The 84,824-nt window shown below is 70.8% G+C and carries 83 protein-coding genes and 3 tRNA genes; 34 read left to right on the forward strand and 52 right to left on the reverse strand.

Going from position 1 to position 84,824, the window contains the following annotated elements:
• Positions 1-209 (reverse strand): leucine zipper domain-containing protein (locus NK718_RS17480; protein WP_254744911.1); only part of this gene is annotated, 209 nt, incomplete at its 3' end.
• Between the two features lie 201 nt (positions 210-410).
• On the opposite strand from NK718_RS17480, the gene NK718_RS17485 reads away from it, so the two are divergent.
• From NK718_RS17485 to htpX, 10 genes are all read left to right on the forward strand, one after another.
• A complete protein-coding gene (locus tag NK718_RS17485) occupies positions 411-557 on the forward strand; it encodes a hypothetical protein (protein ID WP_254744913.1) in 147 nt (48 codons plus the stop codon).
• Positions 558-815: 258 nt separating this feature from the next.
• Positions 816-1,583 (forward strand): SDR family NAD(P)-dependent oxidoreductase, encoded by a 768-nt coding sequence (locus NK718_RS17490; protein WP_254744915.1) that lies wholly within the window; start codon positions 816-818, stop codon positions 1,581-1,583.
• 23 nt (positions 1,584-1,606) lie between these two features.
• Positions 1,607-2,434, forward strand: a complete 828-nt coding sequence (locus NK718_RS17495) for an inositol monophosphatase family protein (RefSeq protein ID WP_254744917.1) — start codon at positions 1,607-1,609, stop codon at positions 2,432-2,434.
• Between the two features lie 184 nt (positions 2,435-2,618).
• Positions 2,619-3,635, forward strand: coding sequence for an ABC transporter ATP-binding protein (locus NK718_RS17500; protein ID WP_254744919.1), 1,017 nt, complete (start codon positions 2,619-2,621; stop codon positions 3,633-3,635).
• Between the two features lie 35 nt (positions 3,636-3,670).
• On the forward strand, positions 3,671-4,960 hold the full coding sequence (locus NK718_RS17505) for an ABC transporter substrate-binding protein (RefSeq protein WP_254744921.1): 1,290 nt from the start codon (positions 3,671-3,673) through the stop codon (positions 4,958-4,960).
• A gap of 58 nt (positions 4,961-5,018) precedes the next feature.
• Positions 5,019-5,894: a carbohydrate ABC transporter permease gene (locus NK718_RS17510; protein WP_254744923.1), complete on the forward strand. Its 876-nt coding sequence runs from the start codon at positions 5,019-5,021 to the stop codon at positions 5,892-5,894.
• Complete coding sequence (locus NK718_RS17515; protein ID WP_254744925.1) at positions 5,891-6,727, forward strand: carbohydrate ABC transporter permease; 837 nt, start codon at positions 5,891-5,893, stop codon at positions 6,725-6,727. Before NK718_RS17510 ends, NK718_RS17515 begins: the two co-directional genes overlap by 4 nt.
• 10 nt (positions 6,728-6,737) lie before the next feature.
• A complete protein-coding gene (locus tag NK718_RS17520) occupies positions 6,738-7,580 on the forward strand; it encodes an endonuclease/exonuclease/phosphatase family protein (protein ID WP_254744927.1) in 843 nt (280 codons plus the stop codon).
• The gene (locus tag NK718_RS17525) at positions 7,577-8,422 is read left to right on the forward strand and encodes a metallophosphoesterase family protein (protein ID WP_254744929.1); all 846 of its coding nucleotides are present in this window, start codon (positions 7,577-7,579) and stop codon (positions 8,420-8,422) included. The genes NK718_RS17520 and NK718_RS17525 overlap by 4 nt, the downstream gene beginning before the upstream one ends.
• 84 nt (positions 8,423-8,506) lie before the next feature.
• The gene (gene htpX, locus NK718_RS17530) at positions 8,507-9,550 is read left to right on the forward strand and encodes a zinc metalloprotease HtpX (protein WP_254744931.1); all 1,044 of its coding nucleotides are present in this window, start codon (positions 8,507-8,509) and stop codon (positions 9,548-9,550) included.
• 4 nt (positions 9,551-9,554) lie between these two features.
• Here htpX and NK718_RS17535 read toward each other — a convergent pair whose 3' ends face one another.
• Positions 9,555-10,469, reverse strand: a complete 915-nt coding sequence (locus tag NK718_RS17535) for an NAD-dependent epimerase/dehydratase family protein (RefSeq protein ID WP_254744933.1) — start codon at positions 10,467-10,469, stop codon at positions 9,555-9,557.
• 197 nt (positions 10,470-10,666) lie between these two features.
• Here NK718_RS17535 and NK718_RS17540 point away from each other — a divergent pair, with 197 nt between their 5' ends.
• Complete coding sequence (locus NK718_RS17540; protein ID WP_254744935.1) at positions 10,667-11,059, forward strand: response regulator; 393 nt, start codon at positions 10,667-10,669, stop codon at positions 11,057-11,059.
• Here the strand turns inward: NK718_RS17540 and NK718_RS17545 are convergent.
• Both NK718_RS17545 and NK718_RS17550 read right to left on the reverse strand, forming a co-directional pair.
• Positions 11,056-12,276, reverse strand: a complete 1,221-nt coding sequence (locus NK718_RS17545) for an FAD-dependent monooxygenase (protein WP_254744937.1) — start codon at positions 12,274-12,276, stop codon at positions 11,056-11,058. The genes NK718_RS17540 and NK718_RS17545 overlap by 4 nt on opposite strands.
• Before the next feature lie 65 nt (positions 12,277-12,341).
• Positions 12,342-12,590 (reverse strand): zinc-finger domain-containing protein, encoded by a 249-nt coding sequence (locus NK718_RS17550; protein WP_254744939.1) that lies wholly within the window; start codon positions 12,588-12,590, stop codon positions 12,342-12,344.
• Positions 12,591-12,754: 164 nt separating this feature from the next.
• On the opposite strand from NK718_RS17550, the gene NK718_RS17555 reads away from it, so the two are divergent.
• Positions 12,755-13,522, forward strand: coding sequence for an alpha/beta fold hydrolase (locus NK718_RS17555; RefSeq protein WP_254744941.1), 768 nt, complete (start codon positions 12,755-12,757; stop codon positions 13,520-13,522).
• Complete coding sequence (locus NK718_RS17560; RefSeq protein WP_254744943.1) at positions 13,519-14,394, forward strand: alpha/beta fold hydrolase; 876 nt, start codon at positions 13,519-13,521, stop codon at positions 14,392-14,394. Before NK718_RS17555 ends, NK718_RS17560 begins: the two co-directional genes overlap by 4 nt.
• 66 nt (positions 14,395-14,460) lie before the next feature.
• On the opposite strand, the gene NK718_RS17565 is transcribed toward NK718_RS17560, so the two are convergent.
• A complete protein-coding gene (locus NK718_RS17565) occupies positions 14,461-15,264 on the reverse strand; it encodes an enoyl-CoA hydratase (RefSeq protein WP_254744945.1) in 804 nt (267 codons plus the stop codon).
• A 116-nt stretch (positions 15,265-15,380) separates the two neighbouring features.
• On the opposite strand from NK718_RS17565, the gene cysE reads away from it, so the two are divergent.
• From cysE to NK718_RS17585, 4 genes are all read left to right on the forward strand, one after another.
• Positions 15,381-16,247, forward strand: coding sequence for a serine O-acetyltransferase (gene cysE / locus NK718_RS17570; protein ID WP_254744947.1), 867 nt, complete (start codon positions 15,381-15,383; stop codon positions 16,245-16,247).
• A gap of 380 nt (positions 16,248-16,627) precedes the next feature.
• The gene (locus NK718_RS17575) at positions 16,628-16,846 is read left to right on the forward strand and encodes a DUF3126 family protein (protein WP_254744949.1); all 219 of its coding nucleotides are present in this window, start codon (positions 16,628-16,630) and stop codon (positions 16,844-16,846) included.
• A gap of 185 nt (positions 16,847-17,031) precedes the next feature.
• Entirely contained in the window at positions 17,032-17,358 is a 327-nt protein-coding gene (locus NK718_RS17580) for a DUF6949 family protein (protein WP_254744951.1), read from the forward strand.
• 87 nt (positions 17,359-17,445) lie between these two features.
• The gene (locus NK718_RS17585) at positions 17,446-17,976 is read left to right on the forward strand and encodes a gamma carbonic anhydrase family protein (RefSeq protein WP_254744953.1); all 531 of its coding nucleotides are present in this window, start codon (positions 17,446-17,448) and stop codon (positions 17,974-17,976) included.
• Between the two features lie 293 nt (positions 17,977-18,269).
• Here NK718_RS17585 and NK718_RS17590 read toward each other — a convergent pair whose 3' ends face one another.
• Positions 18,270-18,977 (reverse strand): transglutaminase-like cysteine peptidase, encoded by a 708-nt coding sequence (locus tag NK718_RS17590; protein WP_254744955.1) that lies wholly within the window; start codon positions 18,975-18,977, stop codon positions 18,270-18,272.
• 189 nt (positions 18,978-19,166) lie between these two features.
• Positions 19,167-19,817: a PAS domain-containing protein gene (locus NK718_RS17595; RefSeq protein WP_254744957.1), complete on the reverse strand. Its 651-nt coding sequence runs from the start codon at positions 19,815-19,817 to the stop codon at positions 19,167-19,169.
• Positions 19,818-20,219: 402 nt separating this feature from the next.
• Between NK718_RS17595 and NK718_RS17600 the strand changes: the two genes are divergently transcribed.
• Positions 20,220-21,017, forward strand: coding sequence for a rhomboid family intramembrane serine protease (locus NK718_RS17600; RefSeq protein ID WP_254744959.1), 798 nt, complete (start codon positions 20,220-20,222; stop codon positions 21,015-21,017).
• Positions 21,018-21,176: 159 nt separating this feature from the next.
• Positions 21,177-21,605 (forward strand): CBS domain-containing protein, encoded by a 429-nt coding sequence (locus tag NK718_RS17605; protein WP_254744962.1) that lies wholly within the window; start codon positions 21,177-21,179, stop codon positions 21,603-21,605.
• Between the two features lie 25 nt (positions 21,606-21,630).
• Here the strand turns inward: NK718_RS17605 and NK718_RS17610 are convergent, their stop codons facing one another.
• The 3 genes from NK718_RS17610 to folE all read right to left on the reverse strand — a co-directional run bounded on the left by NK718_RS17610 (position 21,631) and on the right by folE (position 23,956).
• The gene (locus NK718_RS17610) at positions 21,631-22,677 is read right to left on the reverse strand and encodes a patatin-like phospholipase family protein (RefSeq protein ID WP_254744964.1); all 1,047 of its coding nucleotides are present in this window, start codon (positions 22,675-22,677) and stop codon (positions 21,631-21,633) included.
• A 151-nt stretch (positions 22,678-22,828) separates the two neighbouring features.
• Positions 22,829-23,248, reverse strand: a complete 420-nt coding sequence (gene hisI, locus NK718_RS17615; RefSeq protein ID WP_254744966.1) for a phosphoribosyl-AMP cyclohydrolase — start codon at positions 23,246-23,248, stop codon at positions 22,829-22,831.
• Between the two features lie 75 nt (positions 23,249-23,323).
• On the reverse strand, positions 23,324-23,956 hold the full coding sequence (gene folE, locus NK718_RS17620; RefSeq protein WP_254744968.1) for a GTP cyclohydrolase I FolE: 633 nt from the start codon (positions 23,954-23,956) through the stop codon (positions 23,324-23,326).
• A 169-nt stretch (positions 23,957-24,125) separates the two neighbouring features.
• Here folE and NK718_RS17625 point away from each other — a divergent pair, with 169 nt between their 5' ends.
• Positions 24,126-24,581 carry an iron-sulfur cluster assembly scaffold protein gene (locus tag NK718_RS17625; protein WP_254744970.1) on the forward strand — a complete coding sequence of 152 codons (456 nt, stop codon included), beginning with the start codon at positions 24,126-24,128 and terminating at the stop codon, positions 24,579-24,581.
• 7 nt (positions 24,582-24,588) lie between these two features.
• Here the strand turns inward: NK718_RS17625 and NK718_RS17630 are convergent, their stop codons facing one another.
• From NK718_RS17630 to NK718_RS17640, 3 genes are all read right to left on the reverse strand, one after another.
• Positions 24,589-24,972 (reverse strand): c-type cytochrome, encoded by a 384-nt coding sequence (locus NK718_RS17630; protein WP_254744972.1) that lies wholly within the window; start codon positions 24,970-24,972, stop codon positions 24,589-24,591.
• A gap of 77 nt (positions 24,973-25,049) precedes the next feature.
• Positions 25,050-25,988 (reverse strand): RgsD C-terminal domain-containing protein, encoded by a 939-nt coding sequence (locus NK718_RS17635; protein WP_254745078.1) that lies wholly within the window; start codon positions 25,986-25,988, stop codon positions 25,050-25,052.
• Between the two features lie 89 nt (positions 25,989-26,077).
• Positions 26,078-28,528, reverse strand: a complete 2,451-nt coding sequence (locus NK718_RS17640) for a YfhO family protein (RefSeq protein WP_254744974.1) — start codon at positions 28,526-28,528, stop codon at positions 26,078-26,080.
• Between the two features lie 207 nt (positions 28,529-28,735).
• Between NK718_RS17640 and NK718_RS17645 the strand changes: the two genes are divergently transcribed.
• Positions 28,736-29,302, forward strand: a complete 567-nt coding sequence (locus NK718_RS17645) for a nitroreductase family protein (RefSeq protein WP_254744976.1) — start codon at positions 28,736-28,738, stop codon at positions 29,300-29,302.
• Positions 29,302-29,904 (forward strand): flavin reductase family protein, encoded by a 603-nt coding sequence (locus NK718_RS17650; protein WP_254744988.1) that lies wholly within the window; start codon positions 29,302-29,304, stop codon positions 29,902-29,904. The genes NK718_RS17645 and NK718_RS17650 overlap by 1 nt, the downstream gene beginning before the upstream one ends.
• Before the next feature lie 34 nt (positions 29,905-29,938).
• Here the strand turns inward: NK718_RS17650 and thrS are convergent, their stop codons facing one another.
• Both thrS and yidD read right to left on the reverse strand, forming a co-directional pair.
• A complete protein-coding gene (gene thrS / locus NK718_RS17655; protein ID WP_254744990.1) occupies positions 29,939-31,942 on the reverse strand; it encodes a threonine--tRNA ligase in 2,004 nt (667 codons plus the stop codon).
• Positions 31,943-32,008: 66 nt separating this feature from the next.
• Positions 32,009-32,344 carry a membrane protein insertion efficiency factor YidD gene (yidD, locus tag NK718_RS17660; protein ID WP_254745080.1) on the reverse strand — a complete coding sequence of 112 codons (336 nt, stop codon included), beginning with the start codon at positions 32,342-32,344 and terminating at the stop codon, positions 32,009-32,011.
• A gap of 324 nt (positions 32,345-32,668) precedes the next feature.
• Between yidD and NK718_RS17665 the strand changes: the two genes are divergently transcribed.
• Entirely contained in the window at positions 32,669-33,433 is a 765-nt protein-coding gene (locus tag NK718_RS17665) for a MipA/OmpV family protein (protein ID WP_254744992.1), read from the forward strand.
• Positions 33,434-33,544: 111 nt separating this feature from the next.
• Here the strand turns inward: NK718_RS17665 and NK718_RS17670 are convergent, their stop codons facing one another.
• Positions 33,545-34,411 (reverse strand): HpcH/HpaI aldolase/citrate lyase family protein, encoded by an 867-nt coding sequence (locus NK718_RS17670; RefSeq protein ID WP_254744994.1) that lies wholly within the window; start codon positions 34,409-34,411, stop codon positions 33,545-33,547.
• 1 nt (position 34,412) lies between these two features.
• Positions 34,413-34,922: a MaoC family dehydratase gene (locus NK718_RS17675; RefSeq protein WP_254744995.1), complete on the reverse strand. Its 510-nt coding sequence runs from the start codon at positions 34,920-34,922 to the stop codon at positions 34,413-34,415.
• A gap of 282 nt (positions 34,923-35,204) precedes the next feature.
• Between NK718_RS17675 and NK718_RS17680 the strand changes: the two genes are divergently transcribed.
• Both NK718_RS17680 and NK718_RS17685 read left to right on the forward strand, forming a co-directional pair.
• A complete protein-coding gene (locus NK718_RS17680) occupies positions 35,205-36,233 on the forward strand; it encodes a lysozyme family protein (RefSeq protein ID WP_254744996.1) in 1,029 nt (342 codons plus the stop codon).
• 2 nt (positions 36,234-36,235) lie between these two features.
• Complete coding sequence (locus NK718_RS17685; protein ID WP_254744997.1) at positions 36,236-37,693, forward strand: DUF2336 domain-containing protein; 1,458 nt, start codon at positions 36,236-36,238, stop codon at positions 37,691-37,693.
• Between the two features lie 4 nt (positions 37,694-37,697).
• Here the strand turns inward: NK718_RS17685 and NK718_RS17690 are convergent, their stop codons facing one another.
• The 10 genes from NK718_RS17690 to NK718_RS17735 all read right to left on the reverse strand — a co-directional run bounded on the left by NK718_RS17690 (position 37,698) and on the right by NK718_RS17735 (position 49,587).
• Complete coding sequence (locus NK718_RS17690; RefSeq protein WP_254744999.1) at positions 37,698-38,468, reverse strand: NAD kinase; 771 nt, start codon at positions 38,466-38,468, stop codon at positions 37,698-37,700.
• 95 nt (positions 38,469-38,563) lie between these two features.
• Positions 38,564-39,133: an NUDIX domain-containing protein gene (locus NK718_RS17695; RefSeq protein ID WP_371877319.1), complete on the reverse strand. Its 570-nt coding sequence runs from the start codon at positions 39,131-39,133 to the stop codon at positions 38,564-38,566.
• 167 nt (positions 39,134-39,300) lie between these two features.
• Entirely contained in the window at positions 39,301-40,536 is a 1,236-nt protein-coding gene (locus NK718_RS17700) for a Gfo/Idh/MocA family protein (RefSeq protein ID WP_254745004.1), read from the reverse strand.
• 130 nt (positions 40,537-40,666) lie between these two features.
• Entirely contained in the window at positions 40,667-41,317 is a 651-nt protein-coding gene (locus NK718_RS17705) for a LysE family translocator (RefSeq protein WP_254745006.1), read from the reverse strand.
• A gap of 64 nt (positions 41,318-41,381) precedes the next feature.
• A complete protein-coding gene (locus tag NK718_RS17710; protein WP_254745008.1) occupies positions 41,382-41,531 on the reverse strand; it encodes a hypothetical protein in 150 nt (49 codons plus the stop codon).
• A 104-nt stretch (positions 41,532-41,635) separates the two neighbouring features.
• Positions 41,636-43,033, reverse strand: a complete 1,398-nt coding sequence (locus NK718_RS17715) for a M20/M25/M40 family metallo-hydrolase (protein WP_254745010.1) — start codon at positions 43,031-43,033, stop codon at positions 41,636-41,638.
• A gap of 14 nt (positions 43,034-43,047) precedes the next feature.
• On the reverse strand, positions 43,048-45,081 hold the full coding sequence (locus NK718_RS17720) for a hydantoinase/oxoprolinase family protein (protein WP_254745012.1): 2,034 nt from the start codon (positions 45,079-45,081) through the stop codon (positions 43,048-43,050).
• Positions 45,068-46,903, reverse strand: a complete 1,836-nt coding sequence (locus NK718_RS17725; protein WP_254745014.1) for a hydantoinase B/oxoprolinase family protein — start codon at positions 46,901-46,903, stop codon at positions 45,068-45,070. Before NK718_RS17725 ends, NK718_RS17720 begins: the two co-directional genes overlap by 14 nt.
• Before the next feature lie 60 nt (positions 46,904-46,963).
• Positions 46,964-48,682, reverse strand: a complete 1,719-nt coding sequence (locus tag NK718_RS17730) for a M28 family metallopeptidase (RefSeq protein ID WP_254745016.1) — start codon at positions 48,680-48,682, stop codon at positions 46,964-46,966.
• A 128-nt stretch (positions 48,683-48,810) separates the two neighbouring features.
• Complete coding sequence (locus NK718_RS17735; RefSeq protein WP_254745018.1) at positions 48,811-49,587, reverse strand: IclR family transcriptional regulator; 777 nt, start codon at positions 49,585-49,587, stop codon at positions 48,811-48,813.
• Positions 49,588-49,712: 125 nt separating this feature from the next.
• Between NK718_RS17735 and NK718_RS17740 the strand changes: the two genes are divergently transcribed.
• Positions 49,713-50,717 carry an NADPH:quinone reductase gene (locus NK718_RS17740; protein WP_254745020.1) on the forward strand — a complete coding sequence of 335 codons (1,005 nt, stop codon included), beginning with the start codon at positions 49,713-49,715 and terminating at the stop codon, positions 50,715-50,717.
• Positions 50,718-50,772: 55 nt separating this feature from the next.
• Here the strand turns inward: NK718_RS17740 and NK718_RS17745 are convergent, their stop codons facing one another.
• The 17 genes from NK718_RS17745 to NK718_RS17825 all read right to left on the reverse strand — a co-directional run bounded on the left by NK718_RS17745 (position 50,773) and on the right by NK718_RS17825 (position 67,119).
• The gene (locus NK718_RS17745) at positions 50,773-52,563 is read right to left on the reverse strand and encodes a M28 family peptidase (protein WP_254745022.1); all 1,791 of its coding nucleotides are present in this window, start codon (positions 52,561-52,563) and stop codon (positions 50,773-50,775) included.
• 23 nt (positions 52,564-52,586) lie between these two features.
• Positions 52,587-53,606, reverse strand: coding sequence for an oligopeptide/dipeptide ABC transporter ATP-binding protein (locus NK718_RS17750; RefSeq protein WP_254745024.1), 1,020 nt, complete (start codon positions 53,604-53,606; stop codon positions 52,587-52,589).
• Positions 53,576-54,598 carry an ABC transporter ATP-binding protein gene (locus tag NK718_RS17755; protein ID WP_254745026.1) on the reverse strand — a complete coding sequence of 341 codons (1,023 nt, stop codon included), beginning with the start codon at positions 54,596-54,598 and terminating at the stop codon, positions 53,576-53,578. Before NK718_RS17755 ends, NK718_RS17750 begins: the two co-directional genes overlap by 31 nt.
• A 3-nt stretch (positions 54,599-54,601) precedes the next feature.
• The gene (locus NK718_RS17760) at positions 54,602-55,510 is read right to left on the reverse strand and encodes an ABC transporter permease (protein WP_254745028.1); all 909 of its coding nucleotides are present in this window, start codon (positions 55,508-55,510) and stop codon (positions 54,602-54,604) included.
• Positions 55,503-56,471: an ABC transporter permease gene (locus NK718_RS17765; protein ID WP_254745030.1), complete on the reverse strand. Its 969-nt coding sequence runs from the start codon at positions 56,469-56,471 to the stop codon at positions 55,503-55,505. The genes NK718_RS17760 and NK718_RS17765 overlap by 8 nt, the downstream gene beginning before the upstream one ends.
• Positions 56,472-56,569: 98 nt before the next feature.
• Positions 56,570-58,231 (reverse strand): ABC transporter substrate-binding protein, encoded by a 1,662-nt coding sequence (locus NK718_RS17770; protein WP_254745032.1) that lies wholly within the window; start codon positions 58,229-58,231, stop codon positions 56,570-56,572.
• A gap of 272 nt (positions 58,232-58,503) precedes the next feature.
• Positions 58,504-58,794: a copper-binding protein gene (locus NK718_RS17775; protein WP_254745034.1), complete on the reverse strand. Its 291-nt coding sequence runs from the start codon at positions 58,792-58,794 to the stop codon at positions 58,504-58,506.
• Positions 58,795-58,822: 28 nt separating this feature from the next.
• Positions 58,823-59,299: a cupredoxin domain-containing protein gene (locus NK718_RS17780; protein WP_254745036.1), complete on the reverse strand. Its 477-nt coding sequence runs from the start codon at positions 59,297-59,299 to the stop codon at positions 58,823-58,825.
• A 23-nt stretch (positions 59,300-59,322) separates the two neighbouring features.
• Positions 59,323-60,738: a multicopper oxidase family protein gene (locus NK718_RS17785; RefSeq protein WP_254745082.1), complete on the reverse strand. Its 1,416-nt coding sequence runs from the start codon at positions 60,736-60,738 to the stop codon at positions 59,323-59,325.
• 17 nt (positions 60,739-60,755) lie between these two features.
• Positions 60,756-62,186: a TolC family protein gene (locus NK718_RS17790; protein WP_254745038.1), complete on the reverse strand. Its 1,431-nt coding sequence runs from the start codon at positions 62,184-62,186 to the stop codon at positions 60,756-60,758.
• Positions 62,183-62,401 (reverse strand): hypothetical protein, encoded by a 219-nt coding sequence (locus NK718_RS17795; RefSeq protein WP_254745040.1) that lies wholly within the window; start codon positions 62,399-62,401, stop codon positions 62,183-62,185. The genes NK718_RS17790 and NK718_RS17795 overlap by 4 nt, the downstream gene beginning before the upstream one ends.
• A 117-nt stretch (positions 62,402-62,518) precedes the next feature.
• Entirely contained in the window at positions 62,519-62,944 is a 426-nt protein-coding gene (locus NK718_RS17800; RefSeq protein WP_254745042.1) for a hypothetical protein, read from the reverse strand.
• 113 nt (positions 62,945-63,057) lie between these two features.
• A complete protein-coding gene (locus NK718_RS17805; protein ID WP_254745044.1) occupies positions 63,058-64,011 on the reverse strand; it encodes a D-2-hydroxyacid dehydrogenase in 954 nt (317 codons plus the stop codon).
• A 56-nt stretch (positions 64,012-64,067) separates the two neighbouring features.
• Positions 64,068-64,862 carry an amino acid ABC transporter ATP-binding protein gene (locus NK718_RS17810; protein ID WP_254745046.1) on the reverse strand — a complete coding sequence of 265 codons (795 nt, stop codon included), beginning with the start codon at positions 64,860-64,862 and terminating at the stop codon, positions 64,068-64,070.
• Positions 64,863-64,866: 4 nt separating this feature from the next.
• The gene (locus NK718_RS17815) at positions 64,867-65,517 is read right to left on the reverse strand and encodes an amino acid ABC transporter permease (RefSeq protein WP_254745048.1); all 651 of its coding nucleotides are present in this window, start codon (positions 65,515-65,517) and stop codon (positions 64,867-64,869) included.
• Positions 65,518-66,183 (reverse strand): amino acid ABC transporter permease, encoded by a 666-nt coding sequence (locus NK718_RS17820; protein WP_254745050.1) that lies wholly within the window; start codon positions 66,181-66,183, stop codon positions 65,518-65,520.
• A 51-nt stretch (positions 66,184-66,234) separates the two neighbouring features.
• The gene (locus tag NK718_RS17825) at positions 66,235-67,119 is read right to left on the reverse strand and encodes a transporter substrate-binding domain-containing protein (RefSeq protein WP_254745052.1); all 885 of its coding nucleotides are present in this window, start codon (positions 67,117-67,119) and stop codon (positions 66,235-66,237) included.
• Between the two features lie 191 nt (positions 67,120-67,310).
• On the opposite strand from NK718_RS17825, the gene NK718_RS17830 reads away from it, so the two are divergent.
• From NK718_RS17830 to NK718_RS17840, 3 genes are all read left to right on the forward strand, one after another.
• Positions 67,311-68,156 carry an IclR family transcriptional regulator gene (locus NK718_RS17830; RefSeq protein WP_254745054.1) on the forward strand — a complete coding sequence of 282 codons (846 nt, stop codon included), beginning with the start codon at positions 67,311-67,313 and terminating at the stop codon, positions 68,154-68,156.
• Complete coding sequence (locus NK718_RS17835) at positions 68,134-69,216, forward strand: alanine racemase (RefSeq protein WP_254745056.1); 1,083 nt, start codon at positions 68,134-68,136, stop codon at positions 69,214-69,216. The genes NK718_RS17830 and NK718_RS17835 overlap by 23 nt, the downstream gene beginning before the upstream one ends.
• Before the next feature lie 170 nt (positions 69,217-69,386).
• Complete coding sequence (locus NK718_RS17840; protein ID WP_254745058.1) at positions 69,387-71,375, forward strand: DEAD/DEAH box helicase; 1,989 nt, start codon at positions 69,387-69,389, stop codon at positions 71,373-71,375.
• Between the two features lie 30 nt (positions 71,376-71,405).
• Here the strand turns inward: NK718_RS17840 and NK718_RS17845 are convergent, their stop codons facing one another.
• Positions 71,406-71,834, reverse strand: a complete 429-nt coding sequence (locus tag NK718_RS17845; RefSeq protein WP_254745060.1) for a MerR family transcriptional regulator — start codon at positions 71,832-71,834, stop codon at positions 71,406-71,408.
• 65 nt (positions 71,835-71,899) lie between these two features.
• Here NK718_RS17845 and NK718_RS17850 point away from each other — a divergent pair, with 65 nt between their 5' ends.
• Positions 71,900-74,155, forward strand: coding sequence for a heavy metal translocating P-type ATPase (locus NK718_RS17850; RefSeq protein ID WP_254745062.1), 2,256 nt, complete (start codon positions 71,900-71,902; stop codon positions 74,153-74,155).
• 15 nt (positions 74,156-74,170) lie between these two features.
• Here the strand turns inward: NK718_RS17850 and NK718_RS17855 are convergent.
• From NK718_RS17855 to NK718_RS17880, 6 genes are all read right to left on the reverse strand, one after another.
• Positions 74,171-74,245 (reverse strand) — tRNA-Thr (locus NK718_RS17855).
• 180 nt (positions 74,246-74,425) lie between these two features.
• A complete protein-coding gene (locus NK718_RS17860) occupies positions 74,426-76,093 on the reverse strand; it encodes an MFS transporter (protein WP_371877320.1) in 1,668 nt (555 codons plus the stop codon).
• Positions 76,094-76,356: 263 nt separating this feature from the next.
• Positions 76,357-77,025 carry a 3'-5' exonuclease gene (locus NK718_RS17865; RefSeq protein WP_254745066.1) on the reverse strand — a complete coding sequence of 223 codons (669 nt, stop codon included), beginning with the start codon at positions 77,023-77,025 and terminating at the stop codon, positions 76,357-76,359.
• Between the two features lie 9 nt (positions 77,026-77,034).
• Complete coding sequence (locus NK718_RS17870; protein ID WP_254745068.1) at positions 77,035-78,837, reverse strand: putative nucleotidyltransferase substrate binding domain-containing protein; 1,803 nt, start codon at positions 78,835-78,837, stop codon at positions 77,035-77,037.
• A gap of 92 nt (positions 78,838-78,929) precedes the next feature.
• Complete coding sequence (locus NK718_RS17875; protein ID WP_254745084.1) at positions 78,930-80,585, reverse strand: cation acetate symporter; 1,656 nt, start codon at positions 80,583-80,585, stop codon at positions 78,930-78,932.
• 65 nt (positions 80,586-80,650) lie between these two features.
• Entirely contained in the window at positions 80,651-80,953 is a 303-nt protein-coding gene (locus NK718_RS17880; protein ID WP_254745070.1) for a DUF485 domain-containing protein, read from the reverse strand.
• A 326-nt stretch (positions 80,954-81,279) separates the two neighbouring features.
• Here NK718_RS17880 and NK718_RS17885 point away from each other — a divergent pair, with 326 nt between their 5' ends.
• On the forward strand, positions 81,280-81,759 hold the full coding sequence (locus NK718_RS17885; protein WP_254745072.1) for a hypothetical protein: 480 nt from the start codon (positions 81,280-81,282) through the stop codon (positions 81,757-81,759).
• 6 nt (positions 81,760-81,765) lie between these two features.
• Here NK718_RS17885 and rlmB read toward each other — a convergent pair whose 3' ends face one another.
• Positions 81,766-82,743, reverse strand: a complete 978-nt coding sequence (rlmB, locus tag NK718_RS17890; protein WP_254745074.1) for a 23S rRNA (guanosine(2251)-2'-O)-methyltransferase RlmB — start codon at positions 82,741-82,743, stop codon at positions 81,766-81,768.
• Between the two features lie 196 nt (positions 82,744-82,939).
• Here rlmB and NK718_RS17895 point away from each other — a divergent pair.
• From NK718_RS17895 to NK718_RS17905, 3 genes are all read left to right on the forward strand, one after another.
• Positions 82,940-83,024, forward strand: a tRNA-Tyr gene (locus NK718_RS17895).
• A 1,243-nt stretch (positions 83,025-84,267) separates the two neighbouring features.
• Positions 84,268-84,341 (forward strand) — tRNA-Gly (locus NK718_RS17900).
• Between the two features lie 232 nt (positions 84,342-84,573).
• A partial coding sequence (locus tag NK718_RS17905) for a GTP-binding protein (RefSeq protein WP_254745076.1) occupies positions 84,574-84,824 on the forward strand: 251 nt, incomplete at its 3' end.

An 84,824-nucleotide genomic window follows, 5' to 3' on the forward strand; every position in this document is an offset into this window, starting at 1 on the left:
CTTCGGGGCCGCCTCGCGGGCGCCGAGCTCCTGTCGCGCAGCATCCGCTCGCCGCCCGCCCGGAACCGCGACAGCCACTTCCAGGCCGTGCGCGCCGAAACACCGGCAGCGGCCGCCGCATCTTTCACCCGCCAACTCTCATCTTCGATCCGGGCGATCATCAGGGCTCGACCTCGCGGCGTCAGGCGAGCATTCTTGTGCACGTTCATCCGGGATCCTGCTGGCGTGAAGTTGGTGCTTCGCAACCCCAGCCTCTCAGCCCAGTCCCGGATGAACAACCTCTATAGCTTCGACACCTAGGCAACTTCAAGGCGGGAGTTCGCACCGGCTTCTACGTCGTCTTCGATTGCGTCCACAAGACGATCCCGAGCGGGTCGGGCACGGCGACGCACGGCAAGGTGGAGACGGAGATGCGCAACCTGCCGCGTTGCGGCCAGGAGAATGTTCCGCACCTCACCTACTGGTACACGCCGGACAAGGACTATGTCGGGCCAGACGAAATATTCCTGTATTCGGAAGGGATCAAAGACCGCTACCGCGTCACTGTCGTGAAGTAGCTTGGTCGTGAAGTAGCTTGGTCGTGAAGTAGCGCGGTCGTCCGGACACAGGCGCGACGCGCCGCGTCCCCCGTTAACCCTCCGCGCTCCGGCGTCGCGCCGGGGCGCGCGCCGCGCCGCCTTCACCACCGCACCGCCTTCGCCCTGGCGTTTCCACTCCCCCGCGCGATGCTTTAAGAGCTTGGCGGCCGCCCGACGCGCGGGCGGCGCCACTTGCCGGCTCTCTTGCCGGTCCTCTTGCCCGCGGGAATCGCCATCGTGTCGCTTCAACTCTTCGATCTCACCGGCCGCGTCGCGCTCGTCACCGGCTCCAGCCAGGGCATCGGGCTCGCCATCGCGGCGGGGCTGGCGCGCGCCGGCGCGACCGTGGTGCTCAATGGCCGCGACGCCGGCAAGCTCGCCAAGGCGGAGGCCGCACTGCGGGCGGAGGGCCTGAAGACGTCCAGCGCCGCCTTCGACGTCACCGATCCCGCCGCCTGCGAGCAGGCCGTGGCGGACATCGAGGCCTCGGTCGGCCCCATCGACATCCTCGTCAACAACGCCGGCAAGCAGCACCGCGCGCCGGCGACGGAATTCCCGGACGAGGCCTGGCACGACCTGTTCCGCACCAATGTCGACAGCGCCTTCTTCATGGCGCGCAGCGTCGGGCGGCGCATGATCCCGCGCGGCCGGGGCAAGATCGTCAACATCGGCTCGGTGCAGAGCGAGCTCGGCCGCGCCACCATCGTGCCCTACACGGCCACCAAGGGCGCGGTGAAGATGATGACGCGCGGCCTCGCGACCGAGTGGGCGAAGCACGGCCTGCAGGTGAACGGCATCGGCCCGGGCTATTTCGACACGCCGCTCAACAAGGCGCTCGTCGACAACCCGGAGTTCAGCGCCTGGCTGTGCGCCCGCACGCCGGCCGGCCGCTGGGGCCGGCTCGACGAGCTGGTGGGTGCGGCGATCTTCCTGTCGTCCTCGGCGTCGGATTACGTCAACGGTCACATGCTGATGGTCGACGGCGGCATGACGGCCGCCGTCTGAGCCCCCCGGAAGGAGCCCGCCCGATGACGTTCACCGAACGCGACCACGCCACGCTGGCGGAAATTCTCGTCGCCGCCGCGCGACGCGAGGTCATGCCGCGCTTCCGCAACCTCGCGGCCGGCGATATCCGCGAGAAGCAATCGGCGACCGACCTCGTGACCGAGGCGGACGAAGCCGCCGAGCGCGCCATCTGCGCCGATCTCGCCAAGGCGTTTCCCGCCGCCGCGCTGATCGGGGAGGAGGGCGTCGCCGCCGACCCACGCCTCGTCGAGGCGCTGGCCGAGGCCGACCTCGCCTTCGTCATCGACCCCGTCGACGGCACGCTGAACTACGCCTCGGGCCTGCCGGTGTTCGCCACCATGGCCGCGGCCATCGTGAAGGGCGAGGTCGTCGCCTGCGTCATCCACGACCCGGTGCTCGACGACAGCGCCATGGCGCGGCGCGGCGAGGGGGCGTGGATGCAGCACGCCGACGGCCGCCGCGATGCGCTGCGCGCCGCCGCGCCCGCGCCGCTGCCGGCCATGACCGGCATGGTGAGCTGGCGCTATTTCCCGGAGCCGATGCGCAGCCGCCTGCCGTCGCGCTTTCCGCAAGTCACCGACGTGTCGGGCCTGCGCTGCTGCGGGCAGGAATACCGCCTGGCGGCGGCCGGCAAGTGCCACTTCCTCGCCTATGGCCGGCTGATGCCGTGGGACCACGCGCCCGGCTCGCTGCTGATGCGCGAGGCCGGCGCGCACGTCGCCACCATCGACGGCGAGGCCTACCGGCCCTGGCCGATCGGCACGGGACTGCTGTGCGCACCCGACCGCGAGAGCTGGGACACGCTGCGCGAGGCCCTTTTCGCGGAGTGAACGGACCCGCCGCGCGTTGACGGGTGCAATTGCCGGTCGTAGCTTCGAAAAAACGCTGGCCGCCAGTCCCAAGGAGCGGCCGTCCGGAGGGAATCATCTCGTGAGTGGGTTCGACGGCCGGTCGGCCGGTTTGCTCGTGCGTCCCGTCGGCGCAAGCCGCGCGCCCGGCGCGGGCGCCTGATCCATGGCGCAGGTCGCCCTCGACGCCGTGACGAAGAGCTGGACGGAGGTTCCGGCCGTCAAGAGCGTCAGCTTCGTCGTCCCCGAAGGACAGCTCGTCGCCATCCTCGGCCCGTCCGGCTGCGGAAAGTCCACGCTGCTGCGGCTGATCGCGGGGCTGGAGGAGCCGACGTCCGGCCGAATCGAGATCGCCGGCCGCGACGTCACCGGGCTGCCGCCCTCGGAGCGGCGGATCGCCATGGTGTTCCAGTCCTACGCGCTGTTTCCGCACCTCTCGGTGGCCGAGAACATCGTCTTCGGCCTCAAGGTGCGCCGCGTGGGGCGCGCCGAGCGCGAGCAGCGCCTGGCCAAGGTCGCCGACATCGTCGAGCTGGCGCCCTATCTCGACCGCAAGCCGGCCCAGCTCTCCGGCGGCCAGCGCCAGCGCGTGGCGCTGGCGCGCGCCATCATCGCCGAGCAGCCCGTGTGCCTGATGGACGAGCCGCTCTCCAACCTCGACGCGCAGCTGCGCCACGAGATGCGGGTGGAGATCCGCGCGCTGCAGCAGCGGCTGGGCATGACCATGGTCTACGTCACCCACGACCAGACCGAGGCCATGACCATGGCCGACACCGTGATCCTGATGAAGGGCGGGTCCATCGAGCAGCTGGGGCCGCCGGCCGCGCTGTACGAGCGGCCCGAGACGACCTTCGTGGCGAGCTTCGTCGGCGCGCCGCCGATGAACCTTGTGCCGGACGGCGACGTGACGCGCGGCATCCGGCCCGAGCACGTGCGGCTGGGGCCGGGCGGGGCGGGCGACGTCGCCCGTCGCGGAACCGTCGCGTCGGTGGAGTATCTGGGCGCCGACACCATCGTGTCCGTCTCGCAAGGGGAGCATGGGCGCATCGCCGCGCGGCTCGCCGGCGCGACGACTTTGAAGACCGGCGACATGCTCGACCTGCACTGGTCGCCGGCGCAGGAAAGTCTGTTCGACCGGGCCGGCCGCCGCATCGCGCGGCGGACGCCGGAACTCGCGGTATGACAGGGCCGAACGGCCCGCAAGGAGGGAGAAAGACGATGGCGAAATTGACGCGCAGGAGCTTCGCGGCGCTGGCGCTGGCGGCCGGCATGGCCGGCGGGGCGGCGAACGCGGCCGACGTCGAAGTCCGCATGTACTTCCCCGTCGCGGTCGGCGGGCCGGTGACCAAGATCATCGACGACTACGCCGCCGCGTTCGAGAAGGAGAACCCCGGCATCAAGATCAAGCCGATCTACGCCGGCGACTACCAGCAGACCGTCGCCAAGGTGCTGACGGCGGTGAAGGGCGGTGACACGCCGGAAACCGCGATCCTGCTCGCGGCCGACCTCTTCCTGCTGACGGACGAGGACGTGGTGACGCCGATCGAGGACTTCGTGAAGACGCCCGAGGACAAGGCGTGGCTGGCGACGTTCTACCCGGCCTTCCTCGAGAACGCGAAGATCGGCGGCAAGACCTACGCCATCCCGTTCCAGCGCTCGACCCCGGTGCTCTACTGGAACAAGGACGCCTTCAAGGCCGCCGGCCTCGACCCCAACAAGGGTCCCGCCAACTGGGCCGAAATGCGCGACATGGCCAAGAAACTGACCAAGAAGGACGGCTCGGGCGCGGTGTCGCAGTGGGGCATCCAGATCCCCTCCGACGGCAACACGGCCTGGCTGTTCACCGGCATCACCACCGGCAACGGCGCGCGCCTGACCAACGCCGACGGCAACAAGGTGTCGTTCGACGACCCGAAGGTGATCGAGGCGGTGCAGGCCTGGTACGACCTGTCGAAGGTGGACGGCACGCAGCCCTCCGGCCTGATCTCGTGGGGCGCCACGCCTCGCGACTTCATCGAGGGCAAGGCGGCGATGATCTGGCACACCACCGGCAACCTCACCAACATCAAGTCGAACGCCAAGTTCGACTTCGGCGTCGGCTTCCTGCCCGGCATGAAGCAGAACGGCGCGCCCACCGGCGGCGGCAATTTCTACGTCTTCAAGGGCGTGCCGCAGGCCAAGCAGGAGGCGGCGTTCAAGTTCATCAAGTGGATGACCACGCCCGAGCGCGCCGCCGACTGGTCGGTGAAGACGGGCTACGTCGCCACCTCGCCGAATGCCTACGACACCCCGGCCATGAAGGCCTACACGGACGGCTTCCCGCAGGCCATCGTGGCGCGCGACCAGCTCAAATACGCCGTCTCCGAGCTGACGACGCACGAGAACCAGCGCGTCACCAAGGTGTTCAACGACTCGCTCCAGGCGGCGATGACGGGCGCGCGCCCGGCCGACGCCGCCCTGAAGGACGCCCAGCGCGAGGCCGAGCGCATCCTCAAGGACTTCAAGTAAAAGCCGCGGCGACGGGGCTCCGCCCGCGAGGGCGGGGCCCGCGCCCCGGGGAGACGCCATGACCGGAATCCGCAACACGGTCCACGCCTGGCTGCTGGTGCTGCCCGCCTGCGTGCTGCTGGCGACCTTCACCCACATCCCGATCGTCACGACCTTCATCCAGAGCCTGTACTCGACGGCCAAGCCGCGGCGGCCGGCGCGCTTCGTCGGCCTCGAGAACTACGAGGCCATGCTGGCCGACCCGATCTTCTGGAAATCGCTCTGGAACAATCTGATCTACGCCGGCGTGTCGGTGCCGATCTCGGTGGCGCTGGCCATCGTCATGGCGCTGTTCGTCAACGGCAAGCTGCGCGGGCGCGGCTTCCTGAGGCTCGCCTATTTCACGCCCACCGTGCTGCCGATGATCGCCGTCGCGAACATCTGGCTGTTCTTCTACAACCCGCAATACGGGCTGGTGGACCAGTTCCTCAAGCCGTTCGGCATCTCCGGCGTCAACTGGCTCGGCTCGCAGGACACCGCGCTGTGGTGCCTGATCGTGGTGGCGATCTGGAAGGAGGCGGGGTTCTTCATGATCTTCTACCTCGCGGCGCTGCAGCAGATCTCGCCGGATTTGCGCGAGGCGGCGTCGATCGAGGGCGCGGGGCGCTGGACCTTCTTCTGGCGCGTCACCTTCCCGCTGCTGATGCCGACGACCCTGTTCGTGCTGGTCAACGCCGTCATCAACGCCTTCCGGCTGGTCGACCACATCTTCGTCATGACGGCGGGCGGGCCGGACAACGCCACCTCGGTGCTGCTGTTCCAGATCTACATCGTCGGCTTCAAGTTCTTCGACCAGGCCTACGCGGCGACGCTGACCATCGTGCTGCTCGCATTGCTGGCGCTGCTGGCGATCGGCCAGTTCCTTCTGGCCGACAAGCGGGTCCACTACCAATGAGCGCGCTCGGCCGGGGCAGGGGAGCGGCGCTCGCTGGCGAGGCGCTGGAGACGGCGGCGGCGTGGCTGCTCGGCGTGCTGTGGCTGCTGCCGCTGCTGTTCGCCATCTGGACGGCGTTCCACCCCAGCGCCTACGTGGCGCATTTCTCGCCCTTCGCGCCGCTGACGCTGCAGAACTTCGTGGCGGCGTGGAACGCCGCGCCGTTCGCGCGCTACTTCCTCAACACGACGATGCTGGTCACGGGCGTGCTGGCGGCGCAGTTCGTGCTGTGCACCCTGGCCGCCTTCGCCTTCGCGCGCTTCGAGTTCCGCGGGCGCGACACGCTGTTCATGCTGATCCTGGTGCAGCTGATGGTGGCGCCGGACATCCTGCTGCTCGAGAACTACCTGACGATCAAGGCCATCGGCCTCGTCGACACGGTGCCGGCGATCGCCTTGCCGTATCTCGCCTCGGCCTTCGGCATCTTCCTGCTGCGCCAGACCTTCAAGGCCATCCCGAAGGATTTCGAGGAGGCGGCGCGAGTGGAGGGGTGCTCGACGCTGGGCGTGCTGTGGCGCGTCTACATCCCGCTCGGCAAGCCGGTCTACCTCGCCTACGGGCTGGTGCTGGTCAGCTTCCACTGGAACAACTTCGTCTGGCCGCTGATCATCACCAACTCGGTGGAGACGCGCCCGCTCACCGTCGGCCTGTCGATCTTCGCCTCGCCGGACCAGGGCATCGACTGGGCGATCATCTGCGCGGCGACGCTGATGACCTCGGGGCCGCTGCTGGTGGCGTTCCTGCTGTTCCAGCGCCAGTTCGTGCAGAGCTTCCTGCGCACGGGCATTCGATGAAGCTGATTGCATGAAGCTGATCACCTGGAACATCCAGTGGGGTCTCGGCGCCGACGGGATCATGGACCCCGCGCGCATCGTCGCCCACGCCCGCGAGATGGCCGATTTCGACGTGCTCTGCCTGCAGGAGGTGGCGGCGAACTTCCCCGAGCTGGCGGGCGGGCCGGGGCACGACCAGTTCGCGCTCATCGCCGGCCTGCTGCCCGGCTACCGCGCCGTCGCCTTCGCGCCGCTGGAGTTCGACGACGCGCAAGGCCGGCCCAAGCGCTTCGGCAACGCGCTGTTCAGCCGCCTGCCCGTGGCGCAGGCGCTGCGCCACACCTTGCCGTGGGGCGCGGCGGCGACGCGCAACATGCCGCGCGGGCTGGTCGAAGCGGTGGTCCACGCCGGCGGCGCGCCGGTGCGGGTGATGACGACGCACCTCGAATACTCCCACCCGGCGCTGCGTCAGGCGCAGGTGGAGGCGATCCGCGAGCTCCACCGCGCCGCCTGCGCGCGCGAGGCGACGCCGCGCGAGGACGGGCCGGGCACCTATGTCCGCCGGCCGGGCGCGGTCTCCGCCATTTTGTGCGGCGACTTCAACATGCGCCCGGAAGACCTCACGCTGCATCGCCTCGCCGAGCCCTTCGGGGACGGCGCGCCCCGCTTCGTCGACGCCTGGCGCGCGCTGAACGGCGACGCGCCGCATCCCGACTCCGCCTGCATCGTCGACCAGAGCTTCGCCCCGCCCCATTGCTGCGACTACGTGTTCGTCACCGAGGACATCGCCCCGCGCCTGCGCCGCGTCGTCTACGACGTCGACACCCGCGTCTCCGACCATCAGCCCGTGCTGGTGGAGCTCGACCTTTCGTGAGCGTTCGCGTCGCCCACATCTCGGACCTGCACGTCTCGCCCGAGCGCCCGTTCTTCAACGCCAACATGGAGCGGCTTTTCGCGCATCTGCGCGGCGAGCGGCCGGACATCCTACTCAACACCGGCGACCTCGGCCTGTTCGGCGAGCGCGACAACGGCGACCTCGGCTGCGCCCTCGCGCAGCATCGCGAACTCGGCGTCGAGTGCCGCATCGTGCCCGGCAACCACGATGTCGGCGAGCACCCGGACATCGCCGGCGCCGACCAGGTCAACGACGAGAGGCTGGCGCGCTACCGCCGCGTCGTCGGGCCGGATTTCTGGGTGCTCGACCTGCCGGGCTGGCGGCTCGTCGGCATCGACGCGCTGATCGCCGGCACAATGCTGTCGGGCTGGGCGGAGCAGGCGGAGGGGTTGCGCCGCGCCGCCGAGGGCCGCGCCGGCCGCTCGCTGGCGCTGGTCCTGCACAAGCCGCTGGCCGACGAGCGCTACGACGACGAGGCCCTGTCGCCGCGCTTCTCGAGCCCCGGGGCGCGGCGCGCCATCCTCGACGCGCTCGGCCCGCATTGCCCGGCGCTGGTGCTGTGCGGCCACGTCCACCAGTATCGCGACGCGGCGATCGGCGGCAGCCGGCACATCTGGGCGCCGCCCGCCTCCTTCGTCATCGGCGATCCATGGCAGCCCTCCTATGGCGGCAAGGCGGTGGGCTATCTCGATCACGTCTTCCACGCCGACGGCTCGCACGAGGCGCGGCTGCGCACGGTGCGCGGGCTCGTCCACAACGATCTCGCGACGCTGCCGCAGGTCTATGGCGACGTCACCGCGCGCGGGCCGGGCAACGGCTGACGCGGCTCGACCGGGGCCTTGCGGGCGGGCCGCCGGCTTCCCATCCTTGAGGGAGCGCCTTGTGGGGCGCGGAGGAGGGACGGCGTGAACACACTCAAGACGGCGATGCTGCTGGCCGGCATGACGGCCCTGTTCATGGGGCTGGGATACCTGCTCGGCGGGACGGGCGGCATGCTGATCGCTCTGGCGGTCGCCGCCGCCATGAACCTGTTGAGCTACTGGAACTCGGACCGCATGCTGCTCGGCATGTACAACGCGCAGGAGGTCGACTCCGCCTCCGCGCCCGAGCTGTGGGCGATGACGGCCGAGCTGGCGCAGCGCGCCGGCATCCCGACGCCACGCCTCTACGTGATCCACGAGGACCAGCCCAACGCCTTCGCCACCGGGCGCGACCCGCAGCATGCGGCGGTCGCCGTCAACACCGGCCTCATCCAGATGCTGTCGCGCGAGGAGCTGGCGGGCGTGATCGCGCACGAGCTGGCGCATATCCGCAATCGCGACACGCTGATCATGACGATCACCGCCACCATCGCGGGCGCGATCTCGATGCTCGCCAACTTCGCGATGATGTTCTCGCACGGCAACCGCGACAGCCAGTCGCCGGTGAGCCCGCTCGCCGCCATCGTGATGATGATCGTCGCGCCGCTGGCCGCCATGGTGGTGCAGATGACCATCTCGCGCACCCGCGAATACGCCGCCGACAAGGCGGGCGGCGAAATCTGCGGCAACCCGCTCTGGCTGGCGTCCGGGCTGGAGAAGATTTCCGGCATGGCGCACGCCATTCCGAACGGCGAGGCGGAGCGCCATCCCGCCACCGCCCACATGTTCATCGTCAACCCCCTCTCGGGGGCGCGCATGGACAACCTGTTCTCGACGCACCCGGACCCGAACAACCGCATCGCCGAGCTGGTGGCGCAGGCGCAGGCGATGGGGCTGGACCAGCAGGGCTGGAGCGACGCCCCCGCCGCGCCCGCGTCCGGCCCCTGGGGCGACGGCTCCGCCGCGCCCGCGTCCGGGCCATGGGGCGACGGCTCCGCCGCGCCCTCCAATGGTCCATGGGGCGACGGCTCCGCCGCGCCTTCGGCGGGTCCCTGGGGCAGCCCGCCGCGCCGGGGGCCGTGGGGCTGAACGCCTACTCGGCCGGGGGCGGCTCCAGGCCGAGCGCGGTCCACACGTCGTCCTGCGGGCGGTAGCCGAGCCAGCGTTCGCCGGGGCGCAGATCCCACGCCATGCCGCGATTGGCCGACATGCCGTTGACGACGACGGCCGGCGAGGGCCAGCCGGACGCGTCGGCAAGCAAGGCGCGCTCCAGAAGCTGCGCGAAGTCGCGGTCGGAGAGCCACATGTTGCGGAACCAGCGCAAAGCGCGCCGGTAGGACGGGGTCTCCTCGCCGGGGCTCGCCCCGCCGCCGGCGGCGTTGATCGTCTCAGCGCGGTTCTCGCCCGCCTGGCACCAGCCGATGCGCAGCGACACGCTGGTGGTGCGCCCGCCGGACCGCTCGGCCGCGACGCCGAAGGCGCTTTCGCCGAGCAGCTTGGTCGCGCCGTAGGCCACGCCGTCGAGCACGCCCTCGTCGGTGTCGAACAGCGTGCCGGGGGCGGGCAGCGTCTCCGGGCCCAGCTCTCCCGGGCCGATGCGCCGCGCGTAGGGCGCGTCCTTGTACTTGCCCATGGCGTGGTTGGACGAGGCGAAGACGATCCGCCGCGCCCCGGCCCGCACCGCCTCGTGGGCGACGCGCAGCGTCATCTCGAAGGACTCGCGCGACTGGTCCCACGGCGCGTTCGGGGCCGGGTTGCTGGCGGCGAAATGCACCACCGCGTCGACACCCTCGATGGCGGCGGCGAGCGCCCCGTCGCGCGGGTCGGCGAGATCGGCGGTGACGTCGTGAACGCGCGAATGCGGCGCGGAGGAGGGCGCGCCGGGGCGGTCGAGCGCCACCACCCGCTCGGCGAGGTCGGAAGCGATGAGATGGGCTGTCAGCTTGCGGCCGAGATTGCCGCGCCCGCCCGTGATGAGCACGGAGCGGAGTCGTCCGCCAGTCGTCATGAACAGCCTCCCTGGCCGGCCCGGCCGGCGGCGGCCAATGTGGCCGGAAACGCCGGCCTGCTCAAGCCGGCCGGAATCGTTGCTGTTTGGCAATGTTTTATTTGTAGGAAAAACGGCTTCGCTCTACAAACAGATCAATGGTTTATTCAAGAATTGGGATTAGCGCTATTGCCGACAGCCAGAGTCACCCTTCACGCATGACCGCAGACATCGCAGCCCCCATCCTCGTCGTGGACGACAGTCCGGCGATGCACCGCGTCATCGCCGAAATCCTGAGCCGTTGCGGCGTGGAGGACGTCGAGTTCGCGAACGGCGTCTCGGACGCGGTGCGCAAGCTGAGCGCGCGCGCCTACAGCCTCGTTATCAGCGACTATTGGCTGGGCGAGCAGACCGGGCACGACCTGCACGCCGCCATGGCGTCCAAGCGCGACTGGCAGGACACGCCGCTGATCCTGCTGACCAACCAGCCCGATCGCGCCGACGAACTGTTCGGGCAGGGCGGCAACCGCTTCTGGCTCACCAAGCCGTTCACGGCGCAGGGCCTGCGCGGCAAGATCGAAAGCGCGCTCTCCGGCGGGCCGGGCGCCTAGCCCCTTCCGTCGCCCGCCGTCCAGCTGTACACCCAGTCGTAGCCGCGCATCAGCGCCTCGCCGCCCTTGCGGCGCATGACGAAGTCGCGCGCCAGCGCCATCGGCCCCGCCATGTGGTAGATGCGGCCGTTCTTGCGCGCGGCCGCCTGGAGCGCCGAGGCGCGCGGCCGGCGCAGCAGCTCATAGGCGGGCAGGGCGGCGGCGGGGTCGGACGGGTTCTCGGCCACGAGGTCGGCCAGCACGGCGGCGTCCTCGATGGCGCAGGCGCCGCCCTGGGCCAGGAACGGCAGCACCGGGTGCGCCGCGTCCCCGAGCAGCGCGACTCGCCCCTTGATCCAGCGCTTGCGCGGACGCCGGTCGAACAGCGACCAGACCTGCCACTCCGGCACCGCTTCGATCAGTTCGCGCAGCGCCGGCGCGGCCCACGGGCCGACACGGGCGCGGAAGGCGGCGGCGTCGCCCTCGCGCGACCAGCCGGGCTCCGAATTGGCGTCGTGCAGCACGGCGACGACGTTGAGCTGGCGTCCGCCGCTGACGCGGTAGTGGACGACGTGGCAGCCGCGGCCGAGCCACAGCCCCGTTTGCGTGCCCCGGAAGGCGACCGGCGCGGCCTCGATCGGCATCGTGCCGCGCCAGGCGACATAGCCGATGAAGTCCGGCTCGCTGTCGTCGCCCATGGCGCGCGCCACGCGCGACCACAGGCCGTCCGCGCCGATCAGGCAATTGCCGGTGAGCGTTTCCGGCCCGCCGGCGGTCTGCGAGGTGACGCGCACGCCGGCTTCGACCGTCTCCGCCAGCGCCACCTCGCGCCCGAAGGCGAGGCGGATGCCGCTCGTGCCGCGCACCGCGTCGAACAGGATCGTCTGCAGGTCGGCCCGGTGAATGACGTAATAGGGCGCGCCGAAGCGCTCGCGCATCCTGCCGAGCGGCATTTCGGCCAGCGTCGCGGCGTCGCCGCCGCGCCGCACGACGATCCGGTCCGGCTCGCAGGCGGCGCGCGCCAGGGCGGGCCCCAGGCCCAGTCCGATGAGGACGCGCGAGGCGTTGGGAGACAGCTGCAGCCCGGCGCCGACCTCGGTCAGGCGCGTGCGCTTCTCCAGCAGGGTGACGGATTGCCCGGCGCGGGCGAGGGCGAGGGCGGCGGTGAGTCCGCCGATGCCGGCCCCGGCGATGAGGATCGGGGGGCGGCCGGACTGGCTGTGGTCATGCGCGGACATGACGCGATAAGGCTTTCATGCTGAAAAGCGGCGGCGGGGGACGCCGGACGAGAAAAAGGGGTCGGTCAGGCCGCCTGCGCGACGTCGTAGGCGCAGCCGGGCGGCACGGTCTCCTCGCCATGCAGCGAGGCGTCGTACTTGTACAGCGTCGAGCAATACGGGCAGACGACCTCGTCATCCTTGCCCATGTCGATGAAGATGTGGGGATGGTCGAGGGGCGGCAGCGCGCCGACGCACATGAACTCCTTCGCGCCGATGCGGATCGCGGGAGCGCCGGAGTCGTTGTGGAAATGCGGGACGCCGTGATCGGCCATGGGATGCTCCGCCGGAAACCTGTCGAATGCGGCGGGACCATAGTCGTTCGCCCGGCGCTTCGCTAGTCTCCGAACGTCCAAACGGCCGACTTGCGGGGCCCTGCCGCCGCGCCTAACGTCCGCCGGCGAAAAGGCCCGCCCCCAACCGGAACCGCAATCTCCCCATGCACGTGTTCTCCTCCGACGGCGTCGACATCGCCTTCGTCGACGTTCCCCCCGCGGCGCACGGCGCGGGCGACCCGATCGTGCTGGTGCACGGCTTCGCCTCCAACCACGCCGTCAACTGGGTCAACACCCACTGGGTCAAGACGCTCGCCGGCGCGGGACGGCGGGTGATCGCGCTCGACAATCGCGGCCACGGCCGCAGCCAGAAGCTGTACGACCCCGCCGCCTATTCCTCGGACGTGATGGCCGAGGACGTGCGCCGGCTGATGGACCATCTCGGCCTGCGGCGCGCCGACGTGATGGGCTACTCGATGGGCGCGCGCATCACCGCCCATCTCGCGCTCGCCCATCCGGGCCGGGTGCGCTCGGCGCTGCTCGGCGGGCTCGGCATCCACCTCGTCGAGGGCGTCGGCCTGCCGCTCGGCATCGCCGACGCCATGGAGGCGCCGGACCTCGCCTCGCTGACAGACCCGATGCAGCGCATGTTCCGCGCCTTCGCGGAGCAGACGGGCAGCGACCTGCGGGCGCTCGCGGCCTGCATCCGCGGCTCGCGCCAGACGCTGACGCCGGCGCAGGTGGGCTCGATCCACGTCCCGGTGCTGATCAGCGTCGGCACGCGCGACGCCGTCGCCGGCGACGGCCACAAGCTCGCCGCCCTGATCCCCGGCGCGCGGGCGGTCGACATTCCCGGCCGCGACCACAATCTCGCGGTCGGCGACAAGGTCCACAAGGCGGCCGTGCTGGCCTTCCTGGAGGAACGCCCGTGATCGGCCGGCGCATGACGTTCCGGGGCGTCGAGGGCAACGCGCTCGCCGCCACCGTCTGGGGCGAGGGCGGGCGGCCGGTGCTGCTGCTGCACGGCGGCGGGCAGACGCGGCAGGCCTTCGCCGGCGCGGCGCGCCGCATCGCCGAGGCGGGCTATGTCGCGGTGACGGTCGACCAGCGCGGCCACGGCGAGAGCGAATGGGTGGCGAGCGGACGCTACGGGTTCGAGGAGTTCGGCCGCGACGCCGCCGCATTGGCGGAGCAGGCGGCGCGGCAATGGGGCGAGACGCCGGTGGCGGTCGGCGCGTCGCTCGGCGGCATCGCCTCGCTGCTGGCGCTGGGGCACGAGCCGGGCGTCTTCGCCGGGCTGGTGCTCGTCGACGTGACGCCGCGCATCGACCCCGAGGGCGTGGGGCGCATCCTCGGCTTCATGAAAAGCCATGTGCGCGAGGGTTTCGCCACCGTCGAGGAGGCGGCCGACGCCGTCGCCGCCTATCTGCCGCACCGGCCGCGGCCGAAATCGCTCGAGGGCCTGAAGAAGAACCTGCGGCTGGGAGAGGACGGGCGCTGGCGCTGGCACTGGGACCCCCGCTTCATGGAGGACCATGCCGGGCCGGAGCGCGGCGCCGCCCTGCAGGAGGAGCTGATCCGCGCGACGCGCAGCCTCGCCGTGCCCTCGCTGCTGGTGCGCGGCGGGGCGAGCGAGCTGGTGCGCGAGGAGCACGCGCGCGAGTACCTGGCGCTCGCCCGCGACGCGGAGATGGCCGACATCGCCGGCGCGCGGCACATGGTCGCCGGCGACCGCAACGACGTGTTCACCCAGGCCATCCTGGACTTCCTCACCCGCCGCTTCCCCACCCGGAAGGTGGCGTGACCGCGCGGATTCGCGTTTGGCGCGAATCGCTTGCCGGCCTCCGCTCGCCTGGCGCGCGAACGACCTCTAGCGCCCCGTGAACACCGGGGGCCGCTTGGCGAGGAAGGCGGCGCGCCCCTCGCGGTAGTCGTCGCTGTCGAAGCAGGCGGCGACGGCGGCCTCCACCTCCGCGCGGGCCGGCGCGCCGGGCAGGCCGGCGGCGTGGGCGATGGCGAGCTTGGCGGCGGCGAGCGTCAGCGGCGCGTTGGCGGCGACGGCGGCCGCCAGCCCCAGCGCCTCGTCCTCCAGCGCGGCATCGGCCACGACCTTGCCGACGAGCCCCAGCCGCAGCGCCTCGTCGGCGTCGAGCCGGCGCGCGGTGAAAAACAGGTCCTTGGCCGCCATCGCGCCCACGGCGGCGACGACGTAGCCCATCGCCTCCGGCGGATAGCCGACGCCGAGCCGCCCCGCCGGCACGCCGAACTGGCAGCCCTGCGCCGCCACGCGCAGATCGCAGGAGACCGCCAGCCCCAGCCCGCCGCCGAGGCAGAAGCCGCGCATCATGGCGATCACCGGCTTGCGGCAGTGGGCGACGGCGCGGAAGGCGGCCTCGTTCGCCTCCTCGTAGGCGCGCCCGCCGGCGGCGGTGGCGCGCACCGTCTCGAACTCGGAGATGTCCGCGCCGGAGGCGAAGGGCAGGTCGCCCGCGCCGCGCAGCACGATGGCGCGCACCCGCGCATCGTCCTCCAGCGTCGCGAAGAGCGGCGGAATGGCCCGCCACATGGCGAGGTCGAACGCGTTGCGGCGGGCGGGGTTGTCGACCAGGACTTGCGCGACGGGGCCCTCCAGCACGGCGCGCAGGCGGTCGAGCGGGCGGAACGGGTCGGTCATGGGGCCTCCGGGATGGGCGGGAGCGCACGGGTGAACTTCTGGCCCACACTTGGCGCATCCCGCCCCCGCGCCTAGATGTGCTAAAGTCGGATGCCCGAGACGAGGCGGAGGCGCAGATGAGTGTCCACGGAACGCACGGCCCCGCTCCCTCCGCCCAGCTCGACCGGGTCGACCCGGTGTGGCGGCGCATGCGGGAGGAAGCGGAGCAGGCGGTGCGGCAGGAGCCGCGCCTGGGCGGCTTCGTCTACGCGGCGATCCTCAACCACGACACGCTGGAATCGGCGGTGGCGCACCGCGTCGCGGCGCGGCTGCACCACGAAGCGGTGACGGGCGACCTCATCGCCCAGACCTTCATGCAGGCGCTGGCCGACGACGCCGCCATCGGGCAGGCGTTCCGGGCCGACCTGATGGCGGTGACCGACCGCGACCCGGCCTGCCAGCGGCTGATCGAGCCGATGCTCTATTTCAAGGGGTTCCACGCCATCCAGACGCACCGGCTGTCGCACGCGCTGTGGCGGCAGGGCCGGCGCGACTTCGCGCTCTATCTGCAAAGCCGCTCGTCGGAGGTGTTCCAGACCGACATTCACCCGGCGGCGCGGATAGGGCGGGGCATCTTCCTCGACCACGCCACGGGGCTCGTGGTCGGCTCGACGGCGGTGATCGAGGACAACGTGTCGATGCTGCAGGACGTGACGCTCGGCGGCACCGGCAAGGAGACGGGCGACCGCCACCCCAAGGTGCGCCAGGGCGTGCTGATCGGGGCGGGGGCGAAGATCCTTGGCAATATCGAGGTGGGGCGCTGCGCCCGCGTGGCGGCGGGCTCGGTGGTGCTCAAGCCCGTGCCGCCCAACGTCACCGTCGCCGGCGTGCCGGCGCAGGTGATGGGGACCGCCGGCTGCGCCGAGCCGGCGCGCTCGATGGACCAGCTCATCGCCGACAAGCTGTCCCGCGTCGGGGATGCCGACGAGGTTGTGGACTCGTAGAGACTTCCCGAAACGGGCCGCAGGCCCGCCCGTCCCCGGGTCGGTGCAGCGAAAGCGGAACCGAGCCCGGGGCCCAGCGCAATATGCCGCGCGTCAGCGCGTCCTTAAGGCCCTTTCCATTGGACGCCGCTTCGCGGCAGCATCCATGCGCTGGCCCCCGGATATGCCTTCGCCAAGGCTCCGGCATTCCGGGGACGGGCGGACTGGCGTCCGCCCTTTGGGATACCGCGAACGGGCGGGCAATTGCCCGCACTTTGAAGGCTCCGGGATCGGGCGGAGCGGGGGACGCCGACGAGCCGGCGCTTGCTCCGCGCGGCCGCGCGTGGCAAGTCCGGTGGCGGAAGCGGCGGCCGCGCGGCCCCCGCCACGAGGCCGGATGCATGGACAAGACCGAACTCCTGAAACTGCAGAACTATTTCCGCCGCACCTTCGCCAACGCGAACATTCGCGTCGTCGCCCGGCCGCGCAAGACCGACTCGGCCGAGGTGATGATCGGCGACGAGTTCATCGGCATCGTCTCGCTCGACGACGAGGACGGCGACCGCTCCTACGCGTTCAGCATGTCGATCCTCGACATCGACCTCGATCCGGAAGAGTAAGCCGCCGGCGGGCTCGGGCCGGGGGTCGCGGCCCGTCGCGACGATGCGGACGCGCGGCCAAAGGGGCTTCGCAGCCCCCGCCGACGCCGCGTCTTAACCATTTCTCAACCCTGTCCTTTAACGGATCGTTCACTCTGGCATGATGGCGGCCGGCGGCGTGGGGCCGCTTGCGCCGGAGCCAGCCCATGGACGCCACCGCCGATACGCTGCTCGCCTTCCAGGCGCTCCTGCTGGGCGTCGCGTCCGCGGGCGTGCTGGCGACGGGCTTCGAGGCGCTGACCCGCCGGCCGGCCAGCTTCGCGCTGCTGGAGACGGGCGGCGGCCAGGCGCTCGCCTCGGTGCCGCTGATCGTCTTCACCGCCCCCTTCATCATCCTGCGCAACACGTTGCGCGGACGGCGCTTCGAGCGGCGTCCGCTCGGCTTCGTGGCGGCGGCGACGGCCGTGGCGTGCCTGTGGAGCCTCGCCAGCGGGCGGGTGATCTTCGATCTCGTCCTCGCGCTGATCGGCTGACGGGGGAGGGCGTCCTCGCCCCAAGGCGGGCTTGACGCGCGGCGCGCGGCGGCGGACTCCTGTCGCACGCGCCGCAAGGACATGCCCATGCCCGTCTACAGCCTCGACTCCCACACGCCCGAGCTTCCCGCCCCCGGAAATTTCTGGATCGCGCCGGACGCGCACGTCATCGGCCGGGTGCGGCTGGGCGAGAACGTCGGCGTGTGGTTCGGCTCGGTGCTGCGCGGCGACAACGAGCTGATCGACGTCGGGGCCGGCACCAACATCCAGGAAGGGTGCATGCTGCACACCGACATGGGGTTTCCCATGACGCTCGGGGCGGACTGCACCATCGGCCACCACGCCATCCTGCACGGTTGCACGGTGGGCGAGTGCTCGCTGATCGGCATGGGCGCGACGGTGCTGAACGGCGCGAAGATCGGCCGCTTCTGTCTCGTCGGCGCCAACGCGCTCGTCACCGAGGGCAAGGAATTTCCGGACTATTCGCTGATCGTCGGCTCGCCCGCCAAGGCGGTGCGCACGCTCGACCCCTCGGCCGCCGACAATCTGCGCGCCAGCGCGCGCAACTACGTCGCCAACTGGAAACGCTTCGCCGCCGGCCTGACGCGGATCGATTGAGAGGCGGAGATTCCCGGGACCGGCGGAGCGGCGCGCCGCCGCCATGGGCGGGCATCGCCCGCCTCACGTTCCCGGAGCCCCGGAGCGCAAGCGGAGGGGAATCCGGGATCCAGCGCATGGATGCTGCCGCGAAGCGGCGCTCAATGGAAAAGGCCGCAAGGACGCGCTGACGCGCGACATATTGCGCTGGGCCCCGGCTCCGGTTCCGCTTCGCTGCACCGGTCCGGGGACGGGCGGGCCGGAGGCCCGCTTCAGAGCTCTCTTCCCGTTACAGAACCTCGGCGGCCCCGCGCCTAGTGGCCGGCGACGGTCAGGCCGGGGGAGGCGGGCTCGCCGAGGCGGACCCAGAGGTTCGGGTTCATCTGCGACTGGCGCTTGACGAAGCCGTAGCCCGTGCCGCTCCAGGGCAGGACACGGTTGGTCTTGCTGTCGAGAATGAAGTCCCCGCGGTCGGTGACGACGGTCAGGATGGCGTGGCCGGCGCCCACCTCGTCGCGCACCACCGTCATCAGCAGCGCCTGGCGCGGGAAGCCCTCCGCGATCAGCATCCGGCGCTTGAGCAGCGCCAGGTCCTCGCAATCGCCCTTGCCGTTGTCCGGGTAGGTCCAGCGCTCCTGCACGCCGTAGAGGGCGATGTCCTCAACCTGCTGGATGGTCGAGTTGACGTGGCGGTTGACGGCCACGAGGCGCTGCCACAGCGCCGTGGTCAGCGCGATGGTCTCGGGAGCGAGCGGGCGGGCGGCGCAGTCCTCGGGGTGGCCGTTGCGGCAGAAATCGACCCAGCCGATCGGCGGGCGGGTTTCTTCCTCGACGGGGGTGGGGCTCGTCACGGCCGGCAGCACCGCCGGGGGCGCGACACGGCCGGGCCGGATGGACGACGTCGCCTCGGCCCTGCGGGCTTCCTGCCCGATCCGCAGCGGGCCGCGAGCCTCCGCTCCGCACACGCCCGCCACCAGAACCAGGCTCGCAAGCCCGGCCAAAACGCCCCCGCCAAAACGCATCGAAAGCAACCCCGCCCTGTTGGTTAATGGAACGTTAAGCGCGGTTCGGGCGTCTCCGCAATGTCAGTATGAACACAGGGTTAACGGCCGCCGCTGATTTTTCAGGGGAATTGACCGATGTCCGAATCCGGCTTGAGAAAGCTGGATTTTTTGGCGTGTTCATGTGCTGGCGCGGTTCCCGAATGTGGATCAGGCCATTGCGGGGGGCCGCGAAGCTCCCGCCCGGCCGCCTTCGTAGACGAAAAGATGCCGCCGCCGCTCGGCGCTCGGCCGCTCCGGCGGCCCGGCGGCGACGATCTCCCGGGGAGCCGTCTCGGCCGGCGGGTGGGCGAAGCGCACGCTCCGCAAGGCGAGGCCGACCACGGGGTCGAGCCCGTACCAGACCGGCGCGGCCTCCGGCGTCAGGCATCCGAGCACGCGCGCATGGGTGCGCCCGCCGTGGCGCAGCGGCAGCAGCAACAGCTCCAGCGCCAGCGTGCGGCCCGCCCGCGTCACCGCTTCCAGGCCGGCCACCACCGGCGTCATGTCGTCGCAGACGAGGCGGGGCAGGGCGGCTCCGCGCAGGTCGCGCTCGCCCCCCGGCCCGGCGAACAGGCCGGCGTAGGCCGCGCCCTGCAGGTCGCGCCCGAACAGCGCCGAGACGCGCGTTCCGGCGAGGCGGATCGGGAAGCTGTCGGCCTCGTCGATCTCCAGGATGAAGGCAAAGGGCAGCTCGGCGCGGATCGCCGTGGGGTCGATGGCGCCGCGCTCCGGGGCGGAGCGTTCGCCGCGCAAGGCGTTCCAGTAGGTAAACAGCGCGCGCGTCACGTCGTGCTTCATCGTCCCGCCTGTCGCCGGCATCGTGCCATTTCGGGACAGCGAGTCCCGCGCGTGAACGGTTCGAGGCCGAAAACCGCTCCGAAACGGCCGCGAAGGCCGCTCGGAAAGCGAGTCACGCGAAGGACATGCCACGAATGGTTAACCCTGTCGCTTAGGGTTAAGCGGAGCTTGCCGTTGCGCCGGCGGCCCGGTGGAGGCATGGTCGATCCCGGCCCCGAGACGTTTGTCGCTTGCTCCTGAGCGTGGACCGTCTCGACACCTTTTGAGGGCAGGACCCGGCGGCCTCGGCCGCAGTGCGCTCCATGCACCCGCCCCAACCAGGGAGAGCTTCGCGCTCTCCCTCTTTTTTTGCGCGCGGCTTGAACCGGCGCGCGCCGCTTGCGATGAAGGCGCGCGGGTCCCTCGGCCCGGGGAGACCGTCGCGTGAGACAACGATCCGAGCCGATGCTGAACATTCCCGGCGTGGTGGCCGCCCTCGTGCTGCTGCTGGCGGGGCTGCACGGCCTGCGCGAGTGGGTGCTCACGGACGACACGATGCTGTGGGAGATGGCGTTCATCCCCGCCCGCTTCGCGATGATGTTCGGCGTCGACCCGGTGCAGGCGCTCGCCGACCGCCTCGCGGCTGAGCCGGACTCGGCCGAGGCCGTGTGGCGCGTGGCGCTGGCGCGCGAACTGGCGGCGGAGGGGGCGACGAAGCCGAGGACGGCGCTGAGCTACGCGCTGCTGCACGCGAGCTGGACGCACCTCATCGTCAATACGATCTGGCTCGTCGCCTTCGGCAGCGCGGTGGCCCGCCGCTTCGGCGCGGCGCGCTTCCTCGCCTTCATGGCGCTCACGGCGGTCGGCGGGGCGGCGGGGCACTTCCTCACCAACGCCGAGGACGTGACGCCGATGATCGGCGCGTCGGCGGCGATTTCGGGCTGCATGGCGGCGGCGCTGCGCTTCGCCTTCCGGCCGGGCGCGCCGCTCGGCGGCTTCAGCCTGGGCGGCGACGACGCCTATCGCCTGCCGGCCATGCGGCTCGCGGACGTGCTGCGCGACCGCCGCTCGCTGACCTTCCTGCTCGTCTGGCTGGTGATGAACGTGGCGACCGGGCTCGGCGCGTCCGAGTTGCGGCTGACCGACGCCGCCATCGCCTGGCAGGCCCACATGGGCGGCTTCATCGTGGGGCTGCTGGCCTTTCCGCTGCTCGATCCGCCGCCGCTCCGGCCGGCCGCCTGAGACGGACCCGCCCTCGGTTGCGGGTTCGGCGAGACTAAGGCAAGATTTTCCTCCGGGCGCCGTGCGGGGCTGCCCTCGCGACCCTCCGTCGCGGCTTCCGGCAACGAGCCGGCGCGCGACGACGCGGCCGGTAGACCTGGCAGCTTCCGGAGGGTGGAAATGAAGGTTGTCCACATTCTCGACGTCAAGGGCCGCGAGGTCGCGACGATCCAGCCGCACCGTTCGATCTCCGACGCCGTCGCCGTGCTCCACGAAAAGCGCATCGGCGCGCTCGTGGTGGTCGGGGCGGACGGCAAGGTGATGGGCATTCTTTCGGAGCGCGACATCATCCGGGCGATCGCGGCGGGCGGGCACGTCCTCACCGATCCCGTGTCGCGCTACATGACCGCCAAGGTGATCACCTGCACGCCGGACACGCTGGTCGTCGACCTGATGGAGGACATGACGCGCGGGCGGTTCCGCCACATGCCGGTGATCGATCAGGACCGGCTGGCCGGCATCGTGTCGATCGGCGACGTGGTGAAGCAGCGGCTGGAGGAATTCCAGCACGAGACGCAGGCGCTGAAGGAATACATCACCACCGCCTGACGCCGGCGGGGGCGCGCGGCCCGGCTCAGGCCGGGACGGTCAGCGCTTCCATGGCCAGCGCAAGGTCTTCCGCCGCCTGGGAGAACGATTCCTCGCCGAGCCGGATGCTCTCTTCGGCGCGATGGAAATCGAACAGCCCGATCTTGCCCAGTCGGGGCTTCAGGTGGACGTCCGGCGGGTCGCCGGCCATGCGGGCGCGGGCGATGCGGTCCTGCGTGATGTTGAAGGCGTCCACCATCACCGTGGCGAGGCCCGGCCCCGTCGGGCCGCCGCGCGACAGGCGCTGGGTGAGGCTGCGCGCCGCGCCCAGCATGGGCGAGAACAGCCCCTCGGCGATGGTCTCGGCCATCTCCTCCTGCTCGGGCGCGTCGCCGTGGTCGGGGATCACCGCGCCGCGGCCGAACAGGTCGGCGTTGAGGTTGACGGCGATGACCAGCTCGGCCGAGAGGGCGCGGGTGGTGGTGACGGGGATGGGGTTGACCAGCGCGCCGTCGAACAGCCAGCGCCCGCCAAGGTGCACGGGATCGAACACGCCCGGCAGGGCGTAGCTCGCCTGCATGGCGCGCACCAGCGAGCCGCGCGTCAGCCAGATCTCGTGGCCGGTGTGCAGCTCCGTCGCGACCGCCGCGTAGCGCATGCCGAGGTCCTCGATGGCGACGTCGCCAACGTCGCGGTCGAGCAGCTTGCGCAGCCGGTCACCGCTGATGAGGCCCGAGCCGATGTGGAAATCGAGCAGCCAGAGCACGCGGCTCTTGGTCAATGAGCGGGCGAACGCCTCCAGCGGGTCGAGCTTGCCCGCGGCGTAGCAGCCGCCCACCACCGCGCCGATCGAGGTGCCGACGATGACGTCCGGCTTCAGCCCCGCCTTTTCCAGCGCGCGGATCACGCCGATATGGGCCCAGCCGCGCGCCGCGCCGCCGCCCAGCGCCAGCCCTAGCCGCGGCCGCCGGGGGGCCTTCGGGGCGCGGGGCTCAGCCGCCGGCTCGGGCGTCGGCGGCGCGCCGCCGCCGGCCGCCGGTCCGGCGCCCTCGTCCCGCAGGGCGGGGCGCAATCCGAGGAACTCCTGGATCATTCCATGGTCCTGCCTGCTCGCGCAGCATAGAACACTAACCGCGCAAGATGAACGGCGGCTGAAGCCTCGCGGCTTCCATCGCCTTTGCGGATCAACGGTCTGGCGCGGGCCTGAGTTGCCGCCCTCGTCGCGCGACGTGCGCCTTCGCGCTTCAGGCGGGGACGAGGCGGACCAGCCCGCCTTCGGCCGGCGCCTCGACGCGCCGGTAGAAGCAGGAGCGGCGGCCGGTGTGGCAGCACCCGCCGTCGCCGCCGACGCGCACGCGCAGCAGCAGGCAGTCCTGGTCGCAGTCGACGCGCATCTCGACCACCGTCTGCACCTGGCCGGAGGTGTCGCCCTTGCGCCAGAGCTCGCCGCGCGAGCGGGACCAGTACCAGGCCTCGCCCGTCTCCAGCGTGCGCCGCAGGGACTCCTCGTTCATGTAGGCCACCATCAGCACCTCGCCGCTGTCGGCGTCGACCGCGACGGCGGCGATGAGCCCGGCGGCGTCGAACTTCGGCGCCAGCAGGCCGCCTTCCTCGATGTCGCGCGTCGTCCCGCGCGCGGCGAAGGAGAGGGGCGTGTCGGACATGGCGGTCTCCGCGAGCAGGCGTCGGGCTGGAGCGCGCCGCTTAGCAGAAAAGCGCGCCGCCCGGCAAACCCCGCCTCAGCGCAGCCCGCGCACCAGCGTCATGAAGCGCGCCTGCTCGGCCGGGTCGTCGCGGAACACGCCGGTGAACTGGGTGGTGATCGTGGCCGAGCCCTGCTTCTGCACGCCGCGCATCGACATGCACATGTGCTCGGCCTCGACGATCAGGGCGACGCCGCGCGGCTTCAGCGCGTCGTCGACGGCGGCGACGATCTGCGACGTCATCGTCTCCTGCGTCTGCAGGCGGCGGGCGAACACGTCGACGACGCGCGCGAGCTTCGACAGGCCGACGACGCCCTCGGCCGGGTAGTAGCCGATATGCGCCTTGCCGAAGAACGGCACCAGATGGTGCTCGCAGTGCGAATAGAAGGGGATGTCGCGCACCACGACCATGTCGTCGTAGCCGCCGACCTCCTCGAAGACGCGGTCCAGCACGGCGGAGGCGTCCTCGCGGTAGCCCCGGTGGAACTCCTCGAAGGCCTTGACCACGCGCTTGGGCGTGTCGAGCAGGCCTTCGCGGGCGGGGTCGTCGCCGGCCCATCGGATCAGCGTACGCACGGCCGCCTCGGCCTCTTCTCGGCTGGGCCGGGCGACCGGGGCGGGGGAAAGCGCGGGAGCGGCCTTGCGCAAGGGCTTAACCACAGCGTCCATGTGGAGCCTCCATCGGGGGGATAATGCGCTGCTTACGCCGGCGCGGCCCTGTTGGACCACGACAGCCGCGCTCGCGCCCGCTTTTTTCGCCGAAGGCCGGCGGGCTCGCATGCGGCTGGGGGCGGCGCTATATAAAGCGCGAGGCGCAACGGCGCACCCGGCGGATTCCATGCTCAACGACATCTACAACAAGCGCATCCTGGAGCTCGCGGCCGACATTCCGCGGCTCGGGCGGCTGCCGCACCCCGACGCCACGGCCAAGGCGCACTCCAAGCTGTGCGGCTCGACCGTGACGGTCGACCTCTCTATGGACGGCGACGTGGTGACGGACTTCGCCCACGACGTGAAGGCCTGCGCGCTCGGGCAGGCGTCGTCGTCGATCATGGCCAGCCACGTCGTCGGGTCGACGGCCTCCGAACTGCGCGATCTGCGCGAGACGGTGCGGCGCATGCTCAAGGAGAACGGCGCGCCGCCGACATCGGGCAAGTGGGCCGATATCGCCGTGCTGGAGCCGGTGCGCGACTTCAAGGCCCGCCACGCCTCCACCATGCTCACCTTCGACGCCGTGGTCGACGCCATCGGCCAGATCGAGGCGGCGCGGGCCGGAGCCAAGGCCGCCGTCTGAGCGACGACTATTTCGAGCGCTGCGAGCGGATATAGGCGACGAGGTCGGCGACCTCGTTGCGGGTCAGCTGCATGTCCGGCATGCGCGGATGCGGGTTCATCAGGAAGGTCTCGAGCGGCACCGAGCTCCCGTTCCGGCCGCGCTCCGCAATGGCGGAGAAGGGCGGCACGTCGGCCTTGGCGGTCTTCTGCTCGGGCGCGACGACGTGGCACTCGGCGCACCAGCGCTGCGCGACGACCTTGCCGCGCGCGGCGCTCGGCTTCGGCGGCACGCCCCGGACGTTCTGCTCGGACGGCGGCGGCACGGGCGTCTGGGCCGGCACCTGCGCCGAGGCGTGGAGCGGCGCCAACGCGGCGAAGATGGCGGTGACGAAAAGGCCGGCCTTGCGCATCGACGGTGTCCTCTGGGGAAGCGAGTCGGGTTGGAAGGGATTGTTCCACCCGGGCGCGGCGCTGTCGACGGCGGCGATCAACGCCGCCCCGCCGGCTGCGGGTCGGGCGTGTCCTTGACGAGCACCTCGATGTCACGGTCGACGCCGGATTTCACGCTGAAGTCCTGCGTGTAGACCTTGCCGCCGTTGCGGGCGATGGCGACGTACTCGCCTTCCGCCAAGGTCATCGACGGGAACGCGCCGATCGCCTCGCGAATGGTGTCGCCGCCCGGCGTCAGCACGCTGAACGCGGTGTTGGCCAGCGCCTCCGTGCCAGGCGCCGCCACCAGCTTCAGCGTCACCGTGGCGGCGCGGTGGCGCAGCGTCGCCTCCGTCACCTTGCCCGCCTCGACGCGCAAATCCGCGTTGGTGATGGCGTTGGAGTCGCCGTACTTGGACACGACCCGGTAATTGCCCTCGGGAAGGCGGATCAGCACGCCGCCCTTGATGTCCTGCACGACGACGCGGCCCTCCGGGTCGCCGCCGACCGGCACGTAGACGTTGAAGCGGAGTTGGTCGGGCGGGATCGCCTGGTCGTTGATGAAGCCGCCCAGCACGAGGCCGCCGGCGTTGATCGTCAGCGTCTCGACCAGCGGGCTCGCGCCCAGCACCAGCCGGCGCGCGGCGCTGGCGAGGCCGAACGTCGCGTGGACGAAATACACGCCCGGATCGAGCTGGAAGCTCGGCGAGGCGAGTTCGCTCGTCTGGATGAGCTGCGGCTCATCCCCGGTGTCGCGGAAGATGCGCCAGGTGATGCCGGAGCGGATGACGCCCGTCTGCCCGCCCATCACCGCCACGAGCTGAAGGTTGTGCCCCATGGGCAGCGGCACGCTCGGGGCGGCCTCGGCCGGCGGTTCCGCCGGCGCGGCGCTCGGCGGCGGCTGCGTCGGCCAAACCGGCACCTGCAGCTCCTGCGCCGTGGCGGAGCCGGCGAGGGCGACGGCGAAGGCAAAGAGCAGGGCGATGCGGCGGATCATGCTCACGAGATGCGCCGGCGGGGCGCGTCGGTCAACGGATTTCGGGCGGGTCCGGCGTCGTGGCCTGGGGGACGGCCCCGACGCGCGGCTCATTCGGTCGCCGCGTCGCCCTCTTCGCGGCGGACGAGGTCGGTGGCGGCCAGCAGCAAGTTCTCAGCCGAAAGCGGCTGGAATGTGAACTCGACGCGGTGCTCGCCCCTTCCCACCTCGACGCCCCGGAAGAGAAGGTTGGCGCGCAGCACGGGGACGGGCTTTCCGTCCACCGTCGCCGTCCAGCCCGGGTAGTAGAGGTCGTGCAGCACGAGCACGCCGGGCAGGTCGGTGCGCACCTTCAGCGACACGGAGTTGCGGCGGTAACGCAGAATGTCGACGCCGGTGTGCGCGACGTCGCCGGACGCCTCCGCCTCGGCGGGGTAGCGCTGGGAGAGGGTGTCGAAGTCCTCCGCCGCGATCAGCGCCTCGCTGTCGCGGTCGAACTCCGGCACCTCCTGGTTGTCCAGCGCGTCGTCCAGCTCCACCGGCTTGACGCGGGTGGCGACGTAGGCGCGCGGCGCGGCGGGCGCCAGGCGGTAGATATAGAGGGTGGGGGAGGCGTGCAGCAGCGTCGCGTTGCGCACGCGCGGGAAGTGGCGCGGCAGCTTCTCCACCGGCCGGTCGAGCACGAGGTATTCCAGGCCGAGCAGCGAGGCGAGGTCGCAGCGATAGCCCCGGAACGTGCCGGGGAACTGGCGAAGCCCCAGCTCCACCGCGTTCTCGCCGGAGCCCACGGCGCGCTCGTACTCGGCGATGCGCAGGGCGTTGTAGCCCACCGTGTCCTCGATGCCGAGCACCATGGAGGCGTTCTGCCAGGCGCCGCCGAGGCCGAGGATCTCGACGCGCGGGCGCTCGCCGCGCGCATGCCGTTCGTCCAGCTCGCGCTTCAGCGTGGTCAGGCCGGCGAAGTCGCTCGGGCTCAGCTGCTCGTAGACGGAATAGCGCGAGGCCGGCTCGGCGTTGAGGGAAGAGGCGGCGTTGCGCCACACCAGCTCGGCGCCGGTCGCGGCGACGAGCAGCGCCGCCGCCACGGCGCGGCCGCGCGGGCTGACGCGGCTCGCCACCACGCTGAGGCCGACCAGCGCGATGGCCGTGAACACCACGAGCTGGACCGCCGCCTGCTGGGCATGGCCGACCCGCCAGGAGAACGCCAGGCCCGCCCCGGCCAGAGCCAGCACGGCGGCGACGGCCGCGGCCGGCAGGGCGCGGCGCAGCCAGGGCCGCGCCGTCGCCAATGCCGCGCCGCCGTCCGCCACGTAGCGGTGGACGCAGTAGCCGGCGCACCAGGCCAGCGCGATGTTGATGTGGAACGTCGCGTCGGCGGGGCGGCGATAGAGGTCGATGCCGGGCACGTGGTCGAACAGCAGCTCGAACACCGGCGTGTAGCGGCCGAGCGCGTAGACGAGCGCGGCGAGCCCCAGCCCGAGTGGGAACCGCAACTCGCGCGCCAGCAGCCGGCCGCGCGCCACGCCCTGCCACAGCAGCATGACGAGGGGGATGGTGCCGGCGAACAGGTAATTGACGGCCCGGTCGGTGTAGGTGCCCTCGGGAACCGTGTCCCACATCGGGCCCCAGTAGTCGTAGGTCCAGTTCAGGGAGCCGAACACGTTGGGGGCGAGCAGCGTCGCGAGGCTCGACGGCGGCATGGAGTTCATCGCCGCCACGCCATAGGCGAATTGCGGCCGGTTCGACTCCATCAGGAACTGCATGGTGAGCAGCGCCGGCACGGCGAGCAGGGCCACCATCCCGACGCCCATGACGGTGAGGAGCGGCAGGCGGCCGGCGAGCCAGCGCCACGGCCGGGGCTGGTCGAGCGCCTGCGACAGCACCGCCCAGACGATGGCCATGCAGCACAGGAACGCGACCTGGTCGCGGCCCACCGCCATCAGCGCGGCCAGCAGAGAGAACAGCAGTCCGAAGCGAAAGGAGCGGCGCTCCAGCGCGATCTCCAGGAACAGCAGGGCCGGCAGGAAGAACGAATAGCTGAAAATCATGCCCGTGTGCTGCAGCCGCGCCGCCGCCGAGCCGCCCAGCACGATCACCATCGCGGCGATGACCGCGCCGGCGGGCCGCCAGCCGCGCCGCGCGAACAGCGCCAGCATGGCGAAGGCCGGCAGCAGCAAATGGGCGAACACCACGAGGTCGAACAGCTCCATGGAGGGCGCCGGGTCGAGCCAGGCGAACAGCACCATGGTGGGGGTGAAGAGCAGCGACTGCGGATCGGCCACCGTCGGATGGCCGCTGAAATGGTAGGGGTTCCAGAGCGGCCATTCCCCCTGCGCCAGGGACGAGGCCAGGTAGCGCAGCATCGGGTAGAAGTGGTTCTTGGAATCCCACGGCACCACCGCCCCGGCCTGCCGCCAGGCCAGCGCCGCGCAGGCCCAGAACACGAGGACGGCGAGCGCGGCCAGCGCCCATTCGCGGCGCGTCCACGCGGCGCGGAGGGCAGGAGAGGCGGGCGGGGTCCCCGGCGTCGAAGCCGGATCGTCGGGGGAGGGCTGGCTCATCGTGGGTGGTGTCGCGGCTCCGCTGCGGCCAGCCCGCCGTTCCCGTGTCCCACTCTGTCGGTCGCGGCCCGCTTGACGCGGACCCCGGCGCGGCCTAGCTCGAACGGACCCGTTCCCGGCTCTGGTAGGTTCGGCTTGTGACAAACCCCGCCTGAATGGCGGATGAATGCCGGACCGCCCCGGATCGCCCCACCTCACGGACCCGGAATGACCGACACCCTGACCCTGCTGAAGACCCGCCGCTCGGTGCCGCCGATCGCCATGACCGGCCCGGCGCCGACCCCCGCGGAGCTCGACGCCATTCTCTCCGTCGCCGCCCGCGTGCCGGACCACGGCAAGCTCGCCCCCTGGCGCTTCATCGTGATCGAGGGCGACGCGCGGCTGAAGCTGGGCGACGCCATCGCCGAGATCTTCGTCCAGGACAACCCGGACGCCGGTCCCGACCGGATCGAGGTGGAGCGCAAGCGGCTCGCCCTCGCGCCGCTCGTCGTCGCGGTGGTGTCCACGGCGGCCCCGCACGTCAAGATTCCGATGTGGGAGCAGGAGATGTCGGCCGGCGCGGCCTGCATGAACTTCGTGATCGCCGCCAACGCGCTCGGCTTCGCGACCTCGTGGCTGACCGGCTGGATGGCCTATGACCGGCGCTTCCTGGACCGGCTTGGCCTCGCCGGGCACGAGCGGCTCGCCGGCCTCATCCATGTCGGGCGCGGCAAGCCGCCCGAGGACCGCGTGCGGCCCGTGCTGGCCGACATCGTGACGCGCTGGAGCGCCTGATGTTCTACGAAACGGCGAAGGGCTCCGGCCTGCCCCACGACCCGATGAAGGCCATCGTCGCGCCGCGGCCGATCGGCTGGATCAGCGCGATGGGCCGGGACGGCAGCGTGAACCTCTCGCCCTATTCGTTCTTCAACGCCTTCTCGACCCGGCCCACCATCGTCGGCTTCGGCAGCGACGGCCGCAAGGACGCGGTGAGCCTCATCGCCGAGACGGGCGAGTTCGTCTGCAACCTCGCGACCTGGAACTTTCGCGAGGCGATGAACCAGACCTCCGCGCCGCTGCCGCGCGGGGAGAGCGAGTTCGGCTTCGCCGGGCTGGAGGCGGAGCCCTCGACCATGGTGAAGCCGCCGCGCGTCAAGGGCGTCGCGGCGGCGCTGGAGTGCCGGCTGGTCGAGATCAAGCAGCTCGCCGATTCCACCGGCGCCATGCTCGACAACTGGCTGGTGCTGGGCCACGTCGTCGGCATCTACATCGACGACGCGATGATCCGCGACGGCCGGTTCGACACGGCCGCCGCGCGGCCGATCGCCCGCTGCGGCTATTTCGACTACGCCGTCGTCGACGAGCTGTTCCAGATGCGCCGCCCGCCGGGCGGCTGAGCGGCGGCCGCGCCGTGGCGGCCGCCGGCCCGGGTCACTCCGCCGCGATCCGCGTCGCCTCGCGCGCGCGGCGCACGTCCGGCGGGATCGCCTCGTCGGCGAGCGCCGCGATGGCGGCGTCGAGCGTCATCGACTCCTGCGCCTGCGAGCCGAGGCGGCGGATCGAGACGGTGCGCTCGGCGGCTTCCTTGCGGCCCACGGCGATGATGACCGGCGTCTTGGCCAGCGAGTGCTCGCGGACCTTGTAGCTGATCTTCTCGTTGCGCAGGTCGGCGCGGGCGCGCAGGCCCGCCGCCTTGGCGGCGGCCACCACGTCGGCGGCGTAGGGGTCGGCATCGCCGGTGATGGTACACACCACGATCTGCTCGGGCGCGAGCCACAGCGGGAAGTGTCCCGCATAGCTCTCGATGAGGATGCCGAGGAAGCGCTCCATCGAGCCGCAGATGGCGCGGTGGACCATGACGGGCTGCTTCTTCTCGCCGTCCGCGCCGATGTAGAACGCGCCGAAGCGCTCGGGCAGGTTGAAATCGACCTGCGTCGTGCCGCACTGCCAGTCCCGGCCGATCGCGTCGCGCAGCGTGTACTCGAACTTCGGCCCGTAGAACGTGCCTTCGCCCTCGTTGACGCCCGTCTTGATGCGGCCGTTCGACTCCTGCGCCATGCGGGCCAGCACCTTGCGCAGGATGTCCTCGGCGTGGTCCCACATGGCGTCGGTGCCGACGCGCTTCTCCGGCCGGGTGGCGAGCTTGACCACCACGTCCTCAAAGCCGAAGTCGCGATAGACGCTCATCATCAGGTCGTTGATCGCCAGGCACTCGGCCTCGAGCTGGTCCTCGGTGCAGAAGATGTGGGCGTCGTCCTGCGTGAAGCCGCGCACGCGCATCAGCCCGTGCAGCGCGCCCGAGGCCTCGTAGCGATGCACCGCGCCGAACTCGGCGAGCCGGATCGGCAGGTCGCGATAGCTCTTCAGCCCGTGCTTGAAGATCTGCACGTGGCCGGGGCAGTTCATCGGCTTGAGGGCGAAGACGCGCTGTTCGGCGGCCTCGTCCTGCGGGTTCATGAAGGCGTGCGCGGATTTCACCGCGAACATGTTCTCCTGGTACCAGCCCCAGTGGCCGGAGGTTTCCCACAGGCTCTTGTCGAGCACCTGCGGGGCGTTGACCTCGTCATAGCCGAGCGGGCCGAGCCGGCGGCGCATATAGGCGATCAGGGTCTGGAACAGCGTCCAGCCCTTCGGATGCCAGAACACCGTGCCCGGTCCCTCTTCCTGGAAGTGGAACAGGTCCATCTCGCGGCCGAGGCGGCGGTGGTCGCGCTTCTCCGCCTCCTCGAGCTGGCGCAGATAGGCGTCGAGGTCCTCCTGCTTGGCGAAGGCGGTGGCGTAGATGCGGGTCAGCATCGGATTGTTGGAATCGCCGCGCCAGTACGCGCCGGCCACCTTCATCAGCTTGAAGGCGGAGCCGATCTTGCCGGTCGAGGTCATGTGCGGGCCGCGGCAGAGGTCGAACCAGTCGCCCTGCCGGTAGATCTTGACGTCCTGGTCCTCGGGAATGGCGTCGACCAGCTCGACCTTGAAGCTCTCGCCCTTGTCGGCGAACACCTCGCGCGCCTTGTCGCGGCTCCACACTTCCTTGGTGAACGGCTTGTCGCGCCCCACGATGGCGCGCATCTCCGCCTCGATGGCGGCGAAGTCGTCGGGCGTGAAGGGCTCGTTGCGGAAGAAGTCGTAGTAGAAGCCGTTCTCGATCACCGGGCCGATGGTGACCTGCGTGCCCGGCCACAGCGTCTGAACGGCCTCGGCCAGCACGTGGGCGGCGTCGTGGCGGATCAGCTCCAGCGCGCGCGGGTCGTCACGCGACACGAACTCGATCCTGGCGTCGCGGTCGATGGCATCGGCGAGGTCGGCGAGCTGGCCGTCCAGCGCCATCGCGACGGTGCGCTTGGCCAGCGACGGGGAAATGCCCTTGGCGATGTCGAGGCCGGTGACGCCGCGGGGAAACTCGCGCACGGCGCCGTCGGGGAAGGTGAGGTGGATCATGCTCGATCTCCGGCTCACTCCTGCAAACAGGTGCAGGTAAGTCGTTTGGGGCGGACGGAAATGGCGTCAGGGGGACCGCGGCGCGCCGCCGTCGCCCGGTCCGGCCGCCTCGCAGGCGAAGGGAGGGCGCTCGTTGACGCCGCGCCATCGCCCGTAGCGCCACGGTCTATACCACGCGCTCCCCTCCGGCAACGTGGCCGGGACGAAATCGAGGCCGCTCGTTCCCCACGGGTTGCAGCGGCAGATTCGCGCCGCCCCCATCCATCCTCCGGCCCAGATCCCGTGCCGCGCCATGGCCTCCTCGGTGTACTCGGAACAGGTCGGCAGATGCCGGCACTGGCGGCCGATCAGCGCCGAAAGCGTGTAGCGATAGGCGCGCAGGAGGATGGCGGCAAGCGTCAGTCCCGGCCGCGAGAACGGGGCACGGAAGGGGGAAAGATGACCGCTTGGTAAACTCTCCTCTTGCCGCGCGGCCTCGGGTGAGACACTATTGCGCCGCGATTTGTCATGATTTCTCAAGGCCCGCTTCACTCTCCCGGCGCTAGTTTAGGCGCTTGCATCGGCCAGAATGGTTGGTTATGTCGGCGTTCCGCCCGTGGTTAGCCTCGCCGGACCGGAGGTCCGAAGGCGCGTAACGGAGCAAACAGTTTGATGGTGTACCGCCTTCCTCGTAGCCGCGCACGTCTGTTCGTTGCGGCCCTGGCGTCAAGCGTCGCGACCGCCGCAGTGGCCGGATCGGCGTCGAATCCCCCCGCCGAGCAGCCCTATGGGTGGCTGCTCACGGTGAAGGGCAATGTGCTGGTGTCGCCGGAGTTTCCGGGCGCCGACTCCTATTCCTTCATCGCCTATCCGTCGCTGAGCCTGCGCCGCGCCGGCACGGCGGAAGGGTTCAACGCGCCGGACGACGGCATCAGCCTCGCCCTGTTCGGAAATTCGAGCTGGTCGGCGGGCCTCGTCGGCCGCTACCAGACGGGCCGCTACTCGGGCGACGACCGCAAGCTCACCGGCCTGCACGACGCCCGCTGGGCGGTGGAGCCGGGCCTGTTCGCCGAATACTGGCCGCTGCAGGACACGGTCCGCCTGCGCGGCGAGATGCGATTCGGCCTCAACGGCTACAACGGCCTGGTCGGCAATCTCTCGCTCGACTACGTCCATCGCGTCGGCAAGTTCGTCATTTCCGGCGGCCCGCGCATGGCCATCTCCGGCACCGACTACATGGTGACGTATTTCGGCGTGACCGCGCAGGACGCGCTCAACAACGCCGCCGTCACCGCCTACAAGCCCGACGCCGGCATCAAGTCGGTCGGTCTGGCCGCCGCCGCCACCTACAAGTGGAACGAGAGCTGGGCGACCACCGTCAACGCCGGCTACGACCGCCTCGTCGGCAGCGCCGCCGACAGCCCGATCGTCAAGAACCTCGGCACGTCCAACCAGTTCACCTTCGGGGCGAGCGCCAGCTACACCTTCCCGCTGGGCTACGCCGAGCGCTGAGTCGACTCGCCCGCTCGGTTCCGCCGAGCGCCGGAGCGATACTCTTCCGGACGGCCATTCGGGCCGCCAAAACCCCGAACCGCCCGGTTCGGGGTTTTTTCGTGCGCCGTCTCAGCGAACCCTGGCGAGCACGCCGAGGGCGCGCCGCAGATGGGGGCGGTCCAGCATCTCGCCGTCGAGCCCGATCACGCCGGCCCCCGGCTGGGCCTCGAACAGGGCGACGATGCGGCGGGCGCGCTCGACCGCCTCGGGGGAGGGCGTGAACGCCTCGTTGATCACCGCGACCTGCGCCGGATGGATCGCCATCTTGCCGGTAAACCCGTCGCGCCGCGCCGCCGCGCACTCCGCCCGCAGGCCCGCCTCGTCGCGGAAATTGGTGAAGACGGTGTCGATCGCCGCCACGCCCGCCGCCTGCGCGGCGAAGATGGAGAGGGCGCGGGCCAGCCGATAGGGGTCGGCGTAGCTTCCGTCGTCGAGGCGGTTGGTTTCCGCCCCCAGGTCGGCCGAGAGATCCTCCGCGCCCCAGGTCAACCCGGCGAGACGATGGCTCGCCCCGGCATAGCTGCCCATGTTGAAGATCGAGGCGGCGGTCTCGGTGGCGATGGCCAGGATGCGCGTGCCGCCGTCGTCGAGCCCTTGCTCGGCCTCGCGCACCGCGAGCTTGGCGGCGAGATGCTGGACGTCCGCCCCGGAAACCGACTTGGGCAGCACGACGCCGTCCGGCGCGGCTTCCATCACCGCGTCGAGGTCGGCGTCGGCGAGGCCGCTGCCGAGCGCGTTGACTCGCACATAGAGCAGCGGGCGGTCCTCCGCCCCGCGCGCCGCCGCGATGAAGTCGCGCACGGTGTCGCGCGCCGCCGCCTTGTGGTCCGACGCGACCGAATCCTCGAGGTCGATCAGCAGCACGTCGGCGTCGCCGCCCAGCGCCTTTTCGAGCTTGCGGGGGCTGTCGCCCGGCACGAACAGGAGCGAGCGCATGTCAGGCGGGGCGCTTGAGGATGAAGGCCTGCCGGCGGCACTCGGCCACCAGCGTCCCGTCCTGCTTGTAGGCGCGGTGGAGGAATTCGACGATGCCGGCGTCCGGCCGTGACTTCGACTCGCGCTTGCCCAGGATCTCGGTCGTGGAGCGCACCGTGTCGCCCTCGAAGAGCGGGCCGGGGAACTTGACCTCGTGCATGCCGAGATTGGCGATGGTGGTGCCGACCGTGAGGTCGTTGACGGACATGCCGATCATCAGGCCCAGCGTGAACAGCGAGTTCATCAGCGGCTGGCCCCATTGCGTTTCCTTGGCGCAGAACTCCGCGTCGATGTGCAGCGGCTGCGGGTTCAGCGTCATGTTGGAGAACAGCATGTTGTCCATCTGCGTCACGGTGCGCCGCAGCCGGTGTTCGTAGAGCACGCCGGGCTCGAAATCGTCGAAATAGAGCCCGCCGCGCGGGTGGCGGCGGTCATCGGGATGCGGGGAGCCCTTCGTGGTCGCTGCGCTCATCGGTGAACCTCGTTGCTGAAGGCGTGAAGGGTGACCGGGTCAGGGCGCGGCGGCAAGGCCCCGGCGACGGCGTCGCGCCGCCACGCCGCTTCCGTGCCGGCGAGAATGGCACAAGCATCGCGCTCCGCCGTCATGCTCCCGCCAAGTCTCCGCGACCTCGCGTCACCGTCAATGAGGCATTCGGCAGGTCTTTCAAGCCGTTCCGGAGGGCGGCGCTAACCAATCGTTTACCATAAAAGCCGAAGCTTTGCGGGCGCGCCCCTCGGGCGGCCCGGAGTTTCCATGTTCCTCTTCACCACGCCCCCGTCCGCTCCGGAAACCCGGTCGCAGAGCCCGGTGCTCGATGCGATCCGTGGTGGATCGGAGCGCACCGGCGCGGATTTCGACTACCTGATGAAGACGGCCCAGCGCGAATCGTCGCTCGATCCGCAGGCCCGCGCCTCGACCTCCAGCGCCAGCGGATTGTTCCAGTTCGTGGAGCAGACCTGGCTCGGGCTGGTGAAGGGGACGGGGGCGCAGCACGGCCTGTCCGGCTTCGCCGGGGCGATCGCCGAGACCAGGTCCGGGCGCTACGAGGTTTCCGATCCCGCGACCAGGGCGCAGATTCTCGCGCTGCGCGGCGACCCCGCCGTCGCCTCCGTGATGGCGGGCGAGCTGACGCGGCGCAACGAGGCGAGCCTCGCGGCCGCGCTTGGCCGCGCCCCGACCCAGGGCGAACTCTACATCGCGCACGTGCTCGGCGCGTCGGGCGGCGCCGACCTCATCCGCCGCGCCGCCGCGAACCCCGGCGCAAGCGCCGCCGCCGCCTTCCCGGAGGCCGCGCAGGCCAACCGCGCCATCTTCTTCGACAAGAGCGGGCGGCCCCGGGGCGTCGGCGAGGTCCACTCATTGCTGGCGGGCGGGGTGGAGCGGCTGGCCGTGCCGGCGGTCGCGCAGCTCAAGAGCGACCCGTCCACCTGGCTCGGCGCGACGCAGGCCCCGCTCGCCACCGCCTATGTGGAGCAGGACGGCCCGGCCATCCATTCGCTGTTCCGCACCGAGGGGCGCCGCGGGCCGCTGAACGAGACCGTCCGGCGACTGTGGGGCGGCGCGCCCGCCGCCGCCGTGGCGGCCGATCCGGTGCGTTTCTTCCCGCGCACGGCGTCGTCAGCCGTCGTTCCCGCCGAGTCTCCCGAAGACGGCGCGCGCCCGGCTTCCGTTCCCCTGCCGCCCGAGCGCCCGCGCGACCTCGGCCGGACCCACCCAGGTCGGTCCCTTGGCGCCTCGCGCGGCCCGCTCGACCTGACGACTTTCCTCCAGCCGAAGGTGTGACCATGCTCGTGCGCCGCTTTCTCGCCTGGGTCGACACCGCGCCCGCCGAGGCGCGCGCCAGCGCCATCGCGGCGCTCGCCCGCGCCTACATCGCCGGCGACATGGAGCCGGAGGAGCGCGGCGAGGCGGAGAAGGCGCTGACCCTGATGCTCGACGACCCCGAGCCGGCCGTGCGGCGCGCCATGGCCGTCACGCTCGCCTCGTCGCCGGAAGCTCCGCGGCACGTCGCCTCGGGCCTCGCGGCCGACGCCGACGGCTCGGTGGCGGCCCCGGTGCTGGCCGAGTCCCCGCTGCTGGGCGAGGCCGAACTGATCGAGCGCGTCGCGACCGGCGACGCTGCCGCGCAGGAAGCCATCGCGTCGCGCGCCCGCATCGCCGCGCCGCTGGCGGCCGCCATCGCGGAAGTGGCGGAGCCGAGCGCGCTGGCGAGGCTTGCCGGCAATCCCGGCGCGTCGATCCTCGATTTCTCGCTGACGCGCATGGCCGAGCGCGCCGGCGGCGACCCCTGCGTCCGCGCGGCGCTGGAGGCGCGGGGCGACCTGCCAGTGGCGGCGAAGCACCTTCTCGCCTTGCAGGACGCGGCGGGGCTCGGCCGCGACGAGGTCGAGCGCGCCACGATCGACCTCGCCCGGCAGTCGCCCGCGACGGAGCTGCGCGACTTCGCGCGACATCTGCGCCGCTCCGGGCAGCTCACCGCGTCGCTTCTGTTGCGCGGGCTGATCGTCGGCGAGACGCGGCTGTTCGCGCACGCGCTGGCGGAGCTGTCGGGACAGGACGCGCGACGCGTCGCCGGGCTGATGGCCGAGCCCGGCGCGGAAGGCTTCGCGGCGCTCTATGCCGCCGCCGGACTGCCCGAGAGCCTGCGCCCCGCCATCCTCGCGTCTCTCTCCGCGCGGCGGGAGCTCGACCCGGACGGGCTGCTCGACGACCCCGGCATCGTCCGCGCCATCGTGGCGCGCGCCGCCGCCGAGGCGGCCGACGAGGACCTGCTGGGACTGCTGCACCGGCTCGACGCCGACGCGGCGCGCGCCGAGGCGCGGCTGGCCGCGCAGGCGCTTCGCGATCAGCAGGCGAGCGCGGCGCAGGCGCTGCTGCCGCCGACCTCCGCGAACGAGGACGAGCCTCTTCCGGCGAGCGAAACGGCGGCGGAGGCCGCTGCCGACGATCTCCCCGAGGCCGACGCGGCGACGATGCCCGCCCTCGAACCGGAACCCCTCGTTGCCGCCGAGGAGGCCCCCGCGCGAACGGGAGATTCCCTCTACGCTGCTCTCGTCGAGCGCATTCTGGCGGGACGGTCCTGGGTCGCGCCGAGCGCCACGAGCGCCGTGGCGCTGGACGGGGAGGTGCTGCCGGCGCAGGCGGGCGGCTCGGGCGGCGACACGCCCACGCCGATCTGGGGCCCGCCCTTCGCCGGCGCGGAGGACGAGGACGCCGAGCGCAAGGAAACCCTGGCGGCCTGAGCGTTCAGTAGCCGAACTGCTCCAGCAAGATCCGCTCCTCGAGGCTGTGCCCGGGGTCGTGCAGCATCACGAGGTCGACCGTGCGGTCCATCGCGATGTCGACGCGCAGCACGTTGCGGTACTCGAAATGGTCCGCGACCGCGCTGACCGGGCGCTTCTCGTGCTCCAGCACGTCGATGGAGATGCGGGCGCGATCCGGCAGCAGCGCGCCGCGCCAGCGGCGGGGCCGGAACGCGGAAATCGGCGTCAGCGCCAGCAGCGGCGCGTTCAGCGGCAGGATCGGGCCGTTGGCGGACAGGTTATAGGCGGTCGAGCCCGCCGGCGTGGCGACCATCACCCCGTCCGCCGCCAGTTCGCCGAGGCGCGTCTTGCCGTCGATGCTGATGCGCAGCTTCGCCGCCTGGTAGGATTGGCGCAGCAGCGAGACCTCGTTGATGGCGCGCGCCGTGTGGGCGACGCCGCTGGCGTCCGTCGCCACCATCAGCAGCGGATGGACGATGCTGCGCTCCGCGCCTTCCAGCCGGTCAACCAGCCCGTCCGGCTGGTATTCGTTCATCAGGAAGCCGACCGACCCCCGGTTCATCCCGTAGATCGGCTTGCCGCTGCCCATGAAGCGGTGGAGCGTCTGCAGCATCAGCCCGTCGCCGCCGAGCGCCACGATGACGTCGGCCTCCTCGACTTGCGCGTCGCCGTAGCGCTGGCGCAGCAGCGCGCCGGCGTCCATCGCCTCCTCGGTGTCGCTGGTGACGAAGGCGATGCGGGCAAATCGACGCATGGGTTTCGCGGCTCGGGCGCCGACGCCCGGCGCGCGCCATCCTTAGCACGGAACGGCCCGGCGCGCGCGAGCCCCCGGCCCAGCCGAAGGTCGGGCTAGCGGAACAATTCGGGCCGGCGCAGGCGCAGGCTGGCGACGAGGAGCGCGGTCTTCATGTCGGCGATGTCGCCGGAATCGACTCGCGCGGCGAGGTCGGCCAGCGCGACCTCGTGGACGACGATCTGCTCGTGCTCGCCGGCGAGGCCGCCGCCCGCGCCGGTGCGCTGCCCGTCGCCGTAGGGCGCGAGGAACATGTGGATCTTCTCGGTGGAGATGCCGGGCGAGGCCCACAGGGCGGCCACGGGCTCCAGCGCCTCCAGTTCCACGCCGGTCTCCTCCTGGGCCTCGCGGCGGGCGCAGGCGGCGGGGTCCTCGCCGTCCTCCAGGATGCCGGCCGGGGCCTCCAGCAGCAGCGGCGGGCCGCCGGCGCTGAGGATGGCGGGGCGGGCCTGCTCGACCAGCAGCGCGACGCGCCGCGCCGGGTCGTAGGGCAGCACGGCCACGGCGTCGCCATGGTCCTCCACCTCGCGGCTGACCACCGAACCGTCGGCGAGGCGCACGCGCACGATGCGAAAGCTCGACCAGCCTTCATGGACGGTGCGGGCGTCGAGGATTGTCGCGGTCATTGTCGCGGTCATGGCGTCTCCGGCGGCGAGAGGGCGGGGCGATCGTGGCCGAAGGATTCCAGCGCGGCGTGTCCGCTTCATGGACACGGCAAGGCGGCCCCGCGACGCGTCGTCGCAAGAACGGGGGCAGGCGCGCGGGCCCGTCCCCGCCGGCAGGCCGGGCCGGCTCACTCGAGCAGGCTGGCGATCGTCACCGGGCGGTTCTCGTGCATGCTGGTCGCCGCCGCGACGCCGCACAGCAGCGACATGGCCCCGGCTTCCGCGCCGGCGCGCTGGCCGAGCCGGTCCTCCATGCCCTCGCGGAAGAGCATGTTGCGAAGGCGGTCGTCGCCGCCGAAATGGCCGCCTGCGGCGCGCGCGACCCAGATGCGCTCGACGCCCTGGAAGCTGCGGATCAGCAGGATCTCGTCGGCCGGCGGCTCCACCCAGGGCTGGGCCTCGTACTGGCGGACCTCGATGCGGCCCTTGGTGCCGTTGAAGGCGAGGCGATAGCCCTCGATCGGCATGGCGGCGTTGAGCGAGTAGGACGCCTGGACGCCGTTCTCGAACAGGATGGAGGCGTTCATCGTGTCGGGGATGTCGATGTCCTCGCGGAACACGCAGGCGTCGCGGACATAGCCGTCCTCGCGCGAGGGGTCCTCGTAGAGCATCTCCAGCCAGGGATCCTTGCTCATGTCGAAGAAGTAGTTGCAATGCGACGCGTGCGGGCAGGTGCGGCAGCGGTCGCCGCGGAACGGCCCATTGCGGCCGTAGACCTTGAGGTCGCCATAGGCGAACACCTGGCGCGGGACCGACTGGAGGTACCAGTTCAGCAGGTCGAAATGGTGCGTCGACTTGTGGACGAACAGCGTGCCGGAATTGCGCTCGTAGGCGTGCCAGCGGCGGAAGTAGTCGGCGCCGTGGCGGTTGTCGAGGTACCAGGAGAAGTCGACGGAGGTGATGTCGCCGATGGCCCGCTCCAGCAGCAATTCCTTGATGCGTGCGGCGGTGGGCGCGTAGCGGTAGTTGAAGGTCACGTCGACGCGCCGTCCGGTGCGCCGCTCCGCCTCCATGATGCGCTTGGCCTTGGCGGCCGTGGTGGTCATCGGCTTCTCGGTGACGACGTCGATGCCCGCTTCGAGCGCCTTGACGATGATGTCGTCGTGCGTGTGGTCGGGCGTGCAGACGATGACGCGCTGCGGGCGGGCCTCGGCGAACATCGTGTCGACGTCGGTGTAGATCGGCGCGTCGTGGGCTTCCATGGTGTCGCGGGCGCGGCGCAGGCGCAGCGGATTGGTGTCGCAGATGCCGACCATCTCCACCGCGTCGCTCCAGCCGGCGAGGAGTTCCTTGCCCCACATGCCGGCGCCGCGATGTCCGGTCCCCACCAGCGCAATGCGGTGCTTGTTGCTGCCGTTCGCCATGTCGTCGTCTCCCGCCCCCGCCGATGGGCCGCCTCGGGACGGTCCACTAAATAACCGTCTGGTTACAGGGCGCGGCGGGCGAGGGTCAAGTGCCGGTTGCGCAGCCCGGCCATACGCGCGTCGCCGGCGCTCAGCTCGCCGGCCGCTTCGTCAGAGCGAGGCCGACGCCGAGGGCGATCATCGCCGCGCCGGAGGCTTCGCGCAGGCGCCGCACCAGCGCCGGGCGGGTCGTCGCGCCGTTACGCACGCCGCTGGCGGCGAACGCGACCGCGACGTCGGCGAGGCTGTTGAGCGCCACCGACACGAAGCCGAGCGCGACGAATTGCAGCGCCACGTGGCCGTGCTCGAGGTCGACGAACTGGGGAATGAAGGCGAGGAAGAACGCGGCGGTCTTCGGATTCAGCGCCTCGACGAGCACGCCGTCGCGGAAGGCGCGCCGCGCGCCGACCGGGGGCGGGGCGTCCCGGCCCGCCGCCTGCGCCAGGGCGTCGCGCCGCGCGGCGAGGATCGTGCGCAGGCCCAGCCACGCCAGGTAAAGCGCGCCGATCCATTTCAGCGCGCTGAACAGCTCGGCGCTGGCGAGAACGAGGGCGGACACGCCCAGCGCGCCGGCCCCGACGTGAACCATGCCGCCGATCCCCGCGCCGAGGCTCGACGCGATGCCTTCGGCCCGGCCGCCGGCCAGCGTGCGGGCCGCGACGTAGAACAGGCCCGGCCCCGGGGTGACGGCGAGCAGCAGGGCGGCGGCGAAGAAGAGCGAGAACGTCGCGAGGTCGGTCATGGCCGCGCGTCATAGCGCGGCGGCGGCCGGTTGGCGAGGCCGCCCGGCCGTGGCGGCGAACTTCTCAGTACGCCGCCATCGAGATCACGGCCGAACCGACACCGGCGACCAGCAGGCCGAAGCCGGCCAGCAAAGCGAGCCCGCGGCCCACGCGGGAAGCGCGGAGGCTGCGGCGGAACACGCGCGACTCAGGCAGGGGCTTTGCGATGGTCATGATCCGCTCCTCGTCACGAGGGCTATCGATCGTGCCCACATCATGAGCCGCGCCGGCCGAAACGTCGGTGCGGACGCGCACGGCGGCGCGCCCGCGCCGGAGGCTCAGGCGGCGGGTTTCGCCATCCGGCCGATGCGGCTCAGCAGCGCCGCGCCGGTGCGGATGCCGTTGAGGAAGCAGGACAATTTCAGGTTCTCGTTGGGCGCGTGGTTCGCTTCGTCGGCGTTGGCGTAGGGCACGACGAAAGCGTGGGTGCCGAGGATCTTCGTGAACACGTAGTCGGGCAGGCTGCCGCCGGCCGAGGGGTAGAGCAGGGGCTCGACGCCCTGGGCGTCGACGATGGCCTGCCGGATCGGCTCGGCGAAGGGCGAATCCATCGGCGTCTTCGACGGCAGCATGCCGTTGAGCGGGCGGAACTCCACCTCGGGCGCGTGCTTGCGCACGTGGGCGGCGACCTTCTCGAACACCTCGGCCGGGGTCATCGCCTCGACGAGACGGATGTCGCACTTGGCGAAGGCCTCGTGCGGCAGCACGGTCTTGGAGCCCGGCCCGCCGTAGCCGCCGTGCAGGCCGTTGATGGTGAGGGTGGGGTGGAACATCAGCCGGTCCGCCACGGGCCGGTCGGCCGGCGCGTCGAAGCGCGACAGGGCCAGCTCGGCGCGAATCTCGGCGGGGTCGAGCGGCAGGCGCGCCGCCGCCTCGCGCTCCAGCGCGGTGGGCGGCACGATGCTGTCGCGGAAGCCCTCGATGGTGATCTCGCCCGCCTCGTTCTTCATCGACGCGAGCAGGTGGACGAGCGTCCAGATCGGGTTGGGGGCGACGCCGCCGAAATTGCCCGAGTGGAGGTCGCGCCGCGCGCCGCGCGCGCGCAGCTCGAACGAGGCGACGCCGCGCACGCCGAAGGTCACGGTCGGGCGGCCGGATTCGTGCAGCGGCCCGTCGGCGGTGACCACGAGGTCGGCCTTCAGCCGGTCCCGGTGCTCGCGCACGAAGTCGGCGATGTGCGGGCTGCCGATCTCCTCCTCGCCCTCGAGCAGGACGATGACGTTGCAGGGCAGTTCCCCGTGCGCGGCCAGGTGCGACTCGATGGCCAGGATCTGCGCGAAGTGCTGGCCCTTGTTGTCGCCGATGCCGCGCGCCCAGATCCGGCCGTCGCGGATGGTGGGCTCGAAGGGCGGGCTCACCCACTCCTCCAGCGGGTCCGGCGGCTGCACGTCGTAATGGCCGTAGAGCAGCACAGTGGGCGCGCCCGGCTTCTTCTCCCAGCGCGCCAGCACCATCGGGTGGTTGGCGGTGGGCACGGCCTCGGCCTGCATGCCCAGCCCGCGCAGCTGCGCGACGAGCAGGTCGGCGACCTCGCGGATGCCGATATTGTGGGCGCTGATGCTGGGATGGCGCACATAGTCCATCACACGCCGCACGAAGGCGTCCTCGTTCGCCGCGATGTGCGCGAACACCTTGTCCAGCCCCGCCAGGGTCGCGCCCGCCGCCGTCTCCGCCATGTCGCCCGCCTCTTTTATCCGTTGAACGTCAGGAGCAGCGCGCCCGAATCGTGCGCCTCGCACTCCCAGCCCGGAGCGACGAAGGTCGTCGCGTCGAGCTGCATCACGATGGCCGGGCCTGAGAGCCGGTCGCCCGCGCCGAGCGTCGCGCGGTCGTACACGGGCGCCTCGCGGACACCTCCGTCCACATGCACCGTGCGGCTGCCGACCGGCAGGGCGCCCGTGCCGCGCGGCAGCGCGATGCGCTGCGGGGTCGGCATGTCGCCGGTCGCCTCGATGCGCAGCGTCACCACCTCGATCGGAGCTTCCAGAGCGAACCCGTACAGGCTCTCGTGCGCGGCGGCGAAGGCGTGCTCCGCGCCGGCGCGAGAGCCCGCCCACGGAATGCCGATCTCGCCGCCCTGGCCCTTGTAGCGCATCATCGCGACGCGGGCCTTGCCGCGCGCGCGCTGCGCCACGCCCTCGGCGTCGAACCAGGCCTCGGCCTGGTCGTCCAGCTCCGCGAAGATCGCGTCCACCGCCTCGACGTCGACCGGCCCGGCCATCGGCAGGGTGCGGCTGAACTCGGCCTTGAGGTCGGCCGCGAGCAGCCCGTCGGCGCAGAGCACGCCGGGGGCCGGCGGGATCATCACGCGGGGGATCGAGAGCAGCCGCGCCAGCGAGCAGCCGTGCAGGGGGCCCGCGCCGCCGAACGGCACGAGCGTGAAGTCGCGCGGGTCGTGGCCGCGCTCCACGGAGACGACGCGCAGCGCGCCGACCATGTGGCTGTCGACGATGGCGAGGATGCCGCGCGCGGCCTGCTCGATGCTGAGCCCGAGCGGCGCGGCGACGCGGTCGCGGATCGCCGCGCGGGCCTTCTCCACGTCGAGCGCCATGCTGCCGCCGAGCAGGCGGTCGGGCAGGTTGCCGAGCGCGACATGCGCGTCGGTGACGGTGGGCTCGGTGCCGCCGTGGCCGTAGCAGGCCGGGCCGGGGCGCGCGCCGGCGCTCATCGGGCCGACGGTGAGCGCGCCGTCGACGATGCGCGCGATGGAGCCTCCGCCCGCGCCGATGGTCACCATGTCGAGCATCGGCAGCGGCAGCGGCCACTCGCCGACATGGCCGCGCTGCGTCAGCCCGACCTCGCCGTTCTTGATGAGGCAGATGTCGGCGCTGGTGCCGCCGATATCGACGGTGATGAGGTCCGAGATGCCGCAGGCCTGCGCCACGTCGCGCGCGCCGATCACGCCCGCCGCCGGGCCGGACAGGGCGGTGAGCGCGGGCGCGCGGCGGATGGTGCGCGAGCCGGCGACGCCGCCGTTCGACTGCATCAGCAGCAGCGGCGCGTCGATCCCCGCCTCGGCCAGGCGACCCTCGAGCCGCGTCACGTAGGTGGAGACGCCGGGCATGACCGAGGCGTTGAGCACGGTCGCCAGCGAGCGCTCGTACTCGCGCACGACGGGCAGGATGTCGACGGAGCAAGTGACGGCGACGCCCGGCAGCGCGGCGCGCAGCAGCTCGGTGACGCGCAGCTCGTGCGCCGGGTTGGCGAAGGAGTGCAGCAGGCACACCGCCACGGCCGGCACGTCGAGCCGGCGCAGCTCGGCGGCGGCCGCCTCGACGCTCGCCTCGTCCAGCGTCTCCAGCACGACGCCTCCCGGGCCGACGCGCTCCGCCACCTCGACCACGCGGCCGGCCGGAACCGGGCGCTCGGGCTTCACCCAGCTGTAGAGGTTCGCCTTGCGGGGAATGTCCTGGCGGCCGATCGTCAGCACGTGGCGAAAGCCGCGCGTGGTGACGAGCGCGGCGCGCGCGCCCTTGCCCTCCAGGATCATGTTGGTCGCGACGGTCGTCCCGTGCAGCACGCGGCCGATGCTTCGGGCGGACGCGCCGGCCTTCTCGAGGGCGAGGTTGACGCCCTCCATGAAGGCGCGCGACGGGTCGTCCGGCGCGCTCGGCGTCTTGGCCCGCCACACCCGCCCGGAGGCGGTGTCGAGCAAGGCGATGTCGGTGAAGGTGCCGCCGATGTCGACGGCGACGACGAAGGGGGCGCTCTCAGGCGAGTTCATCGACGTACTCGTTGCGGTGGAAGGCGCGGACGGCGGGGCGCTCCGCGCGCAGCCGGGCGGTGCGGGCTTCGTCGACCTCGAACCCGGCGATGGCGACGCCGTACAGGCGCTCGGCCGCCTCGCGGCTCACGAAGCCGCCGAGCACGTCGGCGAGCACGAGGTCGACGGGGCGGTCGTAGGGATGGCCGTAGCCGCCGCCGCCGCCCGTCTCGATGCGCAGGATGTCGCCCTTCTTCAGCACGTTGCCGTCCGAGAGCGGCGCGAGCTGGCGCTCTTGCGGCGTGCCCGGGTTGACGAAGGCGCGGCCGGGGCCGCCCGACATGCCGCCGGCGATGCCCCAGGGCGGGTTCTTCACGCAGTCGATGCGCAGCGCCATCACCGCCTCTTCGGCGAGGATTTCGTACTCGCGCACGACGCCGCAGCCGCCGCGCCAGCGCCCGGCGCCGCCGCTGTCCTCCACCACGCCGTAGGTGCGCAGGCGGATCGGGTAGCCGAGCTCCAGGAACTCGACCGGATAGTTCTCCTGCGCGACGAAATAGACGGTATCGATGCCGTCCGCGAAGGGCCGCGCGCCGTAGCCGACGCCGAGACCGTCGGCGAGCAGGAAGCGATCGCGCTCGCCCTTGGCGTTGATGTACGTGCCGCGCATGATCGAGATGACGTAGGCCGAATGCGAGGCCGGCGCGCCGCCGCCGGCGGCGTTGACGAGGCCGTTCAGCGTGGCGAGCAGGCGCATCATGGTGAGGCCGCGCATGCCGAGCGAGGCCGGGAAGCGCGGCCACAGCAGCGAGCCTTCGCGCAGGCGCACCTCGTCCAGCGACTGGGGCCCGCCGGCGTTGCAGACCTGCGCCGGGTCGCCGCCGAGGAAATAGAGGCCCAGCGCCATGCCCGGCACGCCGGGGTTCATCAGGAAATTCACCGGGCCGACCGACTGGTCATCGGTAGCGGTGCCGTCGAGGATGAAGCGGTCCTCCCCGTCCTCGCCCTTCTCGCGGGTCAGCGAGAGGCGCAGCTTCAGCGGCCCACTGCCGTGGCCGTCGCCGTCGATGGCGTCGGTGAAGCTGTGCGTGCCGTAGGGGAAGGTCTCCGCCAGCTTGGCGCGCACCAGACGGCGCGTGCGCTCCAGCAGGAGCGCCAGCGCGTCCTCGATGACGTCCGCGCCAAAGCGCGCGACGATTTCCGCGACGCGCTTCACGCCCAATTCCACGCTGCCCATCAGCGCCCGCAGGTCGCCCCGGCTCTGGTCCGGGAAGCGCGAGTTGCGGTGGAAGATGGCCAGCGCCGCCTCGTTCACGACGCCGGCGTCGATGAGCCTGGTGGGCGGGATGATGACGCCTTCCTGGAAGATGTCGGTGGCGTCGGGGCTGATCGACCCCGGCCGAATGCCACCGATGTCGGCGAAATGCGCCCAGCTCATCACGAAGGCGCAGCGCCGCCCTTCGTGGAACACCGGGGCGATCAGCACCTGGTCGTTGGAATGCGACACCGCCCCGCGCGAGCCGTAGCAGTCGTTGTACCAGTAGACGTCGCCCGGCTTCATCGACTCCTTGGGGAAGTGGGCGAAGACAGGGCTCGTCATGTCGCCGAACACCGGCACGTTGGAGCCGACCGCCATCACCCCGTCGGCGTCGAAGAGTGCGGTGTAGAAGTCCTTCTTCTCGCGGATGAAGGCGCTGATGGCGGTGCGCTCGATGAGCGCCTCCATCTCCGCCTGGGCGGCGCGGATGGCGCCGCGCACGATCTCCAGCGTGACGGGATCGCACGCGCCCCGGCCGGGCTTGGCCGACTCGGAGACGACAGAGGTGGCGTTGGGCACGGACATCGCTGTCGTCCTTCGCTCGAAAGGGAAAGGCCGGGACGCGCGCGGCGCGTCCCGGCGGGATCAGGCCGCGGCCTCGACGAGACGCTGCGCCGCACGCAGCGCGGCGACCAGCCGGTTCTGCCCGCGCGTGAGCTGCACCTTGGCGAAGCCCTGCGTCGGCGCGTCCAGATTGGCGATCTCGGTGGCGACCGCCAGAGTCGGCAGCGGCGGCACCGGCGTCGCGGGATCGTGCCGGAAGCGCGGCGCGACGGTGAAGTTGATCGGCACCAGGATGCGGGCCAGCGCGACGATGGCGTCGTTGGCCTTGGCCGCGTCCGCCTTGCCCGCCGCGATCCGGTCGTGGAAGCGCCCGAGCGCGGCGTCGAGGGAGGCGAGGGCGGCGCGCGTTTCGGAGAAGTCGAAGGCCGCGCCGGCCGCCTTGGCGTAGCGGTCCAGCGTCTCGCCGAACTCCCGCGTCGTGGCGCGCCAGTCGAACGGCAGGATCTCGGCGTTGGCGACGCCCAGGATCGAGCCGAGATAGACCTTGATATCGCGCAGCAGGATATCCCTGTCGGCGATGTCCATGGTGTCGTTCTCGGTGTGCCAGGCGATGTTGCCGCCGCAGCCGCCGACCGCGTAGTAGCCCTTCGCGGCGCGCAGGTCGTCCGGCATGGTCGAGCTGAGCATGAAGAAGCTCGAGATGCCGATATTGTTGAACGAGTAGTCGCCGGCGCGGTGCGGGCGCTCGCCGTGGCTGTCGAGGCCGCAGACCTCCTTGATGACGCCCTGGACGTAGCCCTCGGTCTCGGACATCCACGAGACGTCCTTGAACAAAGTCGCCCAGCGGCAGCCGGGGCTGTCGCAGTTGACCTGCGCGACGCAGTTCTCGTCGAGGTCGATGGCGAACTTGTCGGCGAACCAGGTGGAGCCGGCGTAGCGGCCGGTGGAATGGCCGGGCCACCAGGCGATGCGCACCGTGCGGCGCAGCCCGGCGCGGTGCTTCCACAGCACGCGCGCGATCTCCACCATGGCCGCGTCACCGGTGGCGTTGTCGCCGACGCCGACGTCCCAGCTGTCGTAGTGGCCGTGCAGCAGCACGAACTTGTCGGGCTCGACGGTTCCCTTGATCTCGACGACGGGCAGCTTCTGCGTGAACCAGCCCTCGCGCATCTCGGTCTCGATGGTCACGCTCTCGCCGCGCGACGCGAGCTCGATGAGCGCCTTGCCGTCGGCGTTGTTGACGGCGACGACCGGGATCTTCGGCTTGCGCGGCAGGTCGTCGAGGTCGGGCGTGCCCCAGATCGAGGTGCAGATGCCCCAGTGAATGTCGACGCCGGGGTTCATGGCGATGATGCCGACGGCGCCCTTCTCCTCGAACTCGCGCATCTTCTGCGGGAAGGCGAAGCCCTCGGAGATCACGATCTTGCCGCGGATGCGGTCGGCGGAGGAGGCGTCGGCGTCCTGGTTCTTGGCGAACAGCGTGGTCACGCCGCGCGAGTAGGTGGCCGGCACGTGGACGATGGGCGCCGTGATGCCGCCGCGGCAATCGATGGCGTAGGCCGGCGGCTTGGCGCGGATGACGCGTCCGCCCGCCTTCACCCGCGCGTCGTAGGGCACGGACAGGTAGATCTCGGCCTCGTGCACCGTGACGGGCACGCCGGCCTTCTGAAGGGCGGCGACGATGACGTCGGCGCTGGCGTTGACGTCCTCGGGCTTCCACCGCGGCCGGGTCGAAAAGTCCTCGACCAGCTTCCACGGCACGTCGAGGGACACCTCGGCCAGAATCTCGGGGTGCGCCATCAGAGTCTCCCTCCCTGTTTCGCCAAGTGAAATCGCGTTTCGCAGGGTGACGATAGCATTTGCGACGCGCCTGACAAGCGCCGAGCGCGCTCACGCTCGCGCTTTCTTTGCCGGAGCACCGGCGCGGCTCAGCCCACGGCGGCGTTGAAGCGCTGGCGCCAGCCCATCGCCTCGGAAATCCGGCTCGCCGCCTCGTCGACGAGGTCGCGCAGGCGCGGCTCGGAGCCGGCCGGCAGGCGGTCCAGCCGCCCCGCGCAGGAGACGGCGGCGATCACCTCGCCCTCCGCGTCGTGAATGGCCGAGGCGAAGGAGAAGGCGTTGACGTCGAGGTCGCCCCGGCTCTCGTTGCGGCCGGTCTCGCGGATGGCGGCCAGCCGCGCCGCGAGTTCGGCCGGGTCGGTGATCGTGTTGGGCGTGAAGGCCCGCAGCGGGCCGGCCAGCACCTCGTCGCGCACCTCGCGGGGCGCGAAGGCGAGCAGGATCTTGGGGCCCCCGCCGGCGTGCAGCGGCCCGCGCCGGCCGACCTGGGCGTAGAGCCGGCCCGAATCCAGCGCGGTGCGCAGCGCCACGCAGAGGCTGTGGACGCCGTCGCGCACCAGCAGGTTGACGTGCTGGCCGGAGCTGCGGGCGAGGTCGTCCAGGAACGGCGCGGCGGCCTTGATCAGCGCCACGTTGTCCTGGGCGCTGGAGGCGAGGAACAGCGGCCGGTAGCCGAGCGTATAGGTGCGCGTGGCGGGGTCCTTGATGACGTAGCCGCGTTGCTCCAGCGTGAAGATGAGCCTGAAAACCAGGCTCTTGGTATTGCCGGACACCTTCGCCAGCTCGGTGACGCTGAGGCCGGGGTTCTCGGCCAGCGCCTCGAGCAGCGCAAGAGCGCGGTCGACGGCTGAAATCGTGTAAGGCATGGCTCCCGCGACGGTCGTTCGAGGACTGTTCCAAAACTTGGGAATACGCAATCTCTGTTGCGTATCGTGAAAACCCGTTTCACACAATAACACCCAAGACTGACGAAACGCACTCGGGAGGGACCATGCCACACGGCTCCGACGCCACCTCGCGCTACGCCTATTACGACGAGACGGGCGCGGCGCGCGACGTGATCGGGCTCGCCGCCCGGCCGGTCCCGCGCCCCGGCGAAGGGGAGGTGCTGGTCGAGGTGCATCGCTCCGGGATCAACCCGTCCGACACCAAGCGCCGCGCCGGCTGGGCGAGCTACAAGCCGCGTTCGCCGCGCATGGTCCTGCATTGCGACGGGGCCGGCGTCATCGTCGCCGTGGGCGAGGGCGTGCCCGCCTCCCGCGTCGGCGAACGCGTGTGGCTGTGGAACGCCGAGACGGAGGGGCAGGGCACGGCGGCGGACCATTGCGTCGTCCCCTCCGGCCACGCCGTGACGCTGCCGGAGCCGGCGAGCTTCGACGTCGGCGCGTGCCTCGGCGTACCGGCCTGCACCGCCCATCGCGCCGTGTTCGCGGACGGGCCCGTGGAGGGCCAGACGGTGCTCGTGCAGGGCGGCGCGGGGGCGGTCGGGGCCTACGCCGTGCAGTTCGCCCGGCGCGCCGGCGCGCGCGTCATCGCCACCGGCTCGACGCCGGAGAAGCGGCAGGTCGCGCTCGACCTCGGCGCGCATGTCGCGCTGGACTATCGCGGCCCCGACGCCGCGGCGGCGATTCTCGACGCCAATGGCGGGCGCGGCGTCGACCGGGTCGTCGAGGTCGACCTCGGCGAGAACCTCGCGCTCGATCTCGCCGTCGCGGGGCTCAACGCCACCATCGCGTCCTACTCGTCGACCCGGGTGCGCGAGTTCGCCTTCCCGTACTACGCCATCGCGCCCAAGGGCCTGAACTTCCGCATCGTGCAGGGCTACTGCCTGCCGGAGCGGGCGCGCGAGGAGGCGATCCGCGACATCGGCGCGGCGCTCGCCGAAGGCTGGCTCGTCCACCGCATCGGGGCGGTGTTCCCGCTCGAGGAGATCGTCGCCGCGCACGAGGCGGCCGAGCGCGGCGACTCCGGCAAGGTGCTGGTGGCGCTGCGCTAGGCAGCGCCCCCGCGGGCGGCGGACGCCCGCCGCCCGCCCACGCGCTCTCCCGGCCTCAGCCGGCGAGGCGCGTCACCTCCGGCCGCGCCAGGAAGGCGTCGATCAGCGCGTTCGCCTGCTTCACCTGCAGCACGACGTGGTTCAGCCGCCGGCGCAGGCCCGCGACCGTGAAGCGATAGCGGTCGGAGGCGGGGTCCATGCCCGCGAGCGTCAGCGCCGCCTTCAGGCTCGGCAGCGAGCGCGATCCGAGCGCGGGATCGTGCAGGTGGCCGGGAAGGTCCTGGTAGAGCACGGGATTGAGCGTGCGCGTCAGGCGCAGGAACAGGCGGTTCGCCTCGGCCGTGATGGCATCGTCGTTCACCCCGCGCAGCCGCTCCTCCAGCGTCTCCGCGGCGCGGCGATAGTCCCGCACCGCCGCCTCGGCCGCCGAGAAATCGAAGCGGTCGCCGGCCGTCTCGCGGTACTCGCGCAGCGAGTCGAGATAGTCCTGCGCGATGGCGCTGGGCCGGAATGGCAGCACGTCGGCCGTGGCCATGCGCAGCAGGATCGAGGCGTAGAGCCGCGTGTCCTGCGCCAGGATCGCCGGGTCGATCTTGTCGATGGTCTCGTGCTCCGAATGCCACCACCACGCGCCGCCCGAGCCGCCGACGTTCGGGTCGCGGTCCGGGTGGTCGGGCGTCAGCATCGAATAGACCGACATCGAGCTGAGCCCGATGCCCCAGAACGACTGGTCGGCGGCGCGCGACGGGCGCGTCGCGCTGACATACTTGTCGCCGCGCTTGCCGATGGCGAGCTGCGCCTTGCCGCTCGTCATGGTCGACCAGCCGGTGATCTCCTTGGTCATCGCCTCGTTGAAATCGCCGACCTCGGCCATCTGGTGACGCGGAACGTAGACGGTCGCACCACGTACGCCGGGCGAGTCGATGTTGAAGTAGACAATGGCGTGATCGTGCAGGTCGTCGAAGAACGTGTCGGCGAACCAGGTCGAGCCGGAATAGCGGCCGTGCGAGTGGCCGGGCCACCAGGCGAGCTTGACGCCGTAGCGCAGCTTGCCCTCGAACTGCTTGATGACGCGCGCCAGCTCCAGCACGCAGGCGTCGCCGGTGACGTTGTCGGTCGAGCCGTCGAACCACGAGCAATAATGCGCGCCGACCAGCAGGAACTCCGGCTCGCTTCCCTTGATCTCGGCGACCGGCAGGCGCACCTCGCGCCAGCTCGTCTCGACCTCGGCTTCCAGGGTCGCGGTGACGGGCCCCTTCGCCAGCGCCTCGCGGATGCGCGCGCCGTCGACGCCGCTGATGGAGACGACGTGCAGCTTCGGAATCGAGGCGGTCTGGTCGAACTCGGGCGTGCCCCAGACGGGGGTGATGATCATCTTGTGGCGCTGCTTGCCGGCCGACATGGAGACCATGCCGATGGCGCCATGCTGGGCGGCGAGCAGGGCGTTGTGCGGGGAGGGCAGCTTGCCGACGAGGGCGATCTTGCCCTTGACGTCCTTGCCGACGTAGCCCGCCGCGTCGCCATCGCCGACGTCGACCAGCGGGGCGGTGACCCCGCCGGCCGGGGTCGAAAGGCCGAACGCGACGCCGACCGCCTGGATGGAGAGCGGGCCGTCCTGCGTCATCAGCGACAGCGCGGCCGAGACCGGGTGCGAGATGTAGGACTGGAACCGGTGCACCGTGGTCTCGATGCCGTAGGAGGCGAGCGCGTCGGTGAGCACCTTGCAGGCCTGCTCCTCCTCCGGCTTTCCGGCCACCTTCTCGCCGAGCGCGCACAGGGCCGCGCAGGTCCCCATCAGATGGGTTTCGGATACGAGGTCGCGGGCCTCGGCGTCGATGCTGGACATTGGCGTCTCCGGTCGATCGTGAGTCAAAGGGCGGGCGAAAGGGTGACGGGCGGACGCGGCTGCGTCGCTGCCGGCATCAGGTGGCAGGCGACCCGGCGGCCGCCGGGCAGGGTCACGAGCGGCGGCCTCTCCGCCGTGCAGGCGGCGATGGCGACCGGGCAGCGGTTCACGAAGGCGCAGCCCGCGCCCACCTTGCGGGCGTCCGGCGTGCCCGGCCGCAGCGGCAGCGGGTCGCGCGTCTGCGACACGCGCGGCAGCGGAACGGCGGCGATCAGCGCGCGCGTGTAGGGATGGAGCGGGCGGCTGATGACGTCCTCGGTCGGGCCGTCCTCGACCAGCGAGCCGAGATACATGACCATGGTGCGGCGGGCGACGTAGCGCACCAGCGCGAGATCGTGGGAAATGTAGATGGCGGTCAGCCCCAGGCTGTCCTGGAGGTCTCGCATCAGGTTGAGAATGCCGGCGCGCACGCTGACGTCGAGCATCGACACGGGCTCGTCGGCGACGATGAAGCGCGGCTCCAGGACCAGCGCGCGGGCGAGCACGATACGCTGCAGCTGCCCGCCGGACATCTCGTGCGGGAAGCGTTCCAGTAGCTCGACGCCCTTGATACGGACGCGCTCAAGCACCAGGCGAATGCGGTCCGCGTGCTCGGCCTTGGGCACGCCCGCGTTGATGAGCGGCTCGGCGAGCGAGCGGCCGATCTGGATGCGCGGATTGAGGGCGTCGAACGGGTTCTGGAACACGAACTGAACGTCGCGGCGGAAGTCGCGCAGGGCCGCGCCCTTCAGGCCGGCGAGCTCGCGCGTGCCGATGCGCGCCGTGCCGGAGGTCGGCTCCACCAGCTTGAGCAGGAGGCGGCCGGTGGTGGTCTTGCCGCAGCCGGATTCGCCGAGCAGGCCGACGGTCTCGCCCTGGGCGATGTCGAAGTCGAGGTCGCGGACGGCGTGGACGACCGGATGCTCGCCGCGCAGGACCTGGCCCACGCCGCGGCGAACCGGGAACGCCTTGCTCAGGCCGCGGACGTGGACGTAAGCGTCCATGTGGAAGGATCCTTCGCAAGCTCGGAGAGGGCGGGCGCCTCGTCGGAGCGCCAGCACGCGCTGGCGTGACCGTTGGGCGCGACGACGAGGGGCGGGGTTTCGGCGCGGCAGCGCGCCAGCGCGAACGGGCAGCGCTCGGCGAAGCGGCAGCCGCGCGGCGGGTGGCGCAGGTCCGGCGGGCCGCCGGCGATCGGGGCCAGCGTGCCGCCGGCCCGTTCGAGGTCCGGGAAGGCGTTGGTGAGCCCCATCGTGTAGGGATGGCGAGGCGTCTCCAGCACGTCGCGCGCCGTGCCGGATTCCACCACTTCGCCGGCGTACATCACCACCACGCGGTCGCAGACATAGGCGACGACGCTGATGTCGTGCGTCACCAGCAGCACCGAGACGCCGAGCCGCGCCTGCAGGTCGCGCAGCGTGTCGAGAACCTGGCGCTGGACGATGACGTCGAGCGCCGTCACGGGCTCGTCGGCGATCACCAGCGCCGGCTGCAAGGCGAGCGCCATGGCGATGGCGGCGCGCTGGCGCATGCCGCCGGAGAACTGGTGCGGGTACTCGGTGCCCCGGCGGGGGTCGAGCCCCACCATGCGGAACAGCTCGTCGGTGCGCTCGCGGGCCTGCGCCCGCCCCATGCCGCCGCGCAGGCGCAGCACCTCGTCCATCTGGGCGCCGACCCGGTAGACCGGGTCGAGCGCGTTCATCGAGCTTTGCGGCACGAAGCTGATCTTGCGCCACAGCAGGTCGCGCCATTCGGAGACGGGGCGGCCGAGCAGGTTGCGGCCCTCGAACACGATCTCGCCGGCCTCGAACGTCGCGTTGCGCGGCACGACGCCGGTCAGGGCCCGCGCCAGCGTGGTCTTGCCACAGCCCGATTCGCCGACGAGGCCGACGACTTCTCCCGCGCCGACCTCCAGCGTGCCGCGGCTGACGGCGTGCAGCGAGCCGCCCTTGGTGGCGTAGTCGATGGCGAGATCGCGGACGGAAAGCAGCGACACGTCCTAGTCCTTCAGCTTGGGGAACAGGACTTCCTCGTAGCCGCGGCTGATGAAGAAGCCGGCGACCACCACGAGGACGATGCACAGGCCCGGCGGCACGAACCAGTTGTAGCTGCCGCGCGACAGCGCCTGCGAGGCGTAGGCGTCCTGCAGCATCGCGCCCCAGGACACCGAGCCGGACGGGCCGAAGCCCAGGAAGCTGATGCTCGCCTCCGTCAGGATCGCCCAGCCGATGGCGATCGAACCGTAGAGGAGCGACAGGGGCAGGATGTTGGGCGCGATGTGGACGCGGATGATGCGCCAGTCGCTCGAGCCGGCGACCCGGGCGGCTTCCACGAAGCCGCGCTCGCGCAGCGTGAGCACCTGCGAGCGGATGACCCGCGCCGTGTTCGGCCACAGCAGCACGGTGATGGCGAGCACCACGTTCTGCGTCTGCGCGCCGAGGAAGGCGGCGAGCACGATGACGAAGGGCAGGAAGGGAATGCCGAGCGCGATGTCGGCGAGCCGCATCAGCACGTTGTCGACCCAGCCGCCGAAATAGCCGGCCAGCAGGCCCACCAGCGTGCCCACCGCGACGACGGCGATGGCGGCGGTGAGCCCCACCACGAACGCCGCGCGCGTGCCGACGATAAGCTGCGAGTAGATGTCGCGCCCGAGATTGGTGGTGCCGAGCGGGAAGGCGAGGCTCGGCGGCACGTTCGCGGCGAGGTTGCCGTCGTCGAGGAACAGGATCTCCAGCGGGTCGGAGGCCAGCACGTCGGCGAACAGGGCGACGAGCAGGAAAACGACGTAGATGGCGACGCCGATCATCGCCAGCGGGTCGTTCTCCGGCAGCCGCAGCGCCCGCATCAGGCTGGGAAAGCGGCGGCGGCGCTTGCCTTCGGCGGGGGTGGACAAGGCGACCTCAGCCATGGGCCACCCGCGGGTCGAGCACCGAATAGAGCAGGTCTGCGACGAAGTTCATGACGATCAGGATCAGCGCGATGAACATGAAGGCGCCCTGGGCCAGCGGGTAGTCGGAGCCCGCCACCGCGTCGACCAGCACGCGGCCGAGGCCGGGCCAGCTGAACACCGTCTCCACCACCACGTTGCCGCCGACCGAGGCCCCCAGCCCCAGCGCGAAGGCGGTGACCACCGGCAGCAGCGCGTTGCGCGCGGCGTGCAGCAGCAGGATGCGCCACTCGGGCAGCCCCTTCATGCGGGCCATCATCACGTAGTCCTCCTGCAGCACGTCCAGCATGTTGGAGCGCATCAGCAGCAGCGGCAGGCCCTGCAGGTAGAGCGCCAGCGTCGCCGCCGGCAGAATGAGGTGGTGCAGGAAGTCGGCCGACGTCATGCGCTCCAGCGTCGACCCGTAGGTCATTCCCGCCGAGTTGGCGCCGCCCGAGGGGAACCATCCCAGGCCGAAGGCGAACACGGCGAGCAGCACCATGCCGAGCCAGAACTCCGGCGCGGCGCGCAGCGTCAGCACCAGCGGGATGCCCAGCGCCTCGGCCACCGAGCCGCGCTTCCAGGCCAGCCACGCCCCGACCAGAACGCCGAAGACGTAGGCGATGGTGATCGACAGCGCCGTCAAAGCCAGCGTGTTCGGCAGAACTTCGAAGATGATGTCGAACACCGGCCTTTTACTGCGAAAGGAGGTGCCGAATTCGCCATGAAACACGTTGGAAAAATAGGCGATGTATTGCTCGAACAAAGATCTATCGAGGCCGAACTGGCGTTTCAGCGCCTCCTGCTGCTCGGCGGTGAAGGTGGTGTCGATATAGGCGAGCGTGGGGTCGCCCGGCATCAGGCGGAACAGGAAAAACAACAGCGTCGCCACGGCCCAGAGGACGAGCAGCATCTGGCCAAAGCGGATCGCGACGGATCGCATGCGTTACTCCAAGCGCAGTCCGGGCGGCGGCCGCCGCGCGGGGCGGCCGCCCTGTGTCCAGGCGAAGGGCGGGCCGTGGCCCGCCCGGCTTGGCGATCTCACTCCGGCTGGAGCGTTTCCTTCTTGCCGTTCGGATAGTGCAGCTTGCCGCCGACCAGCTCGTAGCCCGCCTTCTTCAGGATGGACTTGGCCTCGTCGATGCTGGCCTTGGGCGGCGTGCCGGTGTGCCAGAAGGGCAGGGCGGGCGAGATCATCGAGGAGGCCGGCACGGCGAAGCCGTTCCACGCCGCCTGCGCCATCAGGTTGCGGTTGATCGCCACCGACAGCGCCTGCCGGAAGGCGACGTCGTCGAAGGGCTGGCGGCGCAGATTGTGGCCGACGAAGCGCAGCCCCATGTCGACCGTCGAGGCGACCTGGATCTCCTTCTGCTGGGCCGCGAGATCCAGCAGCAGCTTCGGGTCGCCGCGGTAGTCCGACAGGAAGTTGAGCTCGCCGCGCTTCAGCATGCCGAGGCTCGCCTCGTTGTTCGGCACGATGCGCAGGATGAAGCGGTCCATCTTGGGCGCCGACCAGTGGGTCGCGTTGCGCTCAAGGACGATTTCCTCGTTCAGCTTGAAGCGCGCGACCTTGAAGGGGCCGGAGCCGATCGGCTGCTGCTCCTGGTAGGACTCCGCGTTCTCCGTCTTGCCCGCCATGCCCTGCAGGATGGGCTCCCACACATGCTTCGGGATCAGGTTGATCTTGGCGATGGTGGAGATCAGGAAGGAAGCGTTGGGCTCCTTCAGCTTGAAGCGGATCGTGTCGGGCCCGGTCTTCTCCATCGACGCGATGTTGGTCGCGAACGGCTTGTACATGGGCGCCTTGTCGCCCATCGTCGCCTGGTAGGAGAAGATGACGTCCTCGGCGGTGACGGGCTTGCCGTCATGCCACTTCATGTCGGGGCGCAGCACGACGTCGAGCGTGGTGGGGTCGACCCAGGTGACGCTCTTGGCGGCGTAGGGCTTGGCCAAGCCGTCCGGCCCGATGCGCATCAGCCGGTCCCAGACGAGCTCGGTGATCCAGCTGTCCGGCGCGCCGGAGATGTAGAGCGGGTTGATGGAGTTCAGCGCCTCGGTGGAGTTGGCGATGATGTCCTTCACCGAGCCCGCCGGCTCCGCGCCCACGAAGGTCCAGTAGTTGCGGATGCCGATGCCGCCCTGGTCGACGACCGATGCCGGCTTGATCACCGTCGAGAGATAGCCGACCGTGTTCTTCGGGTGGACGAGGAACACGTAGGGCGCGTCGTGCGCGACCATCGACTGCGCCTTGGACACCAGGACCTTGCGCTTCTCGGGGTCGGTTTCGCGACGCTGCTGCTCGGCGATCGCGTCGTACTCCTTGTTGGTGTAGCCGACGAAGTTGAAGCCCTTCTCGGCCGTCGAGGAGTGGAACAGGTTGAACACCAGCTCGTCCGGATCGCTGCGCTCCGGCCGGCCGACCATGCGCCACATGGCGGTGTCCCACTTCTGGCGGTTGTACCAGACGTAGTCGGACAGCTGAGGACGCGGGAAGCCGCGGACCTCGACGTCGAGGCCGAGCTTGCGCCACTCCTGCGCGATGAGCTGGGCGGCCTGGTATTCCTGCGGGTCCGCGGCCTGGGCGGCCGTCGCCAGCACGATCTTGCGAATCTGGTCGCCGGCCGCGTGGGCGACGCCAGCCAGCGGAATGGAGGCCGCCAGGGCGGCCGCGGACAGAACGACGAAACGGCGTTGGAGATTCATGCCTCTCCTCCCCTCAAGGACAGGTAAAAACCAGAAAGAGCGCGCGACACCGGCTTCAGCCCGTCGCGCCTCGAGAGGAAGTGTGGCGCAGTTGTTGCGCTACGTAAACTGCTTTTTCGCCTATCGAAACGCGTATCGTTTCAAGGCAGCCGATGACGGCCCGGCCGCACGCACAGGTTAAGGGGCGCGCCGCCTCCGCGCAGGCCGTTCGGCCGCGCCGAGCCCGCGATGGCCGCCGCCCGGCAGGGACGGCGGCCGCCTTGATGTCCGCGTCACTTCGTCTTTTGAATCGAGGTGACGGTGAGCTGGCCGTTCACGCGGTCGGCGGTGAACTGCACCTTGTCGCCGGCCTTGACCTCCTTGAGGACATCCTTGTTGCCGGCGCGGAACACCATGGTCATCTCGCCCATGTCGAGATTGGGAATGGGGCCGTGCTTGATCGTGATCTTCTCGGCGCTCTCGTCGATCTTCTGCACCGTCCCGGCCACCTTGGGCATGGACTGGGCGAGCGCCGGCGTGGCGAGGAGGGCGGCGGCGAAAAGGGCGATCGTGGTCGTTTTCATCTCTCTCTCTCTCTCTTTCCAGCTTCGTTCACTTGACGATCAGGGTTCCGGCCATGCCCGCCTCGCGGTGGCCCGGGATCAGGCATGAGAAGTCGAACGATCCGGCGCGCGTGAACCGCCAGACGATCTCGCCCGTGGCTCCCGGGGCGAGCCGCTTCGCGTTGGGGTCGTCGTGCTCCATGTCCGGGTTTTTCTTCATCTCCTCGGCGTGCTTCATGTTGCCCTCGAGGGTGCCGATGACGAGCTCGTGGTCGAGCTGGCCGGCGTTGACGAGCTTGAAGCGCACCTGCTCGCCCTTGCGGATCTCCAGCCGGTTCGGCGCGAATTCCATGCGCGAGTCGCCTTCCTTCATCGTGATCGTCACGACCCGGGCCGGCTTGCGCGGATCGCCGGGGGCGCCGAACGCCGTCACGTCATGGGTGTGGCCGGGCGGCCCCGCGCCGGCGAGCGCGGCGGCAGGCGCGAGCGCGAGGCACAACGCGGCGATAATGGCGTGTGTCTTCATGCGGTTTTCCTTCTCTCTGTTGTTCAGTGGTCTTCGTGTCCGCCGTGCGCGGACGGACGCTTGCGCGGGTCCACTGCGGCGAATTCGGTGGAGGCGGGCGGGCCCGCGTCCGCCTTGCGGTCCGGCCGGACGAGAGCGGGCGTCGCGCCCGTCCACTCGCGCGCGACGGACCCGGCCGGGTGCTTGAACCAGCCCGGGTCCTTGTAGTCGTCCTTCGCCAAGCCCTCGCGGACCTTCACGACGGAGAACATGCCGCCCATCTCGACCGGCCCGAACTGGGCGAACCCGGTCATCATCGGCAGCGTGTTGTCGGGCAGCGGCATTTCCATCGAGCCCATCTCGCCCATGCCGGTCGAGCCCATCGGCATGTAGCCTGGCACCAGCTTCTGGATGCTCTTGGCCACCTCCTTCTTGTCCACGCCGACATAGGTCTTCACTGCGTGGCCCATGGCGTTCATCGTGTGGTGCGACTTGTGGCAGTGGATGGCCCAGTCGCCCGGCTCGTCGGCGACGAAGTCGAACGAGCGCATCTGGCCGACGGCGCAGTCGATCGACACCTCGGGCCAGGCGGCCTCCTCCGGCACCCAGCCGCCATCCGTGCCCGAGACCTTGAACTCGTAGCCGTGCAGGTGGATCGGGTGGTTGGTCATGGTGAGGTTGCCGAAGCGGATCCGAACCTTGTCGCCGAGGCCGACCACGAAGGGGTCGATGCCGGGGAAGGCGCGGCTGTTCCAGCACCACAGGTTGAACTCCGTCATGGTGTTCACCTTCGGCACGTAGCTGCCGGCTTCGATGTCGAAGGCGTTGAGCAGGAACGCGAAATCGCGGTCGACGCGCCGGAAGGCAGGGTCTCGCGGGTGGACGATGAACAGGCCCATCATCCCCATCGCCATCTGAACCATCTCGTCCGAATGCGGGTGGTACATGAACGTGCCGCTGCGCCGCAGCCTGAACTCGTAGACGAAGGTCTTGCCGGGCGGGATGTGCGGCTGGGTGAGGCCGCCGACCCCGTCCATGCCGTTGGGCAGCCGCTGGCCGTGCCAATGGACGGCGGTCGTCTCGGGAAGGCGGTTGGTGACGAAGATGCGGACGTTGTCGCCCTCCACCGCCTCGATGGTCGGGCCGGGCGACTGGCCGTTATAGCCCCACAGATGGGCCTTCATGCCGGGGGCGATCTCGCGCACCACCGGCTCGGCCACCAGGTGAAACTCCTTCCAGTCGCCGTTCATCCGCCAGGGAAGGGTCCAGCCGTTGAGCGTCACCACCGGCTGGTAGTCCGGCCCGGTGGTGGGCGCGAGGGGCGCCTGCGTGGCGGGATCGCGGACGGTCGGGGCCTCCGGGATCGAGGCCGCCTGCACGCGGCCGCTGACCATCGACGCCCCGGTGAGCACGAGCCCGCCGCCGGCGGCGCGAATCAGGTGTCTGCGCGACAAGTCCATCTTGTTCTCCGCCATGGTCAGTGCCCTCCCGCGTCGGCCGCCGCTTGCGTCGCGCCCCCGCTCGGGGTCCCGCCCGACGTGCCGCCGCCGGCGAGCGCGGCGCGCAGGTCGGCGTCGGCGATCCAGAAGTCGCGCAGCGTTTCGACGGCCTGGGCCTGGGCGAGAATGCGGGCGCGCGCGTCAGCCACCAGCGCCGTCACGTCGGCCAGCATGCCGCTGTAGTGCAGCAGGGACTCGTCCTGGATCTGGCGGCGCAACGGCAGCACGCGGGTCTGCACGTGGCGGGCGATGTCCCACGCGCCGCGCCACGCCATGTAGGCCTCCCGCGCCTCGGAACGGACGTTCACCGCCTTTTCCGCCAGCAGGTTGGCGGCCTGCATGTAGCGTTGTTCGGCCTCCATCGCCCGGGCCTGGCCGAAGTCGAAGATGGGAATCTCGAACTCGATCTCCAGGCCCCGCGTCTTTGCGGTCTCACGCTGGACGGACCCGTCGTCGTTGACGACGCGGGCGCGGTCGTACTTGCTGGTCCCCACCAGGTCGACGTCGCGCACGAAGCGCGTCGCCTGCGTAAGGCCGAGCGATTTCGCCAGCGCGTCCAGCTCCAGCCGCGCCGCCTGGAGGTCGACGCGCCGCGCCAGGGCCTGCGCCTCGATCTCACGCTCGGCACGCAGCCGCTGCGGCAGGGGGGGCAGGGCGGCGGGCAGCCGGAACTCGGCTTGCCGGCCCCACAGGCCGAGCAGGCGCGTCAGGCGCTCGCGCTCCAGCCGCTCGTTCAGTCGCGCCCGGGCCAATTGGGCGTCCACCTCGGCCGCGAAGGCGAAGTCGCGCGCCTGGTCCAGCTTGTTGAGCCCGCCCGTCTCGCCGAGCTTGCGGGCGAGCTCGGCGACGGCGTCGGTCGTCGCCTTCGCTTCGGCCAGGGTGGCCACGAGCTGCCGCGCCGCCACCGCGCGGTGGTGCTGCCGGCGAGTTTCGGCGGCGAGGCGCAAGGTCGCCTCCGCCGCGCGCATCTGGGCAGCGTGGAAGCGGTCGCCGCCGATCTCCCGGCGGGCCGGCAGCGTGAGAAGGCTGGTCAACGAGACGAGCAGCTTCTTTTCGACCTCGAGGTCGAAGCCGCCGTCCAGCTTGGAGATCGACACTCTCGGATTGGCCGGCAGGCTCGCCTGGATGTAGGCGGCCTCCGAAATGCCGAGCTCGTTGTAGGCCGCCTGCAGGCCGCGATTGTTGAGCAGCGCGACGCGCACCGCGTCCTCGGCCGACAGGGGCCGGGCGAGCGCGGCGTCGACCGCGGCCGAGGCGGCGGCGGCGTCCTCGGGCGTGGCGATCTTCGTCACCGACTGGCCGAGTTCGGCGCGTGCGACATCGGCCGCGGGGCCGAGGCCGCCGTCCGGCGAGGCGGTGACGCAGCCCGCGAGCAGCAGCGGCAGGGCGGCGGTGGCGAGACGCTTCATGGCGCGGTCCCCTGTGGGGGCGCGACGCGGCGGTTCATCTCGTCCCAGCCCTTGGGCTCGGCGGGCGTGTCGTGTCGCGCGCCGGCGGTGACGGCGCTCGTCGGCAAGGGCGCGCCGGGCGTCGGCCGGGCTGGCGCCAGAAGGAAATCAGGGGGCGTGGGCGCGCAGGCAGTCAACGCCAGCGCGGCGAACACGGTCAGCAGGGGTTTGGTCATGTCCGATCCTGAACGGCGGCTCGGCGTCCGGGCCGCGCGTCAGAGGCATGCTTGACGCGCGGCGGGCGGACGGCCCGGCCGTGAGGCTGGCGAAAGCGGGGCTGGGCCCCGGCCGCGTCAGGCGGATCTGGGTGGTCGTTCGAGCGGGGTGCGGCGGTCGCGCGGCGCGCCGGAGTCGGGCTCGGGCGTCACGGTGAGCCAGGCGCGCCGGGGCGGCGAGACGGAGACGGTCTCGAGCGCCTGCACGGCATGGCACGCCGTCGCGCAGCACTTGCTCTTGCACCCGTCGTGGTCGGTCGACCCGGCAGGAAGCGTCCCCGGATCGGCCGTCGCGCCGACGTGAATATGGTCAGCGTGGGTCTGCCCAGCGTGGACCTGACCAGCGTGGACTTGCCCTCCGGGGGCATGGCCGGCGTGAGCCGCGTGGCCGTGGTGACCGCCGGCAGGCGCGGCGGCGCGCGCCGTGCCGAAGCTCCCCGTCAGCGGAAACGCCGCCAGGGCGAAGGCGATCAGCAGGGAGGCCAGCAGTCTCACGACGGACAAGGCGACGCTCCGAGGGGTTCGACGTCTTTTCTCCCACATTCCGCGCGCGGGGCCAAGCTGGACCGACGACAAGCGGAAGGACCGGGCGCGATAGACGAGCGTTGGGTCGGCGCTCAGTAGCCGGCCCGCTTGTCGACCACGTTGACGAGCTCGCGGCCCGCGACGTAGCGGGCGAGATTGTCGACGAAGATGCGATATCCGCGTTCTGGAGTCTGCGCCGAGGTCGCGCCGTTGTGCGGTGTGATGATCGTGTTCGGGAGCGACCAGAATGGGCTCTCCGGCGGCAACGGCTCGACGTCGTGGGCGTCGAGGCCCGCGCCGGCGATCCAATTCTCCGACAGCGCGCGATAGAGCGCCTTGTCGTTGGCGACGCCGCCGCGCGAGAAGCAGATATAGAAGGCGGTCGGCTTCATCGCCCGGAATTCGGCCTCGCCGAGCATGTCCACGGTTTCCGGCGTTTTCGGCGCGGTCATCACCACGAAGTCGCACTCCGCCAGCATCTCCCGCAGCTCGTCGCGCCGGTACATGCGGTCGACATTCGGCGCGGGCGCGCCGCCGCGCCGCAGTCCAAGCACGCGCATGTGGAACGCCTTGCATTTCAGCGCGAGGTCCGCGCCGGAATACCCGGTTCCGATGATGCCGACCGTCAGTCCGTTGAGTTCGCCGTGGACGATCCGGTCCCACCGGCGGTGGCGCTGCGCCTCCACCCAGTGCAGCGCGTTCCGGTTGAGCATGAGCATCAGCATCATCGCGTGCTCGGCGAGCGGAATCGCGCCGTTGCCCTTCGAGCAGGTGAGCACGACGGGGCTCTCGACGAAGGCGGGGTAGAGCTGCGGGTCGGGACCGGCCGCCCAGCTATGCACCCATTTCAGCCGGCCGGCGCGCGCCAGCGCCTCCGCCGGCACCAGCCCGGCGACCACGTTCGCGTCCGGGATGGCGGCGTCGAGGGCCTTCTGGTCCGCGTGGAACGCAATGTCCGCGCCCGGCGCGATGGCGCGCAGCTCGGCGAGCCGCGCCTCGTTGATGTCGCCGCCGACCGCGATGCGAAGCCCGGTCCCGTCCGTCATGTCGTGACTCCTGTGCGTGTCGTGATGCCTCGGCCGGCCGAGGCGAGTCGCGCAGGCTACACGCGCGCCCCGAACCGCGACAGGAACGCGCGCAGCCGTTCGACCTCGATCGCGCCGCCGAACAGTTCTCGGGGCGGCCCCGCGGCCGCGATCAGCCCGTCCGCCATGAAGACGACGCGGTTGCTGACATCCCGCGCGAAACCGATCTCGTGCGTCACGACGAGCATCGTCATCCCCTCGGACGCGAGCTGGAGGACGACATCGAGCACCTCGCCGACGAGTTCGGGGTCGAGGGCCGAGGTGATTTCGTCGAGGAGCAGGATCTTCGGGTCCATCGCCACCGCGCGGGCGATGCCGACGCGCTGCTGCTGGCCGCCGGACAATTCCGACGGGAGCCGGTCGAGCTTCTCGGCGAGGCCGACGCGGCGCAGCCAGTGCTCGGCGATGGCGCGCGCCTCCGCCTTCGGCTTGCGGCGGACCTTGACGAGGCCGAGCATGACGTTCTCGGCGGCCGTGAGGTGCGGGAACAGGTTGAACATCTGGAAGACCATGCCGGTCTCCGCCCGCATGCGCGCGAGATCGCGCTCCGAGCGCATCGCGCGGCGGGGGCCGTCCTGGTAGCCGACCTCCTCGCCGTCGATCCTGATCGATCCCTTGTCGTAGGTCTCCAGGAAGTTCACGCAGCGCAGCAGGGTCGTCTTGCCGCCGCCCGACGGCCCGATGACCGTGACGACCTCGCCCTTCGCCACGTCGAGGTCCACCCCGCGCAGCACCGTGACCTGACCGTAGGCCTTCTCGAGGCCTCGAATGCGCAGCAGGGGCGTGCCCGAAGAGGGGTCCAGGACAGACATGGTGTCACTCACGGATATACGAGAAGCGCCGCTCGAGCATGCGGCTCAGCGCCGACAGGCCGTAATTGATGACGAAGTAGATGATCGCGCCGAGCACGTAGAGCGGCAGCGCGTTGTAGGTCCGCCCGATCACCTGCTGCATGGCGTGCATCAGGTCGGTGACGCCGAGCAGCGAGACGAGGGCGCTGCCCTTCACCGCGTCGGTCACGCCGTTGATCCACGGCGGCAGGAAGCGGCGGATCGCCTGCGGCGCGATGACATAGGCGAGGCGCTGCGCGAAGGTCAGTCCGACGGCCTTGCCGGCGTCCATCTGCCCGCGCGGGATCGACCCGATGGCCCCGCGCACGTTCTCGATCACCTGCGCGGACTTGAACACTGTCAGCGCCAGCACCGCCGCCGAGAACGGCTGCAGGTTCAGCCCCGCGATCGGAAGTCCGTAGTAGATGAAGAAGATCAGCACGAGGATCGGGATACCCCGGACGATGTCGCTGAAGCCGCGCACCAGCCACCGCACCGGCGCCGGGCCGTAGACGAGGCCGATCCCCATCAGCCCGCCGATGGCCGTGGAGAGCACCACAACGAGCAGCGAGACGACGATGGTCGTCAGCAGGCCCTGCATCAGGAACGGGATCGCGTAGAGGATCGCCGCGAGCATCTAGCGTCCGATCACGAAGCGGCGCTCCAGCGCTCGCAGGGCGAGCAGGATCGCGTAGCCGGTGGCGAGATACATCGACGTCACCACCAGGTAGACCTCGGCGATCCTGAACGTATTGAAGTTGATCCACTGCGCGCCGTAGGTCAGCTCCGGCACGGCGATCACCGACGCCACGGAGGTGTCCTTGAACAGCGAAATGAAGGTGTTGGAGAGGGCGGGCAGGGTAATCCGCAGCATGGTCGGCAGGCGGACGTGGACAAGCCGCTGCCAGGGCGTGAGGCCGATGGCCTTGCCGGCGTCGATCAGGCCGCGCGGCACGGCGTCCAGGCCGGACCGGAACACCTCCACCAGATACGCCCCCGCGTACAGCGACAGCGTCGCGACGAACGAGGTGGTGGCGTCGTAGGAGATGTCGACCGCTGTCGGAAGGCCGTAGAAGACGAGGTAGACGAGCAGGATCAGCGGCACGTTGCGGATGAACTCGACATAGGCGCCGATCAGCGCCCGGACGATCCGCCCGCCCGACACGTGGATGACCGCGAGCGTGAGCCCGATCGCGATGCCGATGGCGATCGACACGAGCGCGAGTTCGAGGCTGAGGACGAGGCCGCCCCACAGCTTGTCGAAGTGGCGCCAGATCAGATTGAAGTTGAGGTGATAGCCCATGTTCGGCCCGGGACGGAGCCGGCGCGCTGCGGCGCGCCGGCTCCGTCGAGGTTAGATCGACGGGAAGCCGGGCGTGCGCGTCGGAGCGTCGAGGCCGAAATATTCCTTGAACGCCGCGTCGTAGAGTTCGTTCTGGTGGCCGTACATGGCGACGTTGAACGTCGTGTTGACGAAGTTCAGCCAGTCCGGGTCGCCCTGCCGCAGCGCCGCCGCGTAGAGCATCGAGAACCATTTCTTGCCGCTGTCGGAATAGCGGTTCGGGTTCTTGGCGACGAGCCAGCGGACGGTCGACAGGTCGATCGCCGCGGCGTCGGCCCGCTTCGACTCCAGCGCCTGGATCACGTTGGCCTGGGTGTCGATCTGCATGACCTGGGCCTTGGGAAGAACCTCGTGCACCGAGCGCTCGGCGTCGACGTTCTGCAGGATCGACACCTTCGTGTTGGCGGCGCCGGCGAGCAGCTGGTCGAAGCTCTTGTTGGCGGCGTCCGGCCGGGTCAGAAGCGCGATGCCTTCCACGTAGTAGGGCCGCGTGAAGGCGACGAGCTGGGCGCGCTGGGGCGTCACCGTCATGAACTGGATGACGATGTCGACCTTGCCCGTCGTGATGTTGGGAATGCGCTGAGCCGGGTCCTGGCGGACGAACTCGACCTTTGTCGCGTCGTCGAACAGGCCTTTGGCGAGAATGCGGGCCATGGTGATGTCCATGCCCACCAGCTCGCCCTTCTCGTTCTCGAAATGCCACGGGGCGTTGGTGCTGCCCGTGCCGACAATCAGCTTGCCGCGGTCGAGCACCGTGCGCAGCACGCTGTTACCCGCCGCCTGCGCCGCCGCCTTCTGAGCGGTGGCCGTCACCGTGGCGGCCGCCGCGACGCCCGCGACGGCGAGCCCCGCCGTGCCGAGCTTGAGAAAGCCTCTGCGACCTTCTTCGTGTTCCATCAAACCCTCCCCGTGATACCGGACCCCCTATCGGTGGCCGGCGGGTATCGCGCCGGTCAATTCCAGAATTGCGTAAGTCGTTGTGTCCGATATACTGGACAGCAATCCTGTGGACTGGATGGACGTTATCAGATTAGCTGGGGTCGTAAAGTGGAAGTCTGTCGACCTACGCTGCAGGCCCAGGTGGCGGAATGCTGAAATCGCAGGAACGGACGAACGGCCAAAGGCGGGCGGCGGCCGGGCAGGGCACGCGGGAGCGCGGAATCGACCGCGTCGTCCAACTGCTCGCCGCGCTGCACCGGCACGGCCGTCCGGTCCGCATCGGCGAGCTGTGCGCCCTTGTCGAGGCGCCTCGATCCTCGACCTACGAGATCGTCCGCACCCTGGTCGACGCCGGCCTGCTCGAGACGTCGCCCGACAGCTCGGTCTTCTTCGGCAAGACGCTCTACTTCTACGGCATGGACTATCTGCGCGAGCACGATCTCGTCAGCCGCGGCAGGGACGAGGTCGACCGGCTGGCGCGGGAGACGGGGGAAACCTGCCAGTTCTGCATGCTGACCCGGGGCCAGTACACCGTCGTCCACATGCGGGCCGGCGTCCGGCCCTTCAGGATCAGCTCCGAAGTCGGCACCCGGATCCCGGCGCCGTGGACGGCGTCGGGCAGGCTGCTCTATTCCGATTTCGGCGACGACGAGATCCGGGCGCTGCTGAAGCCGGGCGATCTCGACATGCCCAACGGCCAGCGCCTTGGCGTGGACGAATTCGTGGCCTCCGTGCGCCAGGCGCGGGAGGAGGGGTTCTGCATCACCTCGGGGCTGGTCGATGCGTACACTCATTGCCTCGCCGCGCCCATCCGCGACCATAACCACGGCACGGTTGCCACCATCTGCTTCGTGGTTCCCATCGACACGCCCGCGCAGCGGATCGCCCAGCTGCGCGACACGTTGGTCGCCAGCGGCCATGCGCTGTCCGTCAACCCGCCGTCGTCCGCGACGCCCGCCCGAAAGACCGCCCGTGCCGACCGCGCCGACAACTGAAATCGACACTCCAGCCCCGGTTCTCGATCTCGCGGTGGTCGAGCGCAACCTCGCGAGGGCGCAGGCCTATTTCGCGCGGCACGGCATCGAGCTTCGCCCGCACGTCAAGACGCACAAGAGCGCCGCGCTGGCGCGCCGCCAGCGGGAGTTCGGGGCGGTCGGCGTCACCTGCCAGAAGCTCGGCGAGGCCGAGGCGATGGCGGCCGGCGGCCTCGACGACATCCTCATCACCTTTCCGATCGTCGGGGACTCGAAGCTGCGGCGACTGACCGCTCTGGCCGTGCGGGCGCGAATGACCGTCGCCGTCGACAGCGTGGAGGTCGCCGCCGGGATCGCCGACGCGTCGCGTCGGGCCGGCCAGCCGATCCGGCTGCTGGTCGAATGCGACACTGGCGGGGAACGCTGCGGCGTGCAGTCGCCTCTTGCGGCGGCGGAGCTGGCGGCCCGGATCGCGGCGCTGGAGGGCGTCTCGTTCGGCGGGTTGATGACCTACCCGCCCAAGGGACGGATCGAGCACACGGCGCGCTACCTCGCGGAAGCCGTCGCCCGACTGCGCGCGGCGGGGCTCGAGCCCGGGGTCGTCTCCGTCGGCGGCACCCCGGACATGTACCGGGCGCACGAGTTCGGCCTGACAAGCCTCGGCGTGACACAGGAGCATCGGCCGGGCACCTATATCTTTTCCGACCGCTACATGGCGGCGCATGGAGTCGGCGGCATCGAGGACTGCGCCCTGCGGATCGTCGCCACGGTCGTCTCCCGCCCGACGCCGACCCGCGTCATCATCGACGCCGGATCCAAGGTCTTCTCCTCGGACCTGATGGGGTTCGAGGACTATGGCGTCGTCCTCGGGGCTCCGGGAGCGCGGCTGGAGAAGCTGAGCGAGGAGCACGGCCACCTGGCGCTGTCCGCGCCCTCGCCGACGCCGGGGATCGGCGACCGTCTGACCATCATCCCCAACCACGCCTGCGCCGTCACCAATCTCACGGACCGGTTCGTCACGCTCGGGCCGGACGGCCGCCTCGGCAGCCTGCCTGTCGACGCGCGCGGCAAGGTGACGTAAGGCCAGGCCTCCCGTAGCGCACAAGCCTTCCGGAGGCGCGCCAAGGTTGACTGCCCGCCCCATGGGGGGTAGCGCTGGCGCATCTTGCGCGCGCTATGCCCGCGCCTCCTTCCGCGCCGTCGGACGAATGGTCGGAGGAGCTTCCGTCCCGCTCAGTCAATCGGACACCCATGCCTTTTCCCGCGACCCATGCCAGCGTCGAGCGCGCGCTCGCCGAACGCGGCTATGCCGAACCCACGCCCGTGCAGGCGGCCGTGCTCGCCCCCGAGGCGCGGGACCGGGACCTGCTGGTCTCCGCCCAGACCGGATCGGGCAAGACCATCGCGTTCGGTCTCGCGCTCGTGTCGACGCTGCTCGGAGAGGCCGAACGCTTTCCCCGCGCGGAGGAGCCGCTGGCGCTGGTGATCGCGCCGACGCGCGAGCTGGCCTTGCAGGTGCAGCGCGAGCTCGCCTGGCTTTACGCGCCGGCGCAGGCCCGCATCGTGTCATGCGTCGGGGGCATGGACGTGCGGCGCGAGGCGCGGGCGCTGGCGGAGGGCTGCCACGTGGTGGTGGGCACGCCGGGGCGGCTGCGCGACCATCTCGAGCGCGGCCGGCTCGATCCGTCGCGCCTGCGCGCCGTGGTCCTCGACGAAGCCGACGAGATGCTCGACCTCGGCTTTCGCGAGGACCTCGAATTCATCCTCGACTCGGCGCCGGCCGAGCGTCGGACGTTGCTGTTCTCGGCCACCATCGCGCGCGGCATCGCCGCGCTGGCGCAGCGCATTCAGCGCGACGCGCTGCGCATCGACACCGTCGACAGGAGCCAGCCGCACGCCGACATCGACTATAAGGTCGTGCAGGTCGCGCCGAGCGACGTCGAGCACGCCGTCGTCAACGTGCTGCGCTACTTCGATTCCCCCGGCGCGCTGGTGTTTTGCCATACGCGCGAGGCGGTGCGGAAACTCTACGGCAGCCTGGTCGAGCGCGGCTTCGTGGCGGTGGCGCTGTCGGGCGAGATGGGCCAGAACGAGCGCAACCATGCTCTCCAGGCCCTGCGCGACGGGCGCGCCCGCGTCTGCGTGGCGACCGACGTGGCGGCGCGCGGCATCGACCTGCCGGGCCTCGACCTGGTGATCCACGCCGAGCTGCCTCGGGGCCGGGACGCGCTGCTGCATCGCAGCGGCCGCACCGGCCGCGCCGGGCGCAAGGGCGTTTGCGTGCTGATCGCCCCGTTCAACCTGCGCCGCCGGACGGAGATGCTGCTGCGGCAGGCCGGGCTCGAGGCCGAGTGGCTGGGGCCGCCCTCGGCCGAGGACGTGCGCAAGCGCGACCGGGACCGCCTGATGCAGGACCCCATCTTCTCCGAGGAGAATACTGAGGAGGATACGGAGACGGCGCGCCTCCTGATGGAGCGGCGTTCGCCCGAGGAGATCGCCGCTGCCTTCGTGAGGGCCATACGCTCCCGCCTGCCGGAGCCGGAGGACGTCTATAGCTCCGCTCCCCAGCGCGACCGGGACGCGCGGGAGACCCGCCGCCCCGCCCGCGAGCGAGACGACGCGGGCGCCGGCGCCGCTTACGATCCGCTGAAGGCGGAGCGTCACGCCGGCGGGCCGATGGTGTGGTTCCGCATGAGCATCGGCCGGCGCAAGAACGCCGATCCGCGCTGGCTGCTGCCGGTGATCTGCCGGCGCGGACACGTCACGAAGAAGGACATTGGCGCGATCCGCATCTTCGACAACGAGACCAGGTTCGAGATCGCCGAGGCGGCGGCCGAGAGGTTCGCCGAGGCGGCGCTGGGCAGGGGCGGCAAGGGCGAGGACATCCGGTTCGAGCGCAGCGAGCCGCCGGGCGCGCCGGGCGACCGGCAGGGCGCTCCGCGTCGGGCGCGCCCGACGTCCCATCCGCGTGAAGATGCGTCGGGCGGCGACGGAGGCAGGGACGCCGGGACAGGCCACATCCCGCGTCCCCGCCGCGCCGCGCCGTCCGAGCCGGACGCAAGCCGGGACGCGCCGCAGGGCAAGCCGGCCTTCAAGCCCAGGCGCGCCCACGGCCCCGCCACCGCAGACGGCGAGCCGCGCCCCGAGACCGCGAAGCCAGGCCCGGGCTTCAAGAAGGGCGCCAAGGAGCGGCCGACCGGCCCCAAGCGCGCCCATAAGACCAAACCTCGCCGGGGCTGAGGGACCCGAGCCCGCCGATGCTGCCCGTCGTCAGGCGAGGGCGCCGTGCGTGTGGCTCGTGTCGGACAGGGTTTCGATAACCCGGCAGTCGGCGACGCGACCGGTGGCGCACGTCTCCACCATGCGCTGGAGCTCGCCCTTGAGCGCCAGCAGCTTGGCGATGCGCTCGTCCACCTCGGCGAGCCGGGCGCGGGCGATCGTGTCGGCGGCGGCGCAGGACTGGTCCGGGTGATCCTGCAGCGACAGCAGCGTGCGGATGGCCTCCACCTCGAAGCCAAGCTCGCGCGCATGCCGGATGAAGGCGAGGCGGCGCAGGTCGGCGTCGTCGTAGACGCGGCGGTTGCCCTCGGTGCGCGGCGGCGCGGGCAGAAGCCCGATCTCCTCGTAGTAGCGGATGGTCGGCGGCTTCACGCCGCTGCGGCGGGCGACCTCGCCGATGGGGAACGATTGTCCGGACATCACGCTTGCTCCTCTAGTCACTGGAGGATGTAGGACGGTTCGACAGAAATTCCCAGGGACGTGCGATGACCGACACCCTTCAGACCCGCTACCGCGTGACCGGCATGGATTGCGCCGCCTGCGCGGCCAAGATCGAGACGGCCGTCCGCCGCATGCCGGGGGTCTCCGATGTCGCGGTCTCCGCGACGGCGGGCTCGATGACCGTGCGGCACGGGCCGGACGCCGACCTCGCGGCCCTGGAGAAGAAGGTCGCGGGCCTCGGCTACGGAGCCAAGCGGGCGGCCGCCGCCCCGGAGCCGGGCCACATTCACGGCCATGACCACGACCATGCTCATGGCCACGACCACGAACATCACGACCATGACCATGGCGGCCATGCGGGCGATCGCGCCGAGGCCCACGACCACGGTCATGCACATGGCCCGGAGATCGCCGGGCTGCACGGCCACGACCACGAGCTGTCTGAAGGTCCGTGGTGGAAGTCGCCCAAGGGCCTGCTGACCATCGCCAGCGGGCTCGGCCTCGTCGCCGCCTACGTCGTCGGCAAGCTCGTCCCCGGCGTGGAGCGCTGGGCCTACGAGGCGGCGATGCTGATCGGCCTCGTGCCGATCGCCAGGCGCGCGGTGATGGCGGCGCTCGCCGGCATCCCGTTCACCATCGAGATGTTGATGACCATCGCCGCCGTCGGCGCCGTGCTGATCGGCGCGGGTGAGGAGGGCGCTACGGTCGTGTTCCTGTTCCTCGTCGGCGAGCTGCTGGAAGGCGTCGCCGCCGGCAAGGCGCGTGACAGCATCCGGGCGCTCACCAAACTGGTCCCGCGCACCGCGCTGGTCGAGACAGAGGGGACGACACGGGAGGTTCCCGCCGAGTCGCTGGCCGTGGGGGCGGTGGTGCTGGTGCGCCCCGGCGAGCGCGTGCCGGCCGACGGGGTCATTCTCTCGGGCGAGAGCGCCATCGACGAGTCGCCCGTCTCCGGAGAGAGCGTGCCCGTGCGCAAGGGCCCCGAGGACACCGTCTTCGCCGGCACGGTGAACGGCGACGCCGCCCTGCGCATCCGCGTCACGGCGGCGGCGGCCGACAACACCATCGCCCGCGTTGTGAAGCTGGTCGAGGAGGCGCAGGAGAGCAAGGCCCCGACGGAGCGGTTCATCGACCGGTTCTCGCGCTACTACACGCCCGGCGTGGTCGTCGCCGCTGCGCTGGTCGCCGTCGTCCCGCCGCTGGCGTTCGGCGGCGCGTGGTCGGAGTGGATCTACAAGGGTCTGGCCATCCTGCTGATCGGCTGCCCTTGCGCGCTCGTCATCTCCACGCCGGCCGCCATCGCGGCGAGCCTGTCCAACGGCGCGCGGCGCGGCCTGCTGCTGAAGGGCGGGGCGGTGCTGGAGAACATCGGACGTGTGACGGCCGTCGCCCTCGACAAGACGGGCACGCTCACCGCCGGCAAGCCCCAGGTCACCGACGTGATCGGCCCCGACCCGCGCGAGGTGCTGCGCGTCGCCGCCGCCCTGGAGACCGGGTCGAGCCATCCGCTGGCCGTCGCCATCCTCGCCCGCGCGGCGGCGGACGGCGTGGAGCCCGCGCGGGTGAGGGAGGCGAAGGCCCTCGGCGGCAAGGGCGTGACCGGCGTGGTGGACGGCGTCGAGGCCTTCCTCGGCTCGCCCAAGGAGGCCGCCGCGCGCGCCACGCTCGACGCCGACATGCAGGCGCGTATCGACGCGCTCAACCATGAGGGCAAGACCGTGTCGGTGCTCGTCGTCGGGGGTGTGCTCGCCGGGGCGCTCGCCATGCGCGACGAGCCGCGCCCCGACGCCAAGGCGGGCCTCGCGGCGCTGAAGAACGCGGGGCTGCGCACCGTCATGCTCACCGGCGACAACCGGCGCGCGGCGGAAGCCGTGGGGCGCGAACTCGGCATCGAGGTCCGGGCCGAGCTGCTGCCGCAGGACAAGCAGCGCATCGTCGGCGAGCTGCAGGGCGACGGGCATCGCGTCGCCAAGGTCGGCGACGGCATTAACGACGCCCCGGCGCTCGCGGCGGCCCATGTCGGCATCGCAATGGGCGGCGGCACGGACGTCGCGCTGGAGACGGCCGACGCCGCGGTGCTGCACGGCCGCGTCATGGACATCGCCGAGATGATCGCGCTGTCCAGGCGCACCATGGCCAATATCCGCCAGAACATCGCCATCGCGCTCGGCCTCAAGGCGGTGTTCCTGGTCACCACCATCGTCGGCATCACCGGGCTCTGGCCGGCCATCCTCGCCGACACCGGCGCGACGGTGCTGGTGACCGCCAACGCAATGCGCCTGCTCCGCGCGCCACGTTGAAATCTGATGGTTTTCTGGTGCCGGATGAGGGGATCGAACCCCCGACCTTCGGTTTACAAAACCGCTGCACTACCGCTGTGCTAATCCGGCCCGGCGCCGGTCGTACCAGCAGGCACGCCGGCGTTCAACCCATCCCTTGAGCGCAGCCGGGCGGGACCCGGGCGGGAGTGGGGCGCGCGCAACGCCGCCCTGCCTAAATGAAAAAGGCCCCGCGCGGGGCGGGGCCTTCGGGGACGTGGAGGGGAGGCAGAAGCCTCCCCGCCGGGATCGTCAGTCGTGCGCGTAGATGTCGCGGTCCTTCGTCTCCGGCACGAAGATCAGACCGATGACGACCGTCGCCAGGGCGATGACCACCGGGTACCAGAGGCCGAAATAGATGTCGCCGGTCGACGCCACCATGGCGAAGGTGATCGGGGGCAGAAAGCCGCCGAACCAGCCGTTGCCGATGTGGTAGGGCAGGGACATCGCGGTGTAGCGGATGCGGGTCGGGAAGAACTCGACCAGCGCCGCCGCGATTGGCCCGTAGACCGCCGTCACGTAGATCACGAAGATCGTCAGGATGGCGATCACGCCCCAGGACTGGGCGGTGTTGGGGATGACCGAGGTGAGCTTCACCACGGAGGCCGCGCCGGCCTTCGGGTATCCCACTTCGGCAGCGGCGGCGGCGAACGCCGTCATGTTGGCCGGGATGGCCGCGGCGACGGGAACGTCCTTGCCGTTGAACGTCACCTTGGCCGGCGTGCCGGCCGGGGCGGAGACGAGCTCGTACTTCACCGCCGAGCGGGCGAGCGCCACGCGGGCGACGTCGCAGGGCTCGGTGAAGGTGCGGATGCCGACCGGGTCGAACACCGAACCGCAGGTGGCCGGGTCGGCGATCACCTGCACCTTCGCGCTGTTCAGCGCCGCGTCCAGCTCGGGGCTGGCGACGCGGGTGAGCATGTTGAACAGCGGGAAGTAGGTCAGCGCCGCGACAAGGCAGCCCGCCAGGATCACGGTCTTGCGGCCGATCCGGTCAGAAAGCGAGCCGAACACGATGAACCCGCCCGTGCCGATGATCAGCGACCACGCGATGAGCACGTTGGAGGTGAACAGGTCCACCTTCAGGATGCTCTGCAGGAAGAACAGGGCGTAGAACTGGCCCGTGTACCAGACCACCGCCTGGCCGGCGACCATGCCCAGCAGGGCGATGATCACGACCTTGAGGTTCTTCCACTGGCCGAACGCCTCGGAGAGCGGCGCCTTCGAGCCCTTGCCCTCCTCCTTCATCTTCCGGAACGCCGGGCTCTCCTCCATCTGCAAGCGAATCCAGACGGAAACCGCCAGCAGCACGACCGAGACCAGGAACGGAATGCGCCAGCCATAAGCCGCGAAGTCCGCCTCGCCGAGCGCCATGCGCAGCGCGAGAATGATGACGAGCGACAGGAGCAGGCCGAGCGTCGCCGTCGTCTGGATCCACGAGGTGTAGAAACCGCGGCGGTTGCGCGGGGCGTGCTCGGCCACGTAGACCGCCGCGCCGCCATACTCGCCGCCGAGCGCCAGGCCCTGCAGCATGCGCAGCACGATCAGGATCACCGGCGCGACCCAGCCGATCGTCGCGTAGCTCGGCAGCAGGCCGACGCCGAAGGTCGACAGGCCCATGATCAGGATGGTGATCAGGAAGGTGTACTTGCGGCCGACGAGGTCGCCGAGCCGGCCGAACACCAGCGCGCCGAAGGGGCGAACGAGGAAGCCCGCCGCGAAGGCGAGAAGAGCGAAGACGTTGCGCGTCGTGGCGTCGAACGCCGAGAAGAACTGGGCGCCGATCATCACGGCCAGCGCGCCGTACAGGTAGAAGTCGTACCACTCGAAGACGGTGCCGAGCGAAGACGCGAGAATGACGCGCTTCTCCTCGCGCGTCATCGGGCGGGCCCGTTCGACGCTTGCGTTTGCGGTTGCCATGGACATGTCTGTGTCTCTCCTAGGACACCGCGTCGGGCGCGGCGTCGATTTCCCCTCGTTGCACGCCCGCTTTGGTGCGCGGGCTGTGCGGTTCCCCTCCACGGTCCGACTCGAGCCGGGCCGCTCTTCGCAGGGGGAACGGGACAGCCGCCGCCGAATCCGCTCCCCAAGTCTATGCGCTTGATTATGCCCGCCTTCCCGGCCCGGACGAAGGGCCGCGGGCTTAACACTTCGTTCAATGCCGGCCGGCGCGGAGGCGGCCGTCAGGCGCCCAGCGCGTCGATGACGGGGGCCTGGCGCTGGCGCGAAATGCGGACGTTGCGCCGCTTCAGGTCGCGGAGGGCCAGGTACATCATTCCGGTCATCAGCGCGTCGTTGAAGGCGTCGTGCTCCTCCAGCCGGGGCAGGCCGAGGTCGTCCATGATGGCGGCGAAGCGCAAGTCGATCTGGGTACCGGGCGGCGCGTCGCCGTATTTGCGCTCGTGATAGAGCGCCGAAACCTCGATCAGCCGGTTGGGCAGCTCGATGCCGATCAACTGGACGATGTACTTGTCGAGCATGGCGACGTCGAAGTCGATGTAGTACCCAACCAGCGGCCGGCCCCCGACGAAGCGGAGGAAATCCGGCAGGATGCGGAAGATCAGCTCGCCGCCCTCCACGTCGGCGTGGCGCAGCCGGTGCACCTTGATCGCCTCAGCGCTCATGCGCGCGTCGGGGCGGGCGACCGCCTCGAAGCGTTCGCTCGTCAGGATGCGGTCGCCGCGGATCTTGATGGCGGCGATGGTGATGATGTCGTCGGTCTTGACGTCGAGGCCGGTGGTCTCGGTGTCGAGCACCACCACCTCGTCGTCCGGCCCGGGCTTGAACAGGAACCGGTAGCTCTGGTCCCCGATGCTGGCCTGGTGGAACAGGCGTTTGACGGCGCGCCACATGGCCGGACCTCAGAACATGGCCAGGTTGAAGTGCCGCCGCACGATGTCGCGGAACTGCTTGGCGATGAGGAAGGCGTCGCGCAGCAGGTCGCGCTCCATGCTGGAGAGCGTGGCGGGGCGCACCAGCGAGCCGGAGCGCCCGCCGGATTCGGCGAGCTGCGCGTCCAGCCGCAGCCCGGAGAGGAAGCGGAAGGCCTGCGTCACCTCGCGGGCGAAGTCGGGCTTCAGCACGCGCTCCTCGGCCAGGCGCTGCAGCCGCTCGGCCGTGCCGGTCTCCAGGAAGCCCTTCTCCAGCGCCAGGGCGCGGACGCCGTGCAGGATGGGGAAGATGCCGCCCTTCTTGAGGTCCAGCGCGTCGCCCTTGCCCTCGGAGGTGATCAGGTTGTTGAACAGGCCGATGGGCGGGGCGAAGGCGTCGATGGCCTTGGCGAAGTGGGCGAGATAGGCGCGCTCGCCGCGCACCAGCTCGATCAGGGACGCCTTGGCGCGCTCCAGCAGGGCGGGGTCGCCGGCCACCGCCACCGCGTCGTAGAAGATGGCGACGTTCATGTGCGCCGTTTCGTCCGGCAGGGCGATCCAGCGGCGGAAGTCGGCGAGATAGTCGTCGAGCGGCTTCGACCACAGCGGGTTCGAGACCATGACGCCGCCGGGGCAGGGCGGGAAGCCGAAGCGTTCGAGCGCGCCGTTGAAGTCGCGCCGGTAGGCGTCGAGCGCCGTCGGGTCCACAGGCCCGTCGAGGATCAGGCCGTTGTCCTGGTCGGTGCGCAGGGTCTGCTCGCCGCGGCCCTCGCTGCCCATCACGATCAGGCAGGCGTGGTCGCGCAGCGCCGGCGGACAGACCATGCCGTGCAGGCGCTCCAGCAGGCGGCGGTTGAGGTCGGACACCAGCTCGCACAGCGCCTCGATCTTCGCCCCCTGGCGGCGCAGCAGGCGCACCTGGCCCTCGATGTCGCCGGCGGCGTCGGCAAGGTCCTGCTGGGTCTGGGCGCGGTCGATGCGCCCGGCGACGAGCTGGGTGCTGCCGCCGATGAAGCCGAGCAGGTCGATGTCCTCCAGGATGCCGACATAGGCGTCGCCGTCGCGCACCACGATGCGCCGCTTGCTGTGGCGGGTCATCAGCAGCAGCGCCGAGAAGACGAAATCGTCGGGCGCGAGCGTCACGACGTCATAGTGCGCCAGCTCGCCGACCGGGGTTTCCAGCGGCAGGCGGCGCAGCACCACCGCCTTGGAGAGGTTCATGCCGGTGATGATGCCGGTGCGCTCGCCGTTGCGCACCAGCAGCGCGTTGGAGCCGATCTCGCGCATGCGGTGGCCGGCCGTCTCGATGGTGTCGGCAGCGTCGATGAAGCTCGCCGGCTGCAGGCGCACGTCGGAGACGCGGGCGCGCATCAGGCTGCCGACGCGCTGCTCATCCTCGTCGTGGGCGAGGGCGTCGAGCTTGCGGGAAATCTCGAGGTAGAAGAACGAGGCGAAGCGCGGATTGGTCTGGATCAGCCGCAGCACGGCGTCGCGGGGAACCAGGTAGACCAGCGTCTCCTCGCGCGTCACGAAGGCGTGGCCGCTGCGCCCATGCACCAGGGCGCGGCTGTCGAAGGAGTCCTTGGGGCCCAGCAGGGCCACCAGCTCGTCGCCGTCGCGCTCCTCCACCGTTCCCTTGATGATGACGAAGAGGTGCTCGGCGGCGGCCTCCTGCGCGATGACGACTTCGCCGGGCGGGAAATAGGCGACGTCGAGCGTGTCGCGCAGCGCCTCGATCTCCTGTGTCTCCAGGCGGTCGAAGGGCGGGTTGGTGGCGTCGAAGGATTTCGGCATGGCTCACCGTGACGCAAACGGCCGGGCCGCGCGAGCGCGGACCGGCCTGCCGAGGAGAGGAGACGGCCCGCCTGGGGCGGGCCGCCGCGACTTCAGTGCGAGCTGGCGCTCGCCGCGCCGATGCCGGTCTGCGACCGCACGAACTGCGGGTCGAAGGCCTTTCGCTCGGCGAGGGCGCGCGGGCTGCGGTCGAGCACCGAGAACAGCCAGATGCCGATGAAGGCGATGGGCATCGAGAACAGCGCCGGGTTGTCGTAGGGGAACGGGGCCGAGCCCTTGGCGAAGCCGAACGTCGCTTCCCACACCGACGGCGACAGCACGACCATCGCCACGGCGGCGATGAGGCCGGCAAAGCCGCCCACCTGGGCGCCGCGCGTCGTCAGTCCGCGCCAGAAGATCGACATCACCAGCACCGGGAAGTTGCACGAGGCGGCGATGGCGAAGGCGAGGCCGACCATGAAGGCGACGTTCTGGTTCTCGAAGACGATGCCGAGGATCACCGCCAGCACGCCGAGCACGGTCGAGGCGATCTTGGAGACGCGGATCTCGTCCTGCTCGTTGGCTTTGCCCTTCTTGATCACCGAGGCGTAGATGTCATGGCTGATGGCCGAGGCGCCGGCGAGCGCCAGGCCGGACACGACCGCCAGGATGGTGGCGAAGGCGACCGCCGAGATGAAGCCCAGGAAGAGGTTGCCGCCCACCGCGTTGGCGAGGTGGATGGCCGCCATGTTGGAGCCGCCCTTGATCGCCGCGATCGGGCCCTTGGCCAGCAGCGCGGGATCGAGGAAGTCAGGATTCGTGGAGACCAGCGTGATCGCCCCGAAGCCGATGATGAAGGTGAGGATGTAGAAGTAGCCGATCAGGCCCGTGGCGTAGAACACGGACTTGCGGGCCGCCTTGGCGTCCGACACCGTGAAGAAACGCATCAGGATGTGCGGCAGTCCGGCGGTGCCGAACATCAGCGCCAGCCCCAGCGAGATCGCCGACAGCGGGTTCGACACCAGCGAGCCGGGCTCCATGATGGCGATCTTCTTGGGATGCACGTCGACGGCGGTCTGGAACAGCTTCTCGGTGCTGAAGCCGAAGTGATAGAGCACCGCGAAGGCCATGAAGGACGCGCCGGCGAGCAGCAGGCAGGCCTTGATGATCTGCACCCAGGTCGTCGCCACCATGCCGCCGAAGGTGACGTAGATCACCATCAGCGCGCCGACGATGACCACCGCCATCCAGTAGTCCAGCCCGAACAGGATCTGGATCAGCTTGCCGGCGCCGACCATCTGGGCGATCAGGTAGAAGATCACCGTCACCATCGAGCCGCAGGCGGCCAGGATGCGGATCTCCGTCTGCGACAGCCGGAACGAGGCGACGTCGGCGAAGGTGAACTTGCCGAGGTTGCGCAGCTGCTCGGCGATCAGGAACGTGACGATCGGCCAGCCGACCAGCCAGCCCACCGAGTAGATCAGCCCGTCATAGCCCGAGGTGTAGACGAGGCCGGAGATGCCGAGGAACGAGGCCGCCGACATGTAGTCGCCGGCGATGGCGAGGCCGTTCTGGCCGGCGGTGATGCCGCCGCCGGCGGAGTAGAACTGCGCCGCCGACTTGGTGCGGCGCGCCGCCCAGTAGGTGATGCCCAGCGTCATGCCGACGAAGGCGACGAACATGGAGATGGCGGACCAGTTGGTCGCCTGCTTCGTGCCGCCCTCGACCGCGCCGGCGGCCCAGGCCGCGAGCGGGGAGGCGGCGAACATAGCGGCGGCGGCGAGGCCGGCGACGCCGTAGCGCCCGAGGCGCGAGGTGTGGTTGACGCGGCTCATCACTTCGCCTCCTCAACGATCTTGCGGGTCAGGGTGTCGAACTCGGAGTTGGCGCGGCGCACGTAGACGCCGGTCAGCACGAAGGCCGACACGATGACGGCGAGGCCGATCGGAATGCCGATCGTCGTCACCCCCGCGCCGATCGGCTGCCCCAGGAACTTCGGCGCGTAGGCGATCAGGACGATGAATCCGAAATAGATGACGAGCATCGCGGCCGAGAGGGTCCAGCCCAGCTTGGAGCGTTTCGCCACCAGGTCCCTGTAGGCCTGGGTTCCTTCGATGGTGTGATAGTCAGCCGCCATGGCGCCCACCCTTTTTCGCAGCGCCCTCGCGGCGCGGTCCAGGCAAGCCTCTCCCGTGCCGGCAAACGGGTCCGAACCCGGCCGGCGGTCGCGTTTGCGATGGGAAGAGACCCTGCCTCCGGCTCCCTCATAGACGATGCCGCCGCCCGCGTTCAGCCGTGCTTTCGTCTTGCGACTAATGGGCGGGGAGGGCGAGCCAACTCCCCTCGCGCCGAGGGCGACGCCCTTAACCACGATCGCCGATCGCCCCACGGGGGGACTCCCGGGAACCGTTAAAAATCAGTAAACATTGTCCCGCGGCATCACTGGTGTGGAAGGAACCTCCCATGAGGCGTCTTGCGGGATTCGTCCCGGCCGCGATTTGCGCCGTCGTCCCTCTGCTGGCTTCCGTGTCGGCCGTCGCCGTGGCCGGCGACCGCCTGCCCGGCCTGCCGCCGGGGGTCGTGCTGCCGCCGGGCGTGCATCTTCCCGGTCACTTCCCGGGCATGCGATTCGCGGCCGGCAACACGCCGGTGCCGGTGTGGGTGCGGCCGAACCGCCCCGAGGTCGTGGTGGTGCGCGTCGAGCCGCCGCCGCCCCCGCCGCCCGGTCCGATCACCGCCGCCGACCTGCCGGCCGTTCCGGGCTACCGCCCGGCCGAGCCCGGCGCGCCGACGCTGTACGTGGTGGACTCCCGCGGCGTGACGGCCAGGCCGGGCGGGGCGCGCATCGTCTCGATGGGCGAGCCGCAGCCGCTGACCTCGGCCGGCGGGTTCTCCGTCGACAGCCCCACGGCGCCGCGCATCATCCAGCTGCAGGCGGAGTAGGCGGCTTCACGCCTTCGGCGCGAGCGCCCGGTCGAGCGCGTAGAGCGCCACGGCGGCGGCGTTCGAGACGTTGAGGCTCTTGATCGCGCCCGGCACGTCGAGCCGCGCGAGCGCGTCGCAGCGTTCGCGCGTCAGGCGGCGCAGCCCCTTGCCCTCCGCCCCCAGCACCAGCGCCACCGGCCGGGTGGCGACGGCCTTGTCGAGCGGGGTCGGCCCCTCCGAATCGAGCCCGACTCGCCAGAAGCCGCGCTCGCCCAGCACCGTCAGCGCCTGCGCCAAATTCGGCACTGTCACCAGCGGCACGTGCTCCAGCCCGCCCGAGGCGGTCTTGGCCAGCACGCCAGTGGCTTCCGGGCTGTGGCGCTCGGTGATGACGAGGCCGCTGACCCCGAAGGCGGCGGCGCTGCGCAGGATCGCCCCGACATTGTGTGGGTCCGTCACCTGGTCGAGCACCAGCACGATCCCGTCGGCCGGCAGGTCGTGGATATCGAGCGCCGGCAGGTTGTCGACCTCGGCCACGAGGCCCTGGTGGACCACGTCCTCTCCGACCAGGCGGGCGATGTCGTCGCCGCGCACCATGGTGACCGGGGCGCGCGTGCCGGACGGCCGGTCCGCCAGCCGCGCGGCCGCGTTCTCGGTGGCATAGACCCGATGAACCACCCGGCGCGGATTGGCCAGCGCCTCGATCACGCTGTGGAAGCCGTAGAGCAGGGGGCGTCCGCCGCCGGGGCGGGCCGCGCCGCGCTCGGGACGGTCCTGCCGCGACTCGTGGCGACCCTCCGGGGCGCGCTCGCGCCGCTGCGCGGCGCCGCGCGCCGGCTCGCGCTCGTCCTGGCCCCGGGCTGGCCGGGCGTCGCCGCGCGGCTTGCCGCCGCCGCGCTCGTCGCGGCCGGACCGATTCGCGTCCTCGGGGCGCCAGCCGCCGGTGCGTCCCGCGTCGCGGGATCGGTGATCGTGTCTGTCGCCGCCGGGCTTCCTGGCCATGTCGGGTCCGCCGTTTCGCGTGGGTTCGCCGGGGTGTCGCACGCGGCGGGGCGCGGGGCAATCAGCGCGCCGGGCGCGGCCTCCGCTTTTCGTGTTGACACGAGCGCCCCCCCTCCCCATAAGACGCCCCGCGGACGCGCCGCCCGGCGCGCTTCGCATCCGCGTCCAGTGCAGCCCCGGCTCACGGAACGGGCGTGGGGGAATGTCCCGAGCGGCAAAGGGGGCGGACTGTAAATCCGCTGGCTAAGCCTTCGTAGGTTCGAGTCCTACTTCCCCCACCATTTTTCTTCTTTCGACAGAGCGTCGCCTTGCGTGGCTCCGTCCGGCGGTCCCCAAATCCGGCGGACGCCAGTCCGCCCGTCTCCTGAACCCAAAGGGCGGACCCCGTCCGCCCGTCCCCAAGCCCCGTAGGGCGGACTTCGTCCGTCTGTCCCCAAGTCCCAAAGGGCGGACGCCAGTCCGCCCGTTCCCGGAATGCCGGAGCCTTGGCGGAGGCATATCCGGGAGCCAGCGCATGGATGTTGCCGCGAAGCGGCGCTTGACAGGCCTTTTCGATGAGGACGCGCTGACGCGCGACATTGTTACGCTAGGCCCCGGATGCGGTTCCGCTTTCGCTGCACCGCTCCGGGGACGGGCGGGCCGTTGGCCCGCATTGCTGTCCCACGCGCCCAAAGGGCGGACGCCAGTCCGCCCGTTCCATGCGGAATGTTCCCGCCATCCTTCCGGATGCGGGGCTTGGCTTTGTTCTGCGATGCCCGGAAGGGCGGCGCGGAACGGCGGGGGCCTCGTCCCGCCGGCGGATGCCGGAGGTGAGGGTGTAATACCGACGAGAGTTGACCCCCGCCGTTCCGCGCGCGGTGTTTGAGGCTTGCTCCGCTTGGTCCCAGGGGGCATGACACTCACCCTGTTTGGTCCCGCAAGCCGGCTGGCCCTTGCCTCCCGATCGACCCTCGCCCGCATATCGCGGGACGAAGTCCTGGGAGCTGAGGAACCACCCAGCCCGGGTTACTGTCCCGCTGTTGGCGGCGACGAACCTGAGCGGCTTGGGCCGCCGGCGCTCGGGAGTGCGTGACGCTCCCTCGAACCGGCCACCGCCCCCCACCCGCATCGGCCACGCTGCAGACGCCCCTTCCTCGGGTGAGGACGAGAGCCATATAGGCATAAATTCCTGCGAATGTCAAGCGTAGACTGGGGCGCGAGTCGATTTGCAGCGCGGGCCTCCGGCCCGCCCGTCCCCGGGTCGGTGCAGCGACAGCGGAACCGAGCCCGGGGCCCAGCGCAACATGTCGCGCGTAGCGCGTCCTTATGGCCTTTTCCATTGAGCGCCGCTTCGCGGCAGCATTCCTACGCTGGCTCCCGGATACCCCTCCGCTACGCTCCGGGGTTCCGGGAACGGGCGGACTGGCGTCCGTGCCTGGCGTTCCGCCATCCGGGCTCGGTCGCGCGAGGGTTGCCCTGGCGCGGTGCGTCACCCCTCTGGGCGCTTGCCAAGCGCGGCCGGGCGCGGCATATCAGGCGGCGCGGGCGGGTGTAGCTCAATGGTAGAGCAGCAGCCTTCCAAGCTGAATACGAGGGTTCGATTCCCTTCACCCGCTCCATTCTCCTCACGACGTGACTTTGGCCTGCGCGGCGTGTCCCCGCGTGACTGTCCAGCTGCGTCGATTTGCTATGGGTGACCTTGCCGTGACCGCCGTGGGGATGACGCCGGCCGGCCGCCGGGCGCATCGCGTCTCCTGACTCTTGCGCCTTCCCGCGAAACCGCCTATTTCGGCCCGCGTTTCCAACCCCCTTTGCCGGCGACGTCCGGCTGTCGAGGACTGAGACACGGCCATGGCCAAGGAAAAATTTTCGCGGACGAAGCCGCATTGCAACATCGGCACGATCGGTCACGTCGACCACGGCAAGACGTCGCTGACGGCGGCGATCACGAAGGTTCTGGCGGAGACGGGCGGGGCGACGTTCACGGCGTACGACCAGATCGACAAGGCTCCGGAGGAGAAGGCTCGCGGGATCACGATCTCGACGGCGCATGTCGAGTACGAGACGCAGAACCGCCACTACGCGCACGTGGATTGCCCCGG

Origin of the sequence: Alsobacter ponti (assembly GCF_024294805.1) — a bacterium.
Taxonomy (GTDB): Bacteria; Pseudomonadota; Alphaproteobacteria; order Rhizobiales; family Beijerinckiaceae; genus Alsobacter; species Alsobacter ponti.

Coding starts and splice junctions, on each gene's coding strand:
- NK718_RS17485 (WP_254744913.1), top strand. CDS start 411: ATGCGCAACCTGCCGCGTTGCGGCCAGGAGAATGTTCCGCACCTCACC.
- NK718_RS17495 (WP_254744917.1), top strand. CDS start 1,607: ATGACGTTCACCGAACGCGACCACGCCACGCTGGCGGAAATTCTCGTC.
- NK718_RS17500 (WP_254744919.1), top strand. CDS start 2,619: ATGGCGCAGGTCGCCCTCGACGCCGTGACGAAGAGCTGGACGGAGGTT.
- NK718_RS17505 (WP_254744921.1), top strand. CDS start 3,671: ATGGCGAAATTGACGCGCAGGAGCTTCGCGGCGCTGGCGCTGGCGGCC.
- NK718_RS17510 (WP_254744923.1), top strand. CDS start 5,019: ATGACCGGAATCCGCAACACGGTCCACGCCTGGCTGCTGGTGCTGCCC.
- NK718_RS17515 (WP_254744925.1), top strand. CDS start 5,891: ATGAGCGCGCTCGGCCGGGGCAGGGGAGCGGCGCTCGCTGGCGAGGCG.
- NK718_RS17520 (WP_254744927.1), top strand. CDS start 6,738: ATGAAGCTGATCACCTGGAACATCCAGTGGGGTCTCGGCGCCGACGGG.
- NK718_RS17535 (WP_254744933.1), bottom strand. CDS start 10,469: ATGACGACTGGCGGACGACTCCGCTCCGTGCTCATCACGGGCGGGCGC.
- NK718_RS17540 (WP_254744935.1), top strand. CDS start 10,667: ATGACCGCAGACATCGCAGCCCCCATCCTCGTCGTGGACGACAGTCCG.
- NK718_RS17545 (WP_254744937.1), bottom strand. CDS start 12,276: ATGTCCGCGCATGACCACAGCCAGTCCGGCCGCCCCCCGATCCTCATC.
- NK718_RS17550 (WP_254744939.1), bottom strand. CDS start 12,590: ATGGCCGATCACGGCGTCCCGCATTTCCACAACGACTCCGGCGCTCCC.
- NK718_RS17555 (WP_254744941.1), top strand. CDS start 12,755: ATGCACGTGTTCTCCTCCGACGGCGTCGACATCGCCTTCGTCGACGTT.
- NK718_RS17565 (WP_254744945.1), bottom strand. CDS start 15,264: ATGACCGACCCGTTCCGCCCGCTCGACCGCCTGCGCGCCGTGCTGGAG.
- cysE (WP_254744947.1), top strand. CDS start 15,381: ATGAGTGTCCACGGAACGCACGGCCCCGCTCCCTCCGCCCAGCTCGAC.
- NK718_RS17575 (WP_254744949.1), top strand. CDS start 16,628: ATGGACAAGACCGAACTCCTGAAACTGCAGAACTATTTCCGCCGCACC.
- NK718_RS17580 (WP_254744951.1), top strand. CDS start 17,032: ATGGACGCCACCGCCGATACGCTGCTCGCCTTCCAGGCGCTCCTGCTG.
- NK718_RS17585 (WP_254744953.1), top strand. CDS start 17,446: ATGCCCGTCTACAGCCTCGACTCCCACACGCCCGAGCTTCCCGCCCCC.
- NK718_RS17590 (WP_254744955.1), bottom strand. CDS start 18,977: ATGCGTTTTGGCGGGGGCGTTTTGGCCGGGCTTGCGAGCCTGGTTCTG.
- NK718_RS17595 (WP_254744957.1), bottom strand. CDS start 19,817: ATGCCGGCGACAGGCGGGACGATGAAGCACGACGTGACGCGCGCGCTG.
- NK718_RS17605 (WP_254744962.1), top strand. CDS start 21,177: ATGAAGGTTGTCCACATTCTCGACGTCAAGGGCCGCGAGGTCGCGACG.
- NK718_RS17610 (WP_254744964.1), bottom strand. CDS start 22,677: ATGATCCAGGAGTTCCTCGGATTGCGCCCCGCCCTGCGGGACGAGGGC.
- hisI (WP_254744966.1), bottom strand. CDS start 23,248: ATGTCCGACACGCCCCTCTCCTTCGCCGCGCGCGGGACGACGCGCGAC.
- folE (WP_254744968.1), bottom strand. CDS start 23,956: ATGGACGCTGTGGTTAAGCCCTTGCGCAAGGCCGCTCCCGCGCTTTCC.
- NK718_RS17625 (WP_254744970.1), top strand. CDS start 24,126: ATGCTCAACGACATCTACAACAAGCGCATCCTGGAGCTCGCGGCCGAC.
- NK718_RS17630 (WP_254744972.1), bottom strand. CDS start 24,972: ATGCGCAAGGCCGGCCTTTTCGTCACCGCCATCTTCGCCGCGTTGGCG.
- NK718_RS17635 (WP_254745078.1), bottom strand. CDS start 25,988: ATGATCCGCCGCATCGCCCTGCTCTTTGCCTTCGCCGTCGCCCTCGCC.
- NK718_RS17640 (WP_254744974.1), bottom strand. CDS start 28,528: ATGAGCCAGCCCTCCCCCGACGATCCGGCTTCGACGCCGGGGACCCCG.
- NK718_RS17645 (WP_254744976.1), top strand. CDS start 28,736: ATGACCGACACCCTGACCCTGCTGAAGACCCGCCGCTCGGTGCCGCCG.
- NK718_RS17650 (WP_254744988.1), top strand. CDS start 29,302: ATGTTCTACGAAACGGCGAAGGGCTCCGGCCTGCCCCACGACCCGATG.
- thrS (WP_254744990.1), bottom strand. CDS start 31,942: ATGATCCACCTCACCTTCCCCGACGGCGCCGTGCGCGAGTTTCCCCGC.
- NK718_RS17670 (WP_254744994.1), bottom strand. CDS start 34,411: ATGCGCTCGCTCCTGTTCGTGCCGGGCGACAGCCCCCGCAAGCTCGAA.
- NK718_RS17675 (WP_254744995.1), bottom strand. CDS start 34,922: ATGAGCGCAGCGACCACGAAGGGCTCCCCGCATCCCGATGACCGCCGC.
- NK718_RS17680 (WP_254744996.1), top strand. CDS start 35,205: ATGTTCCTCTTCACCACGCCCCCGTCCGCTCCGGAAACCCGGTCGCAG.
- NK718_RS17685 (WP_254744997.1), top strand. CDS start 36,236: ATGCTCGTGCGCCGCTTTCTCGCCTGGGTCGACACCGCGCCCGCCGAG.
- NK718_RS17690 (WP_254744999.1), bottom strand. CDS start 38,468: ATGCGTCGATTTGCCCGCATCGCCTTCGTCACCAGCGACACCGAGGAG.
- NK718_RS17695 (WP_371877319.1), bottom strand. CDS start 39,133: ATGACCGCGACAATCCTCGACGCCCGCACCGTCCATGAAGGCTGGTCG.
- NK718_RS17700 (WP_254745004.1), bottom strand. CDS start 40,536: ATGGCGAACGGCAGCAACAAGCACCGCATTGCGCTGGTGGGGACCGGA.
- NK718_RS17705 (WP_254745006.1), bottom strand. CDS start 41,317: ATGACCGACCTCGCGACGTTCTCGCTCTTCTTCGCCGCCGCCCTGCTG.
- NK718_RS17710 (WP_254745008.1), bottom strand. CDS start 41,531: ATGACCATCGCAAAGCCCCTGCCTGAGTCGCGCGTGTTCCGCCGCAGC.
- NK718_RS17715 (WP_254745010.1), bottom strand. CDS start 43,033: ATGGCGGAGACGGCGGCGGGCGCGACCCTGGCGGGGCTGGACAAGGTG.
- NK718_RS17720 (WP_254745012.1), bottom strand. CDS start 45,081: ATGAACTCGCCTGAGAGCGCCCCCTTCGTCGTCGCCGTCGACATCGGC.
- NK718_RS17725 (WP_254745014.1), bottom strand. CDS start 46,903: ATGTCCGTGCCCAACGCCACCTCTGTCGTCTCCGAGTCGGCCAAGCCC.
- NK718_RS17730 (WP_254745016.1), bottom strand. CDS start 48,682: ATGGCGCACCCCGAGATTCTGGCCGAGGTGTCCCTCGACGTGCCGTGG.
- NK718_RS17735 (WP_254745018.1), bottom strand. CDS start 49,587: ATGCCTTACACGATTTCAGCCGTCGACCGCGCTCTTGCGCTGCTCGAG.
- NK718_RS17740 (WP_254745020.1), top strand. CDS start 49,713: ATGCCACACGGCTCCGACGCCACCTCGCGCTACGCCTATTACGACGAG.
- NK718_RS17745 (WP_254745022.1), bottom strand. CDS start 52,563: ATGTCCAGCATCGACGCCGAGGCCCGCGACCTCGTATCCGAAACCCAT.
- NK718_RS17750 (WP_254745024.1), bottom strand. CDS start 53,606: ATGGACGCTTACGTCCACGTCCGCGGCCTGAGCAAGGCGTTCCCGGTT.
- NK718_RS17760 (WP_254745028.1), bottom strand. CDS start 55,510: ATGGCTGAGGTCGCCTTGTCCACCCCCGCCGAAGGCAAGCGCCGCCGC.
- NK718_RS17765 (WP_254745030.1), bottom strand. CDS start 56,471: ATGCGATCCGTCGCGATCCGCTTTGGCCAGATGCTGCTCGTCCTCTGG.
- NK718_RS17770 (WP_254745032.1), bottom strand. CDS start 58,231: ATGAATCTCCAACGCCGTTTCGTCGTTCTGTCCGCGGCCGCCCTGGCG.
- NK718_RS17775 (WP_254745034.1), bottom strand. CDS start 58,794: ATGAAAACGACCACGATCGCCCTTTTCGCCGCCGCCCTCCTCGCCACG.
- NK718_RS17780 (WP_254745036.1), bottom strand. CDS start 59,299: ATGAAGACACACGCCATTATCGCCGCGTTGTGCCTCGCGCTCGCGCCT.
- NK718_RS17785 (WP_254745082.1), bottom strand. CDS start 60,738: ATGGACTTGTCGCGCAGACACCTGATTCGCGCCGCCGGCGGCGGGCTC.
- NK718_RS17790 (WP_254745038.1), bottom strand. CDS start 62,186: ATGAAGCGTCTCGCCACCGCCGCCCTGCCGCTGCTGCTCGCGGGCTGC.
- NK718_RS17795 (WP_254745040.1), bottom strand. CDS start 62,401: ATGACCAAACCCCTGCTGACCGTGTTCGCCGCGCTGGCGTTGACTGCC.
- NK718_RS17805 (WP_254745044.1), bottom strand. CDS start 64,011: ATGACGGACGGGACCGGGCTTCGCATCGCGGTCGGCGGCGACATCAAC.
- NK718_RS17810 (WP_254745046.1), bottom strand. CDS start 64,862: ATGTCTGTCCTGGACCCCTCTTCGGGCACGCCCCTGCTGCGCATTCGA.
- NK718_RS17815 (WP_254745048.1), bottom strand. CDS start 65,517: ATGCTCGCGGCGATCCTCTACGCGATCCCGTTCCTGATGCAGGGCCTG.
- NK718_RS17820 (WP_254745050.1), bottom strand. CDS start 66,183: ATGGGCTATCACCTCAACTTCAATCTGATCTGGCGCCACTTCGACAAG.
- NK718_RS17825 (WP_254745052.1), bottom strand. CDS start 67,119: ATGGAACACGAAGAAGGTCGCAGAGGCTTTCTCAAGCTCGGCACGGCG.
- NK718_RS17830 (WP_254745054.1), top strand. CDS start 67,311: ATGCTGAAATCGCAGGAACGGACGAACGGCCAAAGGCGGGCGGCGGCC.
- NK718_RS17840 (WP_254745058.1), top strand. CDS start 69,387: ATGCCTTTTCCCGCGACCCATGCCAGCGTCGAGCGCGCGCTCGCCGAA.
- NK718_RS17845 (WP_254745060.1), bottom strand. CDS start 71,834: ATGTCCGGACAATCGTTCCCCATCGGCGAGGTCGCCCGCCGCAGCGGC.
- NK718_RS17850 (WP_254745062.1), top strand. CDS start 71,900: ATGACCGACACCCTTCAGACCCGCTACCGCGTGACCGGCATGGATTGC.
- NK718_RS17860 (WP_371877320.1), bottom strand. CDS start 76,093: ATGGCAACCGCAAACGCAAGCGTCGAACGGGCCCGCCCGATGACGCGC.
- NK718_RS17865 (WP_254745066.1), bottom strand. CDS start 77,025: ATGTGGCGCGCCGTCAAACGCCTGTTCCACCAGGCCAGCATCGGGGAC.
- NK718_RS17870 (WP_254745068.1), bottom strand. CDS start 78,837: ATGCCGAAATCCTTCGACGCCACCAACCCGCCCTTCGACCGCCTGGAG.
- NK718_RS17875 (WP_254745084.1), bottom strand. CDS start 80,585: ATGTTCGCCGCCTCCCCGCTCGCGGCCTGGGCCGCCGGCGCGGTCGAG.
- NK718_RS17880 (WP_254745070.1), bottom strand. CDS start 80,953: ATGGCGGCTGACTATCACACCATCGAAGGAACCCAGGCCTACAGGGAC.
- NK718_RS17885 (WP_254745072.1), top strand. CDS start 81,280: ATGAGGCGTCTTGCGGGATTCGTCCCGGCCGCGATTTGCGCCGTCGTC.
- rlmB (WP_254745074.1), bottom strand. CDS start 82,743: ATGGCCAGGAAGCCCGGCGGCGACAGACACGATCACCGATCCCGCGAC.